The 113,293-nt window shown below is 61.2% G+C and carries 110 protein-coding genes, 1 tRNA gene and 1 pseudogene (1 of these 112 only partly in view); 78 read left to right on the top strand and 34 right to left on the bottom strand.

The annotated features are described in order from the left end of the window. Positions 1–292: 292 nt before the first annotated feature. The 3 genes from J3P84_RS05330 to J3P84_RS05340 are packed head-to-tail and all read left to right on the top strand — an operon-like array spanning position 293 to position 5,869. Positions 293–1,129: a response regulator transcription factor gene (locus J3P84_RS05330; RefSeq protein WP_434628468.1), complete on the top strand. Its 837-nt coding sequence runs from the start codon at positions 293–295 to the stop codon at positions 1,127–1,129. Further along, a complete protein-coding gene (locus tag J3P84_RS05335; RefSeq protein WP_434628471.1) occupies positions 1,129–3,516 on the top strand; it encodes a 7TM-DISM domain-containing protein in 2,388 nt (795 codons plus the stop codon). Before J3P84_RS05330 ends, J3P84_RS05335 begins: the two co-directional genes overlap by 1 nt. Before the next feature lies 1 nt (position 3,517). Further along, positions 3,518–5,869, top strand: a complete 2,352-nt coding sequence (locus tag J3P84_RS05340; protein ID WP_434628474.1) for a TonB-dependent receptor — start codon at positions 3,518–3,520, stop codon at positions 5,867–5,869. Here J3P84_RS05340 and J3P84_RS05345 read toward each other — a convergent pair. The 7 genes from J3P84_RS05345 to J3P84_RS05375 all read right to left on the bottom strand — a co-directional run bounded on the left by J3P84_RS05345 (position 5,853) and on the right by J3P84_RS05375 (position 12,008). Next, positions 5,853–6,938: a diguanylate cyclase domain-containing protein gene (locus J3P84_RS05345; protein ID WP_434628477.1), complete on the bottom strand. Its 1,086-nt coding sequence runs from the start codon at positions 6,936–6,938 to the stop codon at positions 5,853–5,855. The genes J3P84_RS05340 and J3P84_RS05345 overlap by 17 nt on opposite strands. Before the next feature lie 223 nt (positions 6,939–7,161). Then, on the bottom strand, positions 7,162–8,421 hold the full coding sequence (locus J3P84_RS05350; protein ID WP_434577927.1) for an IS256 family transposase: 1,260 nt from the start codon (positions 8,419–8,421) through the stop codon (positions 7,162–7,164). 427 nt (positions 8,422–8,848) lie between these two features. Continuing rightward, a complete protein-coding gene (locus tag J3P84_RS05355; RefSeq protein WP_434628479.1) occupies positions 8,849–9,130 on the bottom strand; it encodes a Rho-binding antiterminator in 282 nt (93 codons plus the stop codon). Positions 9,131–9,670: 540 nt separating this feature from the next. Beyond that, entirely contained in the window at positions 9,671–9,964 is a 294-nt protein-coding gene (locus J3P84_RS05360; protein WP_434628482.1) for a Rho-binding antiterminator, read from the bottom strand. 1 nt (position 9,965) lies between these two features. Continuing rightward, a complete protein-coding gene (locus J3P84_RS05365) occupies positions 9,966–10,226 on the bottom strand; it encodes a DUF2024 family protein (protein ID WP_434628485.1) in 261 nt (86 codons plus the stop codon). A 92-nt stretch (positions 10,227–10,318) separates the two neighbouring features. Beyond that, positions 10,319–11,206 carry a dihydrodipicolinate synthase family protein gene (locus J3P84_RS05370; protein WP_434628488.1) on the bottom strand — a complete coding sequence of 296 codons (888 nt, stop codon included), beginning with the start codon at positions 11,204–11,206 and terminating at the stop codon, positions 10,319–10,321. Between the two features lie 19 nt (positions 11,207–11,225). Beyond that, a complete protein-coding gene (locus tag J3P84_RS05375; RefSeq protein ID WP_434628491.1) occupies positions 11,226–12,008 on the bottom strand; it encodes an aldolase in 783 nt (260 codons plus the stop codon). Positions 12,009–12,136: 128 nt separating this feature from the next. Here J3P84_RS05375 and J3P84_RS05380 point away from each other — a divergent pair, with 128 nt between their 5' ends. Beyond that, complete coding sequence (locus tag J3P84_RS05380) at positions 12,137–12,688, top strand: helix-turn-helix domain-containing protein (protein WP_434628494.1); 552 nt, start codon at positions 12,137–12,139, stop codon at positions 12,686–12,688. 50 nt (positions 12,689–12,738) lie between these two features. Here J3P84_RS05380 and J3P84_RS05385 read toward each other — a convergent pair whose 3' ends face one another. Further along, positions 12,739–13,272 carry a carboxymuconolactone decarboxylase family protein gene (locus J3P84_RS05385; RefSeq protein WP_434628497.1) on the bottom strand — a complete coding sequence of 178 codons (534 nt, stop codon included), beginning with the start codon at positions 13,270–13,272 and terminating at the stop codon, positions 12,739–12,741. 48 nt (positions 13,273–13,320) lie between these two features. Then, on the bottom strand, positions 13,321–14,073 hold the full coding sequence (locus tag J3P84_RS05390) for a hypothetical protein (RefSeq protein ID WP_434628500.1): 753 nt from the start codon (positions 14,071–14,073) through the stop codon (positions 13,321–13,323). Positions 14,074–14,172: 99 nt separating this feature from the next. On the opposite strand from J3P84_RS05390, the gene J3P84_RS05395 reads away from it, so the two are divergent. From J3P84_RS05395 to J3P84_RS05430, 8 genes and pseudogenes are all read left to right on the top strand, one after another. Further along, a complete protein-coding gene (locus tag J3P84_RS05395) occupies positions 14,173–15,075 on the top strand; it encodes an AraC family transcriptional regulator (RefSeq protein WP_434628502.1) in 903 nt (300 codons plus the stop codon). Between the two features lie 341 nt (positions 15,076–15,416). Beyond that, entirely contained in the window at positions 15,417–15,776 is a 360-nt protein-coding gene (locus tag J3P84_RS05400; RefSeq protein WP_434628505.1) for a DUF6124 family protein, read from the top strand. A gap of 298 nt (positions 15,777–16,074) precedes the next feature. Further along, positions 16,075–16,308 (top strand): hypothetical protein, encoded by a 234-nt coding sequence (locus tag J3P84_RS05405; protein ID WP_434628508.1) that lies wholly within the window; start codon positions 16,075–16,077, stop codon positions 16,306–16,308. A 78-nt stretch (positions 16,309–16,386) separates the two neighbouring features. Further along, positions 16,387–17,082 (top strand): hypothetical protein, encoded by a 696-nt coding sequence (locus tag J3P84_RS05410; protein ID WP_434628510.1) that lies wholly within the window; start codon positions 16,387–16,389, stop codon positions 17,080–17,082. Between the two features lie 404 nt (positions 17,083–17,486). After that, on the top strand, positions 17,487–17,846 hold the full coding sequence (locus tag J3P84_RS05415; RefSeq protein WP_434628513.1) for a DUF6124 family protein: 360 nt from the start codon (positions 17,487–17,489) through the stop codon (positions 17,844–17,846). A gap of 820 nt (positions 17,847–18,666) precedes the next feature. Then, positions 18,667–19,372, top strand: a pseudogene (gene tnpC / locus J3P84_RS05420) (IS66 family transposase); the annotation flags it as partial. A 172-nt stretch (positions 19,373–19,544) separates the two neighbouring features. Further along, positions 19,545–19,946, top strand: coding sequence for a GFA family protein (locus J3P84_RS05425; RefSeq protein WP_434628515.1), 402 nt, complete (start codon positions 19,545–19,547; stop codon positions 19,944–19,946). Positions 19,947–20,069: 123 nt separating this feature from the next. Next, positions 20,070–20,507 (top strand): GNAT family N-acetyltransferase, encoded by a 438-nt coding sequence (locus tag J3P84_RS05430; RefSeq protein ID WP_434628518.1) that lies wholly within the window; start codon positions 20,070–20,072, stop codon positions 20,505–20,507. Positions 20,508–20,778: 271 nt separating this feature from the next. On the opposite strand, the gene J3P84_RS05435 is transcribed toward J3P84_RS05430, so the two are convergent. The 3 genes from J3P84_RS05435 to J3P84_RS05445 all read right to left on the bottom strand — a co-directional run bounded on the left by J3P84_RS05435 (position 20,779) and on the right by J3P84_RS05445 (position 21,839). Then, entirely contained in the window at positions 20,779–21,048 is a 270-nt protein-coding gene (locus tag J3P84_RS05435) for a hypothetical protein (protein ID WP_434628521.1), read from the bottom strand. A 41-nt stretch (positions 21,049–21,089) separates the two neighbouring features. Beyond that, the gene (locus tag J3P84_RS05440; protein ID WP_434628524.1) at positions 21,090–21,419 is read right to left on the bottom strand and encodes a hypothetical protein; all 330 of its coding nucleotides are present in this window, start codon (positions 21,417–21,419) and stop codon (positions 21,090–21,092) included. A 335-nt stretch (positions 21,420–21,754) separates the two neighbouring features. Next, positions 21,755–21,839, bottom strand: a tRNA-Leu gene (locus J3P84_RS05445). Positions 21,840–21,947: 108 nt separating this feature from the next. On the opposite strand from J3P84_RS05445, the gene queA reads away from it, so the two are divergent. The 6 genes from queA to J3P84_RS05475 all read left to right on the top strand — a co-directional run bounded on the left by queA (position 21,948) and on the right by J3P84_RS05475 (position 28,031). Then, complete coding sequence (gene queA, locus J3P84_RS05450; protein ID WP_434628527.1) at positions 21,948–22,997, top strand: tRNA preQ1(34) S-adenosylmethionine ribosyltransferase-isomerase QueA; 1,050 nt, start codon at positions 21,948–21,950, stop codon at positions 22,995–22,997. Positions 22,998–23,011: 14 nt separating this feature from the next. Then, positions 23,012–24,127, top strand: coding sequence for a tRNA guanosine(34) transglycosylase Tgt (tgt, locus tag J3P84_RS05455; protein WP_305501181.1), 1,116 nt, complete (start codon positions 23,012–23,014; stop codon positions 24,125–24,127). Positions 24,128–24,170: 43 nt separating this feature from the next. Then, positions 24,171–24,509: a preprotein translocase subunit YajC gene (gene yajC / locus J3P84_RS05460; protein WP_016773317.1), complete on the top strand. Its 339-nt coding sequence runs from the start codon at positions 24,171–24,173 to the stop codon at positions 24,507–24,509. A gap of 63 nt (positions 24,510–24,572) precedes the next feature. After that, positions 24,573–26,441 (top strand): protein translocase subunit SecD, encoded by a 1,869-nt coding sequence (secD, locus tag J3P84_RS05465; protein WP_434628530.1) that lies wholly within the window; start codon positions 24,573–24,575, stop codon positions 26,439–26,441. 9 nt (positions 26,442–26,450) lie between these two features. Next, positions 26,451–27,365 carry a protein translocase subunit SecF gene (gene secF, locus J3P84_RS05470; protein WP_434628533.1) on the top strand — a complete coding sequence of 305 codons (915 nt, stop codon included), beginning with the start codon at positions 26,451–26,453 and terminating at the stop codon, positions 27,363–27,365. Positions 27,366–27,482: 117 nt separating this feature from the next. Continuing rightward, on the top strand, positions 27,483–28,031 hold the full coding sequence (locus J3P84_RS05475; protein ID WP_018607449.1) for a glycine zipper 2TM domain-containing protein: 549 nt from the start codon (positions 27,483–27,485) through the stop codon (positions 28,029–28,031). A 312-nt stretch (positions 28,032–28,343) separates the two neighbouring features. Here the strand turns inward: J3P84_RS05475 and suhB are convergent, their stop codons facing one another. Further along, positions 28,344–29,162, bottom strand: coding sequence for a type III secretion system regulator SuhB (gene suhB, locus J3P84_RS05480; protein WP_003185165.1), 819 nt, complete (start codon positions 29,160–29,162; stop codon positions 28,344–28,346). Positions 29,163–29,306: 144 nt separating this feature from the next. Between suhB and trmJ the strand changes: the two genes are divergently transcribed. The 22 genes from trmJ to J3P84_RS05590 all read left to right on the top strand — a co-directional run bounded on the left by trmJ (position 29,307) and on the right by J3P84_RS05590 (position 48,734). Further along, on the top strand, positions 29,307–30,077 hold the full coding sequence (gene trmJ, locus J3P84_RS05485) for a tRNA (cytosine(32)/uridine(32)-2'-O)-methyltransferase TrmJ (RefSeq protein WP_434628536.1): 771 nt from the start codon (positions 29,307–29,309) through the stop codon (positions 30,075–30,077). A 1-nt stretch (position 30,078) separates the two neighbouring features. Then, entirely contained in the window at positions 30,079–30,855 is a 777-nt protein-coding gene (gene cysE / locus J3P84_RS05490; RefSeq protein ID WP_434571967.1) for a serine O-acetyltransferase, read from the top strand. Positions 30,856–31,094: 239 nt separating this feature from the next. Next, entirely contained in the window at positions 31,095–31,586 is a 492-nt protein-coding gene (iscR, locus tag J3P84_RS05495; protein ID WP_030139599.1) for a Fe-S cluster assembly transcriptional regulator IscR, read from the top strand. A gap of 50 nt (positions 31,587–31,636) precedes the next feature. After that, positions 31,637–32,851 carry an IscS subfamily cysteine desulfurase gene (locus tag J3P84_RS05500; protein WP_434571968.1) on the top strand — a complete coding sequence of 405 codons (1,215 nt, stop codon included), beginning with the start codon at positions 31,637–31,639 and terminating at the stop codon, positions 32,849–32,851. Positions 32,852–32,894: 43 nt separating this feature from the next. After that, on the top strand, positions 32,895–33,281 hold the full coding sequence (iscU, locus tag J3P84_RS05505; RefSeq protein ID WP_003185157.1) for a Fe-S cluster assembly scaffold IscU: 387 nt from the start codon (positions 32,895–32,897) through the stop codon (positions 33,279–33,281). A 24-nt stretch (positions 33,282–33,305) separates the two neighbouring features. Further along, positions 33,306–33,629: an iron-sulfur cluster assembly protein IscA gene (gene iscA / locus J3P84_RS05510; protein ID WP_003185155.1), complete on the top strand. Its 324-nt coding sequence runs from the start codon at positions 33,306–33,308 to the stop codon at positions 33,627–33,629. A gap of 8 nt (positions 33,630–33,637) precedes the next feature. After that, positions 33,638–34,159 (top strand): co-chaperone HscB, encoded by a 522-nt coding sequence (gene hscB, locus J3P84_RS05515; RefSeq protein WP_305498984.1) that lies wholly within the window; start codon positions 33,638–33,640, stop codon positions 34,157–34,159. A gap of 50 nt (positions 34,160–34,209) precedes the next feature. Further along, a complete protein-coding gene (gene hscA / locus J3P84_RS05520; protein WP_434628540.1) occupies positions 34,210–36,072 on the top strand; it encodes a Fe-S protein assembly chaperone HscA in 1,863 nt (620 codons plus the stop codon). A 3-nt stretch (positions 36,073–36,075) separates the two neighbouring features. After that, positions 36,076–36,417, top strand: coding sequence for an ISC system 2Fe-2S type ferredoxin (fdx, locus tag J3P84_RS05525; RefSeq protein ID WP_434571971.1), 342 nt, complete (start codon positions 36,076–36,078; stop codon positions 36,415–36,417). Positions 36,418–36,430: 13 nt separating this feature from the next. Then, complete coding sequence (iscX, locus tag J3P84_RS05530) at positions 36,431–36,631, top strand: Fe-S cluster assembly protein IscX (RefSeq protein WP_047296339.1); 201 nt, start codon at positions 36,431–36,433, stop codon at positions 36,629–36,631. Between the two features lie 87 nt (positions 36,632–36,718). Continuing rightward, positions 36,719–37,144 carry a nucleoside-diphosphate kinase gene (ndk, locus tag J3P84_RS05535; protein WP_042727994.1) on the top strand — a complete coding sequence of 142 codons (426 nt, stop codon included), beginning with the start codon at positions 36,719–36,721 and terminating at the stop codon, positions 37,142–37,144. Positions 37,145–37,172: 28 nt separating this feature from the next. Beyond that, positions 37,173–38,321, top strand: coding sequence for a 23S rRNA (adenine(2503)-C(2))-methyltransferase RlmN (gene rlmN, locus J3P84_RS05540; RefSeq protein ID WP_092202362.1), 1,149 nt, complete (start codon positions 37,173–37,175; stop codon positions 38,319–38,321). Between the two features lie 12 nt (positions 38,322–38,333). After that, entirely contained in the window at positions 38,334–39,092 is a 759-nt protein-coding gene (gene pilW / locus J3P84_RS05545; protein ID WP_305498992.1) for a type IV pilus biogenesis/stability protein PilW, read from the top strand. Further along, positions 39,092–40,123: a RodZ domain-containing protein gene (locus tag J3P84_RS05550; RefSeq protein WP_434628545.1), complete on the top strand. Its 1,032-nt coding sequence runs from the start codon at positions 39,092–39,094 to the stop codon at positions 40,121–40,123. The genes pilW and J3P84_RS05550 overlap by 1 nt, the downstream gene beginning before the upstream one ends. A gap of 3 nt (positions 40,124–40,126) precedes the next feature. Next, a complete protein-coding gene (gene ispG, locus J3P84_RS05555; RefSeq protein ID WP_305498996.1) occupies positions 40,127–41,236 on the top strand; it encodes a flavodoxin-dependent (E)-4-hydroxy-3-methylbut-2-enyl-diphosphate synthase in 1,110 nt (369 codons plus the stop codon). A gap of 22 nt (positions 41,237–41,258) precedes the next feature. Then, entirely contained in the window at positions 41,259–42,548 is a 1,290-nt protein-coding gene (hisS, locus tag J3P84_RS05560; RefSeq protein WP_434628548.1) for a histidine--tRNA ligase, read from the top strand. A gap of 40 nt (positions 42,549–42,588) precedes the next feature. Then, entirely contained in the window at positions 42,589–43,230 is a 642-nt protein-coding gene (locus tag J3P84_RS05565) for a YfgM family protein (protein ID WP_434571975.1), read from the top strand. Then, complete coding sequence (gene bamB / locus J3P84_RS05570) at positions 43,223–44,374, top strand: outer membrane protein assembly factor BamB (RefSeq protein WP_434571977.1); 1,152 nt, start codon at positions 43,223–43,225, stop codon at positions 44,372–44,374. Before J3P84_RS05565 ends, bamB begins: the two co-directional genes overlap by 8 nt. 200 nt (positions 44,375–44,574) lie before the next feature. Further along, positions 44,575–46,047, top strand: a complete 1,473-nt coding sequence (gene der, locus J3P84_RS05575; protein WP_434571979.1) for a ribosome biogenesis GTPase Der — start codon at positions 44,575–44,577, stop codon at positions 46,045–46,047. Positions 46,048–46,316: 269 nt separating this feature from the next. Beyond that, on the top strand, positions 46,317–47,465 hold the full coding sequence (locus tag J3P84_RS05580; protein WP_434628553.1) for a pyridoxal phosphate-dependent aminotransferase: 1,149 nt from the start codon (positions 46,317–46,319) through the stop codon (positions 47,463–47,465). After that, complete coding sequence (locus J3P84_RS05585) at positions 47,453–48,247, top strand: amidohydrolase (RefSeq protein WP_434628556.1); 795 nt, start codon at positions 47,453–47,455, stop codon at positions 48,245–48,247. Before J3P84_RS05580 ends, J3P84_RS05585 begins: the two co-directional genes overlap by 13 nt. A 64-nt stretch (positions 48,248–48,311) precedes the next feature. Next, a complete protein-coding gene (locus J3P84_RS05590) occupies positions 48,312–48,734 on the top strand; it encodes a hypothetical protein (protein WP_434628559.1) in 423 nt (140 codons plus the stop codon). 180 nt (positions 48,735–48,914) lie between these two features. Here the strand turns inward: J3P84_RS05590 and leuA are convergent, their stop codons facing one another. The 3 genes from leuA to xseA form a co-directional block, all read right to left on the bottom strand. Beyond that, positions 48,915–50,594 (bottom strand): 2-isopropylmalate synthase, encoded by a 1,680-nt coding sequence (gene leuA / locus J3P84_RS05595; RefSeq protein WP_305499003.1) that lies wholly within the window; start codon positions 50,592–50,594, stop codon positions 48,915–48,917. Between the two features lie 444 nt (positions 50,595–51,038). After that, complete coding sequence (locus J3P84_RS05600) at positions 51,039–51,860, bottom strand: peptidoglycan DD-metalloendopeptidase family protein (RefSeq protein WP_434628562.1); 822 nt, start codon at positions 51,858–51,860, stop codon at positions 51,039–51,041. Positions 51,861–51,863: 3 nt separating this feature from the next. Further along, on the bottom strand, positions 51,864–53,243 hold the full coding sequence (xseA, locus tag J3P84_RS05605; protein WP_434601769.1) for an exodeoxyribonuclease VII large subunit: 1,380 nt from the start codon (positions 53,241–53,243) through the stop codon (positions 51,864–51,866). 207 nt (positions 53,244–53,450) lie between these two features. On the opposite strand from xseA, the gene J3P84_RS05610 reads away from it, so the two are divergent. From J3P84_RS05610 to tadA, 14 genes are all read left to right on the top strand, one after another. Then, a complete protein-coding gene (locus tag J3P84_RS05610; RefSeq protein WP_434628565.1) occupies positions 53,451–54,338 on the top strand; it encodes an MBL fold metallo-hydrolase in 888 nt (295 codons plus the stop codon). Between the two features lie 164 nt (positions 54,339–54,502). Further along, positions 54,503–54,745, top strand: coding sequence for a YdcH family protein (locus J3P84_RS05615; RefSeq protein ID WP_434601768.1), 243 nt, complete (start codon positions 54,503–54,505; stop codon positions 54,743–54,745). Positions 54,746–54,758: 13 nt separating this feature from the next. Beyond that, entirely contained in the window at positions 54,759–55,691 is a 933-nt protein-coding gene (cyoA, locus tag J3P84_RS05620) for a ubiquinol oxidase subunit II (protein ID WP_434628568.1), read from the top strand. Between the two features lie 3 nt (positions 55,692–55,694). Beyond that, complete coding sequence (cyoB, locus tag J3P84_RS05625; protein WP_434628571.1) at positions 55,695–57,668, top strand: cytochrome o ubiquinol oxidase subunit I; 1,974 nt, start codon at positions 55,695–55,697, stop codon at positions 57,666–57,668. Positions 57,669–57,671: 3 nt separating this feature from the next. Next, complete coding sequence (gene cyoC, locus J3P84_RS05630) at positions 57,672–58,286, top strand: cytochrome o ubiquinol oxidase subunit III (protein WP_434571996.1); 615 nt, start codon at positions 57,672–57,674, stop codon at positions 58,284–58,286. Beyond that, positions 58,287–58,616 (top strand): cytochrome o ubiquinol oxidase subunit IV, encoded by a 330-nt coding sequence (gene cyoD, locus J3P84_RS05635; protein WP_434628574.1) that lies wholly within the window; start codon positions 58,287–58,289, stop codon positions 58,614–58,616. Positions 58,617–58,746: 130 nt separating this feature from the next. Next, positions 58,747–59,514 (top strand): sulfite exporter TauE/SafE family protein, encoded by a 768-nt coding sequence (locus J3P84_RS05640; protein WP_434628577.1) that lies wholly within the window; start codon positions 58,747–58,749, stop codon positions 59,512–59,514. 69 nt (positions 59,515–59,583) lie between these two features. Next, on the top strand, positions 59,584–60,132 hold the full coding sequence (locus J3P84_RS05645; RefSeq protein WP_305499014.1) for a sugar ABC transporter ATPase: 549 nt from the start codon (positions 59,584–59,586) through the stop codon (positions 60,130–60,132). 241 nt (positions 60,133–60,373) lie between these two features. Next, a complete protein-coding gene (guaB, locus tag J3P84_RS05650; RefSeq protein ID WP_305499015.1) occupies positions 60,374–61,843 on the top strand; it encodes an IMP dehydrogenase in 1,470 nt (489 codons plus the stop codon). A 79-nt stretch (positions 61,844–61,922) separates the two neighbouring features. Beyond that, positions 61,923–63,500: a glutamine-hydrolyzing GMP synthase gene (guaA, locus tag J3P84_RS05655; RefSeq protein ID WP_305499016.1), complete on the top strand. Its 1,578-nt coding sequence runs from the start codon at positions 61,923–61,925 to the stop codon at positions 63,498–63,500. Positions 63,501–63,944: 444 nt separating this feature from the next. Beyond that, entirely contained in the window at positions 63,945–64,220 is a 276-nt protein-coding gene (locus J3P84_RS05660) for a hypothetical protein (RefSeq protein WP_434628582.1), read from the top strand. A gap of 4 nt (positions 64,221–64,224) precedes the next feature. Continuing rightward, the gene (locus J3P84_RS05665) at positions 64,225–64,749 is read left to right on the top strand and encodes a helix-turn-helix transcriptional regulator (protein ID WP_434628585.1); all 525 of its coding nucleotides are present in this window, start codon (positions 64,225–64,227) and stop codon (positions 64,747–64,749) included. Positions 64,750–64,875: 126 nt separating this feature from the next. Beyond that, positions 64,876–66,252: a multicopper oxidase family protein gene (locus J3P84_RS05670; RefSeq protein ID WP_434628588.1), complete on the top strand. Its 1,377-nt coding sequence runs from the start codon at positions 64,876–64,878 to the stop codon at positions 66,250–66,252. Beyond that, a complete protein-coding gene (gene tadA / locus J3P84_RS05675) occupies positions 66,252–66,749 on the top strand; it encodes a tRNA adenosine(34) deaminase TadA (RefSeq protein WP_434628591.1) in 498 nt (165 codons plus the stop codon). The genes J3P84_RS05670 and tadA overlap by 1 nt, the downstream gene beginning before the upstream one ends. 205 nt (positions 66,750–66,954) lie before the next feature. Here the strand turns inward: tadA and cmoB are convergent, their stop codons facing one another. The 7 genes from cmoB to J3P84_RS05710 all read right to left on the bottom strand — a co-directional run bounded on the left by cmoB (position 66,955) and on the right by J3P84_RS05710 (position 75,757). Then, positions 66,955–67,911 carry a tRNA 5-methoxyuridine(34)/uridine 5-oxyacetic acid(34) synthase CmoB gene (gene cmoB, locus J3P84_RS05680; RefSeq protein ID WP_434628594.1) on the bottom strand — a complete coding sequence of 319 codons (957 nt, stop codon included), beginning with the start codon at positions 67,909–67,911 and terminating at the stop codon, positions 66,955–66,957. Next, on the bottom strand, positions 67,908–68,651 hold the full coding sequence (cmoA, locus tag J3P84_RS05685; RefSeq protein ID WP_305499021.1) for a carboxy-S-adenosyl-L-methionine synthase CmoA: 744 nt from the start codon (positions 68,649–68,651) through the stop codon (positions 67,908–67,910). Before cmoA ends, cmoB begins: the two co-directional genes overlap by 4 nt. A gap of 157 nt (positions 68,652–68,808) precedes the next feature. Then, entirely contained in the window at positions 68,809–69,201 is a 393-nt protein-coding gene (locus tag J3P84_RS05690; protein ID WP_434572015.1) for a protease inhibitor I42 family protein, read from the bottom strand. A 207-nt stretch (positions 69,202–69,408) separates the two neighbouring features. Further along, positions 69,409–71,823, bottom strand: a complete 2,415-nt coding sequence (gene lon / locus J3P84_RS05695) for an endopeptidase La (RefSeq protein WP_434601755.1) — start codon at positions 71,821–71,823, stop codon at positions 69,409–69,411. A gap of 148 nt (positions 71,824–71,971) precedes the next feature. Further along, complete coding sequence (locus tag J3P84_RS05700; RefSeq protein ID WP_434572018.1) at positions 71,972–73,285, bottom strand: MFS transporter; 1,314 nt, start codon at positions 73,283–73,285, stop codon at positions 71,972–71,974. 408 nt (positions 73,286–73,693) lie between these two features. Beyond that, positions 73,694–74,932 (bottom strand): HlyC/CorC family transporter, encoded by a 1,239-nt coding sequence (locus tag J3P84_RS05705; RefSeq protein ID WP_434572020.1) that lies wholly within the window; start codon positions 74,930–74,932, stop codon positions 73,694–73,696. A 12-nt stretch (positions 74,933–74,944) separates the two neighbouring features. Continuing rightward, positions 74,945–75,757 carry a cytochrome C assembly family protein gene (locus J3P84_RS05710; protein WP_305499026.1) on the bottom strand — a complete coding sequence of 271 codons (813 nt, stop codon included), beginning with the start codon at positions 75,755–75,757 and terminating at the stop codon, positions 74,945–74,947. A gap of 206 nt (positions 75,758–75,963) precedes the next feature. Here J3P84_RS05710 and ffh point away from each other — a divergent pair, with 206 nt between their 5' ends. From ffh to J3P84_RS05765, 11 genes are all read left to right on the top strand, one after another. Further along, positions 75,964–77,340 (top strand): signal recognition particle protein, encoded by a 1,377-nt coding sequence (ffh, locus tag J3P84_RS05715; RefSeq protein WP_135843856.1) that lies wholly within the window; start codon positions 75,964–75,966, stop codon positions 77,338–77,340. 250 nt (positions 77,341–77,590) lie between these two features. Beyond that, positions 77,591–77,842, top strand: a complete 252-nt coding sequence (rpsP, locus tag J3P84_RS05720; protein WP_003185073.1) for a 30S ribosomal protein S16 — start codon at positions 77,591–77,593, stop codon at positions 77,840–77,842. Between the two features lie 5 nt (positions 77,843–77,847). Beyond that, positions 77,848–78,384 (top strand): ribosome maturation factor RimM, encoded by a 537-nt coding sequence (gene rimM / locus J3P84_RS05725; RefSeq protein ID WP_058544503.1) that lies wholly within the window; start codon positions 77,848–77,850, stop codon positions 78,382–78,384. Then, positions 78,366–79,139 (top strand): tRNA (guanosine(37)-N1)-methyltransferase TrmD, encoded by a 774-nt coding sequence (trmD, locus tag J3P84_RS05730; protein ID WP_434628603.1) that lies wholly within the window; start codon positions 78,366–78,368, stop codon positions 79,137–79,139. Before rimM ends, trmD begins: the two co-directional genes overlap by 19 nt. A 45-nt stretch (positions 79,140–79,184) precedes the next feature. Next, the gene (rplS, locus tag J3P84_RS05735; RefSeq protein ID WP_305499028.1) at positions 79,185–79,535 is read left to right on the top strand and encodes a 50S ribosomal protein L19; all 351 of its coding nucleotides are present in this window, start codon (positions 79,185–79,187) and stop codon (positions 79,533–79,535) included. A 130-nt stretch (positions 79,536–79,665) separates the two neighbouring features. Continuing rightward, on the top strand, positions 79,666–80,562 hold the full coding sequence (gene xerD, locus J3P84_RS05740) for a site-specific tyrosine recombinase XerD (RefSeq protein ID WP_434628607.1): 897 nt from the start codon (positions 79,666–79,668) through the stop codon (positions 80,560–80,562). 157 nt (positions 80,563–80,719) lie between these two features. After that, positions 80,720–81,451 (top strand): DsbC family protein, encoded by a 732-nt coding sequence (locus J3P84_RS05745; RefSeq protein WP_305499030.1) that lies wholly within the window; start codon positions 80,720–80,722, stop codon positions 81,449–81,451. A 131-nt stretch (positions 81,452–81,582) separates the two neighbouring features. Then, complete coding sequence (locus J3P84_RS05750; protein ID WP_305499031.1) at positions 81,583–82,887, top strand: homoserine dehydrogenase; 1,305 nt, start codon at positions 81,583–81,585, stop codon at positions 82,885–82,887. A 102-nt stretch (positions 82,888–82,989) separates the two neighbouring features. Continuing rightward, the gene (gene thrC, locus J3P84_RS05755; RefSeq protein WP_305499032.1) at positions 82,990–84,399 is read left to right on the top strand and encodes a threonine synthase; all 1,410 of its coding nucleotides are present in this window, start codon (positions 82,990–82,992) and stop codon (positions 84,397–84,399) included. 119 nt (positions 84,400–84,518) lie between these two features. After that, the gene (locus J3P84_RS05760; protein ID WP_434628612.1) at positions 84,519–85,889 is read left to right on the top strand and encodes a transporter substrate-binding domain-containing protein; all 1,371 of its coding nucleotides are present in this window, start codon (positions 84,519–84,521) and stop codon (positions 85,887–85,889) included. Between the two features lie 165 nt (positions 85,890–86,054). Then, a complete protein-coding gene (locus tag J3P84_RS05765; protein ID WP_305499033.1) occupies positions 86,055–86,342 on the top strand; it encodes a DUF3509 domain-containing protein in 288 nt (95 codons plus the stop codon). A gap of 323 nt (positions 86,343–86,665) precedes the next feature. Here J3P84_RS05765 and J3P84_RS05770 read toward each other — a convergent pair whose 3' ends face one another. Continuing rightward, positions 86,666–87,865, bottom strand: a complete 1,200-nt coding sequence (locus J3P84_RS05770) for a CaiB/BaiF CoA transferase family protein (protein ID WP_434628615.1) — start codon at positions 87,863–87,865, stop codon at positions 86,666–86,668. Between the two features lie 147 nt (positions 87,866–88,012). Here J3P84_RS05770 and J3P84_RS05775 point away from each other — a divergent pair, with 147 nt between their 5' ends. The 3 genes from J3P84_RS05775 (at position 88,013) to J3P84_RS05785 (ending at position 91,878) form a co-directional block, all read left to right on the top strand. After that, on the top strand, positions 88,013–88,555 hold the full coding sequence (locus tag J3P84_RS05775; RefSeq protein ID WP_047227511.1) for a YaeQ family protein: 543 nt from the start codon (positions 88,013–88,015) through the stop codon (positions 88,553–88,555). Between the two features lie 143 nt (positions 88,556–88,698). Further along, on the top strand, positions 88,699–90,408 hold the full coding sequence (recJ, locus tag J3P84_RS05780; RefSeq protein WP_434628618.1) for a single-stranded-DNA-specific exonuclease RecJ: 1,710 nt from the start codon (positions 88,699–88,701) through the stop codon (positions 90,406–90,408). Positions 90,409–90,771: 363 nt separating this feature from the next. After that, positions 90,772–91,878, top strand: a complete 1,107-nt coding sequence (locus J3P84_RS05785; RefSeq protein WP_434628620.1) for an NADH:flavin oxidoreductase/NADH oxidase — start codon at positions 90,772–90,774, stop codon at positions 91,876–91,878. A gap of 194 nt (positions 91,879–92,072) precedes the next feature. On the opposite strand, the gene J3P84_RS05790 is transcribed toward J3P84_RS05785, so the two are convergent. Beyond that, positions 92,073–93,698: a glucan biosynthesis protein D gene (locus J3P84_RS05790; RefSeq protein WP_434628622.1), complete on the bottom strand. Its 1,626-nt coding sequence runs from the start codon at positions 93,696–93,698 to the stop codon at positions 92,073–92,075. 297 nt (positions 93,699–93,995) lie between these two features. Here J3P84_RS05790 and J3P84_RS05795 point away from each other — a divergent pair, with 297 nt between their 5' ends. After that, positions 93,996–94,181: a hypothetical protein gene (locus J3P84_RS05795; protein WP_434628624.1), complete on the top strand. Its 186-nt coding sequence runs from the start codon at positions 93,996–93,998 to the stop codon at positions 94,179–94,181. Between the two features lie 37 nt (positions 94,182–94,218). Here J3P84_RS05795 and J3P84_RS05800 read toward each other — a convergent pair whose 3' ends face one another. The 9 genes from J3P84_RS05800 to J3P84_RS05840 all read right to left on the bottom strand — a co-directional run bounded on the left by J3P84_RS05800 (position 94,219) and on the right by J3P84_RS05840 (position 103,180). Beyond that, on the bottom strand, positions 94,219–94,515 hold the full coding sequence (locus tag J3P84_RS05800) for a type II toxin-antitoxin system RelE/ParE family toxin (RefSeq protein WP_434628626.1): 297 nt from the start codon (positions 94,513–94,515) through the stop codon (positions 94,219–94,221). Beyond that, entirely contained in the window at positions 94,478–94,741 is a 264-nt protein-coding gene (locus J3P84_RS05805; RefSeq protein WP_434628628.1) for a CopG family ribbon-helix-helix protein, read from the bottom strand. The genes J3P84_RS05800 and J3P84_RS05805 overlap by 38 nt, the downstream gene beginning before the upstream one ends. Before the next feature lie 144 nt (positions 94,742–94,885). Further along, positions 94,886–96,310 (bottom strand): gamma-aminobutyraldehyde dehydrogenase, encoded by a 1,425-nt coding sequence (locus tag J3P84_RS05810; RefSeq protein WP_434628630.1) that lies wholly within the window; start codon positions 96,308–96,310, stop codon positions 94,886–94,888. Between the two features lie 147 nt (positions 96,311–96,457). Further along, the gene (locus J3P84_RS05815; RefSeq protein ID WP_434628632.1) at positions 96,458–97,270 is read right to left on the bottom strand and encodes an ABC transporter permease; all 813 of its coding nucleotides are present in this window, start codon (positions 97,268–97,270) and stop codon (positions 96,458–96,460) included. Next, on the bottom strand, positions 97,260–98,207 hold the full coding sequence (locus J3P84_RS05820) for an ABC transporter permease (protein ID WP_434628634.1): 948 nt from the start codon (positions 98,205–98,207) through the stop codon (positions 97,260–97,262). Before J3P84_RS05820 ends, J3P84_RS05815 begins: the two co-directional genes overlap by 11 nt. 1 nt (position 98,208) lies before the next feature. Further along, complete coding sequence (locus tag J3P84_RS05825) at positions 98,209–99,246, bottom strand: ABC transporter ATP-binding protein (protein WP_434628636.1); 1,038 nt, start codon at positions 99,244–99,246, stop codon at positions 98,209–98,211. 103 nt (positions 99,247–99,349) lie between these two features. Then, on the bottom strand, positions 99,350–100,501 hold the full coding sequence (gene ydcS / locus J3P84_RS05830) for a putative ABC transporter substrate-binding protein YdcS (protein ID WP_434628638.1): 1,152 nt from the start codon (positions 100,499–100,501) through the stop codon (positions 99,350–99,352). A 90-nt stretch (positions 100,502–100,591) separates the two neighbouring features. Further along, positions 100,592–102,049, bottom strand: a complete 1,458-nt coding sequence (locus J3P84_RS05835) for a gamma-aminobutyraldehyde dehydrogenase (RefSeq protein ID WP_434628640.1) — start codon at positions 102,047–102,049, stop codon at positions 100,592–100,594. Positions 102,050–102,268: 219 nt separating this feature from the next. Beyond that, positions 102,269–103,180, bottom strand: coding sequence for a LysR family transcriptional regulator (locus tag J3P84_RS05840; protein WP_305499047.1), 912 nt, complete (start codon positions 103,178–103,180; stop codon positions 102,269–102,271). 196 nt (positions 103,181–103,376) lie between these two features. Here J3P84_RS05840 and J3P84_RS05845 point away from each other — a divergent pair, with 196 nt between their 5' ends. The 9 genes from J3P84_RS05845 to prfB form a co-directional block, all read left to right on the top strand. After that, positions 103,377–104,087 (top strand): tellurite resistance TerB family protein, encoded by a 711-nt coding sequence (locus tag J3P84_RS05845; RefSeq protein ID WP_305499048.1) that lies wholly within the window; start codon positions 103,377–103,379, stop codon positions 104,085–104,087. Positions 104,088–104,306: 219 nt separating this feature from the next. After that, positions 104,307–105,929 (top strand): methyl-accepting chemotaxis protein, encoded by a 1,623-nt coding sequence (locus J3P84_RS05850; RefSeq protein ID WP_434628643.1) that lies wholly within the window; start codon positions 104,307–104,309, stop codon positions 105,927–105,929. Next, a complete protein-coding gene (locus J3P84_RS05855) occupies positions 105,929–106,465 on the top strand; it encodes a chemotaxis protein CheW (protein WP_434628645.1) in 537 nt (178 codons plus the stop codon). Before J3P84_RS05850 ends, J3P84_RS05855 begins: the two co-directional genes overlap by 1 nt. Further along, complete coding sequence (locus tag J3P84_RS05860) at positions 106,462–107,727, top strand: CheR family methyltransferase (RefSeq protein WP_434628647.1); 1,266 nt, start codon at positions 106,462–106,464, stop codon at positions 107,725–107,727. Before J3P84_RS05855 ends, J3P84_RS05860 begins: the two co-directional genes overlap by 4 nt. Then, positions 107,724–108,395, top strand: coding sequence for a chemotaxis protein CheW (locus J3P84_RS05865; protein WP_434572060.1), 672 nt, complete (start codon positions 107,724–107,726; stop codon positions 108,393–108,395). Before J3P84_RS05860 ends, J3P84_RS05865 begins: the two co-directional genes overlap by 4 nt. Continuing rightward, a complete protein-coding gene (locus J3P84_RS05870) occupies positions 108,392–110,662 on the top strand; it encodes a hybrid sensor histidine kinase/response regulator (RefSeq protein ID WP_434628649.1) in 2,271 nt (756 codons plus the stop codon). Before J3P84_RS05865 ends, J3P84_RS05870 begins: the two co-directional genes overlap by 4 nt. Next, positions 110,659–111,669, top strand: a complete 1,011-nt coding sequence (locus tag J3P84_RS05875) for a chemotaxis response regulator protein-glutamate methylesterase (protein ID WP_434628651.1) — start codon at positions 110,659–110,661, stop codon at positions 111,667–111,669. Before J3P84_RS05870 ends, J3P84_RS05875 begins: the two co-directional genes overlap by 4 nt. A 36-nt stretch (positions 111,670–111,705) precedes the next feature. Further along, a complete protein-coding gene (locus J3P84_RS05880) occupies positions 111,706–112,707 on the top strand; it encodes a diguanylate cyclase domain-containing protein (protein WP_434628653.1) in 1,002 nt (333 codons plus the stop codon). A gap of 266 nt (positions 112,708–112,973) precedes the next feature. Continuing rightward, positions 112,974–113,293, top strand: a protein-coding gene (gene prfB / locus J3P84_RS05885) for a peptide chain release factor 2 (RefSeq protein WP_095963568.1) whose coding sequence is annotated in 2 segments (ribosomal slippage) — positions 112,974–113,045 and positions 113,047–113,293 — 1,095 coding nt in all (it continues 776 nt past the right edge of the window). Because the reading frame shifts where the segments join, the coding sequence is not laid out codon by codon here.

Genomic DNA, 113,293 nt, shown 5'->3' on the forward strand with positions numbered 1-113,293 from the left:
CAGCGGCCCCTGAACCAGGCACCTCGGTGTGTCAGGAAAATTGGGTTTGCTGCTTCGGGGCTGCTGTGCAGCCCAGCGGGAGCAAGCTCCCTCGCCACAGGGTAGAGAACGGCATCCCCGCGCATCAGAGAACGGCCCAAATCGAACGACCGTTTATCGCCCCTCAAAAATTTGATAGCTTCAGTTCTCGCTTTACCTGCCGCTATATCGATTTGTTGCCGGCCCGGTACATAATTCCTCGCTTGGCAATTCGCGACAGTGACCTGGCCGAACACAACAAGAGACCTGGCGAATGGACAACGGACGATACGAAAGGCCGGCAGCGGCGGCGGAGGGCTCGGCGGCGTCCGACGCGTTGCCGCATATTCTGCTGATCGACGATGTCCCTGAAGACATCCGCGCCACGCTCATCCTGTTGAAGACCCAGCCCTGGCGCATCTCCCTGGCCAGCGATGCCTATCAAGGCTATCAACGGGCACTCGCCCTGCGCCCGGACCTGATCGTGCTGGATGTGCACATGCCGCAAATGGATGGCTTCAGCCTGTGCCGGCTGTTGCGCGAGGCACCGGCCACTCGGCATACCCCCATCCTGTTCCTGTCGTCGGCGAACACTTCATTGGAGCGCCTCGAAGGGCTGACGGTCGGCGCGGTCGATTACATCCCCAAATCCTGTGCCCCCGAAGAAGTGCTGGCGCGGATCAAGATCCACCTGCAACTGACCTGGCGCGCGCCACCGGCATTCCACGAAAGGCCGGCGGATCCGGAACCGCAAGGCGATGAAATCGTGCTGCGCGCGGCGATGCGCCTGATCGAAAACCAATTGGACGACATGCCGTCCCTCGGCATCCTCGCGCAAAAAGTCGGCACCCATGAAAAACGCCTCTCGGCGATTTTTCGCGAACACCTGGGGATGACCGTGTTTGCCTATATCCGCGACGCCCGCTTGCGTCGTGGCCAGGATCTGCTCGCCGAAAGCGCCATGAGCGTGCAAGACGTCGCCGAACTGGTGGGTTTTCGCAACGCCTGCAATTTCACCACGGCGTTCCGCCAGCGAATCGGCATGACGCCCAGTCAGTTTCGCCAGCAGACCCTGGGCACCAGCGAAATCGAGTCGGCCGGGCGCGCCTGATGCGGCTACTGCAGTTTTTCTTGCTGACGATAACGTTGTTATCCACAGGCCTGCTGCGCGCGGCGCCTGTGGATATCTGCCGGGCTGACCAACTGGACCTGATGCCCTCGGCGCAGATTTTCGAAGACGCCCAGGCCAATCTGAGCCTGGAACAAGTCGCCCAGCTGCCCGAAAATGATTTCAACTCTGCAACCGCGCACTGGCCGACCCAGGGCTATAGCCGGTCCGCGTTCTGGTTGAAATGGCAGTTCACCAATTCGAGCGCTGAGGCGTGCTCGCGCATGCTGGTCGTCGGGGCGCCGCGCCTGGAAGACATTCGCGTCTATCAGCCGGGGCATGACGCCCATGCCGGCGGCGCCTATCCCTTGGCCGAATGGCCGCAGCCAGCGGCGCGTCAGCCGGCATTCCCGGTAACGTTGGCGGCAGGGCAGAGCACCACGGTGTTCGTCCGGGTGACGAGCAACTTCCAGATGCTGCTTGAGCCGGAACTGTGGTCCGAACCGGCGCTGCTGCGCAGTCAGCAACAGACGTACCTGAGCGACGGGCTCACCCTCGGCATCGTCCTGCTGGTCGTCCCGTTCGGCCTGATCGTCGGCTGGATCCTCCGTTCGCGACTGCTCAGCGTGAACGCCGGCGCGGTCCTCAGCTACATCCTGCTGACCTGCATCCTTAACGGATATTTGATCTACTGGCCGAGCGCGCTGGGTTGGACGCGTGAGCTGCTGACCTGCGCCAGCGCGATCTCTTTCGTCCTGTTCCTGGCCTACTTCCGCGTGCTGCTGCAGGTATCCCAACTGCCCAGGATCATCGCTTGGAGCTATTGGGTGCCGCTGCTGGGCTGCATCTTCGGCCGGCTCTGGTGGCTCAAAGTCGATGCGGTCCAGGGCGCGCAGATGGTTCAGGTGGCCCTGTTCAGTTTTTATGGCGTGCTGCTCGTCACGCTGTTCATGGCCTGGCGCGCACGCCTGAGCTACAGCTGGATGGCCTGGCTGGTGCCGGCGCTATTGCTTGGGCAACTGCTGATGCGGATCTTTTTCCCTCAGGAACAATTGCCCTGGCAGTCGCCGCAAAGCAAGTACAGCTTGTCGTCCACCTTGGCCGGCGTGGTCCTGCTGGTGTGTACGTTGCTCATGGAAGTTGCCCGCAGCCGCAACCGCGAGAAGCACGCCCTGTCCACCCTCGAACAACAACGCCAGGCCGAACACGAACGGCTGGAAAGCACCGTTGCGCTGCGCACCTCGCAACTGCGTGAATCGCTGGCGGCCCGCAGCGCGTTGATGGCACGGATCAGCCACGACCTGCGTTCGCCGCTGGTGCGCATCATCGACTACGCACGCCTGCTGCACGCCGGGCCCAACCGCGACTATCAGGCGACGATCGAGCGCAACGCCCGCCAGCAACTGGAGCTGATCGACGAAATGCTCGAGTTTTCCCGTGGCGAGCTGGAGCAGATGCAACTGACCCTCGCACCGGGCTACCTGTACGGCTTCCTCCACGAGATCGCAGATGAGGCGGGTTTCCTCGCTGCGCGCCAGGGCAATACTTTCGAGGCGAACTTGGCCGATGACCTGCCGCCGCTGGTGGAAGCCGACTTCAAACGCCTTCGGCAGGTATTGATGAACCTGCTGGCGAATGCGGCGAAATTCACCCGCGATGGCCAGATCCGCTTCGAAGTGAGCGCAGGTCCAGGCGCCAGCGCCGGCACCGTGGAACTGCACTTCAACGTGATCGACAGCGGCATCGGCATCGACCCGCAAGAATTCGAACAACTGCTGCAACCGTTCCGCCGCGGCCGCAATGCGCAGCGCTACGAAGGCAGCGGGCTTGGTCTGTCCATCGTCACGCAATTGCTTGAACGCATGGACAGTCGCCTCGAACCCCAGGCCACCGGGCAGGGCAGTCACTTCAGTTTTCGCCTGCAACTCAAATGCGCCGAGGAACACGACCTCGAAAACGGCATCGTCGACAACAACGCCGCGCCGTTTGATGGCCAGGGCAAGCACGTGCTGCTGGTGGATGACATCGAGCAGAACAGCGAGTGGCTCTACGATCTGCTGGCCGGCTACGGCTTTGACGTGAGCATCGCGACCAACGGCGAAGCGGCCTTGGCCTGCCTGGCGGAACAACCGGTCGACCTGCTGATCAGCGACCAGATGATGCCCGGCATGGACGGTTGGGAACTGCTGCGACAAGTGCGCAAGCGCTGGCGTCATCTGCCCGTGATGCTTTATTCGGCGGTGCCGCCACGCAGGCCGCAGGATTATCCAGAGGATCTGGAGTTCAATGCAGTATTGCTCAAACCCGCCGACAGCCGCGAACTGCTGGCGTGGGTCAAGGCACTGGCCTGCCCGGACACAACGCGTCGTGCGTTGGCTCGGGAGTTCTAGCATGCCGGGTTTGAGTTACTGGTTGCTCCTGATTGGCAGTCTTTCGGCATGGCCCTGGACGGTGGCGACTGCCGGCCAAGAGGCGCCCGGCGCCCTCACGCTCGACGAAACCACGGTGACCGCCCGACGCCGCGAAGAAGACCTGCAAGACGTGCCCATCCCGATCAACGTCCTCTACGGCGAACAGCTGGACGAGGCCGGCCTGCACTCGCTTCGAGACATTCAACAGCGCGTGCCCGGCCTGATCGTCTCCGGCCATGACGCCCGTTACGCCGGTTTCGGCCTGCGCGGCTTCGGCGCTACCGCCTACAACGATGGCCTGGAAGGCAGCGTCGGCACCTATGTCGATGGCGTCTACCAGGCGCGCCAGGGCATGGCCTTCACCGAGCTGATGGACATCGAGCGCATCGAAGTCCTGCGCGGGCCGCAGGGCACCTTGTTCGGCAAGAACACCACCGCCGGCGCCCTGAACATCATCACCCGCCAGCCGACCTTCCAGCCTGAAGCCAACCTGGAAGCCAGCTATGGCGAGCGCGGTTTGCGTGAGTTTCGCGGGACGATTTCCGGGCCGTTGCAGGACGACGTACTGGCCGGCCGACTCAACGTTTTCGACAGCGCCTCCGAGGGCAGCGTCGAAAACCTGCAAGACGGCAGCCGCCTCGGCGATGCCGACAGCCAAGGCCTGCGCGGCCAACTGTTATGGACGCCGAACACCGATTTCAGTGCTCGCCTGATCGCCGACTACGCCGAGCAAAACGAAGCCGGCAACGTCCTGTTGGCCAATCACTACAGCCAGCAAACCCGCAAGCGCGCCCAGTTCGTCGGTTATCCGCTGGCGGAGCCCGACCCTTACAAACGCGAGACCCGCATCGACGCGCCGGGCCGTCCGCGAACCCTGCAGAACGGCGTGTCGCTGGAATTGAACTGGGACCTCGACGAGGCGATGCGCTTCACCAGCATCACCGCTTATCGCGACTGGGACTACCGCGCGACCCGCGACGGCGACAGCACCGCGCTGGCGGTGGCGCAGTCCGAAACCGAGCTCGGCCATCGGCAGTTCAGCCAGGAATGGCGCCTGTCCGGCACGGCCGGTTCGTCCGTCGACTACGTCGCCGGCCTCTACTATCTGCGCCAGCAGCTTGACCGTGAGATCGATGCCGAATTCGGCAAGGACGCCGCGCCCTGGTTCGTCGGCGATCAACTCGACCAACTGAAAAAACTCTTCGGCATCAATTTCACTGATCCGAGGCAGGTGCCGTCGATGCTGCTCAACGGCGCCCGACAACATTTCGACGGCGAGCAGAAGGGCGACAGCCGAGCGATTTTCGGCCAGCTCTCCTGGCGCCCGATCGACCCGCTGGAACTCACCGGCGGCCTGCGCTACAGCCATGAGCGCAAGGACGGCTGGATCTCCCGCGACGTCAGCAACCTCGCCCCGCTGACCGGCTTGCCGCCGGTGTTCCAGGCCGGTGGACAATTGCTGCGCGACATCGCCCTCGGCCGTGGTTATTACCGCGAGGACTCGATCGAAGAACACAACGTCTCCAGCCTCGCCAGCGCCAGCTACCGTTTCAGCGAAGCGGTGATGGGCTACGTCAGCTGGTCGCGGGGCTACAAGGCCGGCGGCATCAACTTCGACGTGGTCGGCCCGTTCACCGCGCCGACCTTCGAGCCGGAGCGGGCCACGTCCCTGGAACTGGGCGTGAAAACGCGCTTCTGGAACGAGCGCGCGTTGCTCGACCTTGCCGTCTACCAGACCGACGTCGACAACTACCAGGCGCTCACCTACAGCCCGCCGACCTCGCTGTTCGCGCCGCCGCTGCGGGACAACCTGATCAACGTCGGCAAAGTCCGCCTGCGCGGCATCGAACTGGATTCCGCCTGGCAACTCACCTCGCAACTCACCGGGCGCCTCGGCCTGGCCTGGAGCGATGCGCGCTACCGCAGCTTCCCCAACGCGCCGTGCCCGCCGGCCTCGGGCCAGTGGACCTGCGACCTCAGCGGCGACCGGCTCTACAACGCGCCGGAATGGAACCTCAGCAGCGGCCTCGACCACAGCCATCCGCTGCCCTATGGATTGGAAGCGTTCAGCGGCATCGACTACAGCTTTCGCACCGGCTACTACGGCACCCTCGAAGGTGGCGAAGGCAGCTATCAACCGAGCTACGGCCTGACCAACCTGCGCCTCGGCCTGCGCAGCCAGAACCGCGCCTGGGAAGTGGAAGGCTGGGTGCGCAACGTCTTCGACCGTAACTACATCACCGCCGTGTATTCACTGCTCGGCGCCGGTGACTACGGCGTCATGACCGGCAGCGAACGCACCCTCGGCACCACCGTCAGACTTCGCTATTGACCGAAATGAACCGCGTCGGGCAGAACGCCAGACGATTGCCGCCGGCCTTCTTCGACAGGTACATCGCCTGATCCGCCTTGCTGATCAGCGCATCGACCTCCAGCCCATGCTCAGGGTAAAACGCCACGCCGATACTCGCGGCAATCTCCACCGTCTGCGCACCAATCAGGATCGGCGCATTCGCCGCTGCCAGCATCCGCTTGAGCAACGGCTCGCTGTCCTCCACCTCCTGCAAACCCACCAGCCCGGCGACAAACTCGTCACCGCCGAGGCGTGCCAACGTATCGCCCTCACGCAACGTCGCGTTGATCCGCGCCGCGACAATCTGCAACACCCGATCACCCCAGTCATGGCCATAGCTGTCGTTCAGCGCCTTGAACCCATCCAGGTCAATAAACGCGATCGCCACCTTCTGCTGATGCAGGCGCGCCTTGCCCAACGCCTGGCGCATCCGTTCGGCCAGCAACAAGCGATTGGGCAATTGCGTGAGCGCGTCATACCGCGCATCCCGCTCCAGCAACTGCAAGCGCTGCTTCATCTGCGTCATGTCGCTGCACAGCGCCACGTAGTGCTGAACGTTGCCGTGACGGTCATGCACCGCACTGATGCTGATCCGCGACGTCATCTCCCGGCCATCCTTGTGGCTGCTTTGAATTTCACCGGACCAATGCCCGTGGAAATCCAGCGCATTCTTCATCGGCGCATAAAACGCCGCGAGCCGCCGCACCATGCGATGAGAATTCAACTCTCGCCCCAGCACCTCGTCCTGCGCGTAACCGGTAAGCCGCGTAAACGCCTCGTTCACACCGATGACCCGACCGAACGCATCGACCATGATCACCCCGTCGCGGGCATGACTGAACACCGTCGCGGCGAGCTCCGGGCAAACGTCGCTGAGGTAACGGTCCAGCGCGCCTTCGTCACGGGGCGCGGGCCAGGTCCTGGAATCAAAACCCTGCTGCGCCAGATAGGCGGCCAGGGAAGAAAGGGATTTATGCAGGCGGGTCAGCGCATTCGTAGCGAGCCTGGAGTTGAGGCAATAGCTGCGAATGAAGGTGCGTAGGTTCATGGGAGGTACACGGTGCTCGGGTTGCAGCGGTTGGGGGTGAGTGGATGTGGGCATTATCGGGGTGGGGGAGTGGCGGGGCGTTTGCTGGAGGGGATGGGGGCTTTGCGGGAGGGGAAAGGTTGGGAAGATTTTTTGTGTGGGTTGTATCAGCGCCAGTCGGCGCGGGAGTGTCAGATTTTTTGTGTGCGGGCCGGTAACGGCCTGCCGTTAGGCAGACCTTCATTTACCACGTCGGCCTGATGAACCGATCCCCGTACAGGATCGCGAACTGATTCATGGCGCTTTTCCAGTCATGGGCTGCACTGCCCCAGTTTGCGGTTATATTGCGCAAGCCCAGCCAGATTAACTTGGTGGCAGCTTCATCGGTTGGGAAGTGCCCCCTCGTTTTAATGATCTTGCGCAGTTGAGCGTTGATGCTCTCGATTGCATTGGTCGTGTAAATCACTTTCCGGATGGCGGGCGGAAAGACAAAAAACGGGATGACTCGATCCCAGGCGCGTCGCCAGGCAGCTACGATGGTTGGGTACTGTTTGCCCCAGGGGCCATTTTCGAACGAGTCCAAAGCCGCTTCGGCGGCCTCGGCGTTGATCGCTTGATAGATCGGCTTAAGCGCTTTGGCCAGTTCCCGACGTTTGTCCCAGGCTGCATAGTCGAGGCTGTTGCGGATCAGATGTACGATGCAGGTTTGCAAAGTCGTCTCAGGAAACACCGCGCTCAGGGCTTCTGGCATGCCTTTGAGACCATCGGTCACGGCAATCAGCACATCTTCGACTCCGCGTGTCTTGAGGTCATTGAAGACCTTCATCCAGAACTTGGCGCCTTCCGTTGTCTCGATCCAGATGCCCAAGATATCGCGGGTTCCGTCCGGTAATACGCCCAAGGCCAAGTAGATGGCCTTATTGCGGACCAGTCCTTCTTCCCTGATTTTGACCCGCAACGCGTCGAAGAAGATGACCGGATACATCTGCTCAAGCGGTCGTTGCTGCCAAGCGCCGATCTCCTCCATCACCGCGTCGGTGACCGAACTGATGAAGTCGTGCGAGACATCTGTCCCGTACTGTTCCAAGAGAAACGCGCGAATCTCGCGAACCGTCATGCCCCGAGCGTACATGGCGATGATCTTGTCATCGAACCCGGTAAAGCGCCGCTCATGCTTGGGAATCAGGATCGGCGCAAAGCTGCCATCGCGATCACGGGGAATCTCCAGACGAAGCGGACCGTCGTCTGTCAGAACGGTCTTGCCGCTTTTACCGTTGCGCTGGTTACTCGACTCCTCGGGACGCTCCGCGCCCTGAGGATAGCCAAGATGGTGGCCCAGCTCTGCGCCCAGGGCTCGCTCGATAAGCGCCTTCTTGAAGGCCATCGACGCATCCTGAATCGCCTCGGCAGTCATTGGGCCTTTGACGAACTGATCAATCAGCTCCTTCGGGATCGAAGGGAGCTCGGCTTTGGCCTCCAAGGCCGTCTTCTTTTTGGTTGGCATACATGCACCTCTTCAGCATGTTATGCCCGAACACAAAATTTCTGACAGTCCCGTCGGCGCCCCTCAGCTAGTCGAGTGCCTTCCTTTGTGGCGAGGGGATTTATCCCCGTTGGGCTGCGAAGTAGCCCTCAAACCAGACAACTCAGTGTGTCAGGGAGACTGGCTTCATTTTTAAGGCAGCTGCGCAGCCCAACGGGGATAAATCCCCTCGCCACAGGGCCCGGTTCGGTGCGCGATAGCCCAGTGGCTCGGACGCGGTGGATACTCCCCCGTCACAGGTAACTGGAAGTCTACTGAGTCCCAGGCACGACACTCACCCCTTTGTGGGAGCGAGCTTGCTCGCGATAGCGGTGCTTCAGTCAACGAATATTCAAGCGGGTCCGGCCTTCCAGGACGCAACCCGCCCTGTGGGACCTAATGCACCACTTCAAAGGGCGGCGTGACCACCCGCCGCCAGCACTACCCGGCCAAACCTGGCGTGCTTATCCAGCGGTGTGATCGCCAACAAGTGATCGAGGCGAATCTCATGGCGACCGTCAGCGGTTTCGACTTCGAGAAATTCCTCCCGTGTGCTGGCGGTTCGTGTGGTGATCGCGCGGGCCGTCAGGTGCTGGCCGTCGATCAGCTCGATATCCAGCATGTAGCCGCACAGGCAAGCGATTTCCAGATAGTCATGCAGGTCGCAGTGCAGCGGTTTATAGGTATCCATTTCACGCCTCCCAGCCTCGCAGTTTCAGGATGAAAAAGCCCTGCCTGCCGACACGCGCGCAGAATTGGGCGAAGTCCAAGTCGTGGCAGTCAATCAGCACGCCGAAGTGTAAGCATCACCCCTTCTGAACGCATACACATATGCCAACCGATCACACCACCATTCCCCAAGAGAAACCACTGTCTTCAAGAAGAACACCAGCCCCGTGGCGAGGGAGCTTGCTCCCGCTGGGCTGCGCAGCAGCCCTAGTCGTGAGCGCCTCGCACCGAAGCTGGAGCCGTCTCAGTAACGACTGACAGACGCTAGCAACAAAGCCTCGCCAGCCCACAGCGCCTTGCGCCGCTGCCTACAACTACGCCTGAATCCGCCGACTTGTGCGCCTTGGGTGATGTCGGTAGCTTGGGACCTGTCACCGCGCATCAGTGATCGGGTTTAGTCGCCCGACGTTTTTTCGAAAGCGGAAGACTTTGCATCGGCGTTTAACGAGGCCTATCCCATCTCTTGACGGCGAAAGGAAACAATACGGGCTGCCTTACGTACTTATCCATCATACGAACGACTTTCCTGTCCACCCACCGCCAGCACAACTCGGCCGAACCTGGCGTTGCTGTTCAGCGGCGTAATCGCCAGCAAGCGATCGAGGCGGATCTCCTGACGGACATCAACAGTTTCAACTTCGAGAAACTCCTCCCCCGTGCTGGCGGTCCGCGTGGTGATCGCGCGGGCGGTCAGGCATTGGCCGTCAGTCAGCTCGATGTCCAGCGTGTAGCCGCACAGGCAGGCGATTTCCAGGTAGTCATGCAGGTCGCAGTGCAGCGGTTTGTAGGTATCCATTTCACGCCTCGCAGCCTTGCAGCTTGAGAATGAAAAAGCCCTGCCGGTTGATGGCCTCGACTATCTCGGGGTTGCTCGGCTCGACGTGGCAGAAACGGCAGTCGTTCAAGGTAATGTCCTGATCTTCGATGCCCTGTTCGGCCAGGAAACGTCGCGCGCAGGATTGGGCGAAATCCAGGTCGTTGCGGTCGATCAGCACGTCAAAATGCAGGTAGCGCCCGTCTTGGGTGCGGACATGTGTGTCATAGACTTTGATGGTCATGAGGTTCTCTCCGTCGCGAGGGTATCAAGGCCGCTTGCCGGAGCGACCGAGCAGGTCACGTTGATCCGCTCGGGTCGCAAGAGCAGGCAAAATCAGCGCAGCTGGTTCAGCATCGCGTTCAATCGGCTATTGCCCGCATCGTCGAGCGCGAAGACCGGCAAGCGCGGGTCGCCGACTTCCAGGCCGAGGGTGCGCAAACCGGCCTTGATGGTGGCGGGCAAGCCTCCTTTGAGAATGAAGTCCAGCAGTGGTAATTGTCGGTAGAACAGCGCCCGGGCTTTGTTCAGGTCGTTGGCCAGCACGGCTTCGTACAGGTCGAGGTTGAGCTGCGGGATGAGGTTCGGCGCAGCGGTGCACCAGCCTCTGGCGCCAGCCGCGAAGGCTTCCAGCGCCAGTGGATTGCAGCCGTTGTAGAACGGTACCTGGCCTTCGCCCAGCAGATGCAGCTGGTGCATGCGCTGGATATCGCCGGTGCTTTCCTTGACCATGGTGACGTTATCCACCGCGTTGAAAATCCGCAGGATCAGCTCCACGGACATGTCGATGCCGCTGGTGGCCGGGTTGTTGTAGAGCATGATGGGCACGTCGATGCTGGCGCCGATGGTCTGATAATGCGTGAGGATCTGCGCCTCACTCAATTTCCAGTAAGAGGCTGGCAAGACCATCACCACATCGGCGCCGTGATCCTGGGCAAAACGCGCGCGGCGCACCGCTTTGGCGGTGGTCAGGTCAGATACGCTGACCACGGTCGGCACGCGGCCGGCGACGTGGGCGATGCTGAACTCGCTGACCTGGTCCCATTCCGCATCGCTGAGGTAGGCCCCTTCGCCGGTGCTGCCCAAGGGTGCGATAGCATGCACGCCGCTTTCGATCAGGCGATCAATGGACCGGCCCAAGGCGTCCAGGTCCAAGCCCTGGCCGTCGGCAGAGAAAGGGGTGATGGTGTAACCGATGATGCCGTGGATGTTCGGGGTAGACATGGCTTCGTTCCTAATGGGATCAGTTCAGGCAGTCGGCGTGTTGGCGCAAGTTCTGCCGCGCGTAGTAGTTGAAGGCGGCGGCGTGACGCTTGGGGCGGGCGATCCAGTCGTGGGCTTCGCGACCCAGGTGCGGCAGGATCGGTTTCACCTCGCCGGCGGCCATGGCGAGCAGTTGCAGTTTCGCCGCGCGCTCGATCAGTTGGGCGATGTTGCAGGCTTCTTCCACGGTCTCGCCGGTCGACAACTGGCCATGGTGGGAAAGCAGGATGGCGCGTTTGTCGCCCAGGGCGCCGGCGATCAAGTCGCCTTCCTCGTTACCCACCGGCACGCCCGGCCAGCCTTCCAGGAACGCACAGTCTTCGTACAGCGGGCAGAGGTCCATGTGGGAAATCTGCAACGGGACCTCCAACATCGACAGCGCGGCGATGTGGGTAGGGTGGGTGTGGATGATGCAATTCACATCCGGCCGGGCGCGGTAGACCCAGCTGTGGAAGCGGTTCGCTGGGTTGGGTATGCCATGGCCTTCCAGCACCTCCAGGTCCTCGTTGATCAACAGCAGGTTGCCAGCGGTAATCTCGTCGAATCCCAAACCCAATTGCTGGGTGTAGTAAGTGCCGTGTTGCGGCCCGCGCGCGGTGATCTGCCCGGCGAGGCCTGAGTCGTGGCCGTTCTCGAACAGGATGCGGCAGGTCAGTGCCAGCTTTTGTCGTACAGTCCACGTATTATCCGGCAGTGATTTCTGCATCTGGTTAACAGCATGCTGGACCAATTGGTCCTTTGGTGTCGCCAGGGTCTTGCTCATATCCGTTCTCCTGATTCGCGTCACTGAAGCTTGGGGATGGCTGTTCTAATGACACTAAATAGACTATATGACACAAAGTGTCATTGACAATCGCCGATTGTCCGCTTCCATGGAAATGATGGTTATCTATGTCCATTCGCTTGAAACTGCTCAGAAAAAAACTCGGCGTGACGCTGGACGTCCTGGCCGCAAAAACCGGGATGACCAAGAGCTACCTGTCCAAGGTGGAACGGGGTCTGAGCACGCCCTCCATCGCCACGGCGCTCAAGCTGTCCAAGGCGTTGAACGTGAAAGTCGAGGAATTGTTTTCCGAGGAAAACGTCCCGCTCGACAGCTACAGCCTGGTGCGGTGTGAAGATCGCCAATCGCTTGCGGCGAACCCTGGCAGCTCTGAATACGCGGTGTTGGCCCATCAGGTTTCCGAGCGAACCTTGCTGCCCTTCATCCTCTATCCCCCGGCCGAATTCGCGGCGCATCATGCGTTCAAGGAACACACGGGTGAGGAGTTCCTGTTTGTTCACGAAGGCCAGGTGGAAGTGGACTTCATGAACGAGCGCGTGCTGCTGAATCGCGGTGACGCCTTGCATTTCAATGCCCAGAAACCCCATCGCCTGCGTTCGGTTGGCGACGTCCAGGCCCAATTGCTGGTTGTTGTGCACAGTGCCGAAGCGGCGGAGTAGGACCACGGCCAACGTGAGCCCGCCCGATACCGGGCGGGACTCGGTCAGGCTTATTTCAGGGCGACCTTGGGAAAGTCGACAGGAATGTCCAACGCGACGTTGATGTAGTTGGTGAACAGGTTCAACGCGACATGAGCGATGATCTCGACAATCTGTTCATCGCCAAAACCGTTGTCCCGCAGGCGCTGCACGTCGGCGTCAGTCACCTGTGCGCGCTGCTCGACCACTATCAGGGCGAACGCCAAGGCCGCTGCCGTCTTGGGGTCGCTGGATTCTCCGCGCTGGGCGGCGGCCATGTCGGTCGCAGACACACCGGCCTTTTGGCCCAGGGCCGTGTGCGCGGCAAGGCAGTATTCACAGCGGTTGCGGTTGGCCACGGCTACCGCAATCTGCTCGCCAAGCCGTGCACCCAACGTGCCTTGGCCCAGGGCGCCGAAGGCCGCCCACATGCTTTGCAGCGCTGCCGGAGAATTGGCTACGCCCTTGAACATGTTGGGCGTTGCGCCAAAGGCCTGTTGAATCTGGGCCAGCATTGGTTGGCTGGCGGCGGGCGTTTGTTGTGGCTGAATGTTGATACGAGTCATGTGTTTCTCCAGTGATGGGGCGGGGCAATACAGGGAGGCGAGGCGGCATCAGTGCTTGACCTTGCCGGGCAGGGACAGGTCGCCCGAGGCCACCTTGAACACGTCGGCGACGCACAGCAGCGGGTTGTGCACGCTCGCGTTCACGCGCAGGGCGGCCGTGACGCCATCGAACGCGCCGGCCTCGACCGGGCCGATGTCGTCAAACGGCACGCGCACCTCGACGGTTTTCTGATTGATCGTCGGGGTCCACCCCGGGCTGTCGATCAGGATCGGCAACCCTGGCCAGGTCTTGGGCACGCGAGGCTTGGCCCCTGCGGGAATGTCGACGACTTTCAGCGCATCTTTCCCACAGGCCGGGTCGGGCTGCAGCACCACCCAATGCGAATGCCAAAGATCACCATCGTTATCCAGGCGCCCGTCGCGGTTCTCGTCGAACAGCGGGGTATCGTCGAAGTCGGGGTGTGACGTGACGGCGAAGGCCAGGATTCCGGACTTCGGCTCGAAACCGATCACCGAAGGGTCCAGGCTGGTTGGCCAGACATACGAGAACACGCTGCTGCCGGCCAGCTTGCCGCTGGCGGCAGGGCGTACGGTGCCGGCCTTGCCGGAAACGGCCATGTGGAAAATCGCCACATTCCCTTCAGTGGTGATGCTCGTGTGGACGATATCGAAAGGCGCCTTCACAGCCTTCGCCGGTTTGCTGGTTATGCCGTCTTGATGTGCGGCGTCGTGCGCGCTGACGCTGGCGCTCAAGCCAAGCAACAACGAAGCGCAAAAGAGGGGAGATCGAGAGAGTTTCATGGTGAGCCCTTCTGCCAAGTGAGGTGGTGCTGGCAGTATAAGGAGCGGGCCTGTACTATTTGGCTCTTAACGTACGCCTAACGTAGCTATTCGTTCAGAATGCAAACGCTTCCAACCCTGGACCGGCTCTCCGGCATCCTCGACCACTTCCGCGTGCAAGCGCAGTTGCACCACACCGGCGCCCTGTGTGGTGTAAATCGCTTTGATGCCGGCGAGGGGTTCGGCTACCTGCACGTGCTTCGTCGCGGTCAGCTAAAAGTCAGCCACCCCGGTGGGCAAGGCTTGCCCTCGATGAGCTTCGAAGAACCGTCGCTTCTGTTTTATCCCTGCCCGATCACCCATCAATTCCATAACCCCCCGGCGGAAGGCTCCGACTTCACCTGTGCGCGACTGATGTTCGAGGGCGGCGCACGCAACCCCCTGGCGCGGGCACTGCCGCCCTTGATCGCGTTGCCGCTGGCCCAGGTACCGGGCCTGCACGCCGCGCTGGAGCTGCTGTTCGCCGAGACCGACCACGTGCGCTGCGGCCAGCGAATGCTCGCCGACCGATTGTTCGAAGTCGTGGTGCTGCAACTGCTGCGCTGGCTGCTTGATCACCAGCAGGAAGCCGGCATCCGCCCGGGTCTCATCGCCGGGCTGTCAAACCCGCGACTGGCGCGAGTGCTCGTCGCCATTCACGAAGACCCGGGCGTCGCGTGGACGCTGGAGCGCATGGCCGAACAGGCCTGCCTGTCGCGCACCGCATTCGCCAACACCTTCCGCGACATCGTCGGCCAAACCCCCGCCGACTACCTCACCACCTGGCGCATCGCCCTGGCCCAGAGCCGCTTGCGCCAAGGCGAATCCATCAAGAGCCTGACCGAAGAGCTTGGCTACACAACCCCATCGGCACTTTCACGCGCGTTCACAGCCAAGGTCGGAGTGTCCCCTCGGGATTGGTTGGCGCAGATAGCCACAGGCCAGAAAGCTGGTTCTGACTTACGAGGCAGGTCGCGTCAGTAAAGGCCTACAGACGCTGACGACCCGCGTTCGCAAGGCCACGTCGCCTTGCGCCGTTGCCTACAACTACGCCAGAATCCGCCGACTTGTGCGCCTTGGGTGGTATCGGTAGCTTGGGTCCTGTCACTGCTCATCAGTGATCGGGTTTAGTCGCCCGACGTTGCTAAGTCGCTCAAGCGTCCATCAGTCAGGTATCCCCATCCCTGCACTCGATGGTGGCTGTGCGCAGGGCGCCTCCGGGCGCGCCGATTTCTTAGCTCGTCGGTCGACTAACCTGCGTACAGCTGCCTCCCAATCGTTTAGTCGCGAACGGGTCGTAGCCTCAACCAGAGAGAGCTAAGACCATGGTCAAAATTACACCGAACCCTCCAGCGCCAGACGATTCCGTATCCCGCGCTCAATCCGCCCGCAATAAAAAACTCGAAGACGCCACCAATCGCGTTTTGAATTTCTACCTGAAACCCAAGCCTGAGGGTGAAGCGCCCGATAATTCCAGCACGCTGTTTCGTATTGGCCCTGATGTTGATAGCGAGTGTTTGCTTGCGAACCTGAGCGAAAGCCTGGCTTCGGCGAATGCGATGATTAGTGACTTGGCGTTTGATCTGGAAGGTTCCCGGCGGCATGTTGCGTTGGGGATTTTGCAGTTGATTGAGTTGAGTGAACTCTTGGCGAATCGCGCGTTGGATATTGTTGAGGCGCGGTAGTTAATCGGGGCAGGAAGGGGCTTGCACAGCGGGACCTTTCTTGTTCGGCACAGGCTGAAATTGCCAGCGCTTAGCTGCTTGTTATTTGCCAATGCCTGTTCGCTAATAGAAACTCCTGGCCTCACCAGACTCGATAAAGGATGCGAGCATTGAAAGTTGAAAACGGTCAGTTTTCTGGCAGCCATGGAATTGTCTTCAGCGTATCGCGTTTTACTCTGTCAGCCGATGAGTGGGGTAGCCTCAGGACGCTGCATTTCGGCGAAGCGAAAGCCGGCCATTATGAAGTCAGGCTAGTGCGATGAAGGAATATGGCCTATATGCGCTTGCGTACGCGGTGTTCTTGTTGTTGTTTTTCTATATGAAAGCTTACGGCCTCAGGAAATGGCTAGGCATTGCTCTGGTCGTTCTAGGGGTCGCGAGTATTTTTGCGTTGCCGTCTCTGATCTTCGGTATTGACCTGGGTATCGCCTCGACCAGTGCAATTGGCATCGGAGCGGCACTGTTTTTCAGCAGGGCCAGGTATGTAGCGTGAACCAGAGAAAGTGCTGCTAGCAATGCCGGCACTTCAACCCAAGGCTTTCACTCATCCATGTAATCGGTTTTCCCTCCCATGAAAAAGCTGTTTCTCGCGTTGCTTTCGGTCGCCCTGCTTTCCGGGTGTGTCACCAAGTCGTTGAGTGTCGAAGACCGTCACCAGATCAAAACCATCAAGATCCTCCCGGTGTACTTCGCGGTGCAGAACTTCAAGTACACCAGCATGACTCAGGCCTGGGGAGCAGGCTTGGGTGCCGGGGCAGGTGCCGCAACCGGCATGGCGGCCGGAGCATCCAGCGCCGCCACCAGCGCATTGACCGGCGCCGGCTCGGTCGCGGGCACCAAGGCGGCAGACGGCGCGACGGTGGATATTTCCCAAGCGATTCTGAACAACATGCAGGCCCACGGTATCGATGTGGGCAAGCTGGTGCGTGAAAGCTTCGAAAGGCGCATCAAGCAAGAAGGGCTGTTCACCATTGTGGCCGAAGGCGAGACAGCGGATGCCGACGTTGAAATCATGGTCATGCAGTGGGGGCTGAGCCTGAAAAACTACAGCACCGTGCTTTACCCGGTCATTGGCGTGAACGGATTCATGAAGCGCGGCGGTACATCGGTTTGGCGAAACTTCAATACCATCTCGCCATTCAACGAAAGCAATACCCTCGCTTACGCCCCTGAACAGTACGCCACCGATCCCGAAGCACTGCGCGCGGCGTTTTCCCGCGTGTCCGATCTGGCAGTCGGCAAGCTGATTGAAGACCTGAAACAGTAACTGCCCAGGCGAACCGCAGTGCTGCCTCATGGATCAGGAGCGATGGATGGCCGTTGCGTCAGCCGGGGCTGTCAGACACCGGACGTTCCCCGCCCGTAAGCCCACATCACCTTGCGCCTTTACCTACAACTACGCCAGAATCCGCCGGCTTGTGCGCCCCGGGCCGCGTCGGTAGTTTGAGTCCTGTCACTGCTCATCAGTGATCGGGTTTAGCAGCTCGTGGTGAAACAGGTTGTGCAAGGCGTCATCCAGTCGGGATTCCATCCTGCACTCGATGGTGGCTGTGCGCAGGGCGTCCCCGGACGCGCCGGTTTCTTGTTTCCCCGGTCTGCTAACCTGCGTACAGCTGCCTCCCATCGTTTAGCAGCGAGCGGGTGATGGCTCCAACTACAGGAAGCAGGACGATGGCAAAAGTTACTCCGAATCCTCCCGCAGCAGACGAATCCGTATGCCGCGCCCAATCCGCCCGCAACAAGAAACTCGAAGACGCCACCAACCGCGCGTTGAATTTCTACCTGAAACCCAAGCCTGAGGGCGAAACGCCCGGGAATTCCAGCACGCTTTTTCGTATTGATCCTGATGTGGATACGGAGTGTTTGCTTGCGAATTTGAGCGAGAGCTTGGCTTCGGCGAATGCGATGATCAATGATTTGGCGTTTGATCTGGAAGGGTCAAGGCGGCATGTTGCGTTGGGGATTTTGCAGGTGATTGAGTTGAGTGAGCTGTTGGCGAATCGGGCTTTGGATATTGTGGAGGAGAGGTAGCCGGCAGCGTCACGCCCAATCTAGATTCGAAAAAGGTCTTGCCCGGCAAGGCCTTTTTTTGTGCCCGAGGGAGACTCGAGCATGCCATATAAGCCGTGCCTTGTAGACGTTTTTTACGTTTAGGGATACAGGTAGGGATACACGCTGACGTGCGCTGGCTAACCTTCTATCCCTTTGCGAGTTTACGAAAGTGCTCGAATAACCGAAACCCCACATAGTCTTGCCTGTGCCCATACAGGTGTCGGTAGTAGCAATCCCAGTAACTGATCATCCGATCCTGTAGGGCTTTGAAGTACTCTGGGTTGCCCCTGATGAATGCTCCGTACAGGTCCGGATCGAGCGCTTGCAGGTGAGCGTCGCAGGTATCGAGTATTTCGATTACGTACTCGCCGGTTAGCTGCACCACGAACGGGACAACCCAAGGCTCAGGCACAGAGAGAATTTGCCGTAGCTGACGTTGTCGGACATGACCATCGTGATGCCTAGTCAGGATGCAGGAGTACATGACGCTTTGAAGCCCATTCAGCTGTGAACATCCCCGCTCATTGCCCTCGTGATGGATTCGATAGGGAATGACTAAATCCTCGTCACCTACTCTGACTTCAATGCCTGGATGTGTGGCTTGGCTGGTGTTCCCTAATATTGGGCGTAGGCCCTCAGCTCTGAACGTAAGATCAGACGGGAAAGCGGTTGTGATTGAGCCTGTACGAAATGCAAGGTTTGATGCTGGGCTGGGTGGCATGTTCAGTCTCGGCAGCCAGGGACGATGTGCTGTGCATCTATCCTGACAGAAAGCGACGCGGTGCATTAGGTTGAAGGGACCACGCCGTTTTCAGCACTCAAGGCTGTGCTTTATGACTTCAGTCCCAGCCGTGCAGGGGAGCATGCGCGCAACTTTCTTGGGCAGTGGAACGGCAAGCTGGTATGCGACGATTTCGCTGGCTACAAGGCCGGTTTCGAGAAAGGCATCACCGAAATTAGCTGCGTGGCTCACGCCCGTCGCAAGTTTTTCGATCTGCACGTGGCGAACAAAAGCCAGCTGGCTGAACAAGCGCTGTACTCGATTGGCGGCTTGTACGAAGTCGAACGCCAAACTCGAGACATGAGCGATGAGGATCGTTGGCGAATACGCCAGGAAAAGGCAGCCCCGATCATCAAAACGCAGCATAACTGGATGCTGACCCAACGCGATCTCGTGCCCAATGGATCAGCAACGGCCAAAGCTCTGGTACAGCCTTAAACGCTGGGTAGCGTTGACGCGCTACTTGGAAGACGGGGCCGTGACCATCGACAATAATCAAGTCGAGAACCAAATCCGACCATGGGCACTTGGGCGCTCCAACTGGCTGTTTGCCGGGTCGCTTCGCAGTGGCAAACGGGCGGCGGCGATCATGAGTCTGATCCAGTTGGCACGCATGAACGGGCATGATCCGTACGCCTATCTGAAAGATGTGCTGACACCGCTGCCGACACAGCGGGCGAGTGAGATTGGTCGATTGTTACCCGATCACTGGCGACCGACGTAGTGGCGCCAAAAGGTGTGTCAATACAGGTGGGATAATGCACTCCTCTTGACCAAGCATTTGCGTTGCACTTGCCCATCTGTTCGTATCTTCAACCAAATCGGCCAGTAGCGGTCGGTCGACTGATTGGACTGGGGCGGTTACGCTGGCGTTATTCACCTGCACGGAACAGCCTATGACACAGGTATACCAAGGAAGCTGCTTATGCGCTGCCGTCAGTTACGAGCTACTCGTCTCACCAAAAGCAGTGAGTCATTGTCATTGCAACCAGTGTCGCAAAGGTCACGGAGCAGCATTCGCTTCGTACGGCAGCATTCCGCGTAGCGCGCTTCGAATACTTCGCGGTTCCACCAGCATCAAAACCTATGCTTCGTCAGAGACGGTATTACGCGAGTTCTGCATGGACTGCGGTTCGACTCTGTTCTGGTCACGATCTGAAGGTAAGTTTGCCGACTGGGTCTCGATAGCGTTGGGCACGCTTGATACGCCCTTCCTGCCTCAAAAGCAGAAGCATGTTCATATCGACTCCGCAGTCCTCTGGTTCAAATCATCTAACCTATGCCCTCAGGTCGAATGACGGCTTTGGGTCGCTTTCTGCCGGTCTCAGTCACCAAGTGTGCTGGTCAAGTCCGATGCAAACGACAGATCATGTCGAATACAAATGGTGGGCAAGCCTGTGCAATACCCAGTTGAGAACAATATGAAAGTTCGAAAAGCCTTACTAACCGATGCAGAATCGGTGTTCAAACTCCTAGGCCAGTTAGGCTACCAAGCCTCGCCAAAGCTAATCCGAGATAAGCTTGAGGCTTTAGAACTTAGCGCTCGCGATACCGTGCTGCTGGCACAAGACGGTAAAAATATTGTCGGCGTCATAAGCTTGCACGTACTTGAACTGTTTCATCAGCCGGGTAGGCTCGGACGCATTACCTCCCTTGTCATTGATGATGACTTCCGAGGACAAGGAGTAGGGGCAATGCTAGTTTCCGCTGCTGACGCGTTTTTTACAGAGCAACTTTGCGTGCGGGCTGAGGTGACTAGCAGTGACCACCGAATACCGGCTCACACTTTTTATCAGCAGCAAGGTTACGCGGTCGACGAGCGTAGGTTTGTCAAACGGTATGATTGTTCCGGGGCATAGCAAGTTTAAATTCGGCGAGCACATCACCTTGATCAAATATAAAACTGGTGAGCAGCGTGTATTGCCCGAACGCTTACGCTACGCTGTAGGCCTAAGGTGAGGAGCTAATATAGAAGTCTCTCAGATGTGGTGCGCCGCGCTGGCCCGAATTTGTCGGAACTCAACCCACCATTCAGATCAATCTCTGCTAGCTATGGGCGGGCCATCTCAGGCCATGACGGTTATCAGCTATAGCGTTCTGCTTAATAGTGCCCTCTTCGCTAGAGTGCTTTTAAGGTTTGCTTTCAGAAAGAGCGACTGCTACCGATCCCATTAGTCGAGTAAGGGTCGAAATTGCGAGATATAGGTCGTCCTGAGTGTCCCCGTCCCACTCCTCAACTATCTCCAGTTCCGCACGTAACTTGAGGATACGTTCTTGAATCTCTGCTAGCTCAGCGGCGCCACATTGCGTGGCAATTGCTTGCCAGCCTGCATCGGAGATGTTCTCTTGAGCCGATAAGCCTGATCTGGCTTTTTCAATCAACTCTTGAAGTTTGCTCATATGACATTCATGCCAAGGCTGGGAGATGGGAAACTGACCGCTCACTGAATATTCTTCAAATAGTCTCTAAGCGCGACAAGCGACGTATCCAATTGTGCCACCGTTGGCACGGTTTGGAGATTTTCTGCCAGACGATTCAGCTCCCGCCCCAACACCGAACCCACCCCACCAACCGCCCTCAACGCCAAACCCAAACACCGCCCAATCTCCCCCTGAATCCCAACCAAATCCCCCCGCCGCACCAACAACCCAAAAACCTCCCGATCACAACCCCCCATCAACGGATCATCCCGCAGAATCGGGCTGTGACCCTCCGTCTCATAAGCCAGCTTGAGCGAGTAAAGAGCGACCGTTTCCAGCAGCAATTCCATGAGGTGAAATCCTTGGTGACTGGGTGAGGAGGGTGGTGTGGTGGTTTATGCCTTGGCGGTGGCAGTTCGGAGTATCGGTGTGGGCGGTGACTTTTTTGTGCGCGCTTTGCGCTCAAGCGGGAGCAAGCTCCCTCGCCACGGGTTTTTTCCTGCCACCAGTTCTTCCTTGCCACAGATCCTTTCCCATTAGGGGTTTGGTATTTGGGGCTGCTTTGCAGCCCAGCGGGGATGAATCCCCTCGCCACGCCCTGGGGTGGGATTTGCGTTGCTCGCGGCAAAGCCACTTTCCTGCAGACGAAAAAAAAGACCTTGAATTTCAAGGTCTTTTTTTAAGATGGTGCCCCGAGGGAGACTCGAACTCCCACTCCTTTCGAAAACGGATTTTGAATCCGCCGCGTCTACCAATTCCGCCATCAGGGCTCAATGGCGGCGAAGTATAGAGAGGTGCCTACCGTTGGTCAATCACGTTTCATGGTGAATTTTTGATAATTCCGCTAGACTTTCCGGCCCTGCTAGACGAACCCCATCATGCGTGTTGCTGACTTTACCTTCGAACTCCCGGATTCGCTGATCGCTCGCCACCCTCTGGCCGAGCGTCGCGCCAGTCGACTGTTGACCTTGGACGGGGTCAGCGGTGCCATGGCTCACCGTCAATTCACTGATTTGCTTGAGCATTTGCGCCCGGGCGATTTGATGGTGTTCAACAATACCCGAGTCATTCCGGCGCGGTTGTTTGGCCAGAAGGCCTCCGGCGGCAAGCTGGAGATTCTGGTGGAGCGGGTGCTGGACGGGCATCGGGTGCTGGCCCATGTGCGGTCGAGCAAGTCGCCCAAGCCGGGCTCGTCGATTTTGATCGACGGCGGCGGTCAGGCGCGGATGGTGGCGCGGCATGATGCGTTGTTCGAGCTGGAGTTTGCCGAAGAAGTGTTGCCGCTGCTCGACCGTGTCGGGCACATGCCGTTGCCTCCTTATATAGACCGCCCGGACGAAGGTTCGGACCGCGAGCGTTATCAGACCGTGTACGCCGAGCGCCTGGGGGCGGTGGCGGCGCCGACGGCGGGGCTGCATTTTGATCAGCCGTTGCTGGAGGCGATTGCCGCCAAGGGCGTGGAGACGGCGTTCGTGACGCTGCACGTCGGCGCCGGCACGTTCCAGCCGGTGCGCGTGGAGCGCATCGAAGACCACCACATGCACAACGAATGGCTGGAAGTCAGCCAGGAAGTGGTCGATGCCGTGGCGGCATGCCGCGCCCGCGGTGGGCGGGTGGTGGCGGTGGGGACCACCAGCGTGCGTTCCCTGGAAAGCGCCGCGCGCGATGGCGTGCTCAAGCCGTTCAGTGGCGACACCGATATTTTTATCTACCCGGGCCGGCCGTTTCATGTGGTCGATGCCCTGGTGACCAACTTTCATTTGCCCGAATCCACTCTGTTGATGCTGGTTTCGGCGTTCGCCGGTTATCCCGAGACCATGGCCGCCTACCAGGCCGCCGTCGAGCATGGGTACCGCTTTTTCAGCTACGGTGATGCGATGTTCATCACCCGTAACCCCGCGCCACGCGGGCCCGAGGAAACCGTATGAGTCGCACCTGTCGCATGTCCTTCGAGTTGCTTGCTACCGATGGCAAGGCTCGTCGCGGTCGTCTGACCTTCCCCCGCGGTACGGTGGAAACCCCCGCGTTCATGCCGGTGGGCACCTACGGCACGGTCAAGGGCATGCTGCCGCGTGACATCGTTGCCACGGGCGCGGAGATCATTCTCGGCAACACCTTCCACCTGTGGCTGCGTCCGGGCATGGAAGTGATCAAGGCCCACGGCGACCTGCACGATTTCATGCAGTGGAAAGGCCCGATTCTGACCGACTCCGGCGGTTTCCAGGTGTTCAGCCTCGGCGCCATGCGCAAGATCAAGGAGGAGGGCGTGACCTTCGCCTCGCCGGTCGACGGCTCCAAGGTGTTCATGGGCCCGGAAGAGTCGATGCAGGTGCAGCGCGACCTGGGCTCGGACATCGTGATGATCTTCGACGAATGCACGCCGTACCCGGCCGATGAAGACGTGGCGCGGGTGTCGATGGAGCTGTCGTTGCGCTGGGCCCAGCGCTCGAAGAATGCCCACGGCGAAAACACGGCGGCGCTGTTCGGCATCGTGCAGGGCGGCATGCACCAGGATTTGCGCATGCGCTCGCTGGAAGGCCTCGACAAGATCGGCTTCGACGGCCTGGCGATTGGCGGCCTGTCGGTGGGCGAACCGAAGCACGAGATGATCAAGGTGCTCGATTACCTGCCGGGCCAGATGCCCGCTGACAAACCTCGTTACCTTATGGGCGTTGGCAAACCGGAAGATCTGGTTGAGGGTGTGCGCCGCGGGGTGGACATGTTCGATTGCGTGATGCCAACCCGTAATGCCCGCAATGGGCATCTGTTCATCGACACTGGTGTGCTGAAGATCCGTAACGCGTTCCATCGCCATGATGATTCGCCGCTCGATCCGACGTGCGATTGCTATACCTGCCAGAACTTCTCCCGCGCTTATCTGCATCATTTGGACAAGTGCGGCGAAATGCTCGGCAGCATGCTCAATACCATCCACAATTTGCGCCATTATCAGGTGCTTATGGCTGGTTTGCGCGAGGCTATCCAACAGGGTACATTGGCCGCCTTTGTCGAGGCCTTCTATGCCAAGCGCGGGTTGCCTGTTCCGCCTTTGGACTGAGTTTTCCGATCCCTAGATTCAATATTTGCAACTGGAGTGCTAAATGAGCTTTTTTATCTCTAATGCCATGGCTGACGCGGCTGCACCTGCTGCTGCCAGCCCTATGGGTGGCGGTTTCGAGTGGATTTTCCTGGTCGGCTTCCTGGTCATCTTCTACCTGATGATCTGGCGTCCACAAGCCAAGCGCGCCAAAGAGCAGAAGAACCTGCTCAGCAGCTTGCAGAAAGGTGATGAAGTGGTCACCACCGGCGGCATCGCCGGCAAGATCACCAAAGTGGCGGATGACTTCGTGGTTCTGGAAGTGTCCGACACTGTTGAAATGAAGTTTCAGAAGGGCGCCATCGCGGCCACGCTGCCAAAAGGCACGCTGAAAGCGATCTAAGTAACAACTTCTCTTCAATCGACGGGGCGCGCAAGGCGCCCCGCGTCATAAGCGGGCGGCGTGATGCTGAACAAATACCCTCTGTGGAAATACCTACTGATCCTGGCGGTGCTGGCGGTCGGTGTGATTTATTCCGCTCCCAATCTCTACCCGGATGACCCGGCCATTCAGGTCAGCGGCGCCAGCACGGCGCTGCAGGTCACCCAGGCCGATCTGGACCGCGCGAGCGCTGCGCTCAAGGCGTCCAATATCGAGGTCAAGGCTGCGTCCATCGCCGAAAACGGCAAGGGCGGCCTGTTGCGCCTGGTCAAGTCTGAAGACCAGTTGCCGGCCAAGGATGTGGTACGCAAGGCGTTGGGCGACGATTACGTTGTGGCCCTGAACCTGGCCCAGACCACCCCGCAGTGGCTGCGCAATCTTGGCGCCCACCCAATGAAGCTGGGCCTGGACTTGTCCGGCGGTGTGCACTTCCTGCTGGAAGTGGACATGGAAAAAGCCCTCGACGCGCGACTGAAAGTCTACGAAGGCGACGTCAAGAGCCTGCTGCGTAAAGAGCGCGTTCGCTATCGCAGCCTGCCGCAGTTCGAAGGTGCCATTCAGCTGGGCTTCAGCGATGAAGATGCCCGCGAACAGGCCCGTGCCCTGATCCGCAAGAATTTCAACGATTTCGACATTGTGCCGGCCGACCTCAATGGTCAGTCGGTGCTGCGTCTGGCGATGACCCCGGCCAAGCTGGCGGAAATCCGCGAATACTCCATCAAGCAGAACTTGACCACGGTGCGTAACCGCGTCAACGAGCTGGGTGTCGCCGAGCCGATCGTCCAGCGCCAGGGCGCCAACCGTATCGTGGTTGAGTTGCCGGGTGTGCAGGACACTGCCGAAGCCAAGCGTATCCTCGGCAAGACCGCCAACCTGGAATTCCGCCTGGCCGCTGAGCCGGGTGCTTCCAAGGCGACTTCCGAGAGCTTCGAGTTCCGCGAAGGCGGTCGTCCGGCGGCGCAGATCGAGCGCGGCCTGATCATCACCGGTGACCAGGTGACCGACGCCCAGGCGGGCTTCGACGAGCAAGGTCGTCCACAGGTGAACATCCGTCTCGACGGCCACGGCGGCGAACTGATGAGCCGCGCCACGCGCAGCAACGTCGGGCGCAGCATGGCGGTGATCTTCATCGAGCAGAAGCCGACCACCACCTACACCAAACAGATGGTCAATGGCGTCGAGAAAGACGTACCGGTCCAGACCTTCAAGGAAGAGAAGAAGATCATCAGCCTGGCGACCATCCAGTCGCCACTGGGCAGCCAGTTCCGCATCACCGGCCTGAACGGCCAGGGCGAATCCTCGGAGCTGGCCCTGCTGCTGCGTGCCGGTGGCCTGGCCGCGCCGATGTACTTCGCTGAAGAACGCACCATCGGCCCGAGCCTGGGTGCCGACAACATCACCAAGGGCGTCGATGCCTCCCTGTGGGGCATGCTGTTCGTGTCGCTGTTCATCATCGCCATCTACCGCTTCTTCGGCCTGATCGCCACGGTTGCGCTGGCGGTGAACATGGTGCTGTTGCTGGCCCTGATGTCGTTGCTGGGCGCCACGCTGACCCTGCCGGGTATCGCCGGTATCGTCTTGACGATGGGTATGGCGGTAGACGCCAACGTGCTGATCTTCTCGCGGATACGTGAAGAGATCGCCGCGGGCATGTCGATCCAACGGGCAATCAACGAAGGCTTCGGCCGGGCATTCACCGCGATTCTCGACTCCAACCTGACCACGTTGCTGGTCGGCGGGATTCTCTTTGCCATGGGCACCGGCCCGGTCAAGGGCTTCGCAGTGACCATGTCCCTCGGGATCTTTACCTCGATGTTCACAGCCATCATGGTGACCCGCGCAATGGTCAACCTGATCTTTGGCGGTCGTGACTTCAAGAAGTTGTGGATTTAAGGGGCTGCCATGTTACGTACAATCAACTTCATGGGCGTTCGCAACATTGCGTTCGGCGTCACATTGTTCCTTACGGCACTGGCGTTGTTCAGCTGGGCCACCAAGGGCCTGAACTACGGCCTGGACTTCACCGGCGGTACGCTCATCGAGCTGACCTACGAGCGTCCGGCCGACGTCACCAAGGTGCGTGAGCAACTGGCGAGCTCGGGCTACAGCGATGCCGTGGTGCAGAGCTTTGGCGCCACCACCGATTTGCTCGTGCGCATGCCGGGTGAAGACCCGCAACTGGGCCACCAGGTCGCCGAAGCCTTGCAGAAGGCCGGTGGCGATAACCCGGCCCAGGTCAAGCGCGTCGAGTTCGTCGGCCCGCAGGTGGGTGAGGAGCTGCGCGACCAGGGCGGCCTCGGCATGCTGTTGGCGCTGGGCGGCGTGATGCTCTACCTGGCTTTCCGCTTCCAGTGGAAGTTCGCGGTCGGCGCGATTGTCTCGCTGATCCACGACGTGATCGTGACCGTGGGCATCCTGTCGTTCTTCCAGATCACCTTCGACCTGACGGTGCTGGCGGCGGTGCTGGCGATCATCGGTTACTCGCTCAACGACACCATCGTCGTGTTCGACCGGGTGCGTGAAAACTTCCGTGTGCTGCGCAAGGCCTCGTTGATCGAGAACATCAACATCTCGACCACCCAGACCCTGCTGCGGACCATGGCGACATCGATCTCCACCTTGCTGGCGATTGTCGCGCTGCTAGTGTTTGGCGGCGACAACCTGTTCGGTTTCTCCATCGCGCTATTCATCGGTGTGATGGCGGGTACCTACTCGTCGATCTACATCGCCAACGTGGTGCTGATCTGGTTGAACCTGAGCTCCGAGGATCTGATTCCTCCGGCGGGCACCGAGACCGAGGTGGACGACCGCCCGTAAGGCTCGGTTTTCCGTCCGTCACCGCTCAAAAGGCGCGAGTTGAACTCGCGCCTTTTTTTGTGCTCCAAGGCTGGGAGAAGCGCGGATTAATCCGCTTGTAATGGCCTGGAGGTTCAAGTGAACAAATCGATGCTGGTTGGTGCGGTATTGGGTGCTGTCGGTGTAACAGCCGGTGGTGCGGTCGCCACCTACAGCTTGGTAAAAAGTGGCCCTGAGTATGCGCAAGTACTGGCCGTGGAACCGGTCAAGACCCAAATCAAGACCCCGCGTGAAGTGTGCAAGGACGTGACAGTGACCCGGCAGAAGCCGGTTCAGGATCAACATCAGATCGCCGGCACCGTGCTCGGCGCCGTGGCCGGTGGCCTGTTGGGCAACCAGATCGGCGGCGGCAACGGCAAGAAGATTGCCACCGTGGCGGGTGCGGCCGGCGGCGGTTATGCCGGTAATAAGATTCAGGAAGGCATGCAGGAACGCGACACGTACACCACTACCCAGACTCGCTGCAACACCGTCAATGACATCAGCGACAAGGTTGTAGGCTACGACGTTCGCTACATGCTCGACGGCAAGGAAGGCAAAGTCCGCATGGACCGCGACCCGGGCAACCAGATCCCGGTCAGCAAGGAAGGTCAACTGATCCTGGGCCAGAACGAACCGGCCCAGTAATCCACCGCTATGAAAAAGCACCCTCCGGGGTGCTTTTTTTTGTGCCCGTATTTTCTGTCCCACGCCCACCCCGTATTCCCTGTGGGAGCGAGCTTGCTCGCGAAGGCGGTGGCTCAGTCTGCTTCATATTCAAGGCGTAACCCGTCGTGGCGAGGGAGCTTGCTCCCGCTGGGCTGCGCAGCAGACCCGAGATTTTGCGGTCGCTGCGCAACCGAGCGGGAGCAAGCTCCCTCGCCACGGATTACCTGTATCCGGGTAAAATGACAGGCAAAAAAAAGCACCCCGAAGGGTGCTTCTCTTGAGCCGAGCGGCTTAGCGCTTCAGCGAGGCCGGCAGGTGCGGCTGGATCGCCGTCAGCACAGCCTTGAAGCATTTGGTGTTGCCGGCAACGATGTGGCCTTTTTCAAGGAAATCGTGGCCGCCGGTGAAGTCGCTCACCAAGCCACCCGCTTCCTGGATCAACAGGGCGCCTGCCGCCATGTCCCACTCGGACAGGCCCGATTCCCAGAACGCATCGAAACGACCGGCAGCTACATAGGCCAGGTCCAGGCTCGCGGCGCCGGCGCGGCGGATGCCGGCGGTCTGGCCGACCAGGGCGCGGAACATGCCCAGGTAATTGTCGAGGTTGTCCATCTGGTCATCACGGAACGGGAAACCGGTGCCCAGCAGGGCGCCGTCCAGGCTGGTGCGGCCGCTGACGCGCAGGCGGCGACCGTTCAGTTGGGCGCCACGGCCACGGCTGGCGGTGAATTCTTCCTGGCGAACCGGGTCCAGCACGACGGCGTGTTCCAGGCGGCCACGGTACTTGCAGGCGATGCTGACAGCGAAGTGAGGAATGCCACGCAGGAAGTTGGTGGTGCCGTCCAGCGGATCGATGATCCACAGGTACTCTTCGCCTTCGATGCCGGTACCGGCGTGCATGCCGGTCTCTTCACCGAGGATGGAGTGGTTCGGGTAAGCCTTGCGCAGGGCGTCGACGATTTTCTGTTCGGCGGCGCGATCAACCTCGGACACGTAGTCCTTGGCGTCTTTTTCATCGACCTTGATGGTATCCAGGCGCTCGATGGAGCGGAAGATCAGTTCACTGGCGCTGCGGGCGGCGCGCAGCGCGATATTCAGCATGGGCTGCATGGATGTGTCACCTAAGGTTGTTAAAGAAAGCCGCGCATTCTATCAGAAAGTTTTCTCAGGAGAAGGTTGGTGTTCGCTTTCATAGCTTAACGGTAGGTGCTTAGGTAAGATTTGCTCCCTTTTATATGTTCGAGAGCGCCTCCCTTGTTGCAGAACATTCGTGTCGTCCTGGTCAATACCAGCCATCCGGGTAACATCGGCGGAGCTGCGCGGGCCATGAAGAACATGGGCCTGTCGCGGCTGGTGCTGGTTGAGCCGCGCTCGTTTCCCCATCACGAAGCCGACGCGCGGGCATCCGGCGCCGGTGACATTCTCGCCAATGCCCAGGTTGTCGCCACCCTGGAAGACGCCTTGGTGGGTTGCAACCTGGTGCTCGGCACCAGCGCCCGCGACCGCCGTATCCCCTGGCCGCTGCTCGATCCTCGCGAATGCGGCACCAAGGTGGTCGAGGAAGCGGGGCAGGGCGCGGAAATCGCCTTGGTGTTCGGCCGTGAAGATTCCGGCCTCACCAATGAAGAGCTCCAGCGATGTCATTTTCACGTGCATATCCCCTCCGACCCCGGCTTCAGCTCGCTGAACCTCGGGGCGGCGGTGCAGGTGTTGAGCTATGAAGTGCGCATGGCCTGGCTGCAGGCCGAAGGCCAGCCCAGCAAAGTGGAAAAATTCGAGGCGACGTCGCCGCGCAGTGAGACACTGGCGACCATGGACGAGCTGGAGCGATTCTATGAACACCTGGAACAGACCCTGGTGGACATCGAATTCCTTGACCCGGACAAGCCTCGGCACTTGATGGCGCGCCTGCGTCGGTTGTACGGACGAAGCTCGGTGAGCCGGGCGGAAATGAATATATTGCGCGGCATCCTCACGGAAACCCAGAAAGCGGCCCGTGGCGAGCTGATTAAGCGGAAGGAATAAAATGTTCGAACGTTTGCGTGAAGATATCCAGAGCGTCTTCCATCGTGACCCGGCGGCGCGCAATGCCTTTGAAGTGCTGACCTGCTATCCCGGCATGCACGCCATCTGGATCCATCGCCTGTCCGGCGCCTTGTGGAGCATGGGTTGGAAATGGCTGGCGCGGCTGGTCTCGAACTTCGGCCGCTGGTTGACCGGCATCGAGATCCATCCGGGCGCCAAGGTCGGCCGGCGGTTCTTCATCGATCACGGCATGGGCATCGTCATCGGCGAGACCGCCGAGATCGGCGACGACGTCACGCTCTATCAGGGCGTGACCCTCGGCGGCACCAGCTGGAACAAAGGCAAGCGCCACCCGACCCTGGAAAACGGCGTTGTCGTCGGTGCTGGCGCCAAGGTGCTCGGCCCGTTCACCGTGGGCGCGGGAGCGAAAGTCGGCTCCAACGCCGTGGTCACCAAGGCCGTGCCGCCCGGCGCGACCGTGGTGGGTATTCCGGGGCGGATCATCGTCAAGTCGGACGAAGAGCAGGACGCCCGGCGCAAGGCCATGGCCGAGAAGATCGGCTTCGACGCCTACGGTGTCGGCGAAGACATGCCCGACCCGGTGGCGCGCGCCATCAACCAGTTGCTCGATCACCTGCAAGCGGTGGACGGGCGCCTGGAGGGGATGTGCGGCGCACTGAAGGAGCTGGGGAGTGATTATTGTGCCAAGGATCTGCCGGAACTGCGCGAGGAAGACTTTGCGTGCGTGAAGGACAAGGACCAAAGCCAGGCTAGCTGAAACCCGGCAGGCCTCTTCGCGAGCAGGCTCGCTCCCGCACTGGGCCGCCAGCCCCTGTGGGAGCGAGCCTGCTCGCGAAGAACGATAACGCGGTACAGCTGGTCGTTAGCCGCCTACGTTTGCTATCATTCGCGCGCTCTTTTGCGGGTAAACCCGAGTAAAGCACTAGGTCTTATACTTGACTTAAATACTCGGGAATTGCATACTCGCCCCCATTCCGAACTTCGTGGTAATTGTCCATGCGACTGACTACAAAAGGCCGATACGCCGTGACCGCAATGCTCGATCTGGCATTGCATGCGCAGCACGGGCCGGTGTCCCTGGCCGATATCTCCGAACGCCAGGGCATCTCCCTGTCCTACCTCGAACAGCTGTTCGCCAAGCTGCGCCGCAGCAACCTGGTCTCCAGCGTTCGTGGTCCCGGTGGCGGCTACCAGCTGTCGCGCGAGATGCAAGGCATCCAGGTCGCCCAGGTGATCGATGCCGTGAACGAATCGGTCGATGCGACCAAATGCCAAGGGTTGGGCGACTGCCACGGCGGCGATACTTGCCTGACCCATCATCTGTGGTGCGACTTGAGCCTGCAGATTCACGAATTTCTGAGTGGTATCAGCTTGGCCGACCTTGTGACTCGCCGTGAGGTGCAAGAAGTAGCCCAGCGTCAGGACCAGCGCCGTTGCAATGGCAAGGCGCCGCACCTGGACAAGATTGAAGCGTCCGCCGTCGAATGACTGCCGCAGAGCACGCGGAACGCCAGCCAGCCTGATTTAGGAGAGAGTCCATGAAATTGCCGATTTACCTTGATTACTCTGCGACCACCCCGGTTGATCCGCGTGTCGCGCAAAAGATGAGTGAATGCCTGCTGGTCGACGGAAACTTCGGCAACCCGGCCTCGCGTTCCCACGTGTTCGGCTGGAAAGCCGAAGAGTCGGTCGAAAACGCCCGTCGCCAGGTCGCCGACCTGGTCAATGCCGACCCCCGCGAGATCGTCTGGACCTCCGGTGCCACCGAGTCCGACAATCTGGCAATCAAGGGTGTCGCGCATTTCTACCACACCAAGGGCAAGCACCTGATCACCTCCAAGATCGAGCACAAGGCTGTCCTGGACACCATGCGCCAACTGGAGCGTGAAGGCTTCGAAGTCACCTACATCGAGCCCGGTGAAGACGGCATCATCACCCCGGCCATGGTCGAGGCCGTACTGCGCGACGACACCATTCTGGTTTCGATCATGCATGTGAACAACGAAATCGGCACCGTCAACGACATCGCGGCCATCGGCGAACTGACCCGTTCCAAGGGCGTCCTGTTCCACGTCGATGGCGCGCAGTCCACCGGCAAGGTCGACATCGACCTGTCCAAGCTGAAAGTCGACCTGATGTCCTTCTCGGCCCACAAGACTTATGGCCCTAAAGGCATCGGCGCCCTGTACGTCAGCCGCAAGCCGCGTGTTCGCCTCGAAGCGACCATGCACGGCGGCGGTCACGAGCGTGGCATGCGTTCCGGTACCCTGGCGACCCACCAGATCGTTGGCATGGGCGAAGCCTTCCGCGTGGCCAAGGAAGACATGGCCGCCGAGAACGTGCGCATCAAGGCCTTGAGCGACCGTTTCTTCAAGCAGGTCGAGCACCTCGAAGAGCTCTACGTCAACGGCAGCATGACCGCCCGCGTTCCACACAACCTGAACCTGAGCTTCAACTACGTTGAAGGCGAGTCGCTGATCATGGCGCTCAAGGATCTGGCCGTGTCGTCCGGTTCGGCGTGCACCTCGGCGTCGCTGGAGCCTTCCTACGTACTGCGTGCCCTGGGCCGCAACGACGAACTGGCTCACAGCTCGATCCGCTTCACCTTCGGCCGCTTCACCACCGAAGAAGAAATCGATTACGCCGCGCAGAAAGTCTGCGAGGCCGTTACCAAGCTGCGTGCTCTTTCGCCGCTGTGGGACATGTACAAAGACGGCGTCGACATTTCGAAAATCGAATGGGCGGCGCACTGAGAAGTCGCCACCAGAGCGGCTCCACTGATGAGGATTGAAGCAAATGGCATATAGCGAAAAGGTCATCGACCACTACGAGAACCCGCGCAACGTCGGCAAGATGGACGCGCAGGATCCTGACGTCGGCACCGGCATGGTCGGCGCCCCGGCGTGCGGCGACGTGATGCGTCTGCAGATCAAGGTCAACGAACAAGGCATCATCGAAGATGCCAAGTTCAAGACCTACGGCTGCGGCTCCGCCATCGCGTCCAGCTCCCTGGCCACCGAGTGGATGAAGGGCAAGACTCTCGACGAAGCCGAAACCATCAAGAACACTCAGTTGGCCGAAGAACTGGCCTTGCCGCCAGTGAAAATCCACTGCTCGGTACTCGCTGAAGACGCCATCAAGGCCGCCGTTCGCGACTACAAGCAGAAGAAAGGCTTGATCTGATCCGCGTTACGGTAAGGAGTTTCCATGGCTATCCAGATGACAGAAGCGGCAGCTAACCATATCCAGCGCTCACTTGCGGGGCGCGGCAAGGGCGAGGGTATCCGCCTGGGTGTTCGCACCACGGGTTGTTCCGGCCTCGCCTATGTACTGGAATTCGTCGACGAAGTCGGTGAAGACGATCAGGTGTTCGAGAGTCATGGTCAGAAAGTGATCATCGACCCCAAGAGCTTGACGTACCTGGACGGCACCGAGCTGGATTTCGTCAAGGAAGGGTTGAACGAAGGCTTCAAGTTCAACAACCCCAACGTGCGCGGTGAATGTGGCTGCGGCGAAAGCTTCAACATCTGAGGCTGCTCGTGGGTACTCCTTGTCATTTTGCGTTGTTCCAGTTGCAGCCTGCTTTCCAGCTGGACCTCGATCAGTTGTCCGCGCGTTATCTGGAACTGGCCCGTGGTGTCCACCCCGACCGCTTTGCCGATGCCTCCGAGGCTGAGCAGCGGCGGGCGCTCGAGCAGTCGGCGAACCTCAACGAGGCCTACCAGACGCTCAAGAGTCCGGCCAAGCGCGCGCGGTACCTGCTCGCCATCAGCGGTCATGAGCTGCCCCTGGAAGTCACGGTGCACGACCCCGAGTTCCTGTTGCAGCAGATGCAATGGCGCGAGGAGCTCGAAGACCTGCAGGACAGTGCCGACCTGGCGGGTGTCGCGGTCTTCAAGCGTCGCCTGAAAGACGCCCAGCAAGAACTCAACGAGAGCTTCGCCGCCTGTTGGAACGACGCTGCGCAACGCGAACAGGCCGAACGCCTGATGCGGCGCATGCAGTTCCTCGACAAGCTGACCTACGAAGTGCGCCAGCTGGAAGAGCGCCTCGACGATTAACCCAGTGCCGCTCCGGTCGCACGCCTGATTACAGATAAGTCCTGATTACGATGGCCCTACTGCAGATCGCCGAACCCGGCCAAAGTCCACAACCGCACCAGCGTCGCCTGGCTGTCGGGATCGACTTGGGTACCACCAATTCCCTGGTCGCTGCCTTGCGCAGCGGTCTTTCCGAGCCGCTGGCCGACGAGCAGGGGCGGGTGATCCTGCCGTCTGCCGTGCGCTACCACGCCGATCGCGTCGAAGTCGGCGAGTCGGCCAAGCTGGCCGCCGCCACCGATCCACTCAATACCGTCGTGTCGGTCAAGCGCTTGATGGGTCGTGGTCTGTCCGACGTCAAGCAATTGGGCGATCAACTGCCGTACCGTTTCGTCGGCGGCGAATCCCACATGCCGTTCATCGAAACCGTGCAGGGCCCGAAAAGCCCGGTAGAAGTTTCCGCCGATATCCTCAGGGTCCTGCGTCAGCGCGCCGAAGCCGCGTTGGGCGGTGAACTGGTGGGCGCGGTGATCACCGTTCCGGCCTATTTCGACGATGCCCAGCGCCAAGCCACCAAGGACGCGGCCAAGCTCGCCGGTCTCAATGTGCTGCGCCTGCTCAACGAGCCGACGGCGGCTGCGGTGGCGTACGGCCTGGACCAGCACGCCGAGGGCCTCGTCGCCATTTACGACCTGGGCGGCGGCACGTTTGATATTTCAATCCTGCGCCTGACCGGCGGGGTCTTCGAAGTCCTCGCCACCGGTGGCGACAGCGCCTTGGGCGGCGACGACTTCGATCACGCGATTGCCGGCTGGATCATCGAGCAGGCGGGGTTGTCCGCCGATCTCGATCCGGGGACCCAGCGCCATCTGCTGCAAACCGCCTGCGCCGCCAAGGAAGCCTTGACCGACGCCGCCAGCGTTGAAGTCGCTTACGGCGAATGGACAGCCACGCTGACCCGCGAAGCCTTCAATGCCCTGATCGAACCCATGGTCGCCCGCAGCCTCAAGGCCTGCCGCCGTGCCGTGCGTGATTCCGGCATCGAGCTGGAAGATGTCAAGGCCGTGGTCATGGTCGGTGGTTCGACCCGTGTGCCTCGGGTTCGCGATGCCGTTGCCGAAGCCTTTGGCCGTCAGCCGCTGACTGAAATCGACCCGGACCAGGTGGTCGCCATCGGTGCCGCGATCCAGGCCGATACCCTGGCTGGCAACAAGCGCGAGGGCGGCGAATTGCTGCTGCTCGACGTGATTCCGTTGTCCCTGGGCCTGGAAACCATGGGCGGCCTGATGGAGAAGGTGATCCCGCGCAACACCACCATCCCCGTCGCCCGCGCCCAGGATTTCACTACTTATAAAGACGGCCAGTCGGCCATGATGATTCATGTGCTGCAAGGCGAGCGTGAATTGATCAGCGACTGCCGCTCCCTTGCGCGTTTCGAATTGCGCGGCATCCCGGCGATGGTTGCCGGCGCGGCGAAGATCCGCGTGACCTTCCAGGTCGACGCCGATGGCCTGCTCAATGTCTCCGCCCGCGAACTCGGTTCGGGCGTCGAGGCAAGCATCCAGGTCAAGCCGTCCTACGGCCTGACCGACGGCGAAATCGCCAAGATGCTCAAGGATTCGTTCCAGCACGCCAGCGACGACAAAGTCGCCCGTGTGCTGCGCGAGCAGCAGGTCGATGCCCAGCGCCTGGTCGAAGCCGTGCAAGCCGCCCTCGAAGCCGACGGCGAGCGCTTGCTCGACGCCGAGGAGCGCATGGTCATCGAAATGCAGATGCAAGAACTCTCCGAATTGATCAAGGGCACGGATGGTTATGCCATCGAGCAGCAGACCAAGCGTCTGTCGCAAGTCACCGATGCCTTTGCTGCCCGCCGCCTGGACTCGACGGTGAAAGCCGCCCTGGCGGGGCGCAACCTGAATGAAATCGAGGAATAACTGATGCCGCAGGTGATTTTTCTGCCCCACGAGAAGTTCTGCCCGGACGGCATGGTCGTGGAAGCCGAGCCCGGAACGTCCATTCTTGACTTGGCCCACGAACACCACATCGAGATGGAAAGCGCCTGTGGCGGCGTTTGCGCTTGCACGACCTGCCACTGCATCATTCGTGAAGGTTTCGAGTCGCTGGAAGAGGCGGACGAGCTGGAAGAAGACTTTCTTGACCGCGCCTGGGGGCTTGAGCCGCAGTCGCGTCTGGGGTGCCAGGCTATCGTCGGCACTGAAGACCTGACCGTCGAAATCCCGAGATACTCACTTAACCATGCGGCCGAAGCGCCGCACTGATGGTGGCACTGTCATGAGCTATGGTTGGAATGATGTACAACGCATCGCGGAAGAATTGGCCGAAGCCCACGAGGGTCTCGATCCGTACTCTGTAGGTTTCGTCCGTCTGCAGCAGATGATCCTTGAGCTGCCTGACTTCGATTCCACCTCTGGCCGAGTCGGCGAGAAGGTGTTGGAAGCGGTTCAGGAGCTCTGGGCCGCAGAATTGGACTGATCGCCTCGCAGGTTAGGCAATACCCAAGAACCCGCGTATAATTCGCGGGTTTAATTTTTCGTAAATTACCGTTTCTGGAGTTACACCATGGCTGTTCAACGTACTTTCTCCATCATCAAGCCTGACGCCGTTGCTAAAAACGTGATCGGCAAGATCGTTACCCGCTTCGAAGACGCTGGCCTGCGCGTTGTAGCTTCGAAAATGAAGCAACTGTCCAAAGCCGAAGCCGAAGGCTTCTACGCTGAGCACAGCGAGCGCGGTTTCTTCGGTGAACTGGTTGCCTTCATGACTTCCGGTCCGGTTGTCGTTCAGGTGCTGGAAGGCGAAAACGCCATCGCTCGCAACCGTGAGCTGATGGGCGCTACCAACCCTAAAGAAGCTGCTGCCGGCACCATCCGTGCTGACTTCGCTGAATCCATCGACGCCAACGCCGTCCACGGTTCGGACTCCGAAGCCGCCGCTGCTCGCGAAATCGCTTACTTTTTCTCCGCTACTGAAGTAACCACTCGCTAAGCCCAGGCTTTTGAGTGAAGGTGAATCCATGACTACATCGAACGGCAAAACCAACCTGTTGGGCCTGACCCAGCCGGAAATGGAGAAATTCTTCGACTCGATCGGGGAGAAGCGTTTCCGTGCCGGTCAGGTGATGAAATGGATTCACCACTTTGGCGTCGACGATTTCGACGCCATGACGAATGTCGGCAAGGCCCTGCGCGAAAAGCTCAAGGCCGTTGCCGAGATTCGCGGCCCCGAAGTGGTCAGCCAGGACATTTCCAGCGACGGCACCCGCAAGTGGGTGGTGCGCGTGGCGTCCGGCAGCTGCGTCGAGACCGTCTACATCCCCCAGGGCAAGCGCGGCACCTTGTGCGTTTCGTCCCAGGCAGGCTGTGCCCTGGATTGCAGTTTCTGCTCCACCGGCAAGCAAGGCTTCAATAGCAACCTCACCGCCGCCGAAGTGATCGGCCAGGTGTGGATTGCCAACAAATCCTTTGGCAGCGTCCCGGCAACCGTCGACCGTGCCATCACCAACGTGGTGATGATGGGCATGGGTGAGCCGCTGCTGAACTTCGACAACGTCGTCGCCGCCATGCACCTGATGATGGATGACCTGGGCTACGGCATCTCCAAGCGCCGCGTGACCCTGTCCACCTCAGGCGTGGTGCCGATGATCGATGAGCTGGCCAAGCACATCGACGTCTCGCTGGCGTTGTCGCTGCACGCACCGAATGACGCATTGCGTAACCAATTGGTGCCGATCAACAAGAAGTATCCGCTTAAGATGCTGCTCGAGTCGTGCCAGCGCTACATGTCGTCCCTGGGCGAAAAGCGCGTGCTGACCATCGAGTACACCTTGCTCAAGGACGTGAATGACAAGGTTGAACACGCGGTCGAGATGATCGAGCTGCTCAAGAACATCCCGTGCAAGATCAACCTGATCCCGTTCAACCCGTTCCCGCATTCCGGCTACGAGCGTCCGAGCAACAATGCGATTCGTCGGTTCCAGGATCAGCTTCACCACGCTGGCTTCAACGTCACCGTGCGCACCACCCGTGGCGAAGACATCGATGCCGCGTGTGGCCAATTGGTAGGACAGGTGCTGGATCGCACCCGTCGCAGCGAACGCTACATTGCCGTGCGCGAATTGAACGCCGCGGACGATGCAGTACAGAACGCTGCGAACAGTCACTAAGAGAGGAACTCTATGTCCCTGCGCTTTGCGCTGCTGTTGCTGCTGGCCGGTCTTTGTTCCGGCTGTGTTCTGTCGGGCGACTATAACCCGATGAAAACCAGCAAGGGCCGTGACGAAGCGCGCGAGGCCTATGTGCAGCTGGGCATCGGCTATTTGCAGCAGGGCATGACCGAGCGGGCCAAGGTGCCGCTCAAGAAGGCCCTGGAGCTGGACAGCTCGGACGCCGATGCCAATGCGGCGCTGGCCCTGGTGTTCCAGGCCGAGATGGAGCCGGAACTGGCCGACGAACACTTTCGCAAGGCGTTGTCCGCCCGCCCGCAAGACGCCCGGATCCTCAACAACTACGGCAGCTTCCTCTACGAGCAGGCACGCTACAAGGAAGCCTACGAGCGCTTCGAGCAAGCGGCCGCCGATACCCTTTACCCTGAGCGTTCGCGGGTGTTCGAGAACCTCGGCATGACCGCCGCGAAACTCGGCCAGCGTGACCTGGCCCGCCAGCAGCTCGAAAAGGCGTTGCGGCTCAACCGCCAGCAACCGCGCGCGTTGCTGGAAATGGCTGAGTTGTCTTACGAAGACAGGCATTATGTGCCCGCTCGCGACTATTACGAGCGGTTTAGCCTGCTCAGCGAGCAAAATGCACGTAGTCTATTGCTCGGCGTTCGGCTGGCGCATGTGTTTGAAGATCGTGACAAGGCCGCCAGTTATGGCCTGCAACTCAAAAGACTCTATCCCGGTACGCCGGAATATCAGCAATACCTGTCGGAGCAATGATGAAAGCGGCGCATCCCGAAGTTGTAGCAGCGACTCGCGTAAATCCCGGTGAGACCCTGCGTCAAGCCCGCGAAAGCAATGGTTGGTCGCTGGCCGAAGTGGCCCTCAAGCTCAATCTCACCGTGACTTCCCTGAGCAACCTGGAAGCCGGCGCGTTCGACAAATTGCCTGGGCATACTTTCGCCCGGGGCTACATCCGCGCCTATGCCAAGTTGCTTGGCATGGACCAGACCGTGCTGGTCCAGCAATTCGATCAATACACCGGTTCCGACGCCCAGGGCAGCAGTGTGCACAGCCTGGGCCGTATCGAGGAGCCAGTGCGCGTTTCCCATACCATTTTGCGTATCGTCAGCCTGTTGCTGCTGATCGCGGTGATCGGTGGCGGTTTCGTCTGGTGGCAGGATCAGGCTTCCTTGCGCAGCAAGGAGCCGGTTGCGATGAACCCTGAGCATGTCGAAGTCGAAGGCGCCGACGGCACCACCCAGATTCATCCGCTGGATGAACCGGAAGACCAGGCTGTTGTCGAGGGGCAGACTGAGGGTGAAACCGCCCTGGCATTGCCTCAAGGCCAAGATAACGGCGAGACTGATGCCGCCGCGGGTGCCGAGCCTGTCGTGCCATCCGTTCCCGCGCCAGCCCCAACACCTGCCGCCCCCACGGCTCCGGCCCATTCCGGCAGCGCGCCGACCACCCCGGCGGCTCCTGCTCCTGTCACGCCAGCGCCAACCGTGGCCGCTCCGGCCGTGCCAGCAGCGCCAGCAACCCCGGCGGCCCCGGCTCCTGCGCCCGGCGATGGCCAGGTACAGATCCAGTTCACCGCCGATTGCTGGACGCAGATTACCGACGGCAACGGCAAGGTCCTGTTCAGCGGCCTCAAGCGCAAGGGCGACAGCACGTCCGTCAACGGCCGGCCGCCGTTTGCCGTACGCCTGGGCTATGCCCGTGGCGCGCAGGTCAGCTACAACGGCCAGCCGGTCGATGTGGCTCCGTTCACCAGTGGCGAGACCGCTCGCCTGAAGTTGGGTCAATAAGTCATGCACGGCGAATCTCCTATCAAGCGTCGCGAATCCCGGAAGATCTGGGTCGGTAACGTGCCCGTGGGCGGCGATGCGCCAATCGCTGTGCAGAGCATGACCAACAGCGACACCAATGACGTGGCCGCCACGGTCGCGCAAATCAATCGTCTTGAAGCCGCCGGCGTCGATATCGTCCGCGTATCCGTGCCGGACATGGACGCCGCCGAGGCGTTCGGCAAGATCAAGCAGCTGGTCAAGGTGCCGTTGGTGGCCGACATTCACTTCGACTACCGCATTGCCTTGCGCGTGGCCGAGCTGGGCGTCGACTGCCTGCGCATCAACCCGGGCAACATCGGTCGCGAAGATCGCGTGCGCGCGGTGGTGGATGCCGCCCGTGATCGCGGCATTCCGATCCGTATCGGCGTCAATGCCGGTTCCCTGGAAAAAGACCTGCAGAAGAAGTACGGCGAACCGACTCCGGCCGCGCTGGTGGAATCGGCGCTGCGCCATGTCGAGCACCTTGAACGCCTGAATTTCCCGGACTTCAAGGTCAGCGTGAAGGCCTCCGACGTGTTCATGGCCGTCGAAGCCTACCGCCTGCTGGCCAAGGAAATCGTCCAGCCGTTGCACCTGGGCATCACCGAAGCCGGTGGGTTGCGCTCGGGTACGGTGAAATCTGCCGTCGGCCTCGGTATGCTGCTCGCCGAAGGGATTGGCGATACCATCCGCATCTCGTTAGCGGCGGACCCGGTCGAGGAAGTGAAAGTCGGCTACGACATCCTCAAGTCCCTGCACTTGCGTTCCCGTGGGATCAACTTCATCGCCTGCCCGAGCTGCTCGCGGCAGAACTTCGATGTGGTCAAGACCATGAACGAGCTGGAAGGGCGCCTTGAAGACCTGCTGGTGCCGCTGGATGTCGCGGTGATCGGTTGCGTGGTCAACGGGCCCGGCGAAGCCAAGGAGGCCCATATCGGCCTGACGGGCGGCACGCCGAACCTGATTTACATCGACGGCAAGCCGTCGCAGAAACTGACGAATGACAATCTGGTGGATGAGCTGGAAAAGCTGATCCGCCAGAAAGCGGCCGAAAAGGTCGAAGCCGACGCAGCGGTCATCGCGCGCGGTTAAGTCGCAAGATTAAGGAATACACGTGAGCAAGTCTCTGCAAGCCATTCGTGGCATGAACGACATCCTGCCCGAGCAGACGCCCCTGTGGCGCTATTTCGAGGGCACCGTCGCGCGCCTGCTGGATAACTACGGTTACCGGCAGATCCGCATGCCCATCGTCGAGTTCACCGAGCTGTTCAAGCGCTCCATCGGTGAAGTGACCGACATCGTCGAAAAAGAGATGTACACCTTCGACGACCGCAACGGCGATTCCCTGACCCTGCGCCCCGAAGGCACGGCAGCATGCGTGCGTGCAGTGCTTGAGCACGGCATCACCGGCGGCGGCCAGGTGCAGAAACTCTGGTACATCGGCCCGATGTTCCGCCACGAGCGTCCGCAGAAAGGTCGTTATCGCCAGTTTCACCAGATCGGCCTCGAAGTATTCAACCTGGAAGGTCCGGACATCGATGCCGAGCTGATTGTGATGACCTGGCGCCTGTGGGGCGAGCTGGGCCTGCGCGATGCGGTCAAGCTTGAGCTCAACAGCCTGGGCACCAGCGAATCCCGTGGCCGCTACCGCGAGGCGTTGGTGGAGTTTCTGTCCGCCCATGTCGACAAGCTCGACGAAGACAGCCAGCGCCGCCTGAAGTCCAACCCGCTGCGCGTGCTTGATACCAAGCACCCGGAGACCCAGGCGATCCTGGTGGACGCGCCGAAAATGGCCGACTACCTCGACGACGAATCCCGCGCGCATTTCGAAGGGCTGAAGGCACGTCTGGACGCCGTCGGCATCCCTTACGTGATCAACCCCAAGTTGGTCCGTGGCCTGGATTACTACAGCAAGACCGTCTTCGAATGGGTCACCGACAAGCTCGGCGCCCAAGGCACCGTGTGCGCCGGTGGCCGCTACGACGGGCTGGTGGAGCAGATGGGCGGCAAGCCGACCCCGGGCGTGGGTTTTGCCATGGGGATCGAGCGCCTGGTGCTGATGCTTGAAGCATTGGACAAGGTGCCGGAAGAACTGGCCCGCCAGGTCGATGTGTACCTCTGCGCCTTTGGCGAGGCCGCCGAACTGGCCGCCCTGGCCCTGAGCGAGCGAGTGCGCGATCAGTTGCCCAACCTGCGTCTGCAGATCAACGCCGGCGCCGGCAGCTTCAAGAGCCAATTCAAGAAGGCCGACAAGAGCGGTGCACTGTACGCACTGATTCTTGGTGACGACGAACTGGCCCAACAAGTGGTAGGTTTCAAACCCCTGCGTGGCCAGGGCGAACAACAAAGTATTGCCTGGGATGCGCTTGCTGCACACCTGGCCACCTGCGTCGTGCAGGGTTGAAGCTGTCAAACAGCCGATTTAGCGATTAAGGAGTATTGGGGTGTCGAGTACCGAAGATGAACAGCTGGCGGATTTGAAGGACTGGTGGACGCGCAACGGCAAGCCGCTGGTCACTGGCGGCCTGTTGGCGCTGGTCATCGTGTTCGGCTGGCAGGCCTACCAGAAATACCAGAGCAACCAGTCGCAAGGTGCCTCGGTGCTTTACCAGCAACTGCTGGAAACCACCCTGACCCCCGACGGCAAGCCTGACGCGGCGCGCGTGGCGGACCTGGCCGGCAAGCTCAACAAAGAGTTCGGCGGCACCGCCTACGCCCAGTACGGCAGCCTGTTCGTGGCCAAGGTCGCGGTCGACAGCGGCAAGCTGGACGACGCGGTCACCGAGCTGAAAGCCATCGTCGACAAACCGGCCAACCCGACCCTGGGCGAAGTCGCGCGTCAGCGCCTGGCGCAGGTGCTGGCGGCACAGAACAAGGCCGAAGACGCGCTGAAGCTGCTCGACGGCGACGCCGACAAGGCGTTCCTGGCGACCCGCGAAGAACTCAAGGGCGACCTGCTGGTACAGCTGGGCCGTGCCAATGAGGCCCATGCGGCCTACCAAAAAGCCAAGGCTGCGCTGTCGGATGAAGCCGCAGTCGGTGGCCTGCAAATCAAGCTGGACGACCTGGCCAAAGGGGATGCGTGACGTGATCCGTTGGAAACATGCAGCATTGCTGGCCCTGGCCATTCTGGCCGCGGGTTGCAGCAGCAACAGCAAGAAAGAACTGCCTCCGGCCGAACTGACCGATTTCAAAGAAGAAGTCGTGCTGCAGAAGCAATGGAGCCGCTCCATCGGTGACGGCCAGGGTGAAACCTACAACATGCTGGTGCCGGCCATCGACGGCGACACCCTCTATGCCGGCGACGTGACTGGCGTCGTCATGGCCATGGATCGCATGAGCGGCGACGTCAAATGGGAAAAGGATCTTGAGCTGCCTGTGTCCGGCGCCGTTGGCGTGGGTTACGGGCTGGTCATGATCGGCACGCTCAAGGGCGAGATCGTCGCCCTGGACGCGAGCAGCGGTGAAGAGAGATGGCGCGCCCGCGTGACCAGCGAAGTTCTCGCGCCGCCCGCCACCAACGGTGACGTGGTGGTGGTGCAGACCCAGGACGACCGCCTGATTGGCCTGGATGCCGCCACCGGCAACCAGCGCTGGTTGTACGACAGCACTCCGGCGGTACTGACCCTGCGTGGCACCAGTGCGCCGATCGTCACCAACCGCCTCGCGGTGGCTGGCTTGTCGACCGGTAAAGTCGTGGCCCTGGATATTTCCAACGGCGTACCGGTCTGGGAACAGCGCGTAGCGATCCCGCAAGGTCGTTCGGAGCTGGAGCGTGTGGTCGACATCGACGGCGGCCTGCTGCTGTCCGGCGGTACGCTGTACGTCGCCAGTTATCAGGGCCGCGTTGCGGCGCTGGACCTGGAAAGCGGTCGTCCGTTGTGGCAGCGCGATGCGTCGAGCTACGCCGGTGTCGCCCAAGGTTTCGGCAGTGTCTACGTGAGCCTGTCCTCGGGCACCGTCGAAGGCGTTGACGAGCGTTCCACCACCGCATTATGGAGCAACGACTCCCTGGCCCGTCGCCAACTGTCGGCCCCGGAAGTGTTCTCCAGCTACGTTGCAGTGGGTGACCTGGAAGGTTACCTGCACCTGCTCAGCCAGGTTGACGGTCGTTTCGTCGGTCGCGAGCGCATCGACAGCGACGGCCTGCGTGCCCGTCCGCTGGTGGTGGGAAACATGATCTATGTGTATGGCAACAGCGGCAAACTGGAAGCCCTGACCATCAAGTAAGACTATGCTTGGGTTAATTCCCAAGCGGCTTCACCTTTGTAGGAGCGAGCCTGCTCGCGAATGCGCTGGTCCAGCGGCCTGTATGTCGACTGACCCACTGCTTTCGCGAGCAGGCTCGCTCCCACAAGGTGGCCCCCGAGCACCAGCCGCTGCCTCGCAGCGGCTTTTGTATTTTCTGAAATAACGAAGTGGAGAGCCGCATGGTTCCCGTAATCGCCCTGGTGGGCCGACCGAACGTCGGCAAGTCCACCTTGTTCAACCGCCTGACCAGGACTCGCGACGCTATCGTCGGCGACTTGTCCGGTCTGACCCGTGATCGCCAATACGGTGAGGCCAAGTGGCAAGGGCGTACCTATATTCTGGTCGACACCGGTGGCATCTCCGGTGATGAACACGGCATGGACGAAAAAATGGCCGAGCAGTCGCTGCTCGCCATCGAAGAAGCCGATGTGGTGCTGTTCCTGGTAGACGCCAAGGCCGGTTTTACCGCCGCCGACCAGATGATCGCCGAGCATTTGCGCAAACGTAACAAGCGTTCCTACGTCGTTGCCAACAAGGTCGACAACATCGACCCGGACATGGCTCGCGCCGAGTTCGCACCTTTGGGCATGGGCCAGGCGATTCCGATCGCCGGTGCCCACGGTCGCGGCATCACCCAGATGCTTGAAATCGCCCTGGCTGATTTCCCCAAGGACGATGAAGACGAGCCGGAAGAGGGCGAGGAAGAAGTCGTTGCCGAGGGCGAGGAAGCCAAGCGCATTCCGGGCCCGAGCGAAAAGGACGGCATCAAGATCGCTATTATCGGCCGCCCGAACGTCGGCAAGTCGACGCTGGTCAACCGCATGCTCGGTGAAGACCGGGTCATCGTCTACGACCAGCCCGGCACCACCCGTGACAGCATCTACATTCCCTTCGAGCGTAACGAAGAGAAGTACACGCTGATCGACACGGCCGGTGTGCGCAAGCGCGGCAAGATCCACGAGGAAGTCGAAAAATTCTCCGTGGTCAAAACGCTGCAGGCGATCAAAGACGCCAACGTGGTGATCTTCGTGATGGACGCCCGCGAAGGCGTGGTCGATCACGACTTGAACCTGCTGGGCTTCGCCCTGGAAGCCGGTCGTGCACTGGTCATCGCGATCAACAAGTGGGACGGCATGACGCCGAGCGAGCGCGATTACGTCAAGGTCGAACTGCAGCGTCGGCTGTTCTTCGTCGACTTTGCCGACATCCACTTCATCTCGGCCCTGCACGGTACCGGCGTGGGCAACCTCTACGCCTCGGTGCAGAACTCGTTCAAGTCGGCGGTTACCCGCTGGCCGACCAACCGCCTGACCCAGATCCTCGAAGACGCGGTCGGCGAGCATGCGCCACCGATGGTCAACAACCGCCGGATCAAGCTGCGCTACGCCCACTTGGGCGGTGCCAACCCACCGATCATCGTGATCCACGGTAACCAGATCGAGAAGGTGCCCAAGTCCTACGTTCGTTATCTGGAAAACACTTACCGTCGCGTCCTGAAGCTGGTCGGCACGCCGATCCGCATCGAGTTCAAGGGCGGCGAGAACCCGTACGAAGGCAACAAGAACACGCTCACCGACCGCCAGGTCAACAAGAAGCGCCGCTTGATGTCGCACCACAAGAAGGCCGACAAGAAGCGCCGCGACAAGCGCTGATCCTGGCTGCTCAGGACCGCTTTTGTGGCGAGGGAGCTTGCTCCCGCTGGGCTGCGCAGCAGCCCCCTGCGTTTTGTCTGATGCACCGCTGTGGTGGATACATCTTGGGGCTGCTTCGCAACCCAGCGGGAGCAAGCTCCCTCGCCACGGTGTTCGGCAACAATTGAAGAGGGTGCCCACGGGGCACCCTTTTTCATGCCCGGCGATTGGGCTATCCTCGACCTCTCCCGCGCCGCGCCAGAGCCGGGTGCAGACCCAGGGAACCCTCGATGATCACCAGCAAGTTGCCGAATGTCGGCATCACCATTTTTACCCAGATGTCCCAGCTTGCCGCGCAGACCGGTGCGCTGAACCTGTCCCAGGGCTTTCCCGATTTCGATGGCCCGCAGGCCCTGCGCGATGCAGTGGGCCGGCATATCGCCCAAGGCCACAATCAATATTCGCCGATGACCGGCCTGCCAGCCCTGCGCCAGCAGATCGCGGCAAAGATCGCCCGCAGCTATGGCGCCAGCGTCGACGCCGATCAGGAAGTCACCGTGACCCCCGGCGCGACCCAGGCGATTTTTTGCGCCATCGCGGCGGTGGTACACAGCGGCGACGAAGTGATCGTCTTCGACCCAGCGTACGACAGCTACGAACCTGCCGTGCAACTGGCCGGCGGGCGTTGCGTACATGTGCAACTGGGCCTGGATGATTTTGCCATCGACTTCCAGAAGCTTGGCGAAGCCCTGAGTCCGCGCACGCGAATGATCATCCTCAACACGCCGCACAACCCCAGCGGCGCATTGATCAGCCGCGCCGAGCTGGACCAGTTGGCGGCGTTGATTCGCGATCGCGACATCTACCTGATCAGCGATGAGGTTTATGAGCACCTGGTATTCGACGACGTGCCCCATGTCAGCGTCCTTGCCCACGAAGAGCTTTATCGCCGTGCCTTCGTCGTCAGTTCGTTCGGCAAGACCTACCACGTCACGGGCTGGAAAACCGGCTACGTCGTCGCGCCAGCGGCCCTGACGGCGGAGCTGCGCAAGGTGCACCAGTACGTCAGTTTCTGCGGGGTGACACCGTTGCAATACGCGTTGGCCGACTACATGGCCGAGCATCCGGAGCATGTCGATGAACTGCCGGATTTCTATCAGGCCAAGCGCGACCTGTTCTGCGATCTGCTGGCGCCGTCGCGCTTCACTTTCCAGCGTGTCGCCGGCACGTATTTCCAGTTGGTGGATTATTCGCAGATCCGCCCGGACCTCAATGACGTCGACATGGCGCTCTGGATGACCCGCGAACACGGCGTGGCGACCATTCCGATCTCGGTGTTCTACCAGAACCCGCCGCAGGGCCAGCGCCTGGTGCGCCTGTGTTTTGCCAAACGCGAGGAGACGCTGCGCGAAGCGGCGGGAAAACTATGCGTGATCTGAGCGCGTTGCCCAATCTGAACATTGCCTTGATCCAGACTACGCTGGCCTGGCATGACCGCGGGGCCAACCTGGAACATTTTGACGCGCTGCTCGAACAGGCGCGCGGGGCGGACCTGATCATCCTGCCGGAAATGTTCACCACCGGTTTTTCCATGGAGTCCGAGGCCCTGGCCGAGCCGGAGAACGGCCCCGCCAGCCAGTGGCTCAAGGCCCAGGCGGCAAAGCTGGACGCCGTGATCACCGGCAGCGTGATCATCCAGGCCGCCGACGGCAGCCATCGCAATCGCTTGCTGTGGGCGCGTCCGGATGGCGAGGTGCTGCATTACGACAAGCGTCATCTGTTTCGCATGGCCGGCGAGCACAACCATTACACACCGGGTGACCAGCAGGTGTTGTTCGAGCTCAAGGGCTGGCGGATTCGGCCGCTGATCTGCTACGACCTGCGCTTCCCGGCTTGGAGTCGCGATGCCGAGGACACCGACCTGTTGCTATACACCGCCAACTGGCCGGGCGCCCGGCGTCAGCACTGGAACCGGCTGCTGCCGGCACGGGCCATCGAAAATCTCTGCTATGTGGCGGCGGTGAACCGGATCGGCACCGACGGCAAGGGCTTCGCTTATACCGGAGACAGTCAGGTGCTGGACTTTCAGGGCGAGACGCTGCTCAGTGCCGGCGACGCCGACGGCGTGTTCACGGTGTGCCTGAGCGCGGCGGACCTGGCGGCGTATCGCACACGCTTTCCGGCGAACCTGGACGCTGATCGCTTCGAATTCATCTATTGAAACGATTCAGCCCTCAAGGAATGGTATTGCACGCCGATAACAGGTCAGCCAAGGAGGAGTCCCCATGACCAGTATCAGCGCAACGACCGTAAACCCTTATCCGCTGTCGGCCCCCAAAGTCTCCATCAGGGGCGCCGAGGAAGAGAAAGCCGTCAGTCCGGTGGTATCGCCTGACACCGGCGAAGAGAAGGACAAGGACAAGGGACTGAAAGTCGACACCAGCGGCGCAAATATCGCCGGTGTTGGCGGCAGCAACGGCAGCAATATCATCGAGCAGCTGAAGAAGCAGATCGAGCGGACCGAAAAGTTGCTGGCCGACCAGCAGGCCCAATTGGCCCGCGTGCAGAAAAGCCGAGCCAATGAGGAGCAGAAAGCCCAGCAGGCCATGGCGATCCAGACCCAGATCATGGGGACCCAGGCGACTTTGCAGACTTTGCAGGCCGCGCTGCTGCAGGCGATGACGGTTTCGATCGATACCCATGCCTGAGTTTGGTGTTGTCTGACGGACCGCTTTCGCGAGCAGGCTCGCTCCCACAATGGTCGGCGTGATGCACATGTTGTGGGAGCGAGCCTGCTCGCGAAGAGGCCGGAACAGCCAACCCAAAACCAAGCCAAACAAAAGGCCCCGAGGTTCACACCCCGGGGCCTTCTTGTTTTCAGCAACCGATTAGGCCGCCTTGGCTTCCGGCTGGCTCAGCGAGCGGTTCAGCGCGCTGAACAGCGCCTTGAAGCTCGCCGTGGTGATGTTTTCATCGATGCCCACGCCATGCACCGCACGTTCGCCGTTGACGCGCAGTTCGATGTACGCCGCAGCCTTGGCGTTGGTGCCGGCGCCGATGGCGTGTTCGTTGTAGTCCATGATTTCCACCGGAATCGGCAGCCCGGCCACCAGCGCTTCCAGCGCGCCGTTGCCTCGGCCACGCCAGTGCAGGTTGGTCTCGCCCTGGCCCTTGCTGGCGACTTCCACTTCCACGGCGCTGTTGCCGTTCTCTTCCTGCAGGCGATGGCTGACCAGCGCGTACGGAGTGTTGGCTTGCAGATATTCGCGCTGAAGCAGGGCGTGGATCTGCTGGGCAGTCATTTCCAGGCCCAGGCGATCGGTTTCACGCTGTACCACCTGGCTGAACTCGATCTGCATGCGGCGCGGCAGGCTGATGCCGTATTCCTGCTCCAGGAGGTAGGCGATGCCGCCCTTGCCCGACTGGCTGTTCACGCGGATCACCGCTTCGTAGCTGCGGCCGATGTCGGCCGGGTCGATCGGCAGGTACGGTACTTCCCACAGGGTATCCGGTTTCTGCTGGGCGAAGCCCTTGCGGATTGCGTCCTGGTGCGAGCCGGAGAACGCGGTGTGGACCAGGTCGCCGACATACGGGTGACGTGGGTGGACCGGGATCTGGTTGCATTCCTCGACGACCTTGCGCACGCCGTCGATGTCGGAGAAGTCCAGCTCAGGGTCGATGCCCTGGGTGTAGAGGTTCAGCGCCACGGTCACCAGGTCGACGTTGCCGGTGCGCTCGCCGTTGCCGAACAGGCAGCCTTCGACACGGTCGGCGCCGGCCATCAGGCCCAGCTCGGTGGCGGCCACGCCGGTGCCACGGTCGTTGTGGGTGTGCAGGCTGATGAGCACGCTGTCACGCCGGGTGATGTTGCGGTGGAACCACTCGATCTGGTCGGCGTAGATGTTCGGAGTGGCGACTTCGACGGTGGCCGGCAGGTTGAGGATCACCTTGCGCTCAGGCGTCGGGTTCCACACTTCGATCACCGCATCGCAGACTTCCTTGGCGAACTCCAGCTCGGTCGCGCTGAAGGTTTCTGGCGAGTACTCGAACTGCCATTGGGTTTCCGGCTGCTGGGCGGCGTATTTGACGAACAGCTTGGCCGCGTTCACGGCGATTTCCTTCACGCCTTCCTTGTCCTGGTTGAACACGATGCGGCGGAACGACGGGCAGGTGGCGTTATACAGGTGGACGATGGCTTTCTTCGCGCCACGCAGGGACTCGAAGGTGCGAGCGATCAGGTCTTCACGGGCCTGGGTCAGCACCTGGATGGTGGTGTCGTCCGGGATGTGGCCTTCTTCGATGAGGGTGCGCACAAAGTCGAAGTCAGTCTGCGAAGCGGCCGGGAACGATGCTTCGATTTCCTTCACGCCCACTGCAACGAGGGTTTTCCAGAAGCGCAGCTTCTTGGCCGCATCCATCGGCTCGATCAGCGACTGGTTGCCGTCACGCAGGTCGGAACTGCACCAGATCGGCGCGGCGGTGATGGTCTTCGACGGCCAGGTGCGATCCGGCAGGTTGATGGTCGGGAAGGCGCGGTACTTCGAAGACGGGTCTTTGAGCATGCTCATGGGGAAATCCTTATTGTCGTGGCCGGAAAGAGGCGGCCTGCCGGTGGTTCGAACGGGTTGGCTTCACGCCTGGACGAGGTGCCGCGATTCAGCCCGGCAGTCGTGCGCTGACGAGGCACAGGCTGCGGTGCTGGCGAAGCTGAATGAGGGTGTGAGAGGTTTTCATGCCCTCAACCCTAACCGCGTGGCCGGGGGGTTGCAAGCAGTCGGGAAAAATTGGGAGAAGTTCTGTTTTTGGGTGGGTTTGCGAGATTTTATCGCTGGTTTCTCGATTAAATATTATGGAAATTGCGTTGATGTTTTGAGCTTGGCAATTTCTGAGGTGGGGGCGATACGACTTCCGTCTCGCGAGCAGGCTCGCTCCCACATCAGGTCCGTAGCGCGACGCGGATCCCTGTGGGAGCGAGCCTGCTCGCGAAGAGGCCAGTAGCGCACCGCAATTACTCAGGGCTGAAACGCCCCGATAAAGATCGCCGGATCCACCCGCGCATCATTCAGGCTGATGTTCCAGTGCATGTGCGGCCCGGTCGCGCGGCCGGTGGCGCCAACCTTGCCGACCACGGTGTCGCGCGCCAGTTGCTGGCCGACCTTCACGTCGATCTTCGACATGTGGCAGAACATGCTGATGAAGCCTTGGCCATGGTCGACGAACACGGTGTTGCCATTGAAAAAGTAGTTGCCGGTGAGGATCACCTTGCCGGCGGCCGGGGTCTTGATCGGCGTGCCGGCGGGCACGGCGAAGTCCAGGCCGGAATGAGGGTTGCGCTCTTCGCCGTTGAAAAAGCGGCGCACCCCGAACTTGCTCGACAGCGGGCCGTTCACCGGTTTGTCCAGCAGCAGGTTGCTGGGGATGTTGGGGCTGAAGCTGCGGTAGGCCTTCAACTGCACCGCAAGCTCGCCCTCGATGCGCTTCAGATCCGCCGGGTCCGGATTGACCTGGCGCTTGTTTTTCAGGGTGATGTGCTGCTCGGGGTATTTCTTGTAGCCAACCACGAAGGGCTGGGTGGCGCCGCCACTGCTGATCTGCTGGGTGCCGGGTTGGACGGTCAGCGGAATGCCGACAATTGCCAGCCAGTTCTGCTGTTCCTTGACCACCAGCACCGGTTTGCCCTGGTACGTGGCTTTCGGCGCCTGGGCCGCGCTGCCCAGATCCACCACGGCCACGCCGCCGGGCACCGGCTTGTTCAGCAGGCGAGTGATGTAGCTGTCAGCCTGGGCGTTGGCGACGAGGCACAGCAAGAGCAGCGGAGCGAGAAATCGCGGCATGAATCAATCCAGTAGAGAAAGGGTGACCGGTGTCAGGTGATTGTCTTCGACCCGCACCAGCAGTTCCCCTTCGCCGAGCCTGGCGGTCAGGCGCTGGCCGGTGCGGGTTTGTCCGGCGTTGCGGATCGCATGGCCGCGTTCGTCGAGCAGGATGCTGTAGCCACGGCCAAGGGTCGCCAGTGGGCTGACGATGTGCAGCGTCTGCATCTGGTTGTGCAACTGTACGCGGCGGGTTTTCAGGCCTTCGCGCATGGCTCGGGGCAGGCGTTCGGCGAGGCTGTCGAGGCGATGGCGCAACATGGCCAGCTGACGGCCCGGATGTTGCCCGGCCAGGCGGGTTTCCAGGCGAATCAGGCGTTCGCGGCGAGTGTTGAGGCTGCGTTCGAAGGCCCGGCGCATGCGCATGTCCAGGTCGTCGAGGCGCTGGGCTTGCTGGCGCAGCCGTTCGCCGGGATGGCGCAGGCGGCGGGTGAGGCCTTCGAGGCGCAACTGGTCGCGCATCAGGCGGTCGCGCATGCGCATCACCAGGCGCCGGTGCAGGCTTTCGACCCGGCGCACCAGGTCGCCGGCGTCCGGTGCGAGCAGTTCGGCGGCGGCGGACGGAGTCGGGGCGCGCACATCGGCGACGAAATCGCTGATGGAGACGTCGGTCTCATGGCCTACCGCGCTGACAATGGGCGTGACGCAGGCGTCTACCGCACGAGCCACGGCTTCTTCGTTGAAGCACCACAAGTCTTCCAGCGAACCGCCGCCCCGGGCCAGGATCAGCGCATCGAAGCCTCGGGCATCGGCCAGTTTCAGCGCGCGGACGATCTGTGCGGTGGCTTCACGGCCCTGCACGGCGGTCGGAATCAGCGTCAGGGAAATCTGCGGCGCGCGGCGACGGAACACGCTGATGATGTCGCGGATCACCGCGCCGGTGGGCGAACTGATGATGCCGATGCGTTGCGGATGGGCCGGCAGCGGTACCTTGCGCTCGGCACTGAAAAGGCCTTCGGCGCTGAGCTTTTCCTTCAGGGCGTCGAACGCCAGGCGCAGGGCACCATCGCCGGCCGGCTCCACGGTGTCGAGGATCAGTTGATAGTCGCCACGGCCCTCGAACAGCGAGACCTTGCCGCGTACCTTCACCGCCAGCCCGTCTTTCAATGCCTGGCGCACCCGAGCGGCGTTCTGTCGGAACAGCGCGCAACGCACCTGGGCGCCGCTGTCCTTGAGCGTGAAATACACGTGGCCGGAGGCGGGGCGGGCGAGGTTGGAAATCTCGCCCTCGACCCAGATGTTGCTGAACACGTCTTCGAGCAACACCCGCGCACGGCCGTTGAGCTGGCTGACAGTCAGGACCTCGCGGTCCAGGCCCAGTCGGGCAAAGGGATCTTTAATCATGGGCGGCATGATAAGGGGATTCGCTTGCGAATCTCCATGTATGTAGAAATTTCCTCCTGCGTACCTCCAGTCAAGCGGAGTCGCCTGCTTCGAGCGAGCCCGTTTCCACCGCTTATGTGTTGCGCCGCCCGTCGCCTGCGCGGAATTCACCGCGCCTGCTTCCAGTCGATTTCAAGAGACAAATATCCCCGCGAAAGGAGGCCATCCATGCGTATCCATCACCTGAACTGCGGATGCATGTGCCCGGTAGGCGGGGCGCTATTCGATGGTTACAGCCGGGGGCTGACGGCGTGCCTGGTGTGTCATTGCCTGCTGGTTGAAACCGACACCAACGGCCTGGTCCTGGTGGACACCGGCTTTGGCCAGCGAGATGTGCAGACACCGCAACGGCTGAGCCGATTCTTTCGAGTGTTCAACAACATCCAGTTCGAGCATCGCCTCACGGCTTTGGAGCAGGTGCGGCGCTTGGGTTTCGAGGCCAACGATGTACGGCACATCCTGCTGACGCACCTGGATTTCGATCACGCCGGCGGGCTCCAGGATTTTCCCCAGGCCCGGGTGCATGTAATGCGCGACGAGATGGCGACGGCCCGCAGCGCCGACACCTGGATAAGTCGACGACGGTTCCAGGCGCGGCAGTGGCAGGGCGTCGATAGCTGGGAGTTCTATGCCCCCGAAGGCGATACCTGGTTCGGCTTCGATTCGGTGCGCGCACTGATCGGCGCCGAGGAAGAGGACATTTTCCTGGTGCCGCTTCAGGGACACACCGCCGGACATGCCGGGATCGCGCTGCGCACTCCGGACGGTTGGCTGCTGCACGCCGGTGATGCCTATTTTTTCCATGACGAGGTCCATCAACCCGAGCGCCATTGCCCACCGGGGCTGAGGTTCTACCAATACATGATGGACACCTACCGTTCGGCACGGATGCGCAACCAGGATCGCCTTCGCGAGTTGGCGCAAGTCCAGAACGGGCACGTCGAGATTTTCTGCAGTCACGATGCCAGGGAATGGGAGCGGGCCGTAAACCAGGCGCACACGGTGCGGGTGGATTCCACCGCCATGTCGCCGGCCGCCGGCAGACAATCTTCCTGAGCCGCCCAGGCGAAAAAACAGCTTTCCCTTTTGCCCACGTCTCGTGGGCTTTTTTTTTTGTCGGCAGTGCCGTTCGTCACCGTTTCCGGATGTTTCTCTCAACTTAGCCGGAGGGGGCAATTCTAAAAATCGTGTACCCAACAACACTGCTAAAGGAGAAGGCCATGCCTGCTTCTCATGATCTCTATCAAGATTTGAATTGCAGCAAAGAGACGGTCCAACAGCGTCGCCAGCAAGACCCGGAACTTGCTCGGCTGCTGGACGAATACACGGACGTGGATAACCAGGTCCTGGCCGCCGAATCGATATCGGCGGGCAACGTCGAGGATGATGACATCCGCAGACTCAAGGAACAGCGTCTGTCGATAAAAGACAAGATCGCTCAGCAACTGACAGCCACTCAATAAGCGAAGCGTAGACATGCGAACTCGACTGCCTTGGCATTTATCAAGGTTGTTGCTGGTCGGCGGGATGCTGTTGCTCGGCGGTTGCGACATGGTGTTGTTCAATCCCAAGGGACAGGTCGGCGTTGACCAACGCAACTTGATCATTCTCTCGACGCTGTTGATGTTGCTGGTGGTGGTGCCGGTCATCGTCATGGCGTTGGTCTTTTCCGTGAAGTACCGCGCCTCCAACACCAAGGCCAAGTACACGCCGGAGTGGGCCCATTCACGCAAGATCGAAACGGTGGTCTGGGGCGTCCCGTTGGTGATCATCATCATTCTCGGCGTGGTTACCTGGAAGTCGACCCATGCGCTGGATCCGTACCGACCGCTGGATTCGGACGTCAAGCCGCTGGTGGTGCAGGTCATCGCGACCGACTGGAAATGGCTGTTCATCTATCCGGAGCTGGGCATTGCCTCGGTCAACGAACTGGCCATGCCACTGGACACACCGGTGAATTTTCGCGTGACCTCGGACGGCGCCATGACCTCGTTTTTCATTCCGGCGCTGGGCGGGCAGATCTATGCCATGGCCGGCATGCAGACCCAACTGCACCTGATCGCCAACGAGGCCGGGGAGTACCGGGGCATCGCCGCCAACTACAACGGCCCGGGTTTCTCCGACATGCATTTCCGGACCCTCGCCACCGATGCGGCGGGCTTCGACAAGTGGGTCGCCGACGTGCGGGCGGGGCAAGGACGGTTGGACAAGGACAGTTATGCCCGACTTGCCAAGCCGACGTTCAAGCACCCGGTTGAACATTACGCATCGGTCCAGCCGGACTTGTTCCAGAGCATCATCGACAAATACGAAGGCATGAATCGTTCCCGTGAAGTCGAGCATCGCATGCACGACATGCAGGGCAGCATCGGGTCTCCCGTCGGGACTCAAAGATCAGCGCAGGAGTAGGACATGTTTGGAAAACTGACGCTTGAGGCGATCCCGACGGATGAGCCGATCATCATGTGGACGCTGGCGGTGGTGGGACTGGTCGTCTTGGCCGGCATGGGTGCCATCACCTACTACCGCAAATGGACCTATCTGTGGAAAGAGTGGTTTACCTCGGTGGACCACAAACGCATCGGCGTGATGTACATCGTCGTGGCGCTGGTGATGCTGCTGCGCGGTTTCTCCGACGCGATCATGATGCGCACGCAACAGGCCATGGCGTCCGACGGCTCGCCCGGTTACCTGCCGCCGGAACACTACGACCAGATATTCACTGCCCACGGCGTGATCATGATTTTTTTCATGGCGATGCCGCTGGTGGTGGGCTTGATGAACATCGTCGTGCCGTTGCAGATTGGCGCCCGGGACGTGGCGTTCCCGTTCCTCAACGCGTTGAGTTTCTGGCTGTTCGTGGCCGGCGCGATGCTGGTGAATGTTTCCCTGGCGGTCGGCGAGTTTGCGCGCACCGGTTGGGTCGCCTATCCGCCGTTATCCGGGTTGTCCTATAGCCCCGGGGTCGGGGTGGACTACTACATATGGTCATTGCAGATATCCGGCGTCGGGACGTTGCTCACCGGGGTAAATTTCTTCGTCACCATCCTGAAAATGCGTACGCCGGGCATGACCCTCTTCCGCATGCCGGTGTTTACCTGGACGGTACTGTGCACGGCTGTGCTGATCCTGGCGTCATTCCCGATCCTCACCGCGACGCTGTTCATGCTCAGCCTCGACCGCTATCTGGACATGCACTTTTTCACCAACGAGCTGGGCGGCAACCCGATGATGTACGTCAACCTCATCTGGGCCTGGGGCCATCCGGAGGTGTACATCCTGATCCTGCCGGCGTTCGGTATTTTCTCCGAGGTAGCTTCCACATTCAGCCGCAAGCGCCTGTTCGGTTATCACTCGCTGGTGTGGGCGACGATTGTCATCACCATCCTGTCCTTCATCGTCTGGGTGCACCACTTCTTCACCATGGGTTCGGGGGCGAGCGTCAACGCGTTCTTCGGCATCATGACCATGATCATCGCCGTGCCCACCGGGGTGAAGATATTCACCTGGCTGTTCACTATGTATCGGGGGCGCGTGCGCTTCGAAACGCCGATGCTGTGGACCGTCGGCTTCATCGTCACTTTCAGCATCGGCGGCATGACCGGGGTGCTGCTGGCGGTGCCCGGGGCGGATTTCCTGCTGCACAACAGCCTGTTTCTGATCGCGCACTTTCATAACGTGATCATCGGCGGCGCCGTGTTCGGCTACCTGTGTGGACTGACTTACTGGTTCCCCAAGGCGTTCGGCTTCAAGCTTCACGATCGCCTGGGCCGGGCGGCGTTCTGGTGCTGGATCATCGGCTTCTACTTCGCCTTCATGCCGTCCTACTTCCTTGGCTTCATGGGCATGACCCGGCGCCTCAACCATTTCGACGTACCCGAATGGCGGCCCTGGCTGGAGCTGGAGTTGCTTGGCGTCGGCATCATCCTTTGCGGCGTGGTCTGCCAGATCCTGCAGTTCTATTTCAGCATTCGCCAGCGTCACCAGAACCGTGACCTGACAGGCGACCCGTGGGACGGTCGTACCCTGGAATGGTCCACCGCCTCGCCGCCGCCGTTCTACAACTTCGCCCAACAACCGGTGGTGGAGGGCATCGACGCCTACTGGGGCATGAAGGAGCGCGGCCAGAAGACCGCCGTCGAAGCCGACTTCCAAGCCATCCACATGCCGCGCAACACCGCGATGGGCCTGGTCATCAGCCTGTTCAGCCTGATCATGTGCTTCGCCCTGGTCTGGCATATCTGGTGGCTGGCCATCGTCGGGCTGGTCGCGACGATCGGTGGGGTGATCTGGCGCAGCGTCGATGACGACATCGATTACTACGTGCCTGCCGAAGAGGTAGCACGCATCGAAAACCAACGTATCAAGGCACTGGCGGAGGCTTGATCCATGTCCAATCTCGTTCAGCCACACGCCACCGCGCCGGAATCCGAACACGGTCACTCGGACGCAAGCTCCATGACCCTGTTCGGGTTCTGGATCTACCTGATGACCGACTGCATTCTGTTCGCGACGTTATTCGCGACCTATGCGGTACTCGGTCAGAGCGTCGCCGGCGGGCCCGGCGCCGCCGATATCTTCGAATTGCCCTACGTCCTCACGGAAACTTTCATCCTGCTGTTCAGCAGCATCACCTACGGCTTCGCCATGCTCGCGCTGAGCGCCGGGAACAAGCAGAAGGTATTGGCCTGGCTCGGCCTGACCTTCGTCCTCGGGTTGGCGTTCATCGGCATGGAAATCCATGAGTTCCAGAAACTCATCGCCGAAGGCTACGGCCCCAACCGCAGCGCCTTTCTCACCGGCTTCTTCACGCTGGTGGGCACTCACGGCCTGCACGTCGCCACGGGGCTGCTGTGGATGGCCGTGCTGATGTTCCAGGTGCAACGCAATGGCCTGACCACCGTCAACGCCACCCGCCTGGGCTGCCTGAGCCTGTTCTGGCACTTCCTCGACGTGGTCTGGATCTGTGTGTTTACCGTGGTCTATCTGTTTGGAGTGATGTAAATGAGCAGTCATCAGAGCAGCGTCGATGCCAGCCACGGCAGCGCAAAATCCTACCTCACCGGGTTCGTTCTGTCGGTCATCCTCACCGTTATCCCGTTCGCCCTGGTGATGTATCCCACATTGCCCAAGCCCTTGACGGCCGGGATCGTGGCGATTTTTGCGGTGATCCAGATCGTTGTGCACCTGATCTATTTCCTTCACCTGAACTTCTCACCGCAACAACGCTGGAACCTGACGGCCCTGGTGTTCTCGACCGTGGTGATTGCGCTGTTGGTGGGGCTGTCGCTGTGGATCATGTACAGCGTGCATCACAACATGTTGGCGCATTGAGCGCAGGGGGCATCTGGCACGCGGGCGCCTGCGGCAAGCCATGTGGTCGCGATGGCGCACTACGGTAGTAGTGGATATGCCGCAATAAATCTGGCTAAAGTCGCCGGTGCTCTCAACAAGGACGTGCCGGATGGATCTTTTCTCGTGGTTGGGTGAATGGGCTTTCGCCCCCACGCAATGGCTGGTGATCGGGCTGGCCATTACCCTGGCCTACATCGTGTTCGGCATCGCCGGGTTCGGCACGGCGCTGGTGGCCGCGCCGATCCTGCTGCTGTACATGCCACTGGCGAAAATCATCCCGCTGCTGGTGCTGCTGGATTTTGTCGCGGCATTCGGCAACTTGTTGCCATCGCGTCGGGACGTCGCCCGGCCCGAGTTGCTGCGATTGTTGCCATGCATGGCGGTGGGTTGCACCCTCGGGGTGATTTTCCTGCTCAACCTCAAATCCGACCTGTTGCTGTTGTTGATGGGCCTGTTCATCAGCGCCTATGCGATCTACAGCCTGTGGATAAAGACCCGGCCGACGCAACTGTCGGCGCTGTGGGCGCTGCCGATGGGCACGGTCGGCGGAATGTTCGGCGCGCTGTTTGGCAGCGGCGGCTTTTTATATGCCATTTATTTGAATAGCCGGTTATCCAAGGAGGCGGCCCGGGCGACCCAGAGTGCGCTGATCAGTTGCAGCACGGTGGTGCGCTTGAGTCTGTTCATCGTCGCCGGGGTGTATGCCGAGCTACCCTTGCTGGTACTGGCGCTGTGTTTGTTGCCGGCCATGGCGCTAGGGCTGTGGGTTGGGCGCCGCTTGACCATGAAGATGTCGCGAGAGGCGTTTGTACGACTGGTCACCTGGCTGGTGCTCGCCAGCGGCCTGGCATTGATCGGGCGCTATCTGAGTGCTTGACCTGGCCGGGCCAGGGATTAAGCTGCCGGCCTTTTATAAGACCCGCCAGGGAAACAGCCAGGCCTCGCCATGAATTCGCAAAGCATCATCGTCCCGAAAATTTCCACCTTGCCGGTTCACGAGCCCCGGGCTCGGGCGATCGTGCGCTGGCTGGTGCGCAAGAACATCGTCGAAGAGCAATTGACCACTTGCGGTCGCACTGGCAATCGCATGGCCCACGCCATCGCCCCCGGCGCCCGCCAGGTGGTCCTGCATCCCGACGCGTTGCCGTTCGGCGAGCCGGTCAACGGCCTGGAGATCATCACCAAGCGCTGCATCTACACGCCGGCCAAGGGCTTTCTTGAAGAGGCCGGCTGCGCCGAGTGCCGCAAGGAAATTGGCGAAGCGCTGTTCGAAAGCCTGGAGGAGTGGATGCCGGGTCGCACCGACAACTTCACCTGCCCTGAGTGCGGGCATGAGGATGACATCAACGGGTTCCTGTTCCTGCAACCCTGCGCCTTCTCCAACCTGGGTTTCATCTTCAACAACTGGCTGGAGGCGGGGTTCAGGCAGGAGTTCATCGATGAGTTCGCCGATTGGCTGGACCAGCCGGTGAGTTGGGTGAGGGTGGAGTTGTAAGGGCACTGATGAGCCAATGTGGGAGCGAGCTTGCTCGCGATGGCGGGGTGCCATTCACTTATATGTTGCTGACACACCGCTATCGCGAGCAAGCTCGCTCCCACAGGGAATGTGTTGATGATCAGGCCGTGTTTCAGCCCCTCAATCACCCCGCCAATAATAGACAGAGTTTTACATTGAGCCAGACGGGGTCCATGAGTATAATGGCGCGCTTCCATTTTCCCGCTCGGGAGCCCCCGCGATGCTGCGTATCAGCCAAGAAGCTCTGACCTTCGACGACATTCTCCTAGTGCCCGGTTATTCCGAGGTACTGCCTAACGAAGTCAGTCTCAAAACCCGTCTCACCCGTGGCATCGAACTGAATATCCCGCTGGTTTCCGCCGCCATGGACACCGTGACCGAAGCCCGTCTGGCCATTGCCATGGCCCAGGAAGGCGGTATCGGTATCATCCACAAGAACATGACCATCGAACAGCAGGCCGCCGAAGTGCGCAAGGTCAAGCGGTTCGAGGCTGGCGTGGTCAAGGATCCGATCACCATCGAGGCTGACGCCACGGTCCGGGATCTGTTCGAACTGACCCGCATGCACAACATCTCCGGCGTTCCGGTGCTGCACGATGGCGACCTGGTCGGCATCGTCACCTCCCGTGACGTGCGTTTCGAGAATCGCCTGGACGCCAGCGTTCGCCAGGTGATGACGCCGAAAGAGCGTCTGGTCACGGTCAAGGAAGGCACCAGCAAGGACGAAGTCCGCGAATTGCTGCACAAGCACCGCATCGAGCGCGTGCTGATCGTCGACGACAAGTTCGCCCTCAAAGGCATGATGACCGTCAACGACATCGAAAAAGCCAAGGCCTATCCGCTGGCAAGCAAGGACGACCAGGGTCGTCTGCGCGTTGGCGCGGCGGTTGGCACCGGCAAGGACACCGGCGATCGCGTCGCCGCCCTGGTCAATGCCGGCGTTGACGTGGTGGTGGTCGACACTGCCCACGGTCATTCCAAAGGCGTGATCGACCGCGTTCGCTGGGTCAAGCAGAACTTCCCTGACGTCCAGGTGATCGGCGGCAACATCGCCACCGGCGAAGCCGCCAAGGCCCTGGCCGAAGCTGGCGCCGACGCGGTCAAGGTCGGTATCGGCCCTGGCTCGATCTGCACCACCCGCATCGTTGCCGGTGTCGGCGTGCCGCAGATCAGCGCCATCGCCAACGTCGCCGCCGCCCTTGAAGGCACTGGCGTGCCGCTGATCGCCGACGGCGGTATCCGCTTCTCCGGTGACCTGTCCAAGGCCATCGTCGCCGGTGCCTACTGCGTGATGATGGGTTCGATGTTCGCCGGTACCGAAGAGGCGCCGGGCGAGATCGAACTGTTCCAGGGCCGTAGCTACAAGGCTTATCGCGGCATGGGGTCGCTGGGCGCCATGTCCCAGGCCCAGGGCTCTTCCGACCGTTACTTCCAGGACTCCTCCGCGGGTGCCGAGAAGCTGGTGCCGGAAGGCATCGAAGGTCGCGTGCCGTACAAGGGCACCCTGAGCGCGATCATCCATCAACTGATGGGCGGCCTGCGTTCTTCCATGGGCTACACCGGCAGCGCGGACATCGAAGAGATGCGCACCAAGCCGGAATTCGTGCGCATCACCGGCGCCGGCATGGCCGAGTCCCATGTCCACGACGTACAGATCACCAAGGAAGCGCCGAACTACCGTGTAGGTTAAGGCTTCCAGCAAAACGTTAATCACCGGGGCTGTTCATTCAGCCCCGAGTTGTTTCTGATTCACTACATGAGAATGAGTCATGGCCCTCGACATTCACGCTCACCGCATCCTGATCCTCGACTTCGGTTCCCAGTACACCCAGCTGATCGCCCGCCGCGTGCGTGAGATCGGCGTGTACTGCGAGCTGCATCCGTTCGACATGGATGAAGAAGCGATTCGCGAGTTCGCTCCCAAAGGCGTCATCCTCGCCGGCGGCCCCGAGTCCGTGCACGAAGCCGACAGCCCGCGCTGCCCGCAAGCGGTGTTCGACCTCGGCGTACCGGTCTTCGGCATCTGCTACGGCATGCAGACCATGGCTGAGCAACTGGGCGGCAAGGTCGAAGGTTCCGACCTGCGTGAGTTCGGTTATGCCCGTGTCGACGTGGTCGGCAAGAGCCGCCTGCTGGACGGCATCGAAGACCACATCGACGCCGACGGCCTGTTCGGCCTCGACGTGTGGATGAGCCACGGTGACAAGGTCACGAAGATGCCGGAAGACTTCCACATCCTCGCGAGCACCCCGAGCTGCCCGATCGCCGGCATGTTCAACGACGATCGCCGCTACTACGGCGTACAGTTCCACCCGGAAGTGACCCACACCAAGCAGGGCGGCCGCATCCTGTCGCGCTTCATCCTCGACATCTGCGAATGCGAAGCCCTGTGGACGCCTTCCAAGATCGCTGAAGATGCCATCGCCCAGGTCCGCGCCCAGGTCGGCACCGACAACGTATTGCTCGGCCTGTCCGGCGGTGTCGATTCCTCCGTGGTTGCCGCGCTGCTGCACAAGGCCATCGGCGACCAGCTGACCTGCGTCTTTGTCGACAACGGTCTGCTGCGCCTGCACGAAGGCGAGCAAGTGATGGCCATGTTCGCCGAGAACATGGGCGTCAAGGTGATCCGCGCCAACGCCGAAGAGCAGTTCCTGAACAACCTGGCCGGCGAGTCCGACCCGGAGAAGAAGCGCAAGATCATCGGTCGCACCTTCATCGACGTGTTCGATGCCGAATCCTGCAAGCTGGACAACATCAAGTACCTGGCCCAGGGCACCATCTACCCCGACGTGATCGAGTCGGCCGGCGCCAAGAGCGGCAAGGCCCACGTGATCAAGTCCCACCACAACGTCGGTGGCCTGCCGGAAGAGATGAACCTGAAACTGGTCGAGCCGCTGCGCGAACTGTTCAAGGACGAAGTGCGTCGCCTCGGCCTGGAACTGGGCCTGCCCTACGACATGGTCTACCGTCACCCATTCCCCGGCCCGGGCCTGGGCGTGCGGATCCTCGGCGAAGTGAAGAAGGAATACGCCGACCTGCTGCGTCGCGCCGACCACATCTTCATCGAAGAACTGCGCAAGGCCGACTGGTACCACAAGGTCAGCCAGGCATTCGTGGTATTCCAGCCGGTGAAATCGGTCGGCGTGGTCGGCGATGGCCGTCGCTACGCCTGGGTCGTGGCCCTGCGTGCCGTGGAAACCATCGACTTCATGACCGCTCGCTGGGCACACCTGCCGTACGAACTGCTGGAAACCGTGTCCGGGCGGATCATCAACGAAATCGAAGGCATCTCCCGCGTCACGTATGACGTGTCGAGCAAGCCGCCGGCGACGATTGAGTGGGAATAACGGAACCTCAACAGGGGGTAACCTCTCTGTTGTCCTGAGTCGATGCAACGTCGATTTTGTGATCGGAGGGAGAAAGGGGCGGGTTCAGCCTCTTTCTCAGCTCTGACGAGCCGGTTGTTGAAATAATCGTTTTTGCGCACAGCTCTTGTTATCTAATCGTTTTTTCCCTTCCTAATCGCTAGCTGCCAGGATCAGGCACGGCATCATTGATGCCTTCTCGCGGGCATGGGTGTTGGTGTGATTGATCGATATCGCCCGGGAAAGCCCGTCGAAGGCCCCAGCCATGCAGTTTCCCCGTCACGTTTCGCTACGATTGCCGTCTCAGCGAGCGCCGAGACGCGCTTATCATCGGGCGTTATGGCCATGCGGGTATCGCAGCCATTCGAAGTGAGTGAGGTTGTCGATTGACAACCTTTTTGATCGCGCGAATACTGGAGATCACGGATGATTCGTACCTCGCACCCGAAGAAAGAGGTCGAAGAAGCGCTCAGGCATGCTGAAGGGCACGGCTGGCGCATTGAAGTGGGCGGCAGTCACGCCTGGGGACGGGCTTATTGTCCTTACAACGACCAGGAGTGTCGCTGCGGTGAGTTCTGCATCACGTCGATATGGAGCACGCCGAAGAACCCTGGCAACCACGCGCGAGCATTGCGACGTGTCGTGGACAATTGCTCGACGCATCGCAATCGGCGTGATGCGGATCACCATGCTAAGGAATAGAACAATGGAATTCATCTTTACCTTGAAATATCAGCTTGCCAACGACGGCTGTGCCATGCAGGAACTGGTTGAGCGGTTGGGTGAAGCTGGCTGCGACGATGCCTTGGTAGGCACCGGGCAGCCAGGGCGGCTGGCGCTCGAGTTCACTCGCGATGCGCCTGATGCCGCTGAGGCGGTGCTTAGTGCGCTAGAGGACGTTCGTCGCGCGGTGCCGTCGGCCAGACTGATCGAGGTTGCGCCTGATCTGGTCGGGCTGACCGACGTAGCCGATATCATAGGGGTCTCTCGGCAGAACATGCGCAAGCTGATGTTGACTCATCCGGGCAGCTTTCCGACGCCGGTGCACGAGGGCAGTGCGTCCATCTGGCATCTGGCGGACATTCTCACCTGGCTGCAGGCCCGGGGCAGCTATTCGTTTGCCTCGGGTGTGTTGGATGTAGCCCGGGTGGCCTTGCAGGTCAACATTACGAAAGAAGGCCGACGGCTAGCTGAGGTGGATTCCAAGGAGTTGGAAGCGCTGGTTGGGTGACAGCGCTCACCGTCCGAGCGCGCCCCGCGACAATCCTTCACTTAATATTTCTCAATTGCAGGTGTATCGTATTCGCCTTTTCCGGGCCCCACCGGCCCGTCCCAGATTCAAGAGGTAGTCGCGTTCATGTCCTTTACCCGTCGCCAATTACTCGGTGGCCTGGCCGGTCTTGTTGTCGTTGGCGTAGGTGCGGGAGGCGCGTCGCGGTACTGGTTGGGCAAGATGGCCGATTCAGAGGCCGGTCACGACTATGAACTGATCGCGGCGCCGCTGGATGTGGAGCTGGTGGCCGGGCACAAGACCCAGGCCTGGGCCTTTGGTCCGTCAGCGCCGGGCACGGAGTTGCGGGTGCGCCAGGGCGAGTGGTTACGGGTGCGATTCATCAACCATTTGCCGGTCGCGACGACCATTCACTGGCACGGCATCCGCTTGCCGCTGGAGATGGACGGCGTGCCGTATGTCTCGCAACTGCCGGTGTTGCCAGGCGAGTACTTCGATTACAAATTCCGCGTGCCGGACGCCGGCAGCTATTGGTACCACCCGCACGTCAACAGCAGCGAGGAGCTCGGACGCGGGCTGGTGGGGCCGTTGATCATCGAAGAGCGTGAGCCTACCGGCTTCAAATACGAGCAGACGTTGAGCCTCAAGAGTTGGCATGTGGACGAGCAGGGCGAGTTCGTCGCGTTCAGCATCCCTCGCGAGGCGGCGCGTGGCGGCACCGCCGGGCGGCTGTCGACGATCAACGGCGTGCCCCAGGCGGTGATTGATTTGCCGGCCGGGCAGATTACCCGGGTGCGGTTGCTCAACCTCGACAACACGCTGACTTACCGCATCAATATCCCCGGCGTCGAGGCGCAGATCTATGCGCTCGACGGCAATCCCGTCGCACCGCGCCCGCTGGGCAAGGAGTACTGGCTGGGCCCGGGCATGCGCATCTGCCTGGCGATCAAGGCGCCGCCGGCCGGTGAAGAATTGTCGTTGCGCAATGGCCCGGTGCGCCTGGGGACGCTGCGTTCGGTGCCCAACAACGACGCACCGACCCAGTGGCCGCCGGCACTGCCGCCTAACCCGGTGGCCGAGCCGGACCTGGCCAATGCGCAGAAACTCAACTTCAATTTCGAGTGGGTCGGTTCGGTCTCGGTCAATGTCGACAATGGCAAGCCGCCGAGCCTGTGGCAAATCAATGGCAAGGCCTGGGATATCACCGACAAGACCTGCGCCGATCGGCCGATTGCCACGCTGAAGAAAGGCCAGAGCTATATATTCGAATTGAAGAACATGACCCAGTACCAGCACCCGATCCATCTGCACGGCATGAGCTTCAAGGTCATTGCGTCGAACCGGCACAAGGTCATTCCGTATTTCACCGATACCTACCTGCTGGGCAAGAACGAGCGGGCACAGGTGGCGCTGGTGGCGGATAACCCCGGCGTGTGGATGTTCCACTGCCATGTGATCGATCACATGGAAACCGGCCTGATGGCCGCCATCGAGGTGGCGTGATGCGCCAGATTCGTCCCGCGCGGATCATCGACCGCAGCCGCGACCAGGATTTCATGCGTGAAGCCCTGGCTCTCGCCGCCCAAGGCGCCACGCTGGGCGAAGTCCCGGTGGGCGCGGTGCTGGTGCAGGATGGTGAGATCATCGGGCGTGGCTTCAACTGCCCGATCAGTGGCCACGACCCCAGCGCCCACGCGGAGATGGTCGCCATCCGCGCCGCTGCCCAGGCGGTGAGCAACTATCGCCTGCCTGGCAGCACGCTGTATGTGACGCTGGAACCGTGCAGCATGTGCGCCGGCCTCATCGTCCACTCACGCATCGCCCGGGTCGTCTACGGGGCGCTGGAACCCAAGGCTGGGATCGTGCAGAGCCAAGGGCAGTTTTTCAGCCAAGGCTTTTTGAATCATCGGGTGATGTTCGAGGGCGGGGTGTTGGCTGAGGAATGCAGCGCGGTGTTGAGCGAGTTTTTCAAGGCCAGGCGAGCCAGATCCCAAGATTGAACACACAACCCTGTGGCGAGGGAGCTTGCTCCCGCTCGGCTGCGCAGCAGTCGTAAAACCTGCTGACCGGTTTTTCCAGGTGCATCGTGTTGAAGGGGCGGGGGCTGCTGCGCAGCCCAGCGGGAGCAAGCTCCCTCGCCACGATGATAAGCAAGCCTTTAGAGCCCCATTGCTCCCTACTTGGATGTCGTGTTGCTTGGGCTGTTTACTTACGCGCCACAATCACCGCCCGCATCGGCGCCGGCAGTCCCTCGATGGTTTTACTGTGGTCCGCAGGATCGAGGAAATCACTCAGTGACTGGTACTTCATCCACTCGGTACTGCGCTGTTCCTCCACGGTCGTCAGGCTGACGTCCACGCAGCGCACATCGCTGAACCCGGCGCGGCGCAGCCAGCGTTCCAGGGCCGGGACCGACGGCAGGAACCAGACGTTGCGCATCTGCGCGTAGCGGTCCTCGGGCACCAGCACCTGGTGTTCGTCGCCTTCGATCACCAGGGTTTCGAGCACCAGCTCACCGCCTTTTACCAGGCAGTCCTTCAAGGCCAACAGATGCTCGATCGGCGAGCGGCGGTGGTAGAAGACGCCCATGGAGAAGACCGTGTCAAAACCTTCCAGCTCCGGCGGCAGGGCTTCGAATGGGAAAGGCAGGTGCCAGGCGTTGGGCTGTGACAGGTAGCGCTGCACCGCCTGGAACTGGCAGAAGAACAGCCAGTTCGGGTCGACGCCAATCACCGTGTCCGCGCCGGCACCGAGCATCCGCCACATGTAGTAGCCGTTGCCGCAGCCGACATCGAGGATGCGCTTGCCCTTGAGGTCTAGATGCGGGGCGACGCGTGACCATTTCCAGTCCGAGCGCCATTCGGTGTCCACGTGCACGCCAAACAGATCGAACGGGCCCTTGCGCCACGGAGAAAGACCCATCAGCGCGGTACGCATCTGGGCGCGGGTTTCGTCAGAGCAATCTGCGTCCAGCGTCAGCTCGTTCAGCAGATCCACGGTGGTGGGCTGCAAGGCCGGCAGCGCATCGAGGGCGCTTTGCCAACGCTCCAGGTCGCCGTGGCCCTTTTCCATTTTGATATCGAGCTGCGTTTGCAGTGTCGCGGCCCAGTCGGCCAGGGGCGTGCCGGCCAGATGGCGGGCGAGGGGGGACAGATCAATCATGGCAAGGCAATCAACGAGGCGAAGTTAAGACACTGGAACCACGGCACGACTTTCGAGAAGCCGGCCGCCAGCAGGCGCTCGCGGTGTTCTTCGAGGCTGTCGGGCTTCATGACGTTTTCGATGGCGCTGCGTTTCTGAGCAATTTCCAGCTCGCTGTAGCCGTTGGCGCGCTTGAACGCCACGTGCAGGTCGGTCAGCAGGGCATGTTCCTCGGCATCGTTGAAGCGCAGTTTTTCCGAGAGGATCAAGGCGCCGCCGGGCAGCAAGGACTGACGGATACGGGTCAGCAACGCGGTACGTTGTTCGGGTGCGATGAATTGCAGCGTGAAGTTCAACGCCACCACCGAGGCCGGCTGGAACGCCAGCGCAAGGATGTCGCCTTCGATCACTTCCACCGGCAACAGCTCCTGGAACATCGAGTCCTGGCCGTTGAGGTATTCGCGGCAGCGCTCGACCATGGCCGCCGAGTTATCCACCGCGATCACCCGGCAACCGTCGGTGCGCACATGACGGCGCAGCGCCTGGGTCACCGCGCCCAGGGACGAACCGAGGTCATACAGCACGCTATTGGGCTGGGCGAACTGCGCGGCGAGCACGCCGAGGTTCTCGACGATGGTCGGGTAGCCTGGCACCGAGCGCTTGATCATGTCCGGGAACACTCGAACCACGTCTTCATTGAAGGCGAAGTCGGGCACCTGGGCCAACGGCTGGGCGAATAGGCGATCGGGTTCTTTGCTCACGACGGTTCCGGCGGCAGGGATAGTGAAAAGGCCGGCATTTTAACCAAAAAACCTGTGGGAGCGAGCTTGCTCGCTCGCACATTTAATCTCTGTTAGTGATGTTTTTGGAGGAGAAAGGTGGCCGCACCCATCAGCACGAGTATCAGCCAACCCACGTTCAATTCACCGAAATGGCGCAGTCGAAGGTTTCCACGGGGGGAACTTCAGGCGCCCAGGGTTGTTGATACGTCAGGCGCAAGCGCCCGGTGCCGGCGTTGAATGCCTGGAAGCGCCAGGTTGACACCCCGGCGGCGCCGACGATGCCGGCGTCTTCCGGGTTGCGATAGACCTCCGGGCCCAGCGCCTTCAACACGCCGCCGGCTGAATCCTGAACCGTCCATCGGTAGCCGGTGCTTGGGTTGGTCGGCAGGCTCAGGATCAGGTTCTGGCCGTTATTAAGCTGCACCGGGCATTGGCTAAGCTTCTCGACCGTCACGTTGTGTTTCGGTTGCATGGCACAGGCGCTCAACAAGGCGAGGCTGACAGGTACGAGCAGGCGGGTGAGAGACATAAGGGCTCCGGCGTTCACGACGAACGGCGAGCATAACCGAAGATGCTACTTAGTGTGTCAGGTGAGGATGTGTTGATGCCGGAGGCCCTTCGCGAGCGGGCTCGCTCCCACAGGGTTCGGTGTGGATCACAAACGCTGTGAACGACACTTATCCAATGTGGGAGCGAGCCTGCTCGCGAAGGCGCCAGCACAGGCACTACAGGACCGTCAGAACAACACCTTCGCCACATCCGCAAACCGCTTGGCAAAGTGCACCGTGACACCTTCCTTGAGGTAGTCCGGCAGTTCCTCGAAATTGCCCCGGTTGGCGTCCGGCAGGATCAATTCATTGATCTTCTGCCGACGCGCCGCGATGACTTTTTCGCGCACGCCGCCAATCGGCAGGACATGCCCGGTAAGGGTCAGTTCACCGGTCATGGCCACGCCTTTTTTCGGCGGCTGGTTACGCGCCAGGGACAGCAGGGCGCTGGCCATGGTCACGCCGGCACTCGGGCCGTCCTTGGGCGTGGCGCCTTCCGGTACGTGCAGGTGAACAAAAGCCTCATCGAAAAACTTTGGATCACCGCCGAATTGCTTCAGGTGCGAACTGACGTAGCTGTGGGCAATTTCAGCCGATTCCTTCATGACTTCGCCCAGTTGCCCGGTGAGCTTGAAGCCGCGATTGAGCGTGTGGATACGCGTTGCCTCGATCGGCAGGGTCGCGCCGCCCATGCTGGTCCAGGCCAGTCCGGTGATCACACCCACGCCGGACAGCACCTGCTCATTGCGAAATACCGGTTTGCCCAGGGACGCCTCGAGATCCTTCGGCCCGAGTTTGATCACGGCTTTCGGCTCGTCGATCAGCTTCATGACCGCCTTGCGCACCAGTTTGCCCAGCTGTTTTTCCAACTGACGGACGCCGGCCTCCCGGGCATAACCGTCGATCAGTGCCTTGAGAGCGCTGTCGTTGATGCTCAGGCTGCCCTTGGAAACGCCGGCCTTGGCCAGTTGCTTGGGCCATAAGTGGCGCTTGGCGATGGCGACTTTTTCTTCGGTGATATAGCCCGACAGGCGAATCACTTCCATGCGGTCCAGCAGCGGGCCGGGAATCGAGTCCAAAGTGTTCGCTGTGCACACAAAGAGCACTTTCGAGAGGTCCAGGCGCATGTCCAGGTAGTGGTCGAGGAATTCGACGTTCTGCTCCGGGTCGAGGGTTTCGAGCAGCGCGGAAGCCGGGTCGCCCTGGTAGCTCTGGCCCATCTTGTCGATTTCGTCGAGCATGATCACCGGGTTCATCACTTCGACGTCCTTGAGCGCCTGCACCAGCTTGCCCGGCTGGGCGCCGATGTAGGTGCGCCGGTGGCCCTTGATTTCGGCTTCGTCGCGCATGCCGCCGACACTGAAACGATAGAACGGCCGCCCGAGGGATTCGGCAATGGACTTGCCGACGCTGGTCTTGCCCACGCCCGGAGGGCCAACCAGCAAGACGATGGAACCGCTGATCTCGCCTTTGTAAGCGCCCACCGCGAGGAATTCCAGGATGCGGTCTTTGATGTCGTCCAGGCCGGCGTGGTGCTGGTCGAGAATCTTGCGGGCGTGCTTGAGGTCAAGCTTGTCCTGGCCATACACGCCCCACGGCACCGATGTTGCCCAATCGAGGTAGTTACGCGTGACGGCGTATTCCGGCGAGCCGGTTTCCAGGATCGAGAGCTTGTTCATTTCCTCTTCGATGCGTTTCTGTGCCTGGGCCGGCAGCACCTTGCCCTCCAGGCGCTGTTCGAATTGTTCCAGGTCGGCGCTGCGGTCGTCCTTGGTCAAGCCCAGCTCCTGCTGGATGACCTTGAGTTGCTCCTTGAGAAAGAACTGGCGCTGATGTTCGCCGATCTTGCTGTTGACCTCGGCGGAAATCTCTTTCTGCAGCCGCGCCACTTCGACTTCCTTGCGCAGCATCGGCAGGACTTTTTCCATGCGCTTGAGCATCGGCACGCAATCGAGCACTTCCTGCAATTCACTGCCGGTGGCGGAGGTGAGCGCGGCGGCGAAGTCGGTCAGCGGCGAAGGGTCGTTGGGGCTGAAGCGGTTGAGGTAGTTCTTCAGCTCTTCGCTGTACAGCGGGTTGAGCGGCAGCAGTTCCTTGATCGCATTGATCAGCGCCATGCCGTAGGCCTTGACCTCGTCGGTCGGCTCGCTTGGCTGATGCGGGTATTCGACTTCCACCAGGTATGGCGGGCGATGATGCTTGAGCCAGGTGCGAATGCGCACGCGGGTCAGGCCCTGGGCAACGAACTGCAATTTGCCGGCCTCACGGCTGGCGTGGTGGACCTTCACCAGTGTGCCGTACAGCGGCAGTTTCGAGGTGTCGAAGTGGCGCGGGTCTTCCTGGGGCGTGTCCATGAAGAACAACGCCAGGGAATGGTGATCGGACTTGGCCACCAGCTCCAGGGTCTCGGCCCACGGTTCTTCGTTGACGATGACCGGCAGTACCTGGGCCGGGAAGAACGGACGATTGTGGATCGGGATGATGTAGACCTTGTCCGGCAGGCTCTGGCCGGGCAGGGCCAAGCCCGTACCGGAAACGGTGTGTTCGATCTGTTCGGCGTCTGCGTATTCGTCGTTTGCTTCAGTCGAGTGCTGGTCGCTCATGGGGCACCTGCGCAATGGAGTATGGGTCTTAGATGGGGCAGGTGAGGGGTTGTTTCAATGCTGGATAATTGTCAGGGGTTATTTCAATGGTCTGCGTTCAGGCTGGCGACAGGTTGATGTGGCGAGGGAATGATCCCTCGCCACCCCTTCAACCGATGCGATTCAAGTCGTTATGACGCGTTTCCTTAAGGCACAGTACCGCGATAACGCTGAGCACCGCCGCTGCGGAAACGTATCCACCGACGTAGCTCAGGCCGCCCATCGCCACCAGTTTCTGGGCGAAGAACGGTGCCGCCGACGCACCGACGATGCCGCCCAGGTTGTAGGCCGCCGACGCGCCGGTGTAGCGCACGTGTGTGGGAAACAGCTCCGGCAGCAACGCACCCATGGGGGCGAAAGTCACGCCCATCAGGAACAGTTCGATGCACAGGAACAACGCCACGCCGGCGGTGGAACCGTGGGTCAGCAACGGTTCCATGAGGAAACCCGAGGCAATCGCCAGGACGCCGCCGATAACCAGTACCGGCTTGCGCCCGTAGCGGTCGCTGGCCCAGGCCGATAGCGGCGTGGCGGCGGCCATGAACAGCACGGCAAAGCACAGCAGGCCGAGGAAGGTCTCGCGGCTGTAACCGAGGGTGGACACGCCATAGCTCAGGGAAAATACCGTCGAGATGTAAAACAGGGCGTAACACACCACCATCGCGGCCGCGCCGAGCAATGTTGGCGCCCAATACTGGCTGAACAGCTCGACCAAGGGGATTTTCACCCGTTCCTGACGGGCCACCGCGTTGGCGAAGACCGGCGTTTCATGGAGCTTGAGACGCACATAAAGGCCAACGATGACCAGGGCGGCGCTCAGCAGGAACGGAATTCGCCAGCCCCAGGAGCGGAACTGCTCGTCGTCGAGGGTCATGGCCAGGGTCAGGAACAATCCGTTGGCCGCCAGGAAGCCGATGGAGGGGCCCAGTTGGGGGAACATGCCAAACCAGGCGCGCTTGCCTTTCGGGGCGTTCTCGGTGGCGAGCAACGCCGCGCCGCCCCATTCACCGCCCAGCCCCAGGCCCTGGCCGAAACGCAGCAGGCACAGGAGAATCGGCGCCCACGCGCCAATGCTGGCGTAGCCGGGCAGCACGCCGATGAGGGTGGTGCACACGCCCATCAGCAGCAGCGACGCCACCAGGGTGGACTTGCGCCCGATCCGGTCGCCGAAATGGCCGAACAGCGCCGAGCCCAGCGGCCGGGCGAGGAAGGCGATGCCGAACGTCAGGAAGGACGACAGCATCTGTGCCGTGCCCGAGGTTTGCGGAAAGAATACCGGCCCGATCACCAGGGCGGCAGCGGTCGCGTAGACGTAGAAATCGTAGAACTCGATGGCGGTGCCGATGAAACTCGCGGTTGCCACGCGGGTGGCCGAGTTGGTCGGTTGGTTTGCCACGGCGTCATTGCAAGTGGTGGTGGTCATGCGGTTATCCCTGACAGTCATGTGCTCCGTTGGAGCGAATTATTATGGTCGAACACCCAGGGATGTGGGTTGGGGCGCTGTCGCTGTTTCGGGTAGGAACAGTCGCAGGGTTACAGCGGATATTGCCGGTGGGCTGCCCGGAACGGTCTGAGTGCCGGGTAAGCACTGGGTTCGGGCGGGGCTGGGTAAGCGGGTTGAGTATAGGAAGGGGGCTAACGAATCGACAAGAGAGCCTGCGCACAATATTGAAGTGTGTGCTGAGCTTTTGTGGCGAGGGAGCTTGCTCCCGCTGGGCTGCGCAGCGGCCCTGAAACCTGAGCACTCGGTGTGTCAGGCAGGTTGGGGTGGATGCTTTGGGGCTGCTGCGCCGCCCAGCGGGAGCAAGCTCCTTCGCCACGGGTACGGCGGTTAGATAACCACCGGCACCGAGCTGTTATGCCACACCAGCACTTGGCTGACGCGGTTGTCGACGGTCTCGATGATCTCCAGCCGGTAGCGGCCGATTTTCAGGCAGACCGGACTTTCGGGGATGGTTTCCAGGGCCTCGGTGACCAGGCCGTTGAGCGTCTTGGGGCCATCGCAAGGCAAGTGCCAGCCGAGGGTCTTGTTCAACTCGCGGATCGACGCCGCGCCCTCGATCATCAGGCGGCCATCGGGCTGGGGATGGACATGAGGATTGTCGAGGCTGTGCTCGCTTTCGAACTCGCCGACGATTTCCTCGAGGATGTCTTCCAAGGTCACGATGCCCAGCACTTCGCCGTATTCATCCACCACCATGCCCAGGCGTCGCTGCTGCTTGTGGAAGTTGAGCAACTGCAGTTGCAGCGGCGTGCTCTCGGGGACGAAGTAAGGCTCGTGGCAGGCGGCCAGCAGCGCTTCCTTGGTCAGGCTCGCGTCCGCCAGCAGGTGGCGGATCTGGCGGGTGTTGAGCACCGCTTCGACCTGGTTGATGTCGCTGTGAAACACCGGCAGGCGGGTCCGACGGTTCAGGCGCAGCTGTTCGATGATTTCGCCGATAGGGTCGTCGAGGTTGATCCCGTCCACCTCGCTGCGGGGCACGAGGATGTCGTTGACGGTGATGTTGTCCAGCGCGTGGATGCCGGATACCGGATGGACCCGGCCGCTGTGTTCCTGTTCATGCTCAGCGCGTGGCGGTGCGGGCATCTCGTCGTCGCTGTGCTGGACAGCGCCGGTCTTGCGGGCAAACGGGCGCAGCAGCAACTGACTGAAACCGTTGAGCAGCCAGGCGGCCGGATATACAATTTTCAGCGGCAGGGCAAGCAAGCTGTTGCCCAGGCCCAGCACCGCGTCGGGGTAGCGGGTCGCCAGGGTGCGAGGCAGGTAATCGGCAAAAACCAGCAAGGCCGCGCTGGTGCCGAGCCAGGCCAGCCACGGGCCGTTTTCCAGCCAGGCAAAAATCGCCAGCCAGGTGCCGATTACCACGGCCAGCGCACGACAGAGGGTGTTGCCCAGGATCAGGCTGGCGATAGGGAAGTTCAGCTTCGCCAGTGGCTTGTCGCCAGAGCGCGACGCTTTGCGTTGCGCGAGCAGATACTGTTGGGCCGCTTCGATGGCCGTGAACAGCGCCGACCAGAGGATCAGCACGACCATTACCGCAAACAATGGCCCCAAGGGCAGCCTATCCATCAGTGTCGTCCGTCAGACATGCAGGATGTATTCGCGGACCAGCTTGCTGCCGAAGTAGGCGAGCATCAGCAGGCAGAATCCGGCCAGGGTCCAGCGAATTGCCTTGTGGCCCCGCCAGCCGAGACGATTACGCCCCCACAGCAGCACGCTGAACACGATCCACGCCAGGCACGCCAACAATGTCTTGTGCACCAGGTGTTGGGCGAACAGGTTTTCGACGAACAGCCAGCCGGAAATCAGCGACAGCGACAGCAGCGTCCAGCCGGCCCAGAGGAAACCGAACAGCAGGCTTTCCATGGTTTGCAGCGGCGGAAAGTTGCGGATCAGCCCGGACGGGTGCTTGTGCTTGAGCTGGTGATCCTGCACCAGCAGCAGCAATGCCTGGAACACCGCGATGGTGAACAGGCCGTAGGCGAGGATCGACAACAGGATATGGGCGAGAATGCCTGGCTCTTCGTCGATGATCTGCACGGTGCCCGACGGCGCGAACTGCGCCAGCAGCACCGTGGCCAGTCCCAGCGGGAACAGCAGCACCAGCAGGTTTTCCACGGGGATGCGCGAGCAGGCCAGCAGCGTCAGGGCAATCACGGCCACGGCAATCAGGCTGGCGGCATTGAAGAAGTCCAGGCCCAGGCCGATCGGCGTCATCAGGTGGGTGACAAGACTGGCCGCGTGGACAAGCACCGCCAGCACGCCGAGCGTGACCAGCAGGCGCTTGTTCGCCTTGGCGCCGGAGGCCAGGCGGGTGCCCTGATAGAAGGTCGCAGCGGCATAAAGACAAGCGGCGGCGAGGGAAGCAAGCAAGCTGGGTGACAAGGGGAGCATAAATCCTGTTAGGCAAGCCCGAAAGGCGCTGAGTTTGGCATAGAACCCCCACCGCACGAAAGACCACCGCAACCGACGGCGAGGTGTACGTCGCACGCTTCTTCGCTATAATCCGCGACCTGCCCACGCCGCAGGCTCGCCGAGCACATATTTCACGGTCTGGGCCGCCATTATCCCGGTCTTATCTGGGCCTGAAAGGATCGCGCATGTTTGAAAACCTAACCGACCGTCTCTCGCAGACGCTGCGCCATGTCACCGGCAAGGCGAAACTGACCGAAGACAACATCAAAGACACCCTGCGCGAAGTGCGCATGGCGTTGCTCGAAGCCGACGTCGCCCTGCCGGTGGTCAAGGACTTCGTCAATTCGGTGAAGGAACGCGCCGTCGGCACCGAAGTGTCGCGCAGCCTGACGCCGGGCCAGGCCTTCGTGAAGATTGTCCAGGCCGAACTCGAAAGCCTGATGGGCGCCGCCAACGAAGACCTGAACCTGAGCGCCGTGCCTCCGGCGGTCGTGCTGATGGCCGGCCTGCAGGGCGCGGGCAAGACCACCACTGCCGGCAAGCTGGCGCGCTTCCTTAAAGAGCGCAAGAAGAAGTCGGTGATGGTGGTGTCCGCGGACATCTATCGCCCGGCGGCGATCAAGCAGCTGGAAACCCTGGCCAACGACATCGGCGTGACGTTCTTTCCGTCCGACCTGAGCCAGAAGCCGGTGGACATCGCCCAGGCTGCTATAAAGGAAGCGAAGCTCAAGTTCATCGACGTGGTTATCGTCGACACCGCCGGTCGCCTGCACATCGATGAAGAGATGATGGGCGAGATCAAGGCACTGCACGCCGCGATCAACCCGGTGGAAACCCTGTTCGTGGTCGACGCCATGACCGGCCAGGACGCGGCCAACACGGCCAAGGCCTTCGGCGACGCACTGCCGCTGACCGGCGTGATCCTGACCAAGGTCGACGGCGACGCCCGTGGCGGTGCCGCGCTGTCGGTCCGCGCGATTACCGGCAAGCCGATCAAGTTCATCGGTATGGGCGAGAAGAGCGAGGCGCTCGAGCCGTTCCACCCCGAGCGTATCGCCTCGCGTATCCTCGGCATGGGCGACGTGCTCAGCCTGATCGAGCAGGCCGAACAGACCCTCGACAAGGACAAGGCCGACAAACTGGCCAAGAAGCTGAAGAAGGGCAAGGGCTTCGACCTCGAAGACTTCCGCGACCAGTTGCAACAGATGAAGAACATGGGCGGCCTCGGCGGCCTCATGGACAAACTGCCGAACATTGGTGGCGTGAACCTGGCGCAAATGGGCAATGCACAGGGCGCGGCCGAGAAGCAGTTCAAGCAGATGGAAGCCATCATCAACTCCATGACCCCGGCCGAGCGCCGCGACCCTGACCTGATCAGCGGTTCGCGCAAACGCCGTATCGCCATGGGTTCCGGCACGCAGGTGCAGGACATCGGCCGCTTGATCAAGCAACACAAGCAGATGCAGAAGATGATGAAGAAGTTCTCCGCCAAGGGCGGGATGGCCAAGATGATGCGCGGCATGGGCGGTATGTTGCCCGGCGGCGGTATGCCGAAAATGTAAAGAATCTGCGCCGGCTGTCATGTCGGCGTTGCCCCGCACGGATGCGGGGATCTCCAGCAAACCCGTGCTATGCGGGAGCTACCTGCCGTTTTTCATGACGGCTCTACGGCAAATCTTGATCGCACGGCGCCATGCGCCGGAAAAAGTCATTTGCAAAAGTCCGGATATTCCTTAGAATATGCGGCCTTTCGGGCACCTATGCCCGCTGTGCATTTAGATTTGCAGCACCGACTACAGGAACGATGTTCACATGCTAACAATCCGTCTTGCCCTTGGCGGCTCCAAAAAGCGCCCGTTTTACCACCTGACCGTAACCGACAGCCGCAATCCGCGTGACGGTTCCCACAAGGAACAGGTTGGTTTCTTCAACCCTGTTGCCCGTGGTCAGGAAATCCGTCTGTCCGTGAACCAAGAGCGCGTAGCCTATTGGCTGAGCGTTGGTGCACAGCCTTCTGAGCGTGTTGCTCAGTTGTTGAAGGAATCGGCTAAGGCTGCGGCCTGAGCAATATGAACGCGACGCCAAAAGATGCTGATGATCTGATCGTTGTCGGCAAGATCTATTCTGTTCATGGCGTTCGCGGCGAAGTGAAGGTTTACTCCTTTACTGATCCGATCAAAAACCTGTTGGACTACAAAACCTGGACGCTCAAGCGCGAAGGTAGCGTGAAACAGGTTGAGCTGGTCAGCGGACGCGGGAACGACAAGTTCCTGGTCGCAAAGCTCAAGGGTCTCGATGATCGTGAAGAAGCGCGTCTTCTGGCCGGTTATGAGATCTGCGTGCCGCGCAACCTGTTCCCTGAACTGACCGACGGCGAGTACTACTGGTACCAGCTGGTGGGTCTGAAGGTCATCGACCACCTCGGGCAACTGCTCGGGAAGATCGATCACCTGCTCGAGACCGGTTCGAACGATGTCATGGTGGTAAAGCCTTGCGTCGGCAGCCTGGATGATCGCGAACGCCTGTTGCCCTATACCGAGCAATGCGTGTTGGCCGTTGACCTGGCAGCAGGCGAGATGAAGGTGGAATGGGATGCGGATTTCTAGACGTGGCTAATCTGCGCGTTGAAGTCATCACGTTGTTTCCCGAGATGTTTTCCGCCATCAGCGAGTACGGCATAACCAGCCGCGCGGTGAAACAGGAGCTGTTGCAGCTCACTTGTTGGAATCCGCGGGACTACACCACGGATCGACATCACACTGTGGACGATCGCCCGTTTGGCGGTGGTCCGGGCATGGTGATGAAGATCAAGCCCCTGGAAGATGCGCTGGTTCAGGCCAGGACGGCAGCCGGGGAGAGTGCGAAGGTGATCTACCTGTCGCCCCAAGGCCGTCAGCTGACTCAGTCGGCGGTACGCGAGCTGGCGAAATCGGATGCATTGATCCTGATTGCCGGCCGTTACGAAGGCATTGACGAGCGTTTCATTGAAGCTCATGTCGATGAAGAGTGGTCGATTGGCGACTATGTACTGTCTGGCGGCGAGCTGCCGGCGATGGTCCTGATCGATGCGGTTACACGACTGCTGCCTGGAGCTTTAGGGCATGCGGATTCCGCCGAGGAAGATTCCTTTACGGATGGTCTGCTGGATTGCCCGCACTACACCCGACCGGAGGTGTATGCGGATCAGCGTGTTCCCGACGTGTTGCTAAGTGGCAACCACGCGCACATCCGGCGTTGGCGTTTACAGCAGTCCCTTGGTCGGACCTATGAACGACGCGCCGATCTTCTGGAAAGCCGCTCGCTTTCTGGAGAAGAGAAGAAGCTGCTCGAGGAATACATCCGCGAGCGGGACGATAGTTAACAACGTATCGATGGTAAGTCCGATGACTTGCCTTAGGAGCACAGCATGACTAACAAAATCATCCTTGCACTCGAAGCAGAGCAGATGACCAAAGAAATCCCTCCCTTTGCCCCGGGCGACACCATTGTCGTTCAGGTGAAAGTGAAGGAAGGCGACCGTGCACGTCTGCAAGCGTTCGAAGGCGTTGTTATCGCCAAGCGTAACCGCGGCGTAAACAGTGCATTCACCGTTCGTAAAATCTCCAACGGTGTTGGCGTAGAGCGTACTTTCCAGACCTACAGCCCGCAAATCGACAGCATGGCTGTGAAGCGTCGCGGTGACGTGCGTAAAGCCAAGCTGTACTACCTGCGTGACCTGTCCGGTAAAGCAGCTCGCATCAAGGAAAAACTGGCTTAAGTCCAGCTTCCGATGCAAAAAAAAGCAGCCTGCGGGCTGCTTTTTTGTTGCCTGCGATTTGGTCTTTGCGCACCCTGCATGGCTTCATTCCCGTTGAATCCGTGTACGCCCGTATCTTTCAAGAGTCTTTATGCCTGCCATCGATCACCCGCTGATAGACCAGTTTCTCGATGCCCTGTGGCTGGAGAAGGGGTTGTCCGATAACACCCGCGGTGCCTATCGCAGCGACCTCGCCCTGTTCAACGGCTGGCTCCAGGAAAACAACCTGGAGCTGGCCAATGCCGGGCGGGAGTTGATCCTCGATCATCTGGCGTGGCGCCTGGAGCAGAACTACAAGCCGCGCTCTACTGCCCGGTTTCTCTCTGGCTTACGTGGGTTCTATCGTTATTTGTTGCGGGAAAAGCTGATCGCGGTGGACCCGACCTTGCGCGTGGAAATGCCGCAACTGGGGCGTCCGCTGCCCAAATCCCTTTCGGAAGCGGACGTCGAGGCGCTGCTGGCGGCACCGGACCTCAGCGACCCCATCGGTCAGCGCGACCGGGCCATGCTGGAAGTGTTGTACGCCTGTGGCCTGCGGGTCACTGAACTGATCAGCCTGACGCTGGAACAAGTGAACCTGCGCCAGGGCGTGTTGCGGGTGATGGGCAAGGGCAGCAAGGAGCGCCTGGTTCCGATGGGCGAAGAAGCGATCGTCTGGGTCGAGCGCTACATGCGCGATGGCCGTCATGACTTGCTGGGCGGGCGTCCCAGCGACGTGCTGTTTCCCAGCCTGCGCGGCGAGCAGATGACCCGCCAGACTTTCTGGCACCGCATCAAGCACCAGGCCAAGGTGGCCGGGATCAACAAATCGCTCTCGCCCCACACGCTGCGCCATGCCTTCGCCACGCACTTGCTCAATCACGGCGCCGACCTGCGGGTGGTGCAGATGCTGCTGGGGCATAGCGACCTGTCCACCACCCAGATCTACACCCACGTCGCCCGGGCGCGGTTGCAGGAGTTGCATGCCAGGCACCATCCGCGCGGCTGAATGAAGAACCCACAGGAAGTCGGTCGCCAACCTTGCATCACCGGCATTCGGCCATACGGGGCTTATGTGGTAGGCTTTCCCGGTTTGCACAGTGGGCGGCTGGAACCCGAATCTCTGCCTCGGTGTCCCCGCCTATTTGTTTGCCTCAGGAGTCCTCATGCGTTTGATCCAGATGTTCACCGCCGCCGCCATTGCGTTGGCCAGTACCTTTGCCATCGCCGATGACGCGGCCGACCAGGCGATCCGCAAAAGCCTCGCCAACCTCGAGCTTGAAGTGCCGATCGAGGCCATCTCCGCCAGCCCGATGTCCGGCCTGTATGAGGTCAAGCTGCAGGGCAGCCGTGTGCTGTATGCCAGCGCCGACGGTCAGTACATCGTCCAGGGCAACCTGTTCGCGCTCAAGGACGGCAAGCCGGTGAATCTCACCGAGATCACCGAGCGCCAAGGCATCTCCAAATTGATCAACGGTATCCCGGTCGCCGAAACCGTGGTCTACCCGGCGGTGGGCGAAACCAAGTCGCATATTACCGTGTTCACCGACACCACCTGCCCGTACTGCCACAAACTGCACGCCGAAGTGCCAGAGCTGAACAAGCGTGGCATCGAGGTGCGCTACGTGGCGTTCCCGCGTCAGGGCCTCGGCTCGCCGGGCGATGAGCAATTGCAGGCAGTCTGGTGCTCCAAGGACAAGAAAGCGGCCATGGACAAAATGGTCGACGGCAAGGAAATCAAAGCCGCCAAGTGCGAGAACCCGGTCTCCAAGCAGTTCGCCCTCGGCCAGTCCATTGGTGTGAACGGCACGCCGGCCATCGTTTTGGCTGATGGCCAGGTGATTCCGGGCTACCAGCCGGCGCCGCAAGTCGCCAAACTGGCCCTTGGGGCGAAATGATCGTGGCCAATGCGCTGCAGAAGATCACGGCCTGGCGAAAATCTTCGCCGGGCCGTTAAACACAAAGTCGCGTTGCTGCGCGGCTGTATTCACGGCCGACCTTGTGTCGGCCGTTTCATGGGGAGTCAAGAGTGAATCCGGTCAAAGTAGGCATCTGTGGGTTAGGTACCGTCGGTGGCGGCACCTTCAACGTACTTCAGCGCAACGCCGAGGAAATTGCTCGTCGTGCCGGGCGTGGGATCGAAGTGGCACAAATTGCCATGCGCACGCCAAAGCCTCAGTTCCAGACGACCGGTATTGCGATTACCAACGATGTCTTCGAAGTGGCCACGAACCCTGAGATCGACATCGTGATAGAGCTGATGGGCGGCTATACCGTTGCCCGCGAGCTGGTACTCAAGGCCATCGAGAATGGCAAGCATGTGGTCACCGCGAACAAGGCGCTTATCGCCGTTCACGGCAATGAAATTTTCGCCAAGGCCCGCGAGAAGGGCGTGATCGTGGCTTTCGAGGCCGCCGTAGCCGGTGGTATCCCGGTGATCAAGGCGATTCGCGAAGGGCTGTCGGCCAACCGGATCAATTGGGTGGCCGGGATCATCAACGGCACCGGCAACTTCATCCTCACCGAGATGCGCGAGAAGGGCCGCACTTTTGAAGACGTGCTGGCCGAAGCCCAGGCGCTGGGCTACGCCGAGGCGGACCCGACGTTCGACGTCGAAGGCATTGATGCGGCGCACAAGCTGACGATCCTGGCGTCGATCGCCTTCGGTATTCCGCTGCAGTTCGACAAGGCCTACACCGAAGGCATCACCAAGCTGACCACCGCCGACGTGAACTACGCCGAGGCCCTGGGCTATCGCATCAAGCACCTGGGCGTGGCGCGCAGCACCGCCAGCGGCATCGAGTTGCGTGTGCATCCGACGCTGATCCCCGCCGATCGCCTGATCGCCAACGTCAACGGCGTGATGAACGCGGTAATGGTCAACGGCGACGCCGCCGGCTCGACCTTGTTCTATGGCGCTGGCGCTGGCATGGAGCCGACCGCTTCTTCGGTGGTTGCCGACCTGGTGGACGTGGTTCGCGCCATGACATCCGACCCGGAAAATCGCGTGCCGCACCTGGCGTTCCAGCCGGACTCGCTGTCGGACCACCCGATTCTTCCGATCGAAGCGTGCGAAAGTGCCTACTACCTGCGTATCCAGGCGAAGGACCATCCAGGGGTGTTGGCCCAGGTTGCCAGCATCCTTTCGGAACGCGGCATCAACATCGAGTCGATCATGCAGAAGGAAGTCGAGGAACACGACGGCCTGGTGCCGATGATCCTGCTGACCCACCGCGTGGTCGAGCAACGCATCAACGATGCGATCGCAGCGTTGGAGGCGCTTCAGGGAGTCGTTGGCCCGGTGGTCCGTATCCGCGTCGAGCATTTGAACTAAGCAGCTACAAGCTTCAAGCTGCAAGCTCCAAGTAAAAGCAGATCCGCTTTTACTTGGAGCTTGTAGCTTACAGCTCGCAGCTCAAACCGAAGGTTTGCCCCTATGCGCTATATCAGTACCCGCGGCCAGGCACCGGCCCTGAATTTCGAAGATGTCCTGCTGGCCGGCCTGGCCACGGACGGCGGCCTCTATGTGCCAGAGAACCTGCCGCGCTTCACCCAGGAAGAAATCGCTTCCTGGGCCGGCCTGCCGTATCACGAGCTGGCCTTCCGAGTGATGCGCCCGTTCGTCACCGGCAGCATTCCGGACGCTGATTTCAAGAAGATCCTGGAAGAGACCTACGGCGTCTTTTCCCACAACGCCATCGCGCCGTTGCGTCAGCTCAACGGTAACGAATGGGTGATGGAGCTGTTCCACGGCCCAACCCTGGCCTTCAAGGATTTCGCCCTGCAATTGCTCGGCCGCCTGCTGGACTATGTGTTGCAAAAGCGTGGCGAGCGCGTGGTGATTGTCGGTGCCACCTCCGGCGACACCGGCTCGGCCGCCATCGAAGGTTGCAAGCATTGCGAGAACGTCGATATTTTCATCCTGCACCCGCACAACCGCGTCTCGGAAGTGCAGCGTCGGCAGATGACGACGATTTTCGGCGACAACATCCATAACATCGCCATCGAAGGCAACTTCGATGACTGCCAGGAAATGGTCAAGGCCAGCTTCGCCGACCAGAGCTTCCTCAAGGGTACCCGGCTGGTGGCGGTGAACTCGATCAACTGGGCGCGGATCATGGCCCAGATCGTCTATTACTTCCACGCGGCCCTGCAGTTGGGCGGCCCGGCCCGTTCGGTGGCGTTCTCGGTACCCACCGGCAATTTCGGCGATATCTTCGCCGGTTACCTGGCACGCAACATGGGGCTGCCGATCAACCAGCTGATCGTCGCCACCAACCGCAACGACATCCTGCACCGCTTCATGAGCGGTAACCAGTACGTCAAGGAAACCCTGCACGCCACGTTGTCGCCGTCGATGGACATCATGGTGTCGTCGAACTTCGAGCGTTTGCTGTTCGACCTGCACGGTCGTAATGGCGCGGCGATTGCGGGCCTGATGGACAGCTTCCGTCAGGGCGGTGGTTTCAGCGTCGAGGCCGAACGCTGGACCGAAGCCCGCAAGCTGTTCGACTCCCTGGCGGTGGATGACGCGCAGACCTGCGAAACCATCGCCGAGGTGTTCGAGCAGAGCGGTGAGTTGCTCGATCCGCACACCGCCATCGGGGTGCGAGCGGCGCGCGAATGCCGCCGCAGCCTGGATATCCCGATGGTCATCCTGGGCACCGCTCACCCGGTGAAGTTTCCAGAGGCCGTGGAGAAAGCTGGCGTAGGAAAAGCGCTTGAGCTGCCTGCACATCTTTCTGATTTGTTTGAGCGAGATGAGCGTTGCACCGTATTGCCTAATGATCTGAAGGCCGTGCAGGCCTTTGTCAGCCAGCATGGCAACCGCGGCAAGCCGCTCTGATCGCTGGAAGCTGTCACATCTTGAAGCCCGTCTCCTGACGGGCTTCTTTGTTTCTGCATGCCAAACTGGTCGGGTTTCGCCCAAGGAAGGACGGGCGAGTGAACTCGAAGGAAGTGCAGATGCTGTTCGTTAACCGATGCAAACCGGCGTTGAGCTGGATGATGGGCCTGGCCCTGATGTACTGGAGCCAATGGGGCGGCGCTGACCCGTCGACGACTCCCGGGCAGTCACCGCTCGAAGCGGGCGAGAGACTGGTGCTCGACGCCCGGGAGCTGGACTGGATCAGGCAGAACCCGCGTGTCGTTGTGGCGTCGATGCAAATCCCGCTGTACCTGTTCAAGAATGCACAGGGAGAATGGAGCGGCCTGAACGCTGACATGCTCCATGCCATTGAGCGAATGACCGGACTTGAATTCATCCATCGGGAGTCGTTCTCTGCCGATCAATTGATAGAGATGCTGGAAAACGGCGAAGCCGACATGTCTAGTGTCCTGGCGATGAATGACGAGCGCCGGGCTGTGCTGAATTTCAGCCATGCGTTCGGCGGTTTCGACTGGGTATTCGTTGGCCGTGAGGGGGAGCCTGCGCTTCGTTCGCTGGATCAGTTGGCGGGCAAGGTGCTGGCGTTGCCGGCACGGCATGCCCTGGAAGCGGAAATCCGCCGCGAGCATCCAACCATAGCGCTGCGCACGGTGATGACCCCTGCCGAGGCAAGGGCGTTGGTGGAAAATCGCGAAGCCCATGCCACCATCGAAAGCGAAACCGCCGTGCACCTCTATCCTTCAGGGCAACTGCAGGTGGGGGGCAGTCTCGAAGGCATGTGGGAGCCAGACTATCTCGCTGTACGGCAGGATTCCCAAACATTGCTGGATGTCCTCAACAAGGCGCTGGAAGCGTTTCCCGCCGAAGACATGCGCGCGCTACGTTTCAAGTGGTTCGCCGAGAAAACACCTGATCAGGAACCGTCGTTCTGGTCGCGCATCCCCCTGCAGGGCTATTGGTGTGTGATCGCGGCAGGGGTGTTCGGCCTGTTGTCGCTGCTCTGGAACCGCCGCTTGCAGGGCCAGATCGGACAGCGCCTCAAGGCCGAGACCGTACTCAACGACCAATTGACGTTCCAGCGCGCCTTGATGGATGCCATTCCCGATCCGATCTTTATTCGAGATCTCGAAGGGCGGCTGATCATGTGCAACAAAAGTTATGAGGAGCGGTTCGCGACTCGCTTCGAGAAGCTGCGAGGCACGTGTCTGACGGAGTCTGCGGCAATGCCGGCGGCAACCGCCGAACTGTTGCACGGGGAGCTGATGGAGCAGCTGCGAACCCGTCAGCCCCGGTTTGTCGACCGCCAGCTGATGTTGCGCAGTGGATTGCAGGACATCTATCACTGGTCGGTGCCCTTTTATGCCGCTGATGGCCGGTTGCGCGGTGTCCTGGGCGGTTGGATCGAGGTTGGACGCCGGAGGGATCGTTCCAAGCGGCTGCCGGCTTGATCGATTGCATCCGCTGAGGCTGATATCCAGCTGTCATATTGAACGCGCATGCTCGGTTGAACAGGTCGCCGTCGTGCCGGTTCGTTGCGCTGGCGAACTTTCTGCCGGGCCGCGGGGTCACTTAATGTGCAGTTGTTTTTTTTCGGACTATTGAAGGGTGATCGAATGGAAAGTATCAGCCTGTTGCTCAATGAAGCCTTGAGCCCGTATCAGGTCACGCTCACGCCCTCCGGTACCAAAGGCGAATGCCTGGTAACGCTGAAGAATTCCTCGGGGGCCATCATGGTCGAACGGCTGTTCAACCAGGCCCAGCTGACCGACAAGCGCCAATTGACCGACGTGGTCGACGGCCTGCATCGCGATGTGCTGATTGCCGAGGGGCGGCTGGAGCCGTGTGTCATCGCGGCGTTACGTAACGTGGCGCGCGACAAGGTCATGCTTGCTGCCAATTGAGTGACATCCCGCGGGAACCTTCCTACGTTCTAGCGAGTCAGACTTTTTACCAACAAGAGCAAGCATTGTGCTCCGGTGCCTGTAGCTTGTTGTACGGACCTTTAAGGGTCACGTTTAACCCCGAGTTGTCTCCCCACTTCTCGGGGTTTCTTTTTGCCTGGTGTTTATGGCCACGGTGCTCTGCATCAGGCAAAACAGACCCCTTGTGGGAGCGAGCCTGCTCGCGAAAGCGGTTTGTCAGTCAATAGCAGGTTGACTCGTCCGATGCCTTCGCGAGCAGGCTCGCTCTCACGGTGGATCTTCAGCTATCCGAAGAATTTGCCTCAGACGGCGCCGTCGGTGCGCAGCCTGGCGACCTGCTGCGCATCGTAGCCAAGCTCACCGAGCACCTCTGCCGTGTGCTCGCCCAATGCTGGCCCGACCCATTCTGCTGTTCCCGGTGTGTCGGAAAGCTTCGGTACGATCCCAGGCATCTTGAACGCCTTGCCATCCGGCAGCCTGGCTTGCAGGAACATCTCGCGGGCGAGAAATTGCGGGTCGCTGAACATGTCCTCGGCACTGAAGATCCGGCTCGCCGGCACGCCGGCCTGGTTCAACTGGTCGATGACGGCATCCAACGGCAGCGAGTTGACCCAGCGATCAATGACCCCATACAACTCGTCGCGGCGTTCGTCACGGCCATCATTGCTGGCCAGCTGGGGGTCGTTCGCCAGGTCGTCCCGGCCGATGACCTGCATGAAACGCTTGAAGATGGCGTCACCGTTGGCGCCGATCTGTACATGCTTGCCGTCGGCGCTGGTGTGGATAGACGACGGCGTGATACCAGGCATGATATTGCCGGTGCGTTCGCGGATGAAACCGAACACGTCGAACTCCGGCACCATGCTTTCCATCATGGCGAAAATCGCTTCGTATAGCGCCACGTCCACCACCTGGCCGGTCCCACCGTTGACCTCCCGGTGACGCAAGGCCATCAGCGCGCCGATCACCCCCCAGAGCGCGGCGATCGAGTCGCCGATGGAGATACCGGTGCGCACCGGTGGGCGATCCTCGAAGCCGGTGATGTAGCGCAGGCCTCCCATCGACTCACCGACGGCGCCGAACCCGGGCTGATCCTTCATCGGCCCGGTCTGGCCGAAGCCTGATAGCCGGACCATGACCAGCTTCGGATTCAGTGCGTGCAACACGTCCCAGCCCAGGCCGAGCTTTTCCAGCACGCCGGGGCGAAAGTTCTCGATCAGGATGTCGGCTTCGCCAAGCAGTTTTTTCAGGATCGCCAGGCCTTCGGGGTGCTTGAGGTTCAGCGTCACGGACTTTTTGTTGCGTGCCTGGACGAACCACCACAAGGACGTACCTTCATACAATTTGCGCCACTTGCGCAGCGGATCGCCGCCGTCCGGCGATTCGACCTTGATGACCTCGGCACCGAATTCACCGCAGATGCGCGAGGCAAAAGGGCCGGCGATCAGCGTGCCGAGTTCGATGACCTTGACGCCGGCAAGAGGTTTGGCAGTAAGCGACATGACGGATCCTGTAGGACAAAGGCAGAACGAATAGAGCGTTTTATCATAGGCCGACCATCGTCGCCGCAGGTTGATGGTCGGCAATTCGTGGATTAGCCGTCGCATCGGTTAGACTTGCCGCCTTTCCTCGTATCAAGAAGCCCGTTCATGGCCCAGCCGTCCACGACCTACAAGTTTGAACTGAACCTCACTGACCTCGACCGCAGCGTGTACGAGAATGTGAAGCAGACCATTGCCCGCCATCCTTCGGAAACCGAGGAGCGCATGACCGTGCGCCTCTTGGCCTACGCGTTCTGGTACAACGAGCTGCTGGCGTTTGGTCGTGGGCTGTCGGATGTCGACGAACCCGCGCTGTGGGAAAAAAGTCTGGATGACCGTGTGCTGCACTGGATCGAAGTAGGCCAGCCGGATGCCGATCGCCTGACCTGGTGCTCGCGCCGCACCGAGCGCACCAGCCTGCTGGCCTACGGCAGCCTGCGGGTATGGGAAGGCAAGGTGATCCCCGCGGTGAAGAACCTGAAGAACGTGAACATTGCCGCCGTCCCCCAGGAAGTGCTTGAAACCCTGGCCAAGGACATGCCACGGGTGATCAAGTGGGACGTGATGATCAGCGAAGGGACGATCTTCGTGACCGACGACCGTGGCCAGCATGAGGTTCAGTTGCAATGGTTGCTGGGCGAGCGTGGCTGAGCCGTTGTGGGAGCGAGCCTGCTCGCGAAGAGGGTAGATCAGCTTGCATCTGGAAAAAAATGATTCACCGCTTCGCGAGCAGGCTCGCTCCCACACAAAATCTTTCCATTTTTCATGATTGATAGAGAAAACACCGTTACCCCATGCGCATAGAACCCCGCCAGTTACCCGCCACCCTGCCGTTTCTCGGTGACCTGCCGCCGTTGTTGACCCGTCTTTACGCAGCACGTGGCGTGCAGTCCGAAGCGGAGCTGGACAAGAGCCTGGCGCGCCTGATTCCTTATCAGCAACTCAAGGGGATCGATGCCGCGGTGGACCTGCTGGTGGTGGCGCTGGAGCAGCGTCAGCGCATCCTCATCGTCGGCGATTTTGATGCCGATGGCGCGACCGCCACTACCGTGGGCATGCTTGGTCTGCGCCTGCTCGGTGCGGCCCATGTCGACTACCTGGTGCCCAATCGCTTTGAATATGGCTATGGCCTCACGCCGGAAATCGTCGAAGTCGCCCTGACACGCGCGCCGCAATTGTTGGTCACCGTGGACAACGGCATCTCCAGCGTGGAAGGCGTGGCAGCGGCGAAAGCGGCCGGCCTCAAGGTGCTGGTCACCGACCACCACTTGCCGGGGCTCGAATTGCCGGCGGCCGATGCCATCGTCAACCCGAACCAGCCCGGTTGTGAGTTCCCGAGCAAGGCACTGGCGGGTGTCGGGGTGATCTTTTATGTGCTGATGGCCCTGCGGGCCCGTCTGCGCAGCCTCGGTTGTTATGCCAGCAAGCCGCAGCCGAACATCGGCGAACTGCTCGACCTGGTGGCGCTGGGCAGCGTCGCCGACGTGGTGCCGCTGGATGCCAACAACCGGATCCTGGTGCACCAGGGCCTGGAGCGTATTCGCGCCGGACGCGCCCGGCCCGGCATCAAGGCCATCCTCGAAGTAGCCAAGCGCGATCACTCGCGCATCACTTCCACCGACCTCGGTTTCATCCTCGGACCGCGCCTGAATGCGGCGGGGCGGCTGGATGACATGAGCCTGGGTATCGAATGCCTGCTTACCGATGACCCGGCGCTGGCGCGGGACATGGCGGCGCAGCTTGATGGCATGAACCAGGACCGCAAATCCATCGAACAGGGCATGCAACGTGAAGCCATGGCCCAGCTCAAGGATCTGCCGGTGGAGTCGATGCCGTTCGGCTTGTGCCTGTTCGATCCGCAATGGCACCAGGGCGTCATCGGGATCCTGGCGTCACGCATGAAAGAGCGCTATTTCCGTCCGACCATTGCTTTCGCCGATGCCGGGGACGGCCTGCTCAAAGGGTCGGGCCGCTCGGTGCCGGGATTTCATATCCGCGATGCGTTGAGCGTTGTCGCGGCGCAGCATCCGACCCTGATCAGCAAATACGGCGGTCACGCCATGGCGGCGGGACTGACGTTGCCGGAGGCGAACTTTGCCTTGTTTGCCGAGGCTTTTGACGCGGAGGTGCGCCGGCAACTACGTGAAGAAGACCTGACGGGGCGGCTGTTGTCGGATGGCTCTCTGGCGGTGGAAGAGTTCCACCTGGAACTGGCCCGGGCACTGCGCCATGCCGGGCCGTGGGGACAGCATTTTCCGGAGCCGGTGTTCCACGGCGTGTTCCAGCTGGTCGAGCAGCGAGTGGTGGGTGAACGGCACCTGAAGGTCATTCTCAAGACTGAGTGCGGTTCGGTGAAACTCGATGGCATAGCCTTCGGCATTGATCGGGAAATCTGGCCCAACCCCACCGTGCGCTGGGTAGAGCTGGCCTATAAGCTTGACCTCAACGAGTTCCGTGGCCAGGAAACGGTGCAGTTGATGATTGCTCATATCGAACCGCGGTAGCCGAACATAGGCCGCAATGCTCAGGCTCCATTTTGGCAAGGTGATTTATTGTGGTGAGGGGATTTATCCCCGTTGGGCTGCATAGCAGCCCCCCAAATCCCATTGACTGGGATCACGACTGCTTCGCAGCCGAACGGGGATAAATCCCCTCGCCACAAACAGGTCTCGAAGCAAGCATGGCGGTTTTTGACTTCTGAACCCTTCCTCCTCCCCGGTTGTCGACTAGTCTCTAAGCACTGCTTGATAGGCCTTGTGACGTCTTGTCGATTGTTTTGCCCGCGGGGGCGGGTGTTGCACCGTTTGTCACTCGTCGACTTTTCAAACAGAACCCTGGAGCCTGCCCACTGATTCGAGAGGTGCCCCATGAGTCTGCTGCTGGAACCTTATACCCTTCGTCAACTGACCCTGCCCAATCGCATCGCGGTTTCGCCGATGTGCCAGTATTCGAGCGCCGATGGCCTGGCCAACGACTGGCATCTGGTGCACCTCGGCAGTCGTGCCGTGGGCGGTGCCGGCCTGGTGTTCACCGAAGCCACCGCCGTCACGGCCGATGGCCGGATTACCGCCGAGGACCTCGGGTTGTGGAACGATGAACAGATCGAGCCTTTGCAACGCATCACCCGGTTCATAACCGCCCAAGGCGCCGTGCCTGGCATCCAGCTGGCCCACGCCGGGCGCAAGGCAAGCACCTGGCGGCCCTGGCTGGGCAAGCACGGCAGCGTCAAGCCGGAAGAGGGCGGCTGGGTTCCGGTCGGCCCTTCGCCGATTGCCTTCGACCCCCAGCACACCCAACCGAAGCAGCTCGATGAAGCACAGATCGCCGACGTCATCCAGGCGTTCGTCGACGCGGCCAAACGCGCCCTGACGGCAGGTTTCAAGGTCGTCGAGGTGCATGCTGCCCATGGCTACCTGCTGCACCAGTTCCTGTCGCCGTTGAGCAATCAGCGGCGGGATCAATACGGTGGGTCGTTTGAAAATCGTATCCGCCTGGTACTGCAAGTGACCGAAGCGGTCCGGGCCGTATGGCCGGAGGAGCTGCCGGTTTTTGTTCGGGTATCCGCCACCGACTGGGTCGAAGACGGCTGGAACCCCGATGAAACGGTGGAACTGGCGCGGCGATTCCGGGCGCTGGGGGTGGACTTGATCGATGTGTCGTCGGGCGGTACCGCCGCCAACGCCGAGATTCCCACCGGCCCTGGCTACCAGACGCGCTTCGCCGAGCGGGTGCGCAAGGAGTCGGAAATCGCCACTGGCACGGTCGGGATGATCACCGAGCCGGCCCAGGCCGAACACATCCTGCGCACCTGCCAGGCCGATATTATCTTCCTCGCTCGCGAGCTGTTGCGCGATCCGTACTGGGCGCTGCATGCCGACGACGACCTGGGCGGACGCAAGGCCACCTGGCCGGCGCAGTACCAGCGGGCGACGCATCGGGATCAGCCGATCCATGAGTCGGATTTGCGCGACTGAGCGGCCGCTGAAACAAAAAGCCCCGGTCTCATTGGCCGGGGCTTTTTGTTTATCAGGTGAGTTATTCGGTGGATGTACCGCCCTCATCGTCGGATCGCCGCCCGGAGCAAGCTCGCTCCCACAAATGAATCACAGGGCATTCCACTGTGGGAGCGAGCCTGCTCGCGAAGGCGTCATTTCTGACGCAGCAGGGCTCAGGGGTACTTACGCTTATCCGGCGCCGGCGGGAAGTACTGGTACAACCAGGTCTCGCTCAGCGTCCGGTCCTTGGAGCGAATGAACAGGCGCATCTCCACCGGGTCCACGCGATCGTCGGTCGGGTACCAGTCGAAGGTGATGCGATAACCCTTGATCGCGTCCAGCACCAGCACGTTGAAATCCTTGACCTCGCCGTGGGAGCAGGTCACCACCGGCTCGATGCCGGTGCCCGCTGGCAACTGATCGAGACCGCCACCGGTGAAGTCCACCGCGAAGCGCCGTGCCCAGACGGTGGGGTAGTGTTCGCCGGGAGCCCAGCCTTCGATGAAGCCGCCCATGCCGGAACGGGTGGCGTCGACGCGGGCCAGGTCCGTGCTGACCGGCGGCAGGGCGCTCCAGTAGAGTTTGTAGCCATAGTTCAACGAATCGCCGGCAGCGACCGGTTTTTTCGGCGTCCAGAACGCAACGATGTTATCCAGGGTCTCGCCGGTGGTAGGAATTTCCAGCAGGTCGACCGAGCCTTCGCCCCAAGCGGTCGTAGGTTCGACCCACAGGCTTGGCCGTTTGCTGTACCAGTCCACGGTGTCCTGGTAACTCTCGAAGTCGTGGTCGGTCTGCACCAGGCCGAAACCTTTCGGGTTGTTGTCGGCGAAAGCATTGAACTGCAGGGTGGCGGGGTTGTTCAGCGGACGGCAGACCCACTCGCCGTTGCCGCGCCACATGGCCAGGCGATCGGAGTCGTGGATCTGCGGGTGAATGGTGTCGCACATGCGTCGCTCGACGGTGCCGCAACTGAACATGCTGGTCATCGGTGCGATGCCCAACTGCTCGATGGCGGTACGCGCGTTGACGTGCGCGTCGACTTCCATCACCACCCGGGTAGGCTGGCAGTCGATGTCAAAGCGGTAGGCACCGGTGGCGCTCGGTGAGTCGAGCAGGGCATAGACCACGAAGCGGGTGCTGTTCTTGTCCGGCGTTTCGAACCAGAACTTGGTGAAGTCCGGGAATTCCTCGCGTTTTTTCGCATACGTGTCGATGGCCAGGCCGCGGGCAGACAAGCCGTACTGGCCGGTGGCGTCCACCGCGCGGAAATAACTGGCGCCGAGAAACGAAACAATGTCGTGCCGGTCCAGCTCCGGTGCCTTGAACACCCGGAACCCTGCGAACCCGAGGTCGCCGGTGAGCTGCGAGGTATTGACCGTGGTCTTCTCGTAGTTGAACAGTTCCGGGCGAAAGTGTACTTCACGCGCCATGCGGGTCTTCGGGTCGACACTGTACATGCGCACCGGCTGCTTGAAGCCCATGCCGACATGGAAAAACTGCACGTCCAGCTTGCCGTCCAGTTCATTCCACAGCGAATGATTGGCGTCGTACTGGATGGCATTGAACTGCAAGGGGGACATCTGCGCCAGCGTCGGCGGCAGGACTTGCTTGGTGTCGACGTAGCGGCTTGCGGCCAGTCGCAGGGCCTGGTCTTTCAATTGGTTGAAATCGAAGGGACGGGCTTCGCCGTCGGCGGTCTGATCGGCAGCCCAGGCACGCGCGGCCATGAGCCCGGAGGCCGACAGTCCGGTGTAGGCGGCGAAGGCCATGGAGGCCTTGAGCAGATTCCTGCGGTGCATAAATACAACCTTATCTGAAGACAATCCCGAGCCGATCCTGGCAACAGAGACTGGTAAAGGAGTTCGGACATGCCTTTGGCCAAACGCGACGAACGTTAGAACAGATGCCTGAGAGCTGGATCGGTTCACCGAAACGCAAAATCATAGGGGAAATGCCCGCTTGGAGAGATGGGAAAGCGTGGCTTGGTTAAAAATTCTTACAGTTATTTCTGTTTTTGTGAGGATTCGGGAATTTTTTGATCAATTACTTTAAGACTGTCTTTCTACGCTTTGAATCGACGTAACGAAGGACAACCCATGACCAAAGTACAGAGCATTACCGAAATGCTGGGGATCTTTCCTGGCCTGACCAGAATACGGAGCAAACGCCCGCTCAGCCTGGAGGAAGCGAGGCTGGTCGAACGTTATCGAGAGTTGTCGGAAAGCGACCGGATCGCCATGCGTTATCTGATGGATGCGATGGGCCGTGCTTCGCGGTTTTGAAAGTCGTCGCAACGGGGCTAGCAGCCGGCCGCCCTTATTATGCTGACCAGTCCTGAGAACGTTCGCTGCGTTGATGCAGTATCCGCAAGACCTGTAATTGTCCGTCCTTGAGCCGATAGGGGGCAACGAACGGGTAGCGCGTCAGCACCAGCTCCCGAATATCGGGGACCACTGAAGGACGCCCCGAGCCGGGAAAACGTTGCAGTTGGCGCAGCGATTCCAGAATCGTGGCGATGACATCGTCAGCGCCTTCTGCGCCGAGTGCGCTTTGGTAATGTTCGTGGATCGAGTCGAGGTCACTTTGTGCTTTGTTGGTCAGTACGATGCTCGGCACGCTTTGCCCACTTAGCCTTCACGGCATCCAGATCGGTCAGATTCCCGGCGTCGGCATCCGCTATGCCTTCGCTGATCGCTTGCAGGTGCCAGGACTCGGCCTCTACGTATCGAACCAATGCACGCTTCAGGTGATATTGACGGTCGCGGTCGGTGGCGGCAGCCAGCAAGTCCAGCTGTTGGGCCAAACCTTCTTCCACGCGGAAGGACAAAACGGGCGAGGCCATGGGGATCTCCAAAGTGTATACGTTGTAGACACACTAGGCGGTACCAGGTTTTCCGTCAACCGGCGAGCGTGCGCCGATCGACGAAAACCTTAGCAGGACGAACTCATGGCAGGCGTTGGCATGTGTTGCCAACATTGTCTCGTATCAATGCTTGAACATCACATGCCGCACCACCGTGTAATCCTCCAGCCCATACATCGACATGTCTTTGCCATAGCCAGAACGTTTCTGACCGCCATGGGGCATTTCGCTGACGAGCATGAAGTGCGTATTCACCCAGGTGCAGCCGTATTGCAGGCGTGCCGACAAGCGATGGGCACGGCCGATGTCGGCGGTCCACACCGATGAGGCCAGGCCGTAGTCCGAATCGTTGGCCCAGGCCAGCACTTGTGCTTCCTCATGGAATGGCGTGACGGACACCACAGGACCGAACACTTCGCGGCGGACAATTTCGTCGTCCTGCTGGACGTCGGCCAGCACCGTCGGTTCGAAGAAGAAGCCGTTGCCGTCCACGGCCTTGCCACCGGTGACCAGGCGGATGTGGGGCTGGGCGATGGCCCGCTCGACGAAGCCGGCCACGCGGTCGCGGTGCTGAGCGGTGATCAACGGTCCCATCTCGGTATCGGGTTCGTTCTGCAGGCCGTACTTGATACTGGCGACGGCGGCGCCGAGTTTTTCGACAAATTTGTCGTAGATGCCTTGCTGGGCATAGATGCGGCAGGCGGCCGTGCAGTCCTGGCCGGCGTTGTAGAAGCCGAAGGTGCGGATGCCTTCCACCGCAGCATCAATGTCGGCGTCATCGAAGATGATCACCGGGGCCTTGCCGCCCAGCTCCATGTGCGTGCGCTTGACGCTCTCGGCGGTGCTGGAAATGATGTTCGAGCCGGTGGCGATGGACCCGGTCAGGGAAACCATGCGGACTTTCGGGTGCGTGACGAGCGGCTGGCCGACGGTTTGCCCGCGTCCGAAAACGACGTTGAGCACACCTGCCGGGAAAATTTCCGACGCCAGTTCCGCCAGGCGCAACGCGGTCAGTGGCGTCTGTTCCGACGGCTTGAGCACCACCGTATTACCGGCGGCCAGGGCCGGGGCGATTTTCCAGGCGACCATCATCAACGGGTAGTTCCACGGGGCGATGGAAGCGATCACGCCCACCGGGTCGCGACGGATCATCGAGGTGTGCCCCGGCAGGTACTCGCCGCCCGCCGAGCCGTTCATGCAACGGCTGGCGCCGGCGAAGAAACGGAACACATCGGCGATCGCCGGGATTTCATCGTTCAGCGCGGCGCTCAATGGCTTGCCGCAGTTGTCCGATTCGAGCCTGGCCAGTTCTTCACCATTGGCCTCGATGGCATCGGCCAGCTTGAGCAGCAGCAGGGAGCGGTCCTTGGGCGGCACTTGCGACCAGGCATCGAAAGCGCTGTCGGCGGCGCGCACGGCGGCATCGACCTGGGCTTCGCTGGCTTCATTTATTTCCACCAGGACCCGGCCCAGCGCCGGATTGAAAACGGCCTGGCCAGGGCCGTCGCCGTTCACCAGATGGCCGTTGATCAACAGTTTGGTTTGCATGTCCGTGTCCTCTTGAACGCTGTTGTTTTCCTGTGGGAGCGAGCCTGCTCGCGATGGCGATGCAACAGTCGACATCTCTGCTGAATGCCGATCTGTCATCGCGAGCAGGCTCGCTCCCACATGGGATAGTTTTCATTGGGGCCTTGGTTACTTCCCACCACTCCCCGCCACGCTCTCCCCACCGCGCGTCAGGTAATACGCGCCGAGTATCGGCAGCATCGTCACCAACATCACCAGCATCGCCACCACATTGGTCACTGGCACGTCGCGAGGGCGGCTGAGCTGGTTGAGCAGCCAGAGCGGCAGCGTGCGCTCATGGCCGGCGGTGAACGTGGTGACGATGATTTCATCGAACGACAAGGCAAACGCCAGCATCCCGCCGGCCAGCAAGGCCGACCCCAGATTAGGCAGGACGATGTAGCGAAAGGTCTGCCAGCCGTCGGCGCCCAGGTCCATCGACGCTTCGATCAGGCTGTGGGAGGTGCGGCGCAGACGGGCGATGACGTTGTTGTAGACGATCACCACGCAGAAGGTCGCATGACCGACGATGATGGTGAACATGCCGGGTTCGATGCCCAGGGTCTTGAAGGTCGCCAACAGCGCGATGCCGGTGATGATCCCTGGCAGCGCAATCGGCAGGATCAGCATCAGCGAGATACCCTGCTTGCCGAAAAAATCACGGCGGTACAGTGCCGCAGACGCGAGTGTGCCGAGCACCATGGCGATCAGGGTGGCGACGGCTGCGATCTGCAATGACAACTTGATCGCCTCCAGCACGTCCGGGCGCGAGAAGGCGACGCTGAACCACTTCAGGGTCAGGCCCTTGGGCGGGAAGCTGAACGCAGCGTCTTCGGTGTTGAAGGCATAGAGGAAAATGATCAGGATCGGGAAATGCAGGAACACCAGCCCGCCCCATGCAGCTATCCGCAAGCCCCACGAAGCCTTGGAGTCAGAGTGCATCGAAAGCCCCCAGTCGCTTGACGACAGACAGATAGATGGCAATCAGCACGATGGGCACCAGCGTGAACGCCGCGGCCATGGGCATGTTGCCGATGGCGCCTTGCTGGGCGTAGACCATGCTGCCAACGAAGTAGCCCGGCGGGCCCACCAGTTGGGGCACGATGAAATCCCCCAGGGTCAGCGAAAAGGTGAAGATCGAGCCGGCGGCAATGCCCGGGATCGACAGCGGCAGGATTACCTGCATGAAGGTCTGGCGTGGCCTGGCGCCGAGGTCCGCCGAAGCTTGCAGCAGCGACGGCGGCAGCCGTTCCAGGGAGGCCTGGATCGGCAGGATCATGAACGGCAGCCAGATGTAGACGAACACCAGGAAGCGCCCCAGGTGCGAAGTAGACAGCGTGCTGCCACCGACGCCGGGAATGCCCAGCACGAACTGCAACACCGGCCCCAGCCCCAGGTGCTGGATGAACCACTGCGCCACGCCGCCCTTGGCCAGCAGCAGTGTCCAGGCGTAGGCCTTGACGATGTAGCTGGCCCACATCGGCAGCATCACCGCGATGTAGAAAAACGCCTTGGTCTTGCCGCTGGTGTAGCGCGCCATGTAGTAGGCGATCGGGAAGGCGACAATGGCGCTGGCGATGGACACCGCGATCGCCATGGTCAATGTCCGCGCAATGATGTCGAAATTCGACGGCTGGAACAGCGCCGAAAAATTCGCCAGGGTCAGGTCCGGCGTGACCGCCATGGTGAAGTCGTCGAAGGTATAGAAGCCTTGCCACAGCAAGGTCAGCAGCGAGCCCAGGTAGATCGCGCCAAACCAGATCAGCGGTGGCACCAGCAACAGCGACAGGTACAGGTTGGGACGCCGGTACAGCAGGTTCGAAAAGCGTCGCAACGGCGTACCGTGTGTCTCGGTTCGAGTCATGGCCAGGGTGCTCATCTCAGGCCTCGCTGCCGGCGGTATCGTGCAGGGCAACCATTGCCTCGCGGGCCCAGCGTACGGCGAGATGCTGGCCGGTATGGTGCTGGGCGCCGCTGTCGTTCCATTGGCTGTTGGCTTGGCTGAGGCTCAAGGTCTGGCCGTTTTCCAGCTTCAACTCGTAGCGCGTGGCGCTGCCCTGGTACTGGATGTCGTGAAGCAGACCGCTGACTTCGATTTCATCGCCGGCCAGCGGACCTTCGGCAAAGCGCACATGTTCCGGGCGGATCGAGAACGGCTGTGGATAACCGCTCAGTTGCCTGGCCAACTCACCGCGAATCACGTTGGAAGTGCCGACGAATTCGGCGACGAAGGTGGTGGCCGGCTTCATGTACAGGTTGCGTGGGGTATCGACCTGTTCGATCCGGCCCTTGTTGAACACCGCCACGCGATCGGACATCGACAGGGCCTCGGTCTGGTCGTGGGTAACAAAGATGAAGGTGATACCCAGCTGGCGTTGCAGTTTTTTCAACTCGCTTTGCATCTGTTCGCGCAGCTTCAGGTCGAGCGCGCCCAAGGGCTCATCCAGCAGCAACACACGCGGGCGATTGACCAGCGCGCGGGCCAGGGCGACACGCTGGCGCTGGCCACCAGACAGTTGCACCGGCTTGCGTTCGCCATAGCCGCCCAGGGCAACCATCTCCAGCGCTTCATCGGCGCGCCTGATGCGCTCGGCCTTGGCGACGCCTTTGACTTTCAGGCCGTAGGCGACGTTGTCGCGTACGTTCATGTGCGGGAACAGGGCGTAGTCCTGGAACACCGTGTTGACGTCCCGCTGATACGGCGCGAGCCCGACGGCTTCCTCCCCATGGATGCGAATCGAACCGGCGCTGGGCTGCTCGAACCCGGCAATCAGCCGCAGGCAAGTGGTCTTGCCCGAGCCGGACGGGCCGAGCATGGAAAAGAACTCGCCGTCCTGGATGTCGATGGAGACCCGGTCAACGGCCTTCACCTCGCCGAACTGACGGGAAACGTGAGTGAACTGGACGGCAAGCGTCATGGTGCGGTGCTCCAGAAAGCGGGGCGTTAATCCGTGTTATTGAGGCACAAACCTGTGGCGAGGGGATAAATCCCCTCGCCACAAAAGCAGTGTTCGGCTGCGTTTAGCGTCCACCCATGATCGCAATGTAATCCTGCGTCCAGCGGCTGTACGGCACGAACTTGCCGCCCTCGGCTTGTGGGGTTTTCCAGAAGGCGATCTTGTCGAACTGGTCGAACCCGTTGGTCTTGCAGCCCTCGGCGCCCAGCAGTTCGCTTGCCTTGCACGCCTCGGGCACGGCCGGCAACGAGCCGAACCAGGCGGCTACGTCGCCCTGGACTTTCGGCTGCAGCGACCAGTCCATCCATTTATATGCGCAGTTGGGGTGCTTGGCCTCGGCGTGCAGCATCGTCGTGTCAGCCCAGCCGGTGGCGCCTTCCTTGGGGATGGTCGAGGCGATCGGCTGTTTTTCGTTGATCAGGCCGTTGACCTGGTATGGCCAGGCGCCGGATGCGACCACGCCTTCGTTCTTGAAATCGCTCATCTGCACGGTCGTGTCATGCCAGTAGCGGTGGATCAACGGCTGCTGGGCACGCAGTAATTCCAGCACGGCCTTGTACTGGGCCTCGTCGAGTTGATACGGATCCTTGATGCCCAGCTCGGGCTTGGCGGTCTTGAGGTAGAGCGCCGCGTCGGCGATGTAGATCGGCCCATCGTAGGCTTGCACCCGGCCCTTGTTCGGCTTGCCGTCGGGCAGGTTCTGCGCCTCGAACAGGACGCTCCAGCTGGTCGGCGCTTGCTTGAATACTTCGGTGTTGTACATCAGTACGTTCGGCCCCCACTGGTACGGCGTCCCGTAGGTCTGTTGGCTGACCACGTACCACGGCGCGTCCTTGAGGCGCGGGTCGAGGTTTTTCCAGTTGGCGATCAACGCGGTGTTGATCGGCTGCACGCGTTTGCCGGCAATCAGCCGTAGCGAGGCATCGCCCGACGCGGTGACCAGGTCGTAGCCGCCCTTGGTCATCAGGCTGACCATTTCGTCGGAGGTGGCGGCGGTCTTGACGTTGACCTTGCAGCCGGTTTCTTTCTCGAAACCAGTGACCCAGTCGTAGGCCTTGTCGCTTTCGCCGCGTTCGATGTAGCCCGGCCAGGCGACGATATCCAGTTGGCCTTCGCCAGCGCCAATGGCCTTGAGCGGTTCGGCGGCCTGGAGGCTGGCGCTGGCCAGCAGCGCCGTGGTGATTGCACTGAGCAATGCGGTCTTGTGCGCGTACATGGAAATCCCTCTTGCTTTAATTATGGTCGGGGCAGTTTTCGGACGGGGTGAAGCGCCATGGCTGGCCTGTTATTAGAGTAGTGCTGTTCCCTACAGATGCTGGCCGTGGCGGGCCATGATGTGGCGCACCACGCTGTAGTCCTGAAGCGAATCGCTGGACAGGTCCTTCCCATAGCCCGAGCGTTTCAGGCCGCCGTGGGGCATTTCGCTGACCAGCATGAAATGACTGTTGATCCAGGTGCAGCCGTATTGCAGCCGCGCCGCCACCTGCATCGCCTTGTCGAGGTTCTGAGTCCAGACCGAGGAGGCCAGGCCGTATTCCGAATCGTTGGCCCAGTCCACCGCCTGGCTGAGTTCATCGAAACGGGTCACGGTGACCACCGGGCCGAATACTTCGCGCTGGACGATCTCGTCGCTTTGCTTGCAGCCCGCCAACAGCGTGGGCTGGTAATAGAAACCGGCGCCGGAATGCACCGCCGCGCCGGTGATGCGCTCGATATGCGGCTGGCCGAGGGCACGCTCGACGAAACTGGCGACGCGGTCGCGCTGGCGGGTGCTGATCAGCGGGCCGATTTCGTTGTCGGCGTCGCGCTTGCCGGCAAAGCGCAGGCTGCTGACCGCCGCGCCGAGTTCAGCCACCAGCCGGTCGTGAATCCCGGCCTGGGCGTAGATCCGGCACGCGGCGGTGCAATCCTGGCCGGCGTTGTAGTAGCCATAGGTGCGTACACCCTCGACCACTGCCTGCAGGTCGGCGTCGTCACAGACGATCACCGGGGCCTTGCCGCCCAGTTCCAGGTGCGTGCGCTTGAGGGTTTTTGCCGCGGCCTGGAGGATTTTCTGGCCGGTGACGATATCGCCCGTCAACGAGACCATGCGCACCTTGGGGTGACTGACCAGATGACTGCCGACGCCTTCGCCGCCACCGCAGATGACGTTGATGACGCCGCGCGGCAGGATCTCGGCCAGGATCGGCGCCAGGGCCAGGATCGACAGCGGCGTGTGTTCCGAAGGCTTGAACACCAGGGTATTGCCGGCGGCCAGGGCTGGGGCGATTTTCCAGGCCGCCATCATGATCGGGTAGTTCCAGGGCGCAATGGACGCCACCACGCCAATCGGGTCGCGACGCACCATGCTGGTGTAGCCCGGCAAGTATTCGCCGCTGAGCTGGCCGGTCTGGCAGCGTACGGCGCCGGCAAAAAAACGGAACACATCCACCGTGGCGCTCAGGTCGTCCTGACGCGCCAGGTGCAGTGGCTTGCCACAGTTCAGGGATTCGAGAAGGGCCAGGTGGTCGGCATTTTTTTCAATAGCGCCGGCGATCTCCAACAGCAGGTTCGAGCGTTGTTGCGGCGTGGTGCGCGACCAGCCGTCAAAGGCCTGATGAGCCGCGAGGATCGCGGCTTCGACCTGTTCGGTACTGGCCTCGGCGATATGGGCGAGCACTTCACCGGTGGCCGGGTTGAGGATCGGCTCGACAAAGCCCTCGCCGGGTACGCTTTCGCCGTCGATCAACAACGCTGTACATAACGGGGTTTGCGTGCCGGCCATATCGCCTTCTCTTTTTTATAACGGTGAACACAGGCCCTGTGGGAGCGAGCTTGCTCGCGATAGCGGTGTGACAGGCAGCATTAAATTGACTGAAAGACCGCTATCGCGAGCAAGCTCGCTCCCACAATGGCTCGCTCCCACACTGGATTGTGGTGCTGCAGCAAGACTAGTGCCCAGTCGCCAGGCCGACAAATTCGAAATACTCAAAGCAGTATTCGATTAAATAGATGGCTTGCGTCCGTGGGGCTGTTCGCGGGCAACAGCCAGGAACGGGTCGACCGAGGCCGGGCGTGCCGTGCCTCGGCGCCAGGCGAGTCCGACATCCAGCGTCTGGTTGAGGTCGGCGATGGGTCGTGCCTCGATGATGTCGCCTTCCAGCGACCATGGGCGGTAGGTCATGTCCGGTTGGATCGAAACCCCCAGCCCGGCCGCCACCAGGCTGCGCACCGCTTCGGTCGAGGCGGTACGCAGGGTGATCTGCGGTTGCAGGCCGGCACCGCGCCACAGGCGTTGCGCGTTGCGATCCATCTCGTCGACGTTCAGTTGGATCAACGGCTCGCGAGCCACATCCGCAAGGTTGATGCTGTCGTGTTCGAGCAACGGATGCTGGGCCGGCAGCCACAAACGATGGGGCGAGTGGGTCAGTACTTCGGTCTGCAGGGCGTGGCGGTCTTCCAGGTTGGACAGGATCAGCACGCCGACGTCGATTTCGCCGCTGACCAACAGATGTTCGATATAGGGGCGTTCGTCCTCCATCACGCGGATGGCCACATTGGGGTAGGCGCGCTGGAAACGGGTCAAGAGGTCCGCCAGATAGTACCCGGCGACCAGGCTGGTCACGCCGATGGTGACCTGCCCGGCAACCTGATCGGTGCTTTGTTGCAGGCTGCGCTTGGCGTTGTCGACGGTGGCGAGTATCAGGTGCGCCTGACGCAGGAACTGATGTCCCTGGTGGGTCAGCGTCATGCCCTTGGCGTGACGGTTGAACAGGCTGACGCCGATTTCCTCTTCCAGTTGCTGGATGGCCAGGGTCAGGGTGGATTGGGAAATGAACGCGGTTTGCGCGGCGGCGGAAATCGAACCGGTTTCGGCTACCGCGATGAAATGACGGATCTGGCGCAGGGTCATCATTGTTGGATACCCAGGAAACGTATTTATCGATGTCTTGGAGTGTATATCGTTTTTATCGAATGGCTGCGGCTGCCTTCAAATCACCGGCAAGTCCGTAGGCAACATCTCGAAGCAATCTGGCCGAGGGCGGTGGGGCACTTTCGATCTACGCTGGGGGCCTTATGATCCGGTTAACCCGAATGCGTGGAGGCAGCAAATGAACACCCGTGGATTGCTCGATCAGTTACTCAAGTCCGGCCAGGAGATGTTGCAGAACAAGGCCGGCGGCTCCCAGGGCAAGTCGTCCGGCGGTCTGGGTGGTTTGCTCGGCGGCTCCGGCAACCTCGGCGGAATGCTCTCCGGCGCAGGGGGCGGGGCGCTGGCGGCCAGCGCCATGGGGTTGCTGCTGGGCAACAAGAAAGCCCGTAACTTCGGCGGCAAGGCCCTGACTTATGGCGGCCTGGCTGCATTGGGCGTGATTGCCTACAAGGCTTACGGCAACTGGCAGGCCCAGCAGGGCAATGCGCCGAAAACCGAACCGCAGACCCTGGATCGCGTCCCGCCGGCGCAAGTCGAGCAGCACAGCCAGGCGATCCTCAAGGCCCTGGTCGCGGCGGCCAAGGCCGACGGCCATGTGGACGAACGCGAGCGTCAACTGATCGAAGGCGAATTCACCAAGCTCGACAACGACCAGGAACTGCAACACTGGCTGCACGCCGAGCTCAACAAACCGCTGGATCCCGGCGACGTCGCCCGGGCGGCCAGCACACCGGAAATCGCCGCGGAAATGTACATCGCCAGCGTGATGCTGGTGGATGAGGAGAACTTCATGGAGAAATCCTACCTCGACGAACTGGCGCGACAACTCAAGCTGGAACCTGGGCTGAAGGCGGAACTGGAGAAGCAGGTGCGTCAGGCGGCCGCCTGACCGTTACCCCTGTGGGAGCGAGCCTGCTCGCGAATAGCGTCCAGCCAGTCAAAATCCGTTGACTGACACACCGCTTTCGCGAGCAGGCTCGCTCCCACAGGTTTTGTATCCAGCCCTCGACAGCGAAACGGTGAGCGAAAATCTCCCGAACACCGCCATACAGACGCACCACCACCCTCGGCTATACTCCCGGCAATTCAAAGTACCCGAGGTTTTCCTGTGAAGAACTGGACGTTGCGCCAACGCATTCTGGCGAGTTTTGCGGTGATCATTGCCATCATGTTGCTGATGGTGGTGGTCACTTACTCGCGGTTGTTGAAGATCGAGGCCAGTGAACAGGAAGTACGTACCGACGCCGTTCCAGGGGTGTATTACAGTTCCATGATCCGTGGGGGCTGGGTCGACAGTTACGTCAAGACCCAGCAGCTCGTGGGTCTGTCCGATCACCGGGAAATCACCGACGAAGACAAGGCGCTCTACCAGCGGTACGAGCAGCATCTGCGCGATGAAATGCAGCAATACCAGAAGCTGATCCAGGACCCGGCCGACCAGGCCTCATTCGATGAATTCGAAGTCAATCACCAGGACTTCAACAAAGCCCTGGCGAAGGTACTGGATCTGTACCAGCGCAAGGACTACGAAGGCGCTCGGCTGGCGGTGGAAAAAGACCTGACGCCGGCATGGCTCGACGGTCGTGGGCACTTGAACCAGATCATCGAGCGCAATCGTGAGTTGGCTGAGCAGGCCGCCCTGACCATCGGCCGTGCGGTGACCGCCGCCGAGGTCGCCATGGGCCTGTCGTTTGTCGTTGCGGTGCTGGTGGCTGTTCTTTGCGGCCTGTTGCTGATGCGCGCGATCATGGCGCCGATGAGCCGCATCGTCGAGATACTCGATGTCATGCGCAGCGGCGATTTGAGCGGACGCCTGAACCTGGCGCGCAAAGACGAGTTCGGCGCTGTGGAGACCGGCTTCAACGACATGATGGCCGAGTTGACGTCGCTGGTGTCCCAGGCCCAGCGTTCCTCGGTGCAGGTCACCACCTCGGTGACCGAGATCGCCGCGACCTCACGGCAGCAACAGGCCACGGCCACCGAAACCGCAGCCACCACCACCGAGATCGGCGCGACGTCCCGTGAAATCGCCGCCACCTCTCGCGATCTGGTGCGCACCATGACCGAAGTCTCCAGCGCCGCCGACCAGGCTTCGGTCGCCGCCGGCTCAGGTCAGCAAGGCCTGGCGCGTATGGAAGAAACCATGCATTCGGTGATGGGCGCCGCCGACCTGGTGAACGCCAAGCTGGCGATCCTCAACGAGAAGGCCGGCAACATCAACCAAGTGGTGGTGACCATCGTCAAGGTTGCCGACCAGACCAACCTGTTGTCGCTCAACGCCGCCATCGAGGCCGAGAAGGCCGGTGAGTACGGGCGCGGTTTCGCCGTCGTCGCCACAGAGGTGCGGCGCCTGGCCGACCAGACCGCTGTCGCCACCTACGACATCGAGCAGATGGTGCGCGAGATCCAGTCCGCTGTCTCGGCGGGTGTGATGGGCATGGACAAATTTTCCGAAGAAGTGCGCCGTGGCATGGCCGAGGTACAGCAGATCGGCGAGCAATTGTCGCAGATCATCCATCAGGTCCAGGCGCTGGCGCCGCGGGTGTTGATGGTCAACGAAGGCATGCAGGCCCAGGCCACCGGTGCCGAGCAGATCAATCACGCCCTGGTGCAACTGGGCGATGCCAGCAGCCAGACCGTGGAGTCCCTGCGCCAGGCCAGTTCCGCCATCGACGAGCTCAGCCAGGTGGCCGTGGGCCTGCGCAGCGGCGTCTCGCGTTTCAAAGTCTGATGAGCGATTTCGATGCCCGACGCGGTACCGGGCCGGCGGCCCGGCAGGCGTTGTTCCTGGTGTTTTGCATCGGTAACGAGCGCTACGCCCTGCAAGCCATCGATGTGGTGGAGGTGCTACCGCGCCTGCCGCTCAAGCCGATTGCCCGGACGCCGTCCTGGGTGGCCGGGGTCTTCGCCTGGCGTGGCCAAGTGGTGCCGGTGCTCGACCTGTGCGCCTTGACCTTCGGCCAGGCCGCCGAGGCGCGCACCAGCACCCGGCTGGTGCTGGTCAATTACCGGCCCCAGGCGCAGCACGCAGCGCACGTGCTGGGTTTGATCCTGGAACAGGCCACCGACACCCTGCGTTGTGATCCGGCCGACTTCAAGCCTTATGGCCTGGATAACCCCCAGGCGCCTTACCTGGGCCCGGTACGGGAGGATGCCCAAGGAATGTTGCAGTGGGTACGAGTCAACGATTTGCTCGACGAGTCGGTGCGTGCGGTGCTGTTCCCCACGCCGCCGCTGGACCTTGATGGTTTCGAGGATCGGCGATGAACAACGACCAGCGTTTTTTCGATTTCCTCAAGGAGCGCATCGGCCTGGACGTGACGTCCGTCGGCACCGCGATTATCGAGCGGGCCGTGCGCCAGCGCGTCCTTGCCGTGCCCGGCCGGACCACCGATGACTATTGGCAAAGCCTGCAACATTCTGCCCAGGAGCAGCAGGCGCTGATCGAAGCGGTGATCGTCCCGGAGACCTGGTTCTTCCGTTATCCCGAATCCTTCGCGACGCTGGGGCGACTGGCCTCCCAGCGCCTCTCCGCGATCAAGCACCTGCGCGCCCTGCGCATCCTCAGCCTGCCATGCTCCACTGGCGAAGAGCCGTATTCGATCGCCATGGCCCTGTTCGACGCAGGCCTCGGGCCGCATCAGTTCAAAGTCGATGCGATGGACGTCAGCCCGCTGTCCGTTGATAAAGCCCGGCAAGCGCGTTACGGCAGGAACTCCTTCCGTGGCGCGGACCTTGGTTTTCGCGAACGGTATTTCAGTGCCGAGGAGGACGGCTATTACCTCGATGAGCGCATACGTGAACAGGTGCGCCTGCAAGTGGGCAACCTCTTGGATCCGGCCTTGCTGGTGAATGAGGCGCCGTATGATTTTGTATTCTGTCGCAACCTGCTGATCTATTTCGACCAGCCGACCCAGCAACAGGTATTCGAGGTGCTCAAGCGCCTGACCCATCAGGACGGCGTGTTGTTCATCGGTCCCGCCGAGGGCAGTTTGCTGGGGCGGCTGGGCATGCGCTCGATCGGCATCCCCCAATCGTTCGCCTTCAGCCGCCAGGGCGCGCCCGAGCCGCAACCGCTGCCAACGCTGTTGCCAAGTCCGTTGCCGATTCGCCAGCCGCCACCACGAGTCGCTGCGCCGCCGCCTCAGCCTCGACCGTTTGCAGCTAGTGTGACGCCAATCGCCCCACCCAGGAGCAGCGACGCGGTGACCTTGCTGGCCAATATCGGCGCCCTGGCCAACGGCGGCAAAAGCGCTGAGGCCCGTGCGGCTTGCGAAGAGTATTTGCGCAGCCATGCGCCCAGTGCGCAGGTGTTCTATTGGCTGGGCCTGCTCAGCGACATGGCCGGCAACGCGCTCGAGGCCCAGGGTTTTTATCGCAAGGCGCTGTATCTTGAACCGCAACACGCCGAGGCCCTGGTGCATCTGGCGGCGCTGCTGGCATCCCAGGGAGACGTGGCCGGTGCCCGTCGATTGCAGGAACGTGCGGCCCGCAGTGGGCGCCCGGCTGAGAGTGAGCGCAAACGATGAGTGGTTCGGCTTCCTATAACGTGACTCATGACGATGCCCAGGCCATCGATGACTGCTGGAACCGCATCGGGGTTCACGGCGACAAGTCCTGCCCATTGCTGGTCGAACATATCCATTGCCGCAACTGTTCGGTGTACTCGGCGGCGGCCACCCGTTTGCTCGACCGTTATGCCCTGCGCCAGGATGATCGAGAGCTGGCGCTTGCGCCGGTCGACAGTGACATCGTCACGCGCTCGGTATTGATGTTCCGCCTGGGCGAAGAATGGTTGGGCTTGAGTACTCGCAGCCTGGTGGAAGTGGCGCCGTTGCAGCCGATCCATTCGCTGCCGCACCAGCGTTCGCGTGCCTTGCTCGGCGTTGCGAATGTGCGCGGCGCCCTGGTGGCCTGCCTGTCGCTAGTCGAGTTGTTGGGGCTGGAGCCTGGTTCGGCTGCGCCTTCCGGTGGGCGAATCATGCCGCGCATGCTGATTATCGCCGCCCAGGGCGGACCGGTATTGGTGCCGGTGGATGAGGTGGACGGCATTCATGCGATTGACGAACGCATCCTGGCGGGTGCTTCGCAATCGGCGGGCAAGTACACCCGTGGCGTGTTGCAGTACAAAGGCCGCAGCCTGCGTTGGCTGGATGAAGAGCAGTTGTTGTCCGCCGTGTCCCGGAGCCTGTCATGACCCCCGATCAGATGCGCGACGCCTCGTTGCTCGAACTGTTCAGCCTGGAAGCCGAGGCTCAGACACAGGTACTCAGCGCCGGCCTGCTGGCCCTGGAGCGTGACCCGACCCAGGCTGACCATCTTGAGTCATGCATGCGCGCGGCCCACTCGCTCAAGGGCGCCGCGCGAATCGTCGGGATCCCCGCCGGGGTCAGCGTGGCCCACGTCATGGAAGACTGCCTGGTCAGCGCCCAGGAACGCCGCCTTATATTGCGTGCCGAGCATATCGACGCCTTGCTGCAAGGCACCGACCTGCTGACGCGCATCGCGACCCCAGGCAACAGCGTCGGCGCCGAGGACATCGAGGCCTATGTCGCGTTATTGGGGCGCCTGCTGGATCCTGCCGCTGCGGCGGCTTCAAGCGCCATGTCGCCGACCAGCGAGATACCCCTCGAGCCCGTGCGGGTCGAGATGCCTGAGCCCATGCCCATGCCCATGGAGCCTGTAGAACCGGCGGCAAGGAAAAAGCATGTCACCGAGGAGGGCGAGCGGGTCTTGCGGGTCACTGCCGGGCGCCTCAACAGCCTGTTGGACCTGTCGAGCAAGTCGCTGGTCGAAACCCAGCGTCTCAAGCCTTGGCTGGCGACCCTGCTGCGGCTCAAGCGCCAGCAAGGCAATGGCCTGCGTGCTCTTGAAGACCTGAATGTGCATCTCAAGGACCATGCCTTGAGTCTGCAGGCCCAGGAGGCACTCAACGATGCCCGGCGCCTGTTGGCGGAAACCCAGCAGATCCTGGCGCAAAAAACCGCTGAGCTGGATGAATTTGCCTGGCAGGCCGGCCAGCGCGCGCAAGTCTTGTACGACACGGCGCTGGCTTGCCGCATGCGCCCGTTTGCCGATGTGCTTGCGGGCCAGGCGCGCATGGTCCGTGACCTGGGACGCAGCCTGGGCAAACAGGTACGCCTGGAAATCGAAGGCGAGAAAACCCAGGTCGATCGCGATGTACTGGAAAAACTCGAAGCGCCCCTGACTCACCTGCTGCGCAACGCCGTCGACCATGGCATCGAGACGCCGGAGCAACGGCTGTTGGCCGGCAAACCCGCCGAAGGCCTGATTCGCTTGCGTGCCTCGCACCAGGCCGGCCTGCTGGTGCTGGAATTGGCGGACGACGGTGCCGGCGTGGATCTGGAACGGGTGCGCCGCAGCGTCGTGGAGCGTGGTCTTTCTCCCGAGCACACCGCCGCCAGCCTGAGCGAAGAAGAATTGCTGACTTTCCTGTTCCTGCCCGGCTTCAGCCTGCGGGACAAGGTCACCGAGGTGTCCGGGCGCGGTGTCGGCCTGGACGCTGTCCAGCATATGGTCCGGCAGTTGCGTGGCGCAGTGGTGCTGGAGCAGACGGCGGGCGCGGGCAGTCGCTTCCACCTTGAGGTGCCGCTGACGCTTTCGGTGGTGCGCAGCCTGGTGGTGGAAGTCGGCGGCGAGGCCTACGCGTTTCCGTTGGCCCATATCGAACGCATGTGCGACCTGTCGCCCGAGGACATCGTCCAGGTCGAAGGTCGCCAGCATTTCTGGCATGAAGGCCGCCATGTGGGGTTGGTTGCCGCCACGCAATTGCTCAACCGCCCGGTAGCGCCCAACAACGGCCAGAGCCTCAAGGTCGTGGTGATTCGCGAGCGTGAAGTAATTTATGGCGTGGCGGTGGAACGCTTCATCGGCGAGCGAACCCTGGTGGTGCTGCCCCTGGATGAGCGCCTGGGCAAGGTCCAGGACATTTCCGCCGGTGCCTTGCTCGACGACGGCTCGGTGGTGTTGATCGTCGATGTCGAAGACCTGCTGCGTTCGGTAGAAAAATTGCTCGACACCGGGCGCCTGGAACGCATCGCCCGGCAGAACGAGGCCCAGGCCCCACGCAAGCGGATCCTGGTGGTGGACGATTCGCTGACCGTGCGGGAGCTGGAGCGCAAGCTGTTGCTCAATCGTGGTTATGACGTGGCAGTGGCGGTAGACGGCATGGATGGCTGGAACGCGTTGCGTTCGGAGGATTTCGACTTGCTCATCACGGACATCGACATGCCGCGCATGGACGGTATCGAACTGGTGTCGCTGCTGCGCCGCGACAACCGCCTGCAATCGCTGCCGGTGATGGTGGTTTCCTATAAGGATCGAGAGGAAGATCGCCGCCGTGGCCTGGATGCCGGAGCCGACTATTATCTAGCCAAGGCGAGTTTTCATGACGACGCCTTGCTCGATGCCGTGGTCGAATTGATCGGAGGAGCGCGCGCTTGAAGATCGCCATCGTCAATGACATGCCCCTGGCGGTCGAGGCCCTGCGCCGCGCGCTGGCATTCGAGCCCGCGTATCAGTTGGTCTGGGTGGCCGCCAACGGCGCCGAGGCGGTGCAGCGTTGCCATGAATACACGCCGGACCTGATCCTGATGGACCTGTTCATGCCGATCATGGACGGTGTCGAGGCGACCCGGCGAATCATGGCCGACACGCCGTGCGCCATCGTGATCGTCACTGGCGACAGCCAGCAGAACGTCCATCGGGTGTTCGAAGCCATGGGCCATGGCGCCCTGGACGTAGTGGATACCCCGGCGCTGGGCGTCGGCAGGCCCGAGGACGCCGCTGCCCCCTTGCTGCGCAAGATCGCCAACATCGGCTGGCTGATCGGCGAGCGGGGCAACCGTGAGCGCGCCGCGCCGGCTGCGCAGCGGGCCTCGGTGTCACGCAACAGCCTGGTGGCGATCGGCTCGTCTGCCGGCGGCCCCGCCGCGTTGGAAGTGCTGCTCAAGGCGCTACCCCGTGATTTCGCCCCGGCCATCGTGCTGGTCCAGCATGTGGACGAAGTGTTTGCCGCCGGCATGGCCGAGTGGCTTGGTGGCGTGTCGGGCCTTGAGGTCCGGCTGGCCCGCGAGGGCGAGACACCGCGAGGCGGGGTGGTGCTGTTGGCCGGAACCAATCATCATTTGCGCCTGTTGAAAAACGGCACGCTGGCGTACACGGCGGAGCCCGTCAACGAAATCTATCGGCCCTCCATCGATGTGTTTTTCGAGAGTGTCGCCAATTTCTGGAGTGGTGAGGCGGTAGGCGTGTTGCTCACCGGCATGGGCCGCGACGGTGCGCAAGGGCTTAAACTGATGCGCCAGCAGGGCTGTGTGACCATCGCCCAGGACCAGCAGAGCAGCGCGGTCTATGGCATGCCCAAGGCGGCCGCCGCTATCGACGCGGCGGCGCAGATACTCGCGCTGGACCGGATAGCGCCACGCCTGGTGGAAATTTTCAGCCAATGATGCCTCTTGCACCCCAGCAGTACTCAGGTGAGCCCCATGAATGAATTACAGCTCGACGACTTCAAGCGCGATGAGAACGCCGCCATGGTCTTGCTGGTCGATGACCAGGCGATGATCGGCGAGGCAGTGCGACGCGGGTTGTCGAACGAGCAGAACATCGACTTCCACTTCTGCTCCGACCCTCACCAGGCCATCGCCCACGCCGTGCGCATCAAGCCGACGGTGATTCTCCAGGACCTGGTGATGCCCGGTCTCGACGGCTTGAGCCTGGTGCGCGAATACCGCAACCATCCGGCCACTCGCGACATCCCGATCATCGTCCTGTCGACCAAGGAGGACCCGCTGATCAAGAGCGCGGCGTTTGGCGCCGGAGCCAACGATTACCTGGTCAAGTTGCCGGACAATATCGAACTGGTAGCGCGGATCCGCTATCACTCGCGCTCCTACATGATGCTGTTGCAGCGCGACGCGGCCTACCGTGCGTTGCGGGTCAGCCAGCAGCAGTTGCTCGACACCAATCTGGTGCTGCAACGGCTGATGAACTCCGATGGCCTGACCGGGCTGTCCAATCGCCGGCACTTCGACGAATACCTGGAGCTGGAGTGGCGAAGGGCGCTGCGGGACCAGTCCCAGCTGTCGCTGTTGATGATCGATGTGGATTATTTCAAGTCATTCAACGACAACTACGGTCACCTTGAAGGCGACGAAGCCCTGCGCAAGGTTGCCACGGCGATTCGCGATGCCTGCAGTCGTCCGTCCGACCTGCCGGCCCGTTATGGCGGCGAGGAGTTCGCCCTGGTCCTCCCCGGCACCTCGCCTGGCGGTGCACGGCTGATGGCCGAAAAGCTGCGCCAGAGCGTCGTTGCCCTGAAAATCCCGCATGCCACGCCCGACGGCGGCGAAAACCTGACCATCAGCATCGGCGTCGCGACCTTCACCCCGCAACAGGGCGGCGAGTGCCGCCAACTGATCTCGGCGGCGGACAAGGGGCTGTACCTGGCCAAGCACAATGGGCGCAATCGGGTGGGGGTTGAATAAACCTGCCTGGCGAGATTGCTTTTGTGGCGAGGGAGCTTGCTCCCGCTGGGGCGCGCAGCGGCCCTGAAACCAGTTGGCTCGGTGTGCCAGGTCGATTGAGGGGGCCGTTTTGGGGCTGCTGCGCAACCCAGCGGGAGCAAGCTCCCTCGCCACAGGGGCCGTACGCTCAATCTCATTCCCCTAAAGCCGCCAGGCGGGCTGCCGCCGACGCTTGATTACGTTATACTCGCCGGCTTTCAAAAGTTCGCCAACGAGTGCTGCCCGCCATGGAAATCAACCCGATCCTGAACACCATCAAGGACCTGTCCGAGCGCTCCGAAACTATTCGGGGGTATCTTTGACTACGATCAAAAGCATGAGCGTCTGACCGAAGTCAATCGCGAGCTTGAAGATCCGAATGTCTGGAACAACCCTTCCTACGCCCAGGAACTGGGCCGCGAGCGTTCTGCGCTGGCGCAGATCGTCGAGACCCTGGATGAGTTGTCCAGCGGCCTGGCCGATTGCCGCGACCTGCTGGACATGGCCGTCGAGGAAAACGACGAAGGCGCGGTCGGCGATGTGGTCGCCGAGCTGACGCGCCTGGACG

Origin of the sequence: Pseudomonas sp. Z1-29 (genome assembly GCF_051131995.1) — a bacterium.
Lineage (GTDB): Bacteria > Pseudomonadota > Gammaproteobacteria > Pseudomonadales > Pseudomonadaceae > Aquipseudomonas.

Bases quoted from the DNA above. Each gene is read 5' to 3' on its own strand.
- J3P84_RS05330 (WP_434628468.1), top strand. From the start codon at position 293: ATGGACAACGGACGATACGAAAGGCCGGCAGCGGCGGCGGAGGGCTCG.
- J3P84_RS05335 (WP_434628471.1), top strand. From the start codon at position 1,129: ATGCGGCTACTGCAGTTTTTCTTGCTGACGATAACGTTGTTATCCACA.
- J3P84_RS05340 (WP_434628474.1), top strand. From the start codon at position 3,518: ATGCCGGGTTTGAGTTACTGGTTGCTCCTGATTGGCAGTCTTTCGGCA.
- J3P84_RS05345 (WP_434628477.1), bottom strand. From the start codon at position 6,938: ATGAACCTACGCACCTTCATTCGCAGCTATTGCCTCAACTCCAGGCTC.
- J3P84_RS05350 (WP_434577927.1), bottom strand. From the start codon at position 8,421: ATGCCAACCAAAAAGAAGACGGCCTTGGAGGCCAAAGCCGAGCTCCCT.
- J3P84_RS05355 (WP_434628479.1), bottom strand. From the start codon at position 9,130: ATGGATACCTATAAACCGCTGCACTGCGACCTGCATGACTATCTGGAA.
- J3P84_RS05360 (WP_434628482.1), bottom strand. From the start codon at position 9,964: ATGGATACCTACAAACCGCTGCACTGCGACCTGCATGACTACCTGGAA.
- J3P84_RS05365 (WP_434628485.1), bottom strand. From the start codon at position 10,226: ATGACCATCAAAGTCTATGACACACATGTCCGCACCCAAGACGGGCGC.
- J3P84_RS05370 (WP_434628488.1), bottom strand. From the start codon at position 11,206: ATGTCTACCCCGAACATCCACGGCATCATCGGTTACACCATCACCCCT.
- J3P84_RS05375 (WP_434628491.1), bottom strand. From the start codon at position 12,008: ATGAGCAAGACCCTGGCGACACCAAAGGACCAATTGGTCCAGCATGCT.
- J3P84_RS05380 (WP_434628494.1), top strand. From the start codon at position 12,137: ATGTCCATTCGCTTGAAACTGCTCAGAAAAAAACTCGGCGTGACGCTG.
- J3P84_RS05385 (WP_434628497.1), bottom strand. From the start codon at position 13,272: ATGACTCGTATCAACATTCAGCCACAACAAACGCCCGCCGCCAGCCAA.
- J3P84_RS05390 (WP_434628500.1), bottom strand. From the start codon at position 14,073: ATGAAACTCTCTCGATCTCCCCTCTTTTGCGCTTCGTTGTTGCTTGGC.
- J3P84_RS05395 (WP_434628502.1), top strand. From the start codon at position 14,173: ATGCAAACGCTTCCAACCCTGGACCGGCTCTCCGGCATCCTCGACCAC.
- J3P84_RS05400 (WP_434628505.1), top strand. From the start codon at position 15,417: ATGGTCAAAATTACACCGAACCCTCCAGCGCCAGACGATTCCGTATCC.
- J3P84_RS05405 (WP_434628508.1), top strand. From the start codon at position 16,075: ATGAAGGAATATGGCCTATATGCGCTTGCGTACGCGGTGTTCTTGTTG.
- J3P84_RS05410 (WP_434628510.1), top strand. From the start codon at position 16,387: ATGAAAAAGCTGTTTCTCGCGTTGCTTTCGGTCGCCCTGCTTTCCGGG.
- J3P84_RS05415 (WP_434628513.1), top strand. From the start codon at position 17,487: ATGGCAAAAGTTACTCCGAATCCTCCCGCAGCAGACGAATCCGTATGC.
- J3P84_RS05425 (WP_434628515.1), top strand. From the start codon at position 19,545: ATGACACAGGTATACCAAGGAAGCTGCTTATGCGCTGCCGTCAGTTAC.
- J3P84_RS05430 (WP_434628518.1), top strand. From the start codon at position 20,070: ATGAAAGTTCGAAAAGCCTTACTAACCGATGCAGAATCGGTGTTCAAA.
- J3P84_RS05435 (WP_434628521.1), bottom strand. From the start codon at position 21,048: ATGAGCAAACTTCAAGAGTTGATTGAAAAAGCCAGATCAGGCTTATCG.
- J3P84_RS05440 (WP_434628524.1), bottom strand. From the start codon at position 21,419: ATGGAATTGCTGCTGGAAACGGTCGCTCTTTACTCGCTCAAGCTGGCT.
- queA (WP_434628527.1), top strand. From the start codon at position 21,948: ATGCGTGTTGCTGACTTTACCTTCGAACTCCCGGATTCGCTGATCGCT.
- tgt (WP_305501181.1), top strand. From the start codon at position 23,012: ATGTCCTTCGAGTTGCTTGCTACCGATGGCAAGGCTCGTCGCGGTCGT.
- yajC (WP_016773317.1), top strand. From the start codon at position 24,171: ATGAGCTTTTTTATCTCTAATGCCATGGCTGACGCGGCTGCACCTGCT.
- secD (WP_434628530.1), top strand. From the start codon at position 24,573: ATGCTGAACAAATACCCTCTGTGGAAATACCTACTGATCCTGGCGGTG.
- secF (WP_434628533.1), top strand. From the start codon at position 26,451: ATGTTACGTACAATCAACTTCATGGGCGTTCGCAACATTGCGTTCGGC.
- suhB (WP_003185165.1), bottom strand. From the start codon at position 29,162: ATGCAGCCCATGCTGAATATCGCGCTGCGCGCCGCCCGCAGCGCCAGT.
- cysE (WP_434571967.1), top strand. From the start codon at position 30,079: ATGTTCGAACGTTTGCGTGAAGATATCCAGAGCGTCTTCCATCGTGAC.
- iscR (WP_030139599.1), top strand. From the start codon at position 31,095: ATGCGACTGACTACAAAAGGCCGATACGCCGTGACCGCAATGCTCGAT.
- J3P84_RS05500 (WP_434571968.1), top strand. From the start codon at position 31,637: ATGAAATTGCCGATTTACCTTGATTACTCTGCGACCACCCCGGTTGAT.
- iscU (WP_003185157.1), top strand. From the start codon at position 32,895: ATGGCATATAGCGAAAAGGTCATCGACCACTACGAGAACCCGCGCAAC.
- iscA (WP_003185155.1), top strand. From the start codon at position 33,306: ATGGCTATCCAGATGACAGAAGCGGCAGCTAACCATATCCAGCGCTCA.
- hscA (WP_434628540.1), top strand. From the start codon at position 34,210: ATGGCCCTACTGCAGATCGCCGAACCCGGCCAAAGTCCACAACCGCAC.
- fdx (WP_434571971.1), top strand. From the start codon at position 36,076: ATGCCGCAGGTGATTTTTCTGCCCCACGAGAAGTTCTGCCCGGACGGC.
- iscX (WP_047296339.1), top strand. From the start codon at position 36,431: ATGAGCTATGGTTGGAATGATGTACAACGCATCGCGGAAGAATTGGCC.
- ndk (WP_042727994.1), top strand. From the start codon at position 36,719: ATGGCTGTTCAACGTACTTTCTCCATCATCAAGCCTGACGCCGTTGCT.
- rlmN (WP_092202362.1), top strand. From the start codon at position 37,173: ATGACTACATCGAACGGCAAAACCAACCTGTTGGGCCTGACCCAGCCG.
- pilW (WP_305498992.1), top strand. From the start codon at position 38,334: ATGTCCCTGCGCTTTGCGCTGCTGTTGCTGCTGGCCGGTCTTTGTTCC.
- J3P84_RS05550 (WP_434628545.1), top strand. From the start codon at position 39,092: ATGAAAGCGGCGCATCCCGAAGTTGTAGCAGCGACTCGCGTAAATCCC.
- ispG (WP_305498996.1), top strand. From the start codon at position 40,127: ATGCACGGCGAATCTCCTATCAAGCGTCGCGAATCCCGGAAGATCTGG.
- bamB (WP_434571977.1), top strand. From the start codon at position 43,223: ATGCGTGACGTGATCCGTTGGAAACATGCAGCATTGCTGGCCCTGGCC.
- der (WP_434571979.1), top strand. From the start codon at position 44,575: ATGGTTCCCGTAATCGCCCTGGTGGGCCGACCGAACGTCGGCAAGTCC.
- J3P84_RS05580 (WP_434628553.1), top strand. From the start codon at position 46,317: ATGATCACCAGCAAGTTGCCGAATGTCGGCATCACCATTTTTACCCAG.
- J3P84_RS05585 (WP_434628556.1), top strand. From the start codon at position 47,453: ATGCGTGATCTGAGCGCGTTGCCCAATCTGAACATTGCCTTGATCCAG.
- J3P84_RS05590 (WP_434628559.1), top strand. From the start codon at position 48,312: ATGACCAGTATCAGCGCAACGACCGTAAACCCTTATCCGCTGTCGGCC.
- leuA (WP_305499003.1), bottom strand. From the start codon at position 50,594: ATGAGCATGCTCAAAGACCCGTCTTCGAAGTACCGCGCCTTCCCGACC.
- J3P84_RS05600 (WP_434628562.1), bottom strand. From the start codon at position 51,860: ATGCCGCGATTTCTCGCTCCGCTGCTCTTGCTGTGCCTCGTCGCCAAC.
- xseA (WP_434601769.1), bottom strand. From the start codon at position 53,243: ATGATTAAAGATCCCTTTGCCCGACTGGGCCTGGACCGCGAGGTCCTG.
- J3P84_RS05610 (WP_434628565.1), top strand. From the start codon at position 53,451: ATGCGTATCCATCACCTGAACTGCGGATGCATGTGCCCGGTAGGCGGG.
- J3P84_RS05615 (WP_434601768.1), top strand. From the start codon at position 54,503: ATGCCTGCTTCTCATGATCTCTATCAAGATTTGAATTGCAGCAAAGAG.
- cyoA (WP_434628568.1), top strand. From the start codon at position 54,759: ATGCGAACTCGACTGCCTTGGCATTTATCAAGGTTGTTGCTGGTCGGC.
- cyoB (WP_434628571.1), top strand. From the start codon at position 55,695: ATGTTTGGAAAACTGACGCTTGAGGCGATCCCGACGGATGAGCCGATC.
- cyoC (WP_434571996.1), top strand. From the start codon at position 57,672: ATGTCCAATCTCGTTCAGCCACACGCCACCGCGCCGGAATCCGAACAC.
- cyoD (WP_434628574.1), top strand. From the start codon at position 58,287: ATGAGCAGTCATCAGAGCAGCGTCGATGCCAGCCACGGCAGCGCAAAA.
- J3P84_RS05640 (WP_434628577.1), top strand. From the start codon at position 58,747: ATGGATCTTTTCTCGTGGTTGGGTGAATGGGCTTTCGCCCCCACGCAA.
- J3P84_RS05645 (WP_305499014.1), top strand. From the start codon at position 59,584: ATGAATTCGCAAAGCATCATCGTCCCGAAAATTTCCACCTTGCCGGTT.
- guaB (WP_305499015.1), top strand. From the start codon at position 60,374: ATGCTGCGTATCAGCCAAGAAGCTCTGACCTTCGACGACATTCTCCTA.
- guaA (WP_305499016.1), top strand. From the start codon at position 61,923: ATGGCCCTCGACATTCACGCTCACCGCATCCTGATCCTCGACTTCGGT.
- J3P84_RS05660 (WP_434628582.1), top strand. From the start codon at position 63,945: ATGATTCGTACCTCGCACCCGAAGAAAGAGGTCGAAGAAGCGCTCAGG.
- J3P84_RS05665 (WP_434628585.1), top strand. From the start codon at position 64,225: ATGGAATTCATCTTTACCTTGAAATATCAGCTTGCCAACGACGGCTGT.
- J3P84_RS05670 (WP_434628588.1), top strand. From the start codon at position 64,876: ATGTCCTTTACCCGTCGCCAATTACTCGGTGGCCTGGCCGGTCTTGTT.
- tadA (WP_434628591.1), top strand. From the start codon at position 66,252: ATGCGCCAGATTCGTCCCGCGCGGATCATCGACCGCAGCCGCGACCAG.
- cmoB (WP_434628594.1), bottom strand. From the start codon at position 67,911: ATGATTGATCTGTCCCCCCTCGCCCGCCATCTGGCCGGCACGCCCCTG.
- J3P84_RS05690 (WP_434572015.1), bottom strand. From the start codon at position 69,201: ATGTCTCTCACCCGCCTGCTCGTACCTGTCAGCCTCGCCTTGTTGAGC.
- lon (WP_434601755.1), bottom strand. From the start codon at position 71,823: ATGAGCGACCAGCACTCGACTGAAGCAAACGACGAATACGCAGACGCC.
- J3P84_RS05700 (WP_434572018.1), bottom strand. From the start codon at position 73,285: ATGACCACCACCACTTGCAATGACGCCGTGGCAAACCAACCGACCAAC.
- J3P84_RS05705 (WP_434572020.1), bottom strand. From the start codon at position 74,932: ATGGATAGGCTGCCCTTGGGGCCATTGTTTGCGGTAATGGTCGTGCTG.
- J3P84_RS05710 (WP_305499026.1), bottom strand. From the start codon at position 75,757: ATGCTCCCCTTGTCACCCAGCTTGCTTGCTTCCCTCGCCGCCGCTTGT.
- ffh (WP_135843856.1), top strand. From the start codon at position 75,964: ATGTTTGAAAACCTAACCGACCGTCTCTCGCAGACGCTGCGCCATGTC.
- rpsP (WP_003185073.1), top strand. From the start codon at position 77,591: ATGCTAACAATCCGTCTTGCCCTTGGCGGCTCCAAAAAGCGCCCGTTT.
- rimM (WP_058544503.1), top strand. From the start codon at position 77,848: ATGAACGCGACGCCAAAAGATGCTGATGATCTGATCGTTGTCGGCAAG.
- trmD (WP_434628603.1), top strand. From the start codon at position 78,366: ATGGGATGCGGATTTCTAGACGTGGCTAATCTGCGCGTTGAAGTCATC.
- rplS (WP_305499028.1), top strand. From the start codon at position 79,185: ATGACTAACAAAATCATCCTTGCACTCGAAGCAGAGCAGATGACCAAA.
- xerD (WP_434628607.1), top strand. From the start codon at position 79,666: ATGCCTGCCATCGATCACCCGCTGATAGACCAGTTTCTCGATGCCCTG.
- J3P84_RS05745 (WP_305499030.1), top strand. From the start codon at position 80,720: ATGCGTTTGATCCAGATGTTCACCGCCGCCGCCATTGCGTTGGCCAGT.
- thrC (WP_305499032.1), top strand. From the start codon at position 82,990: ATGCGCTATATCAGTACCCGCGGCCAGGCACCGGCCCTGAATTTCGAA.
- J3P84_RS05760 (WP_434628612.1), top strand. From the start codon at position 84,519: ATGCTGTTCGTTAACCGATGCAAACCGGCGTTGAGCTGGATGATGGGC.
- J3P84_RS05765 (WP_305499033.1), top strand. From the start codon at position 86,055: ATGGAAAGTATCAGCCTGTTGCTCAATGAAGCCTTGAGCCCGTATCAG.
- J3P84_RS05770 (WP_434628615.1), bottom strand. From the start codon at position 87,865: ATGTCGCTTACTGCCAAACCTCTTGCCGGCGTCAAGGTCATCGAACTC.
- J3P84_RS05775 (WP_047227511.1), top strand. From the start codon at position 88,013: ATGGCCCAGCCGTCCACGACCTACAAGTTTGAACTGAACCTCACTGAC.
- recJ (WP_434628618.1), top strand. From the start codon at position 88,699: ATGCGCATAGAACCCCGCCAGTTACCCGCCACCCTGCCGTTTCTCGGT.
- J3P84_RS05785 (WP_434628620.1), top strand. From the start codon at position 90,772: ATGAGTCTGCTGCTGGAACCTTATACCCTTCGTCAACTGACCCTGCCC.
- J3P84_RS05790 (WP_434628622.1), bottom strand. From the start codon at position 93,698: ATGCACCGCAGGAATCTGCTCAAGGCCTCCATGGCCTTCGCCGCCTAC.
- J3P84_RS05795 (WP_434628624.1), top strand. From the start codon at position 93,996: ATGACCAAAGTACAGAGCATTACCGAAATGCTGGGGATCTTTCCTGGC.
- J3P84_RS05805 (WP_434628628.1), bottom strand. From the start codon at position 94,741: ATGGCCTCGCCCGTTTTGTCCTTCCGCGTGGAAGAAGGTTTGGCCCAA.
- J3P84_RS05810 (WP_434628630.1), bottom strand. From the start codon at position 96,310: ATGCAAACCAAACTGTTGATCAACGGCCATCTGGTGAACGGCGACGGC.
- J3P84_RS05815 (WP_434628632.1), bottom strand. From the start codon at position 97,270: ATGCACTCTGACTCCAAGGCTTCGTGGGGCTTGCGGATAGCTGCATGG.
- J3P84_RS05820 (WP_434628634.1), bottom strand. From the start codon at position 98,207: ATGAGCACCCTGGCCATGACTCGAACCGAGACACACGGTACGCCGTTG.
- J3P84_RS05825 (WP_434628636.1), bottom strand. From the start codon at position 99,246: ATGACGCTTGCCGTCCAGTTCACTCACGTTTCCCGTCAGTTCGGCGAG.
- ydcS (WP_434628638.1), bottom strand. From the start codon at position 100,501: ATGTACGCGCACAAGACCGCATTGCTCAGTGCAATCACCACGGCGCTG.
- J3P84_RS05835 (WP_434628640.1), bottom strand. From the start codon at position 102,049: ATGGCCGGCACGCAAACCCCGTTATGTACAGCGTTGTTGATCGACGGC.
- J3P84_RS05840 (WP_305499047.1), bottom strand. From the start codon at position 103,180: ATGATGACCCTGCGCCAGATCCGTCATTTCATCGCGGTAGCCGAAACC.
- J3P84_RS05845 (WP_305499048.1), top strand. From the start codon at position 103,377: ATGAACACCCGTGGATTGCTCGATCAGTTACTCAAGTCCGGCCAGGAG.
- J3P84_RS05855 (WP_434628645.1), top strand. From the start codon at position 105,929: ATGAGCGATTTCGATGCCCGACGCGGTACCGGGCCGGCGGCCCGGCAG.
- J3P84_RS05860 (WP_434628647.1), top strand. From the start codon at position 106,462: ATGAACAACGACCAGCGTTTTTTCGATTTCCTCAAGGAGCGCATCGGC.
- J3P84_RS05865 (WP_434572060.1), top strand. From the start codon at position 107,724: ATGAGTGGTTCGGCTTCCTATAACGTGACTCATGACGATGCCCAGGCC.
- J3P84_RS05870 (WP_434628649.1), top strand. From the start codon at position 108,392: ATGACCCCCGATCAGATGCGCGACGCCTCGTTGCTCGAACTGTTCAGC.
- J3P84_RS05880 (WP_434628653.1), top strand. From the start codon at position 111,706: ATGAATGAATTACAGCTCGACGACTTCAAGCGCGATGAGAACGCCGCC.